General features: G+C 60.4%; 92 protein-coding genes and 14 pseudogenes (2 of these 106 running past the window's edge). 61 read left to right on the top strand and 45 right to left on the bottom strand.

The window, feature by feature from the left end:
* Both USDA257_RS11295 and USDA257_RS11300 read right to left on the bottom strand, forming a co-directional pair.
* Positions 1–1,752, bottom strand: a pseudogene (locus USDA257_RS11295) (efflux RND transporter permease subunit); it reaches 1,336 nt to the left of the window's first position.
* Between the two features lie 2 nt (positions 1,753–1,754).
* On the bottom strand, positions 1,755–2,861 hold the full coding sequence (locus USDA257_RS11300; RefSeq protein ID WP_014763083.1) for an efflux RND transporter periplasmic adaptor subunit: 1,107 nt from the start codon (positions 2,859–2,861) through the stop codon (positions 1,755–1,757).
* 99 nt (positions 2,862–2,960) lie between these two features.
* On the opposite strand from USDA257_RS11300, the gene USDA257_RS11305 reads away from it, so the two are divergent.
* The 4 genes and pseudogenes from USDA257_RS11305 (at position 2,961) to USDA257_RS11315 (ending at position 4,890) form a co-directional block, all read left to right on the top strand.
* Positions 2,961–3,548 carry a TetR/AcrR family transcriptional regulator gene (locus USDA257_RS11305; protein ID WP_014763084.1) on the top strand — a complete coding sequence of 196 codons (588 nt, stop codon included), beginning with the start codon at positions 2,961–2,963 and terminating at the stop codon, positions 3,546–3,548.
* Between the two features lie 197 nt (positions 3,549–3,745).
* Positions 3,746–3,889, top strand: a pseudogene (locus USDA257_RS33855) (beta-ketoacyl synthase N-terminal-like domain-containing protein); the annotation flags it as partial.
* Between the two features lie 112 nt (positions 3,890–4,001).
* Positions 4,002–4,583 carry a TetR/AcrR family transcriptional regulator gene (locus USDA257_RS11310; RefSeq protein ID WP_014763085.1) on the top strand — a complete coding sequence of 194 codons (582 nt, stop codon included), beginning with the start codon at positions 4,002–4,004 and terminating at the stop codon, positions 4,581–4,583.
* A gap of 13 nt (positions 4,584–4,596) precedes the next feature.
* A complete protein-coding gene (locus tag USDA257_RS11315) occupies positions 4,597–4,890 on the top strand; it encodes a YciI family protein (RefSeq protein ID WP_014763086.1) in 294 nt (97 codons plus the stop codon).
* A gap of 360 nt (positions 4,891–5,250) precedes the next feature.
* On the opposite strand, the gene USDA257_RS11320 is transcribed toward USDA257_RS11315, so the two are convergent.
* The 4 genes from USDA257_RS11320 to USDA257_RS11335 form a co-directional block, all read right to left on the bottom strand.
* Entirely contained in the window at positions 5,251–5,733 is a 483-nt protein-coding gene (locus USDA257_RS11320; RefSeq protein WP_014763087.1) for a DUF302 domain-containing protein, read from the bottom strand.
* Positions 5,734–5,768: 35 nt separating this feature from the next.
* Entirely contained in the window at positions 5,769–7,028 is a 1,260-nt protein-coding gene (locus USDA257_RS11325) for an MFS transporter (protein WP_014763088.1), read from the bottom strand.
* Between the two features lie 82 nt (positions 7,029–7,110).
* Entirely contained in the window at positions 7,111–7,605 is a 495-nt protein-coding gene (locus USDA257_RS11330; RefSeq protein WP_014763089.1) for a cupin domain-containing protein, read from the bottom strand.
* 113 nt (positions 7,606–7,718) lie between these two features.
* The gene (locus USDA257_RS11335) at positions 7,719–8,663 is read right to left on the bottom strand and encodes a LysR family transcriptional regulator (RefSeq protein WP_014763090.1); all 945 of its coding nucleotides are present in this window, start codon (positions 8,661–8,663) and stop codon (positions 7,719–7,721) included.
* 271 nt (positions 8,664–8,934) lie between these two features.
* Here USDA257_RS11335 and USDA257_RS11340 point away from each other — a divergent pair, with 271 nt between their 5' ends.
* The 9 genes from USDA257_RS11340 (at position 8,935) to USDA257_RS11380 (ending at position 17,278) form a co-directional block, all read left to right on the top strand.
* Positions 8,935–9,765: a 3-hydroxybutyrate dehydrogenase gene (locus USDA257_RS11340; protein ID WP_014763091.1), complete on the top strand. Its 831-nt coding sequence runs from the start codon at positions 8,935–8,937 to the stop codon at positions 9,763–9,765.
* Positions 9,766–9,792: 27 nt separating this feature from the next.
* Positions 9,793–10,878 (top strand): patatin-like phospholipase family protein, encoded by a 1,086-nt coding sequence (locus tag USDA257_RS11345; RefSeq protein WP_014763092.1) that lies wholly within the window; start codon positions 9,793–9,795, stop codon positions 10,876–10,878.
* 248 nt (positions 10,879–11,126) lie between these two features.
* On the top strand, positions 11,127–11,396 hold the full coding sequence (locus USDA257_RS11350; RefSeq protein WP_014763093.1) for a BufA1 family periplasmic bufferin-type metallophore: 270 nt from the start codon (positions 11,127–11,129) through the stop codon (positions 11,394–11,396).
* Between the two features lie 35 nt (positions 11,397–11,431).
* A complete protein-coding gene (gene bufB, locus USDA257_RS11355; protein WP_014763094.1) occupies positions 11,432–12,463 on the top strand; it encodes an MNIO family bufferin maturase in 1,032 nt (343 codons plus the stop codon).
* On the top strand, positions 12,450–13,250 hold the full coding sequence (locus USDA257_RS11360) for an HvfC/BufC family peptide modification chaperone (protein WP_014763095.1): 801 nt from the start codon (positions 12,450–12,452) through the stop codon (positions 13,248–13,250). Before bufB ends, USDA257_RS11360 begins: the two co-directional genes overlap by 14 nt.
* Positions 13,247–13,720: a DoxX family protein gene (locus USDA257_RS11365; protein WP_014763096.1), complete on the top strand. Its 474-nt coding sequence runs from the start codon at positions 13,247–13,249 to the stop codon at positions 13,718–13,720. Before USDA257_RS11360 ends, USDA257_RS11365 begins: the two co-directional genes overlap by 4 nt.
* A gap of 3 nt (positions 13,721–13,723) precedes the next feature.
* The gene (locus USDA257_RS11370) at positions 13,724–15,040 is read left to right on the top strand and encodes an NAD(P)/FAD-dependent oxidoreductase (protein WP_014763097.1); all 1,317 of its coding nucleotides are present in this window, start codon (positions 13,724–13,726) and stop codon (positions 15,038–15,040) included.
* 2 nt (positions 15,041–15,042) lie between these two features.
* Positions 15,043–16,965, top strand: a complete 1,923-nt coding sequence (locus tag USDA257_RS11375) for an adenylate/guanylate cyclase domain-containing protein (RefSeq protein ID WP_014763098.1) — start codon at positions 15,043–15,045, stop codon at positions 16,963–16,965.
* Positions 16,901–17,278 (top strand): DUF3307 domain-containing protein, encoded by a 378-nt coding sequence (locus tag USDA257_RS11380; protein ID WP_014763099.1) that lies wholly within the window; start codon positions 16,901–16,903, stop codon positions 17,276–17,278. Before USDA257_RS11375 ends, USDA257_RS11380 begins: the two co-directional genes overlap by 65 nt.
* Positions 17,279–17,649: 371 nt before the next feature.
* Here the strand turns inward: USDA257_RS11380 and USDA257_RS37730 are convergent.
* Positions 17,650–18,221: pseudogene (locus USDA257_RS37730) on the bottom strand (IS66 family transposase); the annotation flags it as partial.
* Positions 18,222–18,274: 53 nt separating this feature from the next.
* Between USDA257_RS37730 and USDA257_RS11390 the strand changes: the two are divergent.
* Positions 18,275–19,255, top strand: coding sequence for an AraC family transcriptional regulator (locus tag USDA257_RS11390; RefSeq protein WP_014763100.1), 981 nt, complete (start codon positions 18,275–18,277; stop codon positions 19,253–19,255).
* Between the two features lie 59 nt (positions 19,256–19,314).
* On the top strand, positions 19,315–20,523 hold the full coding sequence (locus USDA257_RS11395) for an MFS transporter (protein WP_014763101.1): 1,209 nt from the start codon (positions 19,315–19,317) through the stop codon (positions 20,521–20,523).
* A gap of 311 nt (positions 20,524–20,834) precedes the next feature.
* Here USDA257_RS11395 and USDA257_RS11400 read toward each other — a convergent pair whose 3' ends face one another.
* Complete coding sequence (locus tag USDA257_RS11400; protein WP_269845044.1) at positions 20,835–22,010, bottom strand: sulfite oxidase; 1,176 nt, start codon at positions 22,008–22,010, stop codon at positions 20,835–20,837.
* 143 nt (positions 22,011–22,153) lie between these two features.
* Positions 22,154–22,825, bottom strand: coding sequence for a DUF938 domain-containing protein (locus USDA257_RS11405; RefSeq protein ID WP_014763103.1), 672 nt, complete (start codon positions 22,823–22,825; stop codon positions 22,154–22,156).
* 606 nt (positions 22,826–23,431) lie between these two features.
* Between USDA257_RS11405 and USDA257_RS37735 the strand changes: the two genes are divergently transcribed.
* The 3 genes from USDA257_RS37735 (at position 23,432) to USDA257_RS11420 (ending at position 25,830) form a co-directional block, all read left to right on the top strand.
* On the top strand, positions 23,432–24,652 hold the full coding sequence (locus USDA257_RS37735; RefSeq protein ID WP_014763104.1) for an adenylate/guanylate cyclase domain-containing protein: 1,221 nt from the start codon (positions 23,432–23,434) through the stop codon (positions 24,650–24,652).
* A gap of 125 nt (positions 24,653–24,777) precedes the next feature.
* Positions 24,778–24,921, top strand: coding sequence for a hypothetical protein (locus USDA257_RS36765; protein WP_014763105.1), 144 nt, complete (start codon positions 24,778–24,780; stop codon positions 24,919–24,921).
* A gap of 525 nt (positions 24,922–25,446) precedes the next feature.
* Positions 25,447–25,830: a DUF4112 domain-containing protein gene (locus USDA257_RS11420; RefSeq protein WP_014763107.1), complete on the top strand. Its 384-nt coding sequence runs from the start codon at positions 25,447–25,449 to the stop codon at positions 25,828–25,830.
* A gap of 228 nt (positions 25,831–26,058) precedes the next feature.
* Here the strand turns inward: USDA257_RS11420 and USDA257_RS33865 are convergent, their stop codons facing one another.
* On the bottom strand, positions 26,059–26,346 hold the full coding sequence (locus USDA257_RS33865; protein WP_080605565.1) for a hypothetical protein: 288 nt from the start codon (positions 26,344–26,346) through the stop codon (positions 26,059–26,061).
* A gap of 721 nt (positions 26,347–27,067) precedes the next feature.
* Positions 27,068–28,447 (bottom strand): IS1182 family transposase, encoded by a 1,380-nt coding sequence (locus USDA257_RS11430; RefSeq protein ID WP_014763109.1) that lies wholly within the window; start codon positions 28,445–28,447, stop codon positions 27,068–27,070.
* Positions 28,448–28,776: 329 nt separating this feature from the next.
* Here USDA257_RS11430 and USDA257_RS11435 point away from each other — a divergent pair, with 329 nt between their 5' ends.
* Positions 28,777–29,049, top strand: coding sequence for a transposase (locus USDA257_RS11435; RefSeq protein ID WP_223843420.1), 273 nt, complete (start codon positions 28,777–28,779; stop codon positions 29,047–29,049).
* Between the two features lie 111 nt (positions 29,050–29,160).
* Positions 29,161–29,511, top strand: coding sequence for an IS66 family insertion sequence element accessory protein TnpB (tnpB, locus tag USDA257_RS11440; protein WP_014763112.1), 351 nt, complete (start codon positions 29,161–29,163; stop codon positions 29,509–29,511).
* On the opposite strand, the gene tnpC (USDA257_RS11445) is transcribed toward tnpB (USDA257_RS11440), so the two are convergent.
* The 3 genes from tnpC (USDA257_RS11445) to USDA257_RS11455 all read right to left on the bottom strand — a co-directional run bounded on the left by tnpC (USDA257_RS11445) (position 29,494) and on the right by USDA257_RS11455 (position 31,916).
* Complete coding sequence (gene tnpC / locus USDA257_RS11445; RefSeq protein WP_014763113.1) at positions 29,494–31,113, bottom strand: IS66 family transposase; 1,620 nt, start codon at positions 31,111–31,113, stop codon at positions 29,494–29,496. The genes tnpB (USDA257_RS11440) and tnpC (USDA257_RS11445) overlap by 18 nt on opposite strands.
* Positions 31,114–31,188: 75 nt before the next feature.
* On the bottom strand, positions 31,189–31,533 hold the full coding sequence (tnpB, locus tag USDA257_RS11450; RefSeq protein WP_003537853.1) for an IS66 family insertion sequence element accessory protein TnpB: 345 nt from the start codon (positions 31,531–31,533) through the stop codon (positions 31,189–31,191).
* Positions 31,530–31,916, bottom strand: a complete 387-nt coding sequence (locus tag USDA257_RS11455) for a transposase (protein ID WP_014763114.1) — start codon at positions 31,914–31,916, stop codon at positions 31,530–31,532. The genes tnpB (USDA257_RS11450) and USDA257_RS11455 overlap by 4 nt, the downstream gene beginning before the upstream one ends.
* A gap of 392 nt (positions 31,917–32,308) precedes the next feature.
* Here USDA257_RS11455 and USDA257_RS38765 point away from each other — a divergent pair.
* From USDA257_RS38765 to USDA257_RS11480, 6 genes and pseudogenes are all read left to right on the top strand, one after another.
* A pseudogene (locus USDA257_RS38765) lies at positions 32,309–32,977 on the top strand (adenylate/guanylate cyclase domain-containing protein); the annotation flags it as partial.
* Positions 32,978–33,116: 139 nt separating this feature from the next.
* The gene (locus USDA257_RS37740; RefSeq protein WP_223843454.1) at positions 33,117–35,471 is read left to right on the top strand and encodes an ATP-binding protein; all 2,355 of its coding nucleotides are present in this window, start codon (positions 33,117–33,119) and stop codon (positions 35,469–35,471) included.
* A gap of 457 nt (positions 35,472–35,928) precedes the next feature.
* Entirely contained in the window at positions 35,929–36,435 is a 507-nt protein-coding gene (locus tag USDA257_RS11465) for a cupin domain-containing protein (RefSeq protein WP_014763118.1), read from the top strand.
* A gap of 391 nt (positions 36,436–36,826) precedes the next feature.
* On the top strand, positions 36,827–37,480 hold the full coding sequence (locus tag USDA257_RS11470; RefSeq protein ID WP_014763120.1) for an ABC transporter ATP-binding protein: 654 nt from the start codon (positions 36,827–36,829) through the stop codon (positions 37,478–37,480).
* Positions 37,477–39,888, top strand: a complete 2,412-nt coding sequence (locus USDA257_RS11475) for an ABC transporter permease (RefSeq protein ID WP_014763121.1) — start codon at positions 37,477–37,479, stop codon at positions 39,886–39,888. The genes USDA257_RS11470 and USDA257_RS11475 overlap by 4 nt, the downstream gene beginning before the upstream one ends.
* Complete coding sequence (locus tag USDA257_RS11480) at positions 39,878–40,951, top strand: lipocalin-like domain-containing protein (RefSeq protein ID WP_014763122.1); 1,074 nt, start codon at positions 39,878–39,880, stop codon at positions 40,949–40,951. Before USDA257_RS11475 ends, USDA257_RS11480 begins: the two co-directional genes overlap by 11 nt.
* Positions 40,952–41,175: 224 nt before the next feature.
* On the opposite strand, the gene USDA257_RS11485 is transcribed toward USDA257_RS11480, so the two are convergent.
* The 3 genes from USDA257_RS11485 to USDA257_RS11495 form a co-directional block, all read right to left on the bottom strand.
* A complete protein-coding gene (locus USDA257_RS11485; RefSeq protein ID WP_014763123.1) occupies positions 41,176–42,969 on the bottom strand; it encodes an adenylate/guanylate cyclase domain-containing protein in 1,794 nt (597 codons plus the stop codon).
* A 567-nt stretch (positions 42,970–43,536) separates the two neighbouring features.
* Complete coding sequence (locus USDA257_RS11490) at positions 43,537–44,217, bottom strand: redoxin family protein (protein ID WP_014763124.1); 681 nt, start codon at positions 44,215–44,217, stop codon at positions 43,537–43,539.
* A gap of 391 nt (positions 44,218–44,608) precedes the next feature.
* Positions 44,609–45,982, bottom strand: a complete 1,374-nt coding sequence (locus tag USDA257_RS11495) for an IS1182 family transposase (protein ID WP_014763126.1) — start codon at positions 45,980–45,982, stop codon at positions 44,609–44,611.
* A 507-nt stretch (positions 45,983–46,489) separates the two neighbouring features.
* Between USDA257_RS11495 and USDA257_RS11500 the strand changes: the two genes are divergently transcribed.
* Positions 46,490–46,867 carry a hypothetical protein gene (locus tag USDA257_RS11500; RefSeq protein WP_014763128.1) on the top strand — a complete coding sequence of 126 codons (378 nt, stop codon included), beginning with the start codon at positions 46,490–46,492 and terminating at the stop codon, positions 46,865–46,867.
* Positions 46,868–46,980: 113 nt separating this feature from the next.
* Here USDA257_RS11500 and tnpC (USDA257_RS11505) read toward each other — a convergent pair.
* The 5 genes and pseudogenes from tnpC (USDA257_RS11505) to USDA257_RS11525 all read right to left on the bottom strand — a co-directional run bounded on the left by tnpC (USDA257_RS11505) (position 46,981) and on the right by USDA257_RS11525 (position 51,122).
* Positions 46,981–48,569, bottom strand: a pseudogene (tnpC, locus tag USDA257_RS11505) (IS66 family transposase).
* 76 nt (positions 48,570–48,645) lie between these two features.
* Positions 48,646–48,990, bottom strand: coding sequence for an IS66 family insertion sequence element accessory protein TnpB (gene tnpB / locus USDA257_RS11510; RefSeq protein WP_014763129.1), 345 nt, complete (start codon positions 48,988–48,990; stop codon positions 48,646–48,648).
* Complete coding sequence (locus USDA257_RS11515; RefSeq protein WP_041414105.1) at positions 48,987–49,334, bottom strand: transposase; 348 nt, start codon at positions 49,332–49,334, stop codon at positions 48,987–48,989. Before USDA257_RS11515 ends, tnpB (USDA257_RS11510) begins: the two co-directional genes overlap by 4 nt.
* Positions 49,335–49,502: 168 nt before the next feature.
* Positions 49,503–50,717, bottom strand: a complete 1,215-nt coding sequence (locus USDA257_RS11520; RefSeq protein ID WP_080605500.1) for an IS701-like element ISRm31 family transposase — start codon at positions 50,715–50,717, stop codon at positions 49,503–49,505.
* A 168-nt stretch (positions 50,718–50,885) separates the two neighbouring features.
* A complete protein-coding gene (locus USDA257_RS11525; protein ID WP_014763131.1) occupies positions 50,886–51,122 on the bottom strand; it encodes a hypothetical protein in 237 nt (78 codons plus the stop codon).
* Between the two features lie 124 nt (positions 51,123–51,246).
* Here USDA257_RS11525 and USDA257_RS11530 point away from each other — a divergent pair, with 124 nt between their 5' ends.
* Entirely contained in the window at positions 51,247–51,876 is a 630-nt protein-coding gene (locus USDA257_RS11530) for a hypothetical protein (protein WP_014763132.1), read from the top strand.
* A gap of 101 nt (positions 51,877–51,977) precedes the next feature.
* Positions 51,978–52,489: pseudogene (locus USDA257_RS11535) on the top strand (HIT family protein).
* Positions 52,490–53,045: 556 nt separating this feature from the next.
* Here USDA257_RS11535 and USDA257_RS11545 read toward each other — a convergent pair.
* From USDA257_RS11545 to aztA, 4 genes are all read right to left on the bottom strand, one after another.
* Positions 53,046–53,330 carry a hypothetical protein gene (locus USDA257_RS11545; RefSeq protein ID WP_041414107.1) on the bottom strand — a complete coding sequence of 95 codons (285 nt, stop codon included), beginning with the start codon at positions 53,328–53,330 and terminating at the stop codon, positions 53,046–53,048.
* Positions 53,327–54,397 carry a CobW family GTP-binding protein gene (locus tag USDA257_RS11550; protein ID WP_014763135.1) on the bottom strand — a complete coding sequence of 357 codons (1,071 nt, stop codon included), beginning with the start codon at positions 54,395–54,397 and terminating at the stop codon, positions 53,327–53,329. Before USDA257_RS11550 ends, USDA257_RS11545 begins: the two co-directional genes overlap by 4 nt.
* A 134-nt stretch (positions 54,398–54,531) precedes the next feature.
* Positions 54,532–55,683, bottom strand: a complete 1,152-nt coding sequence (locus USDA257_RS37370; RefSeq protein ID WP_014763136.1) for a metal ABC transporter solute-binding protein, Zn/Mn family — start codon at positions 55,681–55,683, stop codon at positions 54,532–54,534.
* Positions 55,676–56,473: a zinc ABC transporter ATP-binding protein AztA gene (aztA, locus tag USDA257_RS11560; RefSeq protein WP_048657376.1), complete on the bottom strand. Its 798-nt coding sequence runs from the start codon at positions 56,471–56,473 to the stop codon at positions 55,676–55,678. The genes USDA257_RS37370 and aztA overlap by 8 nt, the downstream gene beginning before the upstream one ends.
* Positions 56,474–56,626: 153 nt before the next feature.
* Here aztA and USDA257_RS11565 point away from each other — a divergent pair, with 153 nt between their 5' ends.
* The 5 genes and pseudogenes from USDA257_RS11565 (at position 56,627) to USDA257_RS11585 (ending at position 63,144) form a co-directional block, all read left to right on the top strand.
* Entirely contained in the window at positions 56,627–57,616 is a 990-nt protein-coding gene (locus tag USDA257_RS11565; RefSeq protein WP_014763138.1) for a CobW family GTP-binding protein, read from the top strand.
* 51 nt (positions 57,617–57,667) lie between these two features.
* Positions 57,668–58,903, top strand: a complete 1,236-nt coding sequence (gene aztD, locus USDA257_RS11570) for a zinc metallochaperone AztD (RefSeq protein WP_014763139.1) — start codon at positions 57,668–57,670, stop codon at positions 58,901–58,903.
* Positions 58,904–58,976: 73 nt separating this feature from the next.
* A pseudogene (locus USDA257_RS11575) lies at positions 58,977–59,389 on the top strand (Fur family transcriptional regulator).
* Between the two features lie 66 nt (positions 59,390–59,455).
* Positions 59,456–60,658: a zinc metallochaperone GTPase ZigA gene (zigA, locus tag USDA257_RS11580; RefSeq protein ID WP_014763142.1), complete on the top strand. Its 1,203-nt coding sequence runs from the start codon at positions 59,456–59,458 to the stop codon at positions 60,656–60,658.
* A 344-nt stretch (positions 60,659–61,002) separates the two neighbouring features.
* Complete coding sequence (locus tag USDA257_RS11585) at positions 61,003–63,144, top strand: TonB-dependent receptor (protein WP_014763143.1); 2,142 nt, start codon at positions 61,003–61,005, stop codon at positions 63,142–63,144.
* Positions 63,145–63,352: 208 nt separating this feature from the next.
* On the opposite strand, the gene USDA257_RS11595 is transcribed toward USDA257_RS11585, so the two are convergent.
* The 7 genes and pseudogenes from USDA257_RS11595 to USDA257_RS11625 form a co-directional block, all read right to left on the bottom strand.
* Positions 63,353–64,492 (bottom strand): ABC transporter substrate-binding protein, encoded by a 1,140-nt coding sequence (locus USDA257_RS11595; RefSeq protein WP_041415144.1) that lies wholly within the window; start codon positions 64,490–64,492, stop codon positions 63,353–63,355.
* A gap of 23 nt (positions 64,493–64,515) precedes the next feature.
* Positions 64,516–65,750, bottom strand: a pseudogene (locus tag USDA257_RS38770) (MFS transporter).
* Positions 65,747–67,633, bottom strand: coding sequence for an IucA/IucC family protein (locus USDA257_RS11605; protein ID WP_014763146.1), 1,887 nt, complete (start codon positions 67,631–67,633; stop codon positions 65,747–65,749). The pseudogene USDA257_RS38770 and the gene USDA257_RS11605 overlap by 4 nt, the downstream one beginning before the upstream one ends.
* Positions 67,633–68,772: an NAD/NADP octopine/nopaline dehydrogenase family protein gene (locus tag USDA257_RS11610; protein WP_014763147.1), complete on the bottom strand. Its 1,140-nt coding sequence runs from the start codon at positions 68,770–68,772 to the stop codon at positions 67,633–67,635. The genes USDA257_RS11605 and USDA257_RS11610 overlap by 1 nt, the downstream gene beginning before the upstream one ends.
* Positions 68,769–69,779, bottom strand: a complete 1,011-nt coding sequence (locus tag USDA257_RS11615) for a PLP-dependent cysteine synthase family protein (protein ID WP_014763148.1) — start codon at positions 69,777–69,779, stop codon at positions 68,769–68,771. Before USDA257_RS11615 ends, USDA257_RS11610 begins: the two co-directional genes overlap by 4 nt.
* Positions 69,780–71,153: a Y4yA family PLP-dependent enzyme gene (locus USDA257_RS11620; RefSeq protein ID WP_014763149.1), complete on the bottom strand. Its 1,374-nt coding sequence runs from the start codon at positions 71,151–71,153 to the stop codon at positions 69,780–69,782.
* A complete protein-coding gene (locus USDA257_RS11625; protein ID WP_014763150.1) occupies positions 71,153–71,581 on the bottom strand; it encodes a ParB N-terminal domain-containing protein in 429 nt (142 codons plus the stop codon). Before USDA257_RS11625 ends, USDA257_RS11620 begins: the two co-directional genes overlap by 1 nt.
* A 1,157-nt stretch (positions 71,582–72,738) precedes the next feature.
* Between USDA257_RS11625 and USDA257_RS11630 the strand changes: the two genes are divergently transcribed.
* The 13 genes and pseudogenes from USDA257_RS11630 to USDA257_RS11680 all read left to right on the top strand — a co-directional run bounded on the left by USDA257_RS11630 (position 72,739) and on the right by USDA257_RS11680 (position 82,610).
* Positions 72,739–73,269 (top strand): DUF4956 domain-containing protein, encoded by a 531-nt coding sequence (locus tag USDA257_RS11630; protein ID WP_014763152.1) that lies wholly within the window; start codon positions 72,739–72,741, stop codon positions 73,267–73,269.
* Positions 73,247–74,077, top strand: coding sequence for a polyphosphate polymerase domain-containing protein (locus USDA257_RS11635; protein WP_014763153.1), 831 nt, complete (start codon positions 73,247–73,249; stop codon positions 74,075–74,077). Before USDA257_RS11630 ends, USDA257_RS11635 begins: the two co-directional genes overlap by 23 nt.
* On the top strand, positions 74,074–75,045 hold the full coding sequence (locus USDA257_RS11640) for an esterase-like activity of phytase family protein (protein WP_014763154.1): 972 nt from the start codon (positions 74,074–74,076) through the stop codon (positions 75,043–75,045). Before USDA257_RS11635 ends, USDA257_RS11640 begins: the two co-directional genes overlap by 4 nt.
* A gap of 375 nt (positions 75,046–75,420) precedes the next feature.
* Positions 75,421–75,732 (top strand): inorganic phosphate transporter, encoded by a 312-nt coding sequence (locus USDA257_RS37515; protein ID WP_219731940.1) that lies wholly within the window; start codon positions 75,421–75,423, stop codon positions 75,730–75,732.
* Positions 75,641–75,886, top strand: coding sequence for an inorganic phosphate transporter (locus USDA257_RS38775; RefSeq protein ID WP_370055822.1), 246 nt, complete (start codon positions 75,641–75,643; stop codon positions 75,884–75,886). The genes USDA257_RS37515 and USDA257_RS38775 overlap by 92 nt, the downstream gene beginning before the upstream one ends.
* Positions 75,887–76,723: 837 nt before the next feature.
* Positions 76,724–76,795, top strand: a pseudogene (locus tag USDA257_RS38290) (HAMP domain-containing protein); the annotation flags it as partial.
* A 48-nt stretch (positions 76,796–76,843) separates the two neighbouring features.
* On the top strand, positions 76,844–77,731 hold the full coding sequence (locus USDA257_RS37755; protein ID WP_231698940.1) for a sensor histidine kinase: 888 nt from the start codon (positions 76,844–76,846) through the stop codon (positions 77,729–77,731).
* Positions 77,732–77,854: 123 nt separating this feature from the next.
* Positions 77,855–78,529 carry a response regulator transcription factor gene (locus tag USDA257_RS11655; protein ID WP_014763157.1) on the top strand — a complete coding sequence of 225 codons (675 nt, stop codon included), beginning with the start codon at positions 77,855–77,857 and terminating at the stop codon, positions 78,527–78,529.
* 233 nt (positions 78,530–78,762) lie between these two features.
* The gene (locus USDA257_RS11660; RefSeq protein ID WP_014763158.1) at positions 78,763–79,458 is read left to right on the top strand and encodes an RNA polymerase sigma factor; all 696 of its coding nucleotides are present in this window, start codon (positions 78,763–78,765) and stop codon (positions 79,456–79,458) included.
* A complete protein-coding gene (locus tag USDA257_RS11665; RefSeq protein WP_048657377.1) occupies positions 79,433–80,188 on the top strand; it encodes a hypothetical protein in 756 nt (251 codons plus the stop codon). The genes USDA257_RS11660 and USDA257_RS11665 overlap by 26 nt, the downstream gene beginning before the upstream one ends.
* A 577-nt stretch (positions 80,189–80,765) precedes the next feature.
* On the top strand, positions 80,766–81,458 hold the full coding sequence (locus tag USDA257_RS11670) for a hypothetical protein (protein ID WP_041414111.1): 693 nt from the start codon (positions 80,766–80,768) through the stop codon (positions 81,456–81,458).
* A 91-nt stretch (positions 81,459–81,549) separates the two neighbouring features.
* Positions 81,550–81,842 (top strand): annotated as a pseudogene (locus USDA257_RS11675) (hypothetical protein); the annotation flags it as partial.
* Positions 81,843–81,983: 141 nt separating this feature from the next.
* Complete coding sequence (locus USDA257_RS11680; protein ID WP_014763161.1) at positions 81,984–82,610, top strand: LysE family translocator; 627 nt, start codon at positions 81,984–81,986, stop codon at positions 82,608–82,610.
* Positions 82,611–83,353: 743 nt separating this feature from the next.
* Here the strand turns inward: USDA257_RS11680 and USDA257_RS11685 are convergent.
* From USDA257_RS11685 to USDA257_RS11705, 5 genes are read right to left on the bottom strand one after another with little or no spacing between them, the layout of a single operon-like run.
* Positions 83,354–84,343 (bottom strand): ABC transporter ATP-binding protein, encoded by a 990-nt coding sequence (locus USDA257_RS11685; protein ID WP_014763162.1) that lies wholly within the window; start codon positions 84,341–84,343, stop codon positions 83,354–83,356.
* Positions 84,340–85,311, bottom strand: a complete 972-nt coding sequence (locus USDA257_RS11690; protein ID WP_014763163.1) for an ABC transporter ATP-binding protein — start codon at positions 85,309–85,311, stop codon at positions 84,340–84,342. Before USDA257_RS11690 ends, USDA257_RS11685 begins: the two co-directional genes overlap by 4 nt.
* Positions 85,311–86,228, bottom strand: a complete 918-nt coding sequence (locus USDA257_RS11695; protein WP_014763164.1) for an ABC transporter permease — start codon at positions 86,226–86,228, stop codon at positions 85,311–85,313. The genes USDA257_RS11690 and USDA257_RS11695 overlap by 1 nt, the downstream gene beginning before the upstream one ends.
* A complete protein-coding gene (locus USDA257_RS11700) occupies positions 86,225–87,145 on the bottom strand; it encodes an ABC transporter permease (protein WP_014763165.1) in 921 nt (306 codons plus the stop codon). The genes USDA257_RS11695 and USDA257_RS11700 overlap by 4 nt, the downstream gene beginning before the upstream one ends.
* Before the next feature lie 40 nt (positions 87,146–87,185).
* The gene (locus tag USDA257_RS11705) at positions 87,186–88,709 is read right to left on the bottom strand and encodes an ABC transporter substrate-binding protein (RefSeq protein WP_014763166.1); all 1,524 of its coding nucleotides are present in this window, start codon (positions 88,707–88,709) and stop codon (positions 87,186–87,188) included.
* Positions 88,710–88,923: 214 nt separating this feature from the next.
* On the opposite strand from USDA257_RS11705, the gene USDA257_RS11710 reads away from it, so the two are divergent.
* The 4 genes from USDA257_RS11710 to USDA257_RS11725 all read left to right on the top strand — a co-directional run bounded on the left by USDA257_RS11710 (position 88,924) and on the right by USDA257_RS11725 (position 95,280).
* A complete protein-coding gene (locus tag USDA257_RS11710) occupies positions 88,924–89,709 on the top strand; it encodes an IclR family transcriptional regulator (RefSeq protein ID WP_014763167.1) in 786 nt (261 codons plus the stop codon).
* A 74-nt stretch (positions 89,710–89,783) separates the two neighbouring features.
* Positions 89,784–90,506, top strand: a complete 723-nt coding sequence (locus USDA257_RS11715) for an RraA family protein (protein WP_014763168.1) — start codon at positions 89,784–89,786, stop codon at positions 90,504–90,506.
* Between the two features lie 369 nt (positions 90,507–90,875).
* Entirely contained in the window at positions 90,876–91,067 is a 192-nt protein-coding gene (locus USDA257_RS11720) for a hypothetical protein (RefSeq protein ID WP_014763169.1), read from the top strand.
* A gap of 607 nt (positions 91,068–91,674) precedes the next feature.
* Positions 91,675–95,280, top strand: a complete 3,606-nt coding sequence (locus USDA257_RS11725; protein ID WP_014763171.1) for a LysM peptidoglycan-binding domain-containing protein — start codon at positions 91,675–91,677, stop codon at positions 95,278–95,280.
* A 280-nt stretch (positions 95,281–95,560) separates the two neighbouring features.
* On the opposite strand, the gene USDA257_RS11730 is transcribed toward USDA257_RS11725, so the two are convergent.
* On the bottom strand, positions 95,561–96,466 hold the full coding sequence (locus USDA257_RS11730) for a LysR substrate-binding domain-containing protein (RefSeq protein WP_052316338.1): 906 nt from the start codon (positions 96,464–96,466) through the stop codon (positions 95,561–95,563).
* Between the two features lie 150 nt (positions 96,467–96,616).
* Between USDA257_RS11730 and USDA257_RS11735 the strand changes: the two genes are divergently transcribed.
* From USDA257_RS11735 to USDA257_RS36010, 3 genes are all read left to right on the top strand, one after another.
* Positions 96,617–97,252 carry an FMN-dependent NADH-azoreductase gene (locus tag USDA257_RS11735; RefSeq protein ID WP_014763173.1) on the top strand — a complete coding sequence of 212 codons (636 nt, stop codon included), beginning with the start codon at positions 96,617–96,619 and terminating at the stop codon, positions 97,250–97,252.
* A gap of 701 nt (positions 97,253–97,953) precedes the next feature.
* Positions 97,954–105,642, top strand: coding sequence for an NUDIX domain-containing protein (locus USDA257_RS11745; protein WP_014763174.1), 7,689 nt, complete (start codon positions 97,954–97,956; stop codon positions 105,640–105,642).
* Positions 105,617–106,321: a hypothetical protein gene (locus tag USDA257_RS36010; protein WP_014763175.1), complete on the top strand. Its 705-nt coding sequence runs from the start codon at positions 105,617–105,619 to the stop codon at positions 106,319–106,321. The genes USDA257_RS11745 and USDA257_RS36010 overlap by 26 nt, the downstream gene beginning before the upstream one ends.
* Positions 106,322–106,342: 21 nt before the next feature.
* Here USDA257_RS36010 and USDA257_RS11755 read toward each other — a convergent pair.
* A pseudogene (locus USDA257_RS11755) lies at positions 106,343–106,522 on the bottom strand (NAD(P)(+) transhydrogenase (Re/Si-specific) subunit beta); the annotation flags it as partial.
* A gap of 246 nt (positions 106,523–106,768) precedes the next feature.
* Between USDA257_RS11755 and USDA257_RS11760 the strand changes: the two are divergent.
* Entirely contained in the window at positions 106,769–106,990 is a 222-nt protein-coding gene (locus USDA257_RS11760; protein WP_041414117.1) for a hypothetical protein, read from the top strand.
* A 711-nt stretch (positions 106,991–107,701) separates the two neighbouring features.
* Here the strand turns inward: USDA257_RS11760 and USDA257_RS11765 are convergent.
* From USDA257_RS11765 to USDA257_RS38410, 3 genes are all read right to left on the bottom strand, one after another.
* Complete coding sequence (locus USDA257_RS11765; protein ID WP_014763177.1) at positions 107,702–108,058, bottom strand: hypothetical protein; 357 nt, start codon at positions 108,056–108,058, stop codon at positions 107,702–107,704.
* Positions 108,059–108,662: 604 nt separating this feature from the next.
* A complete protein-coding gene (locus tag USDA257_RS11770) occupies positions 108,663–108,968 on the bottom strand; it encodes a hypothetical protein (protein ID WP_041414118.1) in 306 nt (101 codons plus the stop codon).
* 83 nt (positions 108,969–109,051) lie between these two features.
* Entirely contained in the window at positions 109,052–109,174 is a 123-nt protein-coding gene (locus USDA257_RS38410) for a hypothetical protein (protein WP_269845045.1), read from the bottom strand.
* A gap of 136 nt (positions 109,175–109,310) precedes the next feature.
* Between USDA257_RS38410 and USDA257_RS11775 the strand changes: the two genes are divergently transcribed.
* The 3 genes from USDA257_RS11775 to USDA257_RS11785 all read left to right on the top strand — a co-directional run bounded on the left by USDA257_RS11775 (position 109,311) and on the right by USDA257_RS11785 (position 111,773).
* Complete coding sequence (locus USDA257_RS11775; RefSeq protein WP_014763179.1) at positions 109,311–110,282, top strand: 3'-5' exonuclease; 972 nt, start codon at positions 109,311–109,313, stop codon at positions 110,280–110,282.
* Between the two features lie 230 nt (positions 110,283–110,512).
* The gene (locus USDA257_RS11780; protein WP_014763180.1) at positions 110,513–110,791 is read left to right on the top strand and encodes a hypothetical protein; all 279 of its coding nucleotides are present in this window, start codon (positions 110,513–110,515) and stop codon (positions 110,789–110,791) included.
* A 538-nt stretch (positions 110,792–111,329) separates the two neighbouring features.
* The gene (locus tag USDA257_RS11785) at positions 111,330–111,773 is read left to right on the top strand and encodes a VOC family protein (protein WP_041414119.1); all 444 of its coding nucleotides are present in this window, start codon (positions 111,330–111,332) and stop codon (positions 111,771–111,773) included.
* 68 nt (positions 111,774–111,841) lie between these two features.
* On the opposite strand, the pseudogene dinB reads toward USDA257_RS11785, so the two are convergent.
* Together dinB and USDA257_RS11795 are read right to left on the bottom strand one after the other, a co-directional pair.
* Positions 111,842–112,920, bottom strand: a pseudogene (gene dinB / locus USDA257_RS11790) (DNA polymerase IV).
* A 2-nt stretch (positions 112,921–112,922) separates the two neighbouring features.
* Positions 112,923–113,189 carry a hypothetical protein gene (locus tag USDA257_RS11795; RefSeq protein ID WP_041415159.1) on the bottom strand — a complete coding sequence of 89 codons (267 nt, stop codon included), beginning with the start codon at positions 113,187–113,189 and terminating at the stop codon, positions 112,923–112,925.
* 159 nt (positions 113,190–113,348) lie between these two features.
* On the opposite strand from USDA257_RS11795, the pseudogene USDA257_RS37760 reads away from it, so the two are divergent.
* The 3 genes and pseudogenes from USDA257_RS37760 to USDA257_RS11810 all read left to right on the top strand — a co-directional run.
* Positions 113,349–113,549 (top strand): annotated as a pseudogene (locus USDA257_RS37760) (hypothetical protein); the annotation flags it as partial.
* Positions 113,548–114,561: pseudogene (locus tag USDA257_RS11805) on the top strand (aminomethyltransferase family protein); the annotation flags it as partial. The pseudogenes USDA257_RS37760 and USDA257_RS11805, both read left to right, overlap by 2 nt.
* 59 nt (positions 114,562–114,620) lie before the next feature.
* Positions 114,621–115,343: the 5' portion of an SDR family NAD(P)-dependent oxidoreductase gene (locus USDA257_RS11810; RefSeq protein WP_014763185.1), read on the top strand. 117 nt of this gene lie beyond the right edge of the window; only the first 723 of its 840 coding nucleotides appear in the window; it begins with the start codon at positions 114,621–114,623; the stop codon falls past the right edge of the window.

Below are 115,343 nucleotides of genomic sequence, written 5' to 3' on the forward strand. Positions count from 1 at the left end.
CCAGCCAGTTTTCGAGCTTCTCGACGGTCGCCGTCGTCGTCTCGATGCTGGTGCCTTGCGGCAGGCGAACCTCCACCAGCACCTCCGGGCGGTCGGACGTCGGGAAGAACTGCTGTTTGACGGCGCCCATGCCGACTACAGAAAGCGCGAAGGCAATGCCGACAATGGCGCAGGTCAGAAACTTGTGGCGCACCGCAAAGGTGATGAGCCGTCGCAGACGCCGATAGTTCGGTGTGTTGTAAATCGCCTCGTGCCCGCCTTCGATCGGTTTGATCGCGGGCAGCATCTTGACGCCGAGGTAGGGCGTGAAGACCACCGCGACGATCCAGGAGACGATGAGCGCGAAGCCCACCACCCAGAAGATGTTGCCGGCGTACTCGCCGGCGGTCGAGCGCGCGAAGCCCACCGGCAGGAAGCCGGCGATCGTCACGAGTGTCCCCGACAGCATTGGCGCGGCAGTGTGGCTCCACGCATAGGCAGCCGCCTTGATGCGGTCCATGCCCTCTTCCATCTTCACCACCATCACCTCTATGGCGATGATGGCGTCGTCCACGAGAAGGCCGAGCGCCAGGATGAGGGCGCCGAGCGTAATGCGGTCGAAGAACCGGCCGGTTTCCAGCATGATGAGGAAGGCGACCGCAAGCGTCAGCGGGACGGCAGCCGCCACGACGATGCCGACGCGCCAGCCCAGGCTGAGCAGGCTCACCACCAGCACCACGCCGAGCGCCATGGCGAACTTCATCATGAATTCGTCGACCGCCGAGGTTATGTTGACGGCCTGGTCGGTCACCTTGTCGAGCGTCATGCCGAGCGGCAGTGCCTGTGCGATCGCCGCAGTCCTATCCTCCAGCGCCTTGCCGAGCGCGAGACCGTCCCAGCCCTCCTGCATGACAGCCGCCAGCATGATGGTCGGCTCGCCCTGGCGCCGCATCAGGTAGGTGGCAGGATCCTCGTAGCCGCGGCGGACCTCGGCAATGTCGGAGAGCTTCAGCGTCCGCCCCGCAGCGGCGATCGGTGTGTCGGCAATCGCCTGGACACTGTCATAAGCGCCGTTGACCCTGATGAAGACCTGCGGTCCCTTTGTGTCGATCGAGCCTGCCGGTGTGACAGTGTTCTGCCGCTGCAAGGCGGCAACAATATCCTGTGCTGATACGCCGAGGGTCGCCAGTTTGGCATAGGAAAACTCGACGAAGATCTGTTCGGGACGTTCACCGAGGATGTTGATCTTCTTGACGCCGGGCACGTGAAGGAGATCCTGTCGGATCACCTCGGCCTGCCTGGCCAGCTCACGCATCGGCATGCCCTTGGCCTTTAGCGCATAAAGGGCGAAGCTCACGTCCGAATATTCGTCGTTGACGAAGGGGCCGAAGACGCCGGACGGCAGCTTGCGGGCTTCATCCCCGAGCTTCTTGCGGGCCTGGTAGAACTCCTCCTGCACGACGGACGGCGGTGTGCTGTCCTTCAGCGTGACCGTCATATACGCATAGCCTGGCCGTGTGGTCGTCTCCACCGGTCGTACCAGGTCAGCTCCTGAAGCCGCTTCTCCAGCGGTTCGGCGACGAGGTCCTGCATCTCGCGTGCCGTCGCGCCCGGCCATGCCGTCGTGACCGTCATGGTCTTGATGGTGAAGTTGGGGTCCTCTGCCCGTCCAAGCATGAGAAAGGCGTAGGCGCCGGCGGCCACCAGCAGGAGGATGAAGAACAAGGTAACGGCCCGTTCGCGAACGGCGATCGCGGAAAGATTGAGGCTCATCATCAGTTACTCCACTCAGGGGCAATCCTGACGCGAGCGCCTTCCTGCAGGAGATGCGCGCCAAGCGAAACAATCGGATCGCCAGAGTTCAATCCAGAGAGCATGGCGGCCTCGCTGGTCACGCGAACAAGTTTGACGGGCCGAAAGTGTACGGTCGAGGTGGCGCTATCCACCACCCAAACGCCAGTCCTCTCGCCATCGTCGAGCACGGCTCCCAGCGGCACCTGGACCTCCGGCTGGCTCGCCTGGTTTGCAATCCGAATGGTAACCGTGGCGCCGAGCGGTGCTGCCGCGGACCCGCCGTCGAGCACATAGCGGGCCTCGTAGGTACGCGTCCTGGGATCGGCGGAGTCCGATAACTGCCGCAGATGTGCCGTGTAGCGACGCTCGTCGCCCCCATACAGGCTGGCCCCGGCCACCGAGCCGATCGCCGGCCGGAGCGTCTCGGGAAGTGCGATAACGGCCTCGCGGGGACCGGCGTGGGCAAGTCTAACCACCGTCTGACCGGCGGAGACAACCTGCCCCGGCTCCCCGAGCGTCTCGACCACCGTTCCATCCGCATCCGCGGCCAGGACAGAATAGGTCGCTTCGTTCTCCGCGACCTTCGCTTCCGCTTCCGCGGCGGCGAGCTGTGCCGTCGCGGTGTCGAGCGCCGCCTTCGCCTGCTCGTAACGCTGTGGCGTTGCCGCCAGTCCGTTCTTCACGAGAACAGCGTAGCGCCTCTCGTCCGCACGCGCCTGAACCAGGACAGCGCGTGCTGCAGCGACAGCGTTGCGCTTGGCGGTGAGCGCAAGTTGTAGATCGGTCTCATCGATCCGCAGGAGCGCCTGGCCCGCCTTCACCTGTTCACCGATATCCACGAGGCGCTGAACGATCTTGCCCGGCACCCGGAAACCAAGATTGGTCTCAACCCGCGCGGCGATCGTACCTGTAAAGGCTCGCTCGGGGCTTTCCGGCTTCGTCGCCTCCACCACCGTTACAAGTGGCGAAGCGAGGCGCGGATCCGCGGCCTCCGCGTCGCCTGCTGGCGGTTCGAAAACGAACGCATACGCCGCGCCACCGGCTGCAGCCACAAGGCCGATCGATGTGAGAAGAAATTTGCGCTTCATGTCAGATGACCCTTGTTGACGGGCGTCGCCTCTATTAGATTGCGATCTAAATCTAACCATTAGTATAGATGTCAAGTGAAATCTAATCAGAGGTCGATCATGAGAGTTAGTCGAGCACAGGCGGAGGCAAATCGCGAAGCGGTCATCAATGCGGCGAGCCGGCTTTTTCGAGAGCACGGCTTTGATGGCATTGGGCTCAAGAATCTGATGAAGGGGGCCGGCCTGACACAAGGCGGATTCTACAAGCAGTTCGAATCCAAGGACGATCTTGCGGCACAGGCATCGAGGCGAGCGATGGAGCACGCTACCCGAAGATGGTCGGCTGTTGCTGCTGCAAGCCCTGAGCCCCTCGAGGCCGTTATTGAGCTCTACCTATCGATGGGGCATCGCGAAGAGAAGAGCGACGGTTGCCCGTTGGTGGCGCTTGGTGCTGATGCGGCGCGTCAAGCCGAGGAAGTGAGAGCCCCGTTCCAGGACGGCATCCAAGCGCATCTTCAAATTATCGAAGAACTGATGCCGGAGGCGGAAAGCCCAAAGACCTATGGCAAGGCCATGGCGATGCTGTCGCTGATGGTGGGTGCCGTGACGATCTCTCGTATCCTGAATGATGAGGCGATGTCGCAGCGCTTTCTCGAGGCAGCCGCCGACGAAGTTCGGCGAATCGCCGCCTCCGCAAGAAACGCGTGAGATGTCCACTTCCCGCCAATGGCGTCATTGCTCACGCGTTCGCACGCTGCCTTCCCGGATCCTTGCCCGCCCGGCCGTGGGACTGGGTCTCGAGATCACTCGGCCGAGACTATTGCCAAATAAATAAGCGGCAATCGCCGATCGAGCGTCTGCACGGCGTGCAGATGGATGGCACAAAATGACAGTTTGGAGATCACATGCGTCGTATCGTTATCACAGGCATGGGAGCAGTCAGCCCCCTCGGATCCACCGTGACGACTTCCTGGTCTAGGCTCTTATCTGGGCGTTCGGGCATCCGACGGCTTCCTGACGATGTCGTGGGGGACCTGCCGGGGCGAATTTTGGACGCCGATTGACACCTTCGGCGAAGAAGCCGCTCTCGCTTTACGTTCTCTTGACAGAACTAGGACAGTCGTCCTAGTTCTCATGTGTCAAACAGGGCGCCGAAGGTAAATGCCAGCACAGTCAACTCGCGACGTGGTTGTCGAAGAGGCGGACGCCCTCTTTTACGAGAGCGGATTCGAGGCCACCTCCTTTGCTGACATCGCCGCAGCCGTGGGTATCTCACGCGGGAATTTCTATCACCACTTTAAGACCAAGGACGACATACTGGACGCCGTGATTGCCCGCCGAATGGAGCGGACACGGGCAATGCTCGACGGCTGGCAGGCCGAGGGCGAAGGTCCGCGCGTGCGCATACTGTCCTTCATTCATATGCTGATCGCCAACCGAAAACGGATCATGGATTTCGGCTGCCCAGCCGGAACACTTTGTACTGAACTCGCCAAGCTCGACCATGCCGCGCAGGGCCGCGCGACCGAAATCTTCGGCCTATTCCGCGACTGGCTCGCCGGACAGATCCGTGAACTTGGCGCCGTTGATCGGGCAGAGACGCTGGCGCTGCATCTTCTGGCCTGGTCGCAAGGGGTGGCGGTGATGGCGACCGCCTTCAAGGACGAGGCATTCATCCGCAACGAGGTGGCAGGGATCGAACGCTGGCTAGCGTCCCTGCCGGACCTTTCGCAATCCACTTGACCAAGGAGCACCGATGTTCGTCACTTTCCTGAGATTCGCAAAGAACCGTACCGCGGCGCCGGAATTCATGGCGGCACACAACGACTGGATCGCGCAGGGCTTTGCCGATGGCGTGTTTCTCTGCGCGGGCTCCCTTCAGCCCACCGCGGGCGGCGCAATCCTCGCTCATGGCGAAAGCCGTGATCTTTACGATGCGCGTATCGCCGCCGACCCCTTCGTCGTGCAAGGGGTCGTAACCGCCGAGACTTACGAAATCGATCCGAAGCGCGCCGTTCCCGCCCTCGACTTCTTGAAGGCGGCAGCCTAATGCGACAAGTGTTCCCCGGCCCCCACCGTCGCCCTCAGTCGCGAAAATTTTCCGCGCTCGCTTTCGAATTGAGTACCAATTTGGCGACTGCGAGGCGATACCGCTATTTCCGCAACAATCGACCTCACCGGACGAATATGGGTGGCCCTCTGGCTTATCGCCGCGTGCACATAGATCGATGAGTGAAATACGGAACAACGCTGCCGATTAAATGCGTCAGTCCAAGCACGACGCAGACAGCGATCGGCCTCACGTTAGCTTGTTTGTAGTCGGACGGGATCCGATTAGGCATTTCGCGCGGTGTGGCAGGACGCCCACCCTGTTGGGTGGAGAGGGGTGGGCGCCTCGCCTTTTCCGGCTCTACTCCTTCACACTGCCAGTGACTGCCTGGATCACCTCGGATGCCATGGCGAACTCGCGATTCCTGCTTCGTATTTGATGGCGTTTTGCGATCCAGTCGAAGTCTGTGTACGCCGCGTAGACGGATCCGTCCTTCGCCTGATAGACGAGGACCCGGACTGGCCAGTCGAGGCCGGCGAGGGGATTCGCGGTGATGAAGGTCGTGCCGAGCGCCGGATTGCCAAACATCACCAAGCGCGAAGGCCGCACCTTGTTCCCGGCGGCGTTGCCGAGCTCAGCTTGATCGATGACGCCGAAGAGGGTGATGCCCTTTTCCGCGACGCTGCGCTTGATGCGGTTGACCGTCTCGCTGATCGAATAGCGGCTCTTTACGGTGACGATGCCTTCGCTGTCCCCGGCCTTGGCCGTGGACATTTGGGCTGATACCGTGATCGTGGCTGCAATTAGGGCGGCTGACCGTACTGACTTGCTAACCTTCATCATTTCCTAGCTCCTCTTACTGCCCCAAACGGGCTGTCTCAAGGATGCGGTCGGCCGCTGCGGTTTGATAATGCCGTCTGTTGTCCATTTCGATAACCGGTCCTCATGGTGCGTAGCGGCACGGCGGAAAGCATGGCGAAAACGAGCATCGCGACGAGCACCAGGACTGAGGTGTTCCAGCCGAAAAGATCGTAGATCTTGCCGACCACCAGGCTGCCGAAGAGCCCGCCGGTGTAATAGGAGGCCAGATAGGCGCCGCTTGCTGCCGCCTTCTCCGCGTCAGCGATGCGACTGACTTGGCTGGTCGCCAGCGCTTGCGCGAGAAAGGTGCCGACTGCGACCAGAGCGAGGCCCCCAAGCACCACGATGAGATTGCTGCTGATAAGGGCGACCAACCCGAGGACGGCGAGAAGCAGCGTGAGCACGATGCCGGCTGCGGCGCCGAGACGGCGCGAGATTAGCCCGCCCAGCGGAGTGGTGAAGAGCGAGGGCAGGAAAACGAAGTAGACGAGGCCGAGCTGCATCGGCGATAGCCCGAGCTCGACGAGACGGAAGTTGACATAGGTGTAAGTCCCTATGAAGACGAACAGGATCAGGAATCCGATGGCGAGCACGCTGTGCAGGCGTCGATTACCGAGCACCGAGAGCAAGTTTCCGCTCCTGCTTCGCCTGCGTCGGTCCGGCATCATGCGCTTCGTCCGGCTCAATGTCGTCCAGACGAGGGCCGCGCCCGTCAGGTTGAGAAGCGCGAAGATCTGGAAGTTGATCGACAATCCGCCGAGATCGGCAACTGCCGCCGAGAGAATGCGGCCGAAGAGGTTGCTGGCGACATTGCCGGTGACATATGCCGCGAGAGCTCCGGTTGCCCGCTCGGCCGGGAAGTGTTCGGCGAGATAGGCCATGGTAAGGGTAAATGCGGTGGCCATGCACAGGCCCTGCGCGACCCGCAAGGCAGCGAAGATCGCGATGTCCCGGGTGGTCGAGAGCAAGACGGTCGGAACCGCAAGCAGTGCGAGGCTGATCCAGATTCCGTTTCGCCGGTCCAGGTTGCGCCCGAAGATGCCGACCGCAAGACCTGCAGCCGCCATGCCGAACGTGCTGGCGTTCACCGCGAAGCCCATGGTGGCGCGGCTCACCCCGAACTCTCTCTGCAGGGACGGAAGTATGGCCTGAGCAGCGAAGAGATCGACGAGGGTCAGGAACGCGATGAGTGCAATGACGCCGAAGTGCCAACGGTCGGCTGCCGGGGTCGAGAGAACGGATAGGGGCGTCGGCAGTGAGGCCTGATCTAGGTTCATCACCTTTCTCCGGAAACGGGGACGTTTCCCGCCAGCGGCCGGAAACGTCCGGATTGAAATGATGTGCGATTGTTGGCTTGGCTCACATGGTGTCGGCGTGCTCGGCCATTGGCGGCAGGATATCGGCCGAATAGAGCACGGCGGGCTTTGAGCCGTTGTTCTTCCACCAGTGGGCAAGGCCGCCGAATTCGGCGGTGACTTCGCCAGCCTTGTGCTCGATCGGGACCTTGCAGGTGCTGCGATATTCGGTGATCGAGCCTTCGACGATCAATATGTTGGCGGGCCGTGCCTCATGCGAATGCCACGGCACCACGCCGCCCGGCTGGACGACGAGCTTGCGAAACCTAAGCGCATTTCCCTTCCAGTCACCACCCTTCGACGAGAGATCAATCGAGGCGAGGACGTCGTCGGTTACGCCTTGCGGGGCAGTCGCGCCTGGTTCCATGGCGCCTGCCGTCACCTGATCGGTAGGGCATTCCCCGGCAAAAGCGGGCATCGCCGCGCTGGTGGAGGCGAAGAGGCCGAGCGTTGCAGCGACCGTCAGGGGCAGGTTTCCTGAAATGAGCTTTCGGGGCATGTGGGGTTCTCCTTTGTCGATCACGCCGGAGACATTCCGGCGGACACAAGGAGATTGCGGGATATTTGGCCGGCAAAGAAATGCCGCCTGCTTTTGATTTCCATAGCCCAGAGCTATTGCGGCAGAGGGGGCGCATCGGCATGGGCGTCGGGGGTGCGCCGCATGTCGATGCCGGAATGCGGTGCCGCCCAGCCGTAAGACTTCACCGCGCCGACGAAGGTGGCGACGGCCGGGGAGAACCGCCGACCGGCGACGGTGACAAGACATACCTCCCGCGTGACCTCCGGTTCGGCAACGGGGCGCACCTGTAGTCCAGGAATGACTGCGCTGTATTCGGGAATGAAGCAGATTCCGAGGCCACCGGCCACCATGTTCTGAATCCAGTCCTCACGCTCGCTCGAATAGGAAACCCGGGTCTTCACTCCGAACGAGTCGCAAAGGTCAGACAGATAGTCCCAGTATTCGCAGTTCACCCGCCTGAGGTAGATCTCGCCGTCGATCGCCGTGATCGGTATGGCATCATACTGACAGAGGCGATGACCGGCGGGAAACGCGAGCATGAACCGTTCGCGAAACAGCGGCGTCACGTCGAAACGCTCGGGGAACTGGTCACTGCTCGCCATGATGGCGACGTCGATTTCTCCGGCCTCAAGCAGTTCGGAAAGTTTGGTCGGCACGCCTTCGACAAGTTGGAGCTGAATGCCGCGGTGCCGTATGTTGAAGTCGCTGAGCAGGCCGGTGAAGCGGCGCGGCCCGATCGTGCACATGATGCCGACCTTCACATGAGCATCCTCGAGACAGAGGAAACGCGAGGCCTCCTGCCGGACCCCCGATAACTCGTCCACGATCGACTGAAAGCGAGGCCGCAGCAAGTTTCCAAGGTCGGTCAGATGGGTGAGGTTGCGCTCGCGTCGGAACAAAAGCCCACCGACTTCGTCCTCGAGCTGCTGAACAGCGCGGCTCAACGCTGGCTGAGTCACATGGCAATTCTCGGCCGCCCGCGTGAAGTTGCGCGTTTCGCAGACTGCCAGGAAATAGCGAACATGGTGAATGTCCATACCTGTCCCCCCGGAAGACTTTCTACGGCAATTCCTTCGGATCGGACCCCGAAGCTAAAAGGAACACTTCAAAGCGTTGCTAGCGACACGGCATCAATCCCTGACGCCGCGGAGTGCCGAAGTCGAGGCAACGAACTTCCTACGTACGCGTCGTCATCGCTAATGCAATTCACCTATCGAATTCATAGCACAGTGGCATTTCAGTTGAAATGAATACAGCGCCATTCTCTCCCGGAAAAGGCCCTTTGGCCGAACTTGAGGAGACGTGGACATGCTGAAGAGTACCGACGTTGAAACCGATGCAATGCTCGGGCGCAGAACGCTCGAAGGCCGCAGCGCCATTGTGACCGGCTCCACCAGCGGCATTGGTCTCGGCATCGCCCAGGCGCTGGCCAAGGCGGGCGCGGCAGTGATGCTCAATGGGTTCGGTGACCCGGCCGAGATTGAGCGGCAGCGGGCCGAGATGGCGGAGGAGAACGACGTCGACGTCGCCTATGACAGCGCCGACATGTCGAGGCCGGAGGCGATCCGGATGATGGTCGAGCGCGCCGGCGCCCGCTTCGGACAAGTGGATATCGTCGTCAATAATGCCGGCATACAGCATGTCGCCCCGATCGCCGAATTCCCCGAGGCTAAGTGGGACGCGATCCTCTCTATCAACCTTTCCGCCGCCTTTCATCTCGTCCAGGCGACCTATGGGCAGATGCGGGCCCGCGGGTACGGCCGGATTATCAACGTCGCATCCGCTCATGGACTCGTCGCATCTCCGTTTAAATCAGCTTATGTGGCGGCGAAGCATGGTCTCGTCGGACTCACCAAGGTCGTGGCCCTGGAAGGTGCCGAGTTCGGCGTTACGGCGAATGCGATCTGTCCCGGCTATGTGTGGACGCCGCTCGTCGAGCAGCAAATCGACGACCAGGCAAAGTCCCACGGTGTCGCTCGCGATTCCGTAATCCGAGACGTGTTCCTGAAGAACCAGCCGACGAAGCGTTTCGCAACAGTCGAAGAGATGGGGGCGCTGAGCGTCTTCCTGTGCAGCACCGCGGCGGCCTCGATAACCGGCACGGCGATCCCTGTCGATGGGGGATGGACGGCCCACTGATTTCAACATGCGAAGAGGAGGAGAGCCATGAACAAGCACGCCAAAGTGGACAGGCCAGCTCGAGAGGACCAGGAAAGGTCCTCCATGGCCGAGGGGCGGCCGCCGCGGACGATTAACCTCGCACTTCAGGGTGGCGGTGCGCATGGCGCATTCACCTGGGGCGTGCTCGACCGGCTGCTCGACGAGCCTAACCTGTCTTTCGAAGGCATCGTTGCGACCAGCGCCGGGGCAATGAACGCCGCTGTCCTGGCCTATGGGCTCGCGGAAGGCGGACGGAGTGGCGCGCAAAGGGCTCTCGCCAATTTCTGGCGCCGCATCAGCCATGCGGCCGCTTTCAGTCCGCTGCAGCCGAGCCTGCTCGACCGCATGACCGGGTCGAAATCATTGGAGTTTTCGCCGGCCTTTGTCATTTTCGACATGGTAACGCGGCTCTTGTCGCCCTATCAGTTCAACCCGTTGAACTATAATCCGCTTCGCCAGGTGTTGGAGCAGTCGATCGACCTCGAGGCGATCCGAATGTCCCGCTGTCCGGTCAAGCTGAACATCTGCGCGACCAATGTGCGCTCCGGCAAGGTGAAGGTCTTTTCCAACGACGAGATCTCGATCGATTCGGTGATGGCATCCGCCTGCCTGCCGTTCCTCTTCCAGGCCGTCGAAATCGACGGCGAAGCCTATTGGGATGGCGGCTATATGGGGAACCCGGCTATTTTCCCACTGATCTACGGCTGCGATACGCCGGATGTGCTGGTGGTGCACATCAATCCGCTTGAGCGAACGGAACTGCCGCGGACAGCGGCCGAAATCCTGAACAGGATCAACGAAATAAGCTTCAATTCGTCGCTGCTCAGAGAGATGCGGGCAATCGCCTTCGTGACGCAACTGACTGAGTCGGAGGCGGGTAATTCCCTCGGTCTCAAGCGCATCTTCGTGCATGGGATATCCGACGACGAGACGATGAGAAACCTCAGCGTCTCCAGCAAGCTCAATGCCGAGTGGGGAGCCCTCGTAGACCTCCGTGACCGCGGCCGGCAGTGCGCGGAGGACTGGCTGATGGCGAACTACGAAGCGATAGGGAAGCATTCGAGCGTCGACATCAGTAGGCGGTATCTTTAGGGCGGTTTCGACGCTTCCCGATCAATCGCTGCGCTTGGCCACGGGCTTAGCGCAAGCCTCCTTGCCATGTCCCTCCCAAGGGAAGTCTTGCCCCCCGATCCGGGGGGCTTTTTCGTTGTGGCCGGCGGATAGTTCGTCGCTATCGAAACCATGCCTGAACAGCATTTCAAAGAGCGAGAGCGGTCTGCGAAGCTTGTCAGTATCAGGCCGATACCGGTCTGAACAACGTCAGATCCTGGAGATGTTCAATGATCAACACTCGTACGCTCATCAGTTCCGCGCTTGCCGCGATCGCCTCCGTCTCGGCGTCGCCTGCATCGGCAGGACCGGCCGCCCAGCCCGAGTTCTCGTTCGAGAAGTGCTACGGCATCGTCAAGGCCGGGCAGAACGACTGCCAGACAGCTACCCATTCCTGCGCGGGCACCTCGACGATGGACGACCAGGCGGACGCCTGGATCTACGTGCCTGCCGGCACCTGCGGAAAGATCGCCGGCGGCAGCAACGCCCCCAAGGCCTGACGGCCTCCGACAACAAGCAAAAAGGGAGTAGACCGATGCCCAAGACGTTTCCAACCCACCCGGTGCCGTGCGCTGCGGGCATCGGCCTCCGTTCCATACACATTGCAGAGATGCTTTCCCGCAGGCCTGCTGCGGGTTGGCTGGAAGTCCATGCCGAAAACTACATGGGCCAATCAGCGGCCGTGGATGCGCTCGAGAAGCTGCGCGACGTTTATCCGCTTTCGGTGCACGGCGTCGGACTGTCGCTCGGCAGCGCCTCGGGTCTCGACCGAGCGCATCTGGAGCGGCTGCGTCTCGTCTGTGAGCGCTTCCAACCGGCGATCGTCTCGGAGCACCTTGCCTGGAGCGTCGCCGACGGCGCCTACCTCAACGACCTCCTGCCGCTCCGTTACGACGACGAGGCGCTCGCCATCGTTTCCGGGAACATCGGCCGGCTGCAGGACACGCTCAAGCGCCAGGTCTTCATCGAAAACCTCTCCGCCTATCTGGCCTTCGCGGAATCGAGCATGACCGAGGCCGAGTTCCTGAGCGAGCTCGTCAACCGGACCGGTTGCGGCTTGCTGCTGGACGTCAACAACGTCCATGTCTCCGCAAGCAACCTCGACTTCGATGCATTGGCCTTCATCGACGCCCTGCCTGCCGAAGCGATCGGTGAAATCCACCTTGCCGGCCACGCCGTCAACGAAGTCGACGGCGACGTCATTCTCATCGACGACCATGGGTCGCGCGTGCCGCCGGCCGTCTGGTCGCTCTATGCCCACGCTCTCCGCAGGATCGGCCCCCGCCCGACACTGATCGAATGGGACACGGATGTGCCGCCGCTCGAGGTCTTGTTGGGCGAAGCCATGTGGGCAGACATGCTCGCACGCCGTATCGCCTTCGACGAATGCCCGGAGGAGCCGCCGGTCGCCGTGCCGGACAGCCGTTTCGAGACAATGAGGCTACCCCGCCGCGACGACGCGAGTGGCATCCGCTTCCCGGCGCTCGCTGCCATCGCAGCAGTTAGAGCCGCTTGCGGCAAGTGCGCAGGGGACCATTGCAGGAGGGACGGCCATGTCCTCCATTGAAACCCTGCAGAGCGTCGTCGCGCGTGCGGTTCTGACGACCGGACCCGCAGATATCCTGCCACTCCTCGAGCAGGGTCGTTTCGATCCTGCAAGGCGGCTCAATATCTACCGCAACAATACGTTGGTCTCGCTCACGGCGACGTTGAAGGCCGTGTTCCCCGTGACGGTGCGGCTGCTCGACGAGCGCTACTTCAGTTATGTGGCCGGCTGCTTCATCCGCAACAGCCCGCCACAAGAGCCGCGCCTTTCGCGCTACGGCGCAGGATTTGCGCCATTCCTCGCGCGCTTCGAGGGAACCGCCGGTATGCCGTTCGTTTCCGAGGTGGCGCGCCTGGAGTGGAAGATCGCCGAAGCGCTCGACGCGCCGCTGGAGCGGCCAAGCACACTCATCGAGCTCTACGAGGGGCTTTCGAGCGGGTCCTTCGCGCTCTTTCTACAGCCTTCGCTGCGACTTGTTCTGTGCCGCTGGCCCGCCCTCAGCATATGGGCGGCGCACCAGCAGGGAGGCGATCCCGACAGGCTCTCGAATCTCGAACGCGAACCGGAGCGCATTGCGATGTGGAGACATGCCGACACCGTTCGCTTCCTGCGGCTCGACGCCGCGGAATTTGCGTTCTGGTACGTGTTGATGCGGGGCAGGGGACTCGAGGCCGCGGTCGGCCGCGCCTGCCGCCGTTCGCCTGAGTTCGATGTCGCTCGAGCGCTGACGGGCCTTTTCGTCAGCGAGCTCGTCATCGGCATCCATCGCATGAAGGGGTCTTCCAACCAGCAGGAGAGAGTGTCATGACCACAATGCGCGCAACACCGATCAGTCTTTCCAGAGCGATATACAGGCTTCACGACACTGTCGTGGAGTGGGCGACCGCCCTGCCGCTATCGATCGTGCAATTGGCGTCCCGCGTGGCGATCGCGGAGGTTTTCTGGCAATCCGCCCAGACGAAGCTCGCCTCCTGGCCGGTTACGCTCCAGCTATTCGCCTTCGAATATCGCGTGCCGCTGCTCGATCCCGGACTGGCCGCCCTTGTGGCGACAGCGGCGGAACTCAGTGGCGCGGCGATGCTCGCCTTGGGACTGCTCGCACGGCTCGCCTCGCTGATGGTGCTCGGCGTCGTCGCCACCATCCAGATCTTCGTCTACCCGGATCATTGGGTCGAGCATCTGATGTGGACGAGCCTGCTTTTGCTCATCCTCTCGCGCGGCGCCGGCGTGTTTTCCGTCGATCATCTGGTCGCCCGACGCGTCCGTGCCGGAGGCTGAGCGATGTCGGTGACGCCTGTTCAGAGCGCCTCCGTGCCGGGCGAGGTTGCGGCCGGCACGAACAAGGCAAAGCATCGGCCGCGCGTGGTCATTCTCGGGGCGGGCTTCGGCGGCTTGAACGCGGCGATGGCGCTTCGCCGCGCGCCGGCGGAAGTCACCGTCATCGACCGGCGAAACTATCACCTGTTCCAGCCTCTGCTTTACCAGGTCGCGACCGCGGGACTCTCACCGGCGCAGATTGCCATGCCCATCCGCCGCATTCTTTCGCGGCAGTCGAATGCCACGGTCCTGATGGACAAGGTCGAGGCGGTCGATACCGCCGCGCGATGCGTCGTGACCGGCAGCCGACGCATCCCCTATGACTACCTGATCGTCGCGACCGGCGCCCGCCACACTTATTTCGGCAACGATGCCTGGGCGGACCACGCCCCGGGCCTGAAGACAATCACGGATGCGACGGCGATCCGCGCGCGCATCCTCTCCGCCTTCGAACGGGCGGAGGTGACCGATGACGCCCGTTTGCGCCAGACGCTCTTGACCTTCGTTGTCGTCGGCGGCGGGCCGACCGGTGTCGAACTCGCCGGCGCGATCGCCGAGCTCTCGCGAAGAACGATCGTTCGTGATTTCCGGCGCATCGATTCATCCTCCGCCCGGGTCGTGCTCGTCGAAGCGGGTGAGCGGATACTGCCGGCGATGCCGCCCTGCCTTTCGAGAAAGGCCCAGAGACAACTCGAGAGGCTTGGCGTCGAGGTCCTGCTCGGCAATGCCGTCGCCGGCTGTGATGACAGCGGCGTACGGCTGGCCGACGGAACTGAAATCGGCTCCGCCTGCATTCTCTGGGCCGCAGGCGTCATGGCTTCGCGCGCCGCCAAGTGGATCGGTGCGGCGGCGGACCGCGCCGGACGGGTCCTGGTCGACCGGCGTCTAAATCCGCCGGGGCACGACAAAATATTCGTCATCGGTGACACGGCCTCGGTGACCGATGCGGCCGGACGTCCTGTACCGGGCGTGGCGCCAGCAGCCAAGCAGATGGGGCGTTACGCGGCCCACGCCATTCTCGGCGACATGGCGGGACGGCAATCGGCGCCCTTCCGTTATCGTGACTACGGCAATCTCGCGACCATCGGCCGCAAGGCAGCGGTTGCGGATTTCGGCAAGGCCAGGCTCTCCGGCTATTCCGCATGGCTCGTCTGGAACTTCGCCCATCTCTGGTTCCTCGTCGGCTTCCGTAATCGCCTCGTCGTCTTTCTCGACTGGGCGGTCGCCTATGTCCGCAACGATCGCGCCGCGCGGCTGATCACCGGCCAACACGAGACCTAGCGATGTACCGCCCGAAGCTGGCCCAGGTCATTATCGTGATCCTCATGCTGGCGGTGCTCTCCACCGCCGCGCTGATCCATCTCATCTGGCAGCGCGCAGCCGGCGAGAATATCGAGGAGATCGTCGCCAGTCTCGATGCCCAGACGGCGGGATCCGTCAGGAACGACCTGTCCCGGACGCTGTCGCTCGTGACGAGCACCGCCGAAGTTGTCCGCTCCATCTTCTTCCAGGGGGCGATCAGCGCCAATGACGAGGTCAAGCGCGAGTTCCTGTTCCTGTCGCTGTTGCGCGAGCAGCCGGCGATCGCCTGGATCGGCTTCGGCTTTCCGGATGGGCGCTTTTTCGGGTCGCATGCGACCGCCGACGGTCGCGTCGAGATGGTCGAAATCGGCGCCGCGGAAGCCGGCGAGCTCCGTCCGCTGCGGCGCGATCTCTACCGACCGATCCCGGGCGACATCTTTTTCGAGGAGCGCATCAAGGCGGAGAGCGCCTATGTGGCACTCGGCGCCCCCTGGTATCGATTGGGCAAGGAAACCGGAGAGCCCGTTTGGACGGTCACCAATGTGCTGCCGAACGGTTTCGAGCCCGCGATGGTGCTGTCGAAGCGCGTCGTGAGCTTCGGAAAGTTTACCGGCGTGGTGATGGTGGCTGTTAGCCTCCGGCGCCTTTCCGAGGCGCTGCAGGCGCAAGAACTACCAGTGCTCGGGAAAGCCTTCGTTCTTGACGAGCGCGGGCGGGTACTTGCGACATCGCAACCTTCCGACGGTGTAATGGCGGCGCATTTTTCCGACTTTCCGGCCTCCGATGCTGTGGCGGCGGCGGCCGCCGAGGCTGTCGCGGCCAACAAGGTCGACGCCTTCCGAGCTGTAGTGCCAAACGCTTTGCTCGGGCCCGTCTTCGTGTCGTCGTCGCGCCTGCCGTTCGAGAACTGGCGCCTAGTTACCGCCACCCCGCGCTCGACCTTCGCAGGCGGTATCGACAAGAATATCCGCCGCATAGCCATAGTCGTGCTCGCCATGGCCGCGCTTGCCGCAGCAACTGCCGTCGGCTTTGCAAATTTTCTCTTCGCCCGTCCGCTCGCCCGGCTGGCGGAGCAATTGCGTGCGGTCGAGCGCTTCTCGCTGGAAAGCGTCCGCCATCACCCGACCTTCCTCGCCGAGCTCAACGATTTCTCCCAGGCATTGAAGCGCATGACCGTCGGTCTTTCGGCCTTTGCCCGCTACATGCCGCTCGATGTCGTGCGACCGCTGGTCGAAGGCAGCATTGAGCCGAAACCCGGCGGCGAGCTCTGCGAGGCGACCGTCATGTTCGCGGACCTACCCGGTTTCACCGAGCTGACGGAGAGGCTCGGACCCGGCGTCGAGCCGCATCTGACGCGCTTCCTGACTATTGCGGTCGCCGCTGTTCATGCGGAGGGTGGCACGGTCGACAAGTTTATCGGGGATGCGGTTATGGCGATCTGGAATGCGCCGGGCAAACAGGCGGATCATGCCGCCCGCGCCTGCCGCGCGGCTGTCGCGATCCGGAGGGCAATGCATGACGACCCGCCAATCGCGACCGGCGAGAACGCGATCCGCGTACGCATCGGCATCAACAGCGGCACGGCGCTGATCGGCAATATCGGTTCCGCCGAGCGGCTGAGCTACACCGCCATCGGCGACACGGTCAATCTCGCGAGCCGACTGGTGAGTGTGGCCAAGGAGCGCGGCGTCGAAATCGTGATCAGCGACGCGACCATGCGCGAGCTCGGGGCAGAGCCAATAACGAGGCCGCTCGGGCTTGCGGCGGTCCGCGGCAAGGCCAAGCCCGTTGGCGTACATACGATTGACCAGCCAAACGTTCGGTCAGCGGGAGGAAGCGATGGAAATGGCGATTACGACGGTGGCGATGCTCGCGTGCCTGCAACTCAAGCACTACGTCGTTGATTATGTGCTGCAGCCAGCCTGGATCCTGCGCGGCAAGGGCAATTTCCGCATGATCGGCGGCTACGTGCATGCGGGCGGGCACGCGCTCGGAACCGTGCCGGCGCTGATGCTGGCCGGAATCGGGTTGATGCGTGTCACCATTCTCGTAGTCGCGGAATTCCTTGCTCACTACCTCATAGATTATTGCAAGGCATTGCTGTCACAGCATAGCCGCGCGGATGCTACGACCCGGGCCTACTGGGCCATGCACGGAGCCGATCAACTGCTGCACCAGCTCACCTACGCGGCGCTGATCCTTGCCGCGCTGCTGTAGGTGCTTTCGTCCCTGCGCTAAACATGCGACTGGCAGGGAACGGGCGTATCCGACGAAGAATCCTAGCTTGTTCTCGTTCTGTGCTGAAAAGATCGCATAGTGTATCGTCGGGAACTTGGCACAGGGCGCGCGACTCCTATTCGGGCGTCGTGATGCGAGCGTATCGTGCAGCGGAGACGAGCCGATGACACCGGTGTCAGAGACGGTGGATGACAACACGAACGCGGTAGGATTGACGGGATGAATGAAGCCAGCGCAAACGTAGTTTGTCGCTACGCTGATTGCCGGTCAGTGACGGGTGTCCTGGGTACGAAGGAGACGACATCGGGCCGGCTGTTTCCGTCAGCTTGCAAGGGGGAGGGGAGAGGCGCTTAGGCTTTTGCCGCGACAAGGGCGGCCAGCGGCGGAATGGCCTGGCCATCGAGGCCGAGCCAGAACGACAGGCCGAGCTTCCGGCACGTCTTCATCAGCCCGAGCATGGTGTCGCGCGCCACCCGGCCATCCCGGCTCACCGTGGCGCCGGAGATCTTTCGTTTGGTGACGAAGCTGCGCAGGTCGCTCTCGGACGCATTGGTGTGGAGCGGGACATCGGGCCTTCCAGCATCTTGAGCAGCTCGTCCTTCCGGCGAGAAAGACGTGCCAGAAGCTTGTCGAGGTCTTCATAGCCGGTGCGCAGCGAGAAGATGCGATCAAAGCGTTTGTGAAACGCCGCGGCAAGGCCAGCGGCGGCTTTCGCTTGACGCTCTTCAGCGCCCGGTAGAACCGCCACACCAGATCCCGCACCGTCTCGACCAGACGCGCCTGCCGCGGCGTTGCCGATCAGTTTCTGCAGCAGCCGCTCCGCATGGACCCAACACAGGGCATGATTGCCGACCCGGAACTGGCCGGCATCGTCAGAGACGATCACCAAGCTGGACCGGCAATGACGACGCCGAAGGCGGCCATGGCACAGATGCCTTCCTTGCATGCCGGACGCCTGGCATATAAATTGGCCCAATGCTTGATCGTTCATCCCAATCTCCGACACATATTCCTACGGACGCACTAAGCGAAGTTCTACAGGACTTTCGCCTGAGTGGGGTCAACTACGGCCGTTGTGAGCTACGCGATCCATGGAGCATCGCCTTTCCGCAGCAACAGCTGCTTCGCTTTCATTTCGTCAGTGAGGGGCCATGCTGGGTCCATACCGAAGCCCAGGGATGGCAGGAGTTACAAGACGGCGATCTGGTGTTGTTGCCACAAGGTGTCGAACACCGACTGGCCAGCAAGCCTGATGTCGTCGGGGACTCGCTTAAGAGCTGTCACGTCACCAAGTTGGGGGGCAATGTCTGCGAAGTGGTGCATGAAGGAACAGGAGCGATGAGCACCCTGTTCTGCGGTTCCATGGCTTTGGGTGCGAATGCCCTCAACCCTTTGATCGCTCTGATGCCATCGATTATCAAGGGCTGTGATGTTGCTGGCAATGATCCGATCGTCGGCCCCCTCCTCGGGGCCATGACGGCAGAGGCGTCGCAGCCCCAGATAGGCAGCGCCACGGTCTTGTCACGCATGGCGGACGTACTCGTCGCGCGGCTTATTCGCTGCTGGGTCAATTGCAGCGGAGCCTCGACCAGCGGCTGGCTCGCCGCGATCCGTGATCCTCATATCGGTCGTGCGCTCGCAGCCATGCACCGAGATCCCGGCCATGACTGGACGCTTGAGACCCTTGCTGGCGTGGCAGGTCAATCGCGCTCGATCTTCGCGGAACGCTTCAGCGCCATTTTGGGGGAAGGCGCGGCACGCTATCTCGCCCGTCTGCGCATGCAGCTTGCACGAGAGTTACTCGGTCAAAACATGTCGGTTGCCGAGGTCGCTTCTCAACTGGGCTATGAATCTGAAGCTTCTTTCGCTCGCGCCTTCAAGCGCATCACCAGCGTTTCACCTGGCGTTGTGCGCCGCACCATTTCCGGACGAACGGACATAGAATTCGGACTTTAGGATACATATCATCCTGGAAGACTCCGCTATGAAGACCTCCAAACCTTGGAGGTACTTCAATGACGGACACAACATCACAGCTTGACGGCCCCGCGATTGGCCTCGATTCTGCCGTTCCGAGTGCATGGAGTCCCACTACCTGGCTTGCCGTTATTTCAATGGCAGCCGCAAGCTTTGCGCTGGTGTCAGCTGAATTCCTGCCGGCAGGCCTGTTGACGCCAATGGCGCGTGACCTTGGCATCAGCGAGGGAACCGCCGGTCAGGTTGTCACCGCCACCGCGTCTGTTGGCGCGGTGACGGCCTTGTTGAGCAATGTTCTCATCGGCAAACTGAACCGGAAGACTGTCCTGGTTGGCCTAAGTGCCTTGGCTATCGGCTCCAATCTTCTGGCCGCGCTCGCGACCGATTTTTGGCTATTGTTGTTGGGCCGAGCCGGGCTGGGCGTGGCGCTAAGTGGTTTCTGGGCGCTTTCAGTTGCCGTCGTGGCGAGATTGGTTGGCACCAATGCGACAGGTCGGGGCATGGCTATAGTCACCCTCGGCGTCTCTCTTGCCACCATCGCTGCACCATCGATGGGTGCTTTGATCAGCGATTGGCTCGGCTGGCGTGCCGCCACAGGCATGACGGCAGGGCTCGCAGCGGTTGCGATGCTGCTGCAGATACTCAGCTTGCCGACACTACCCGCAAGCACAAGCAACAGTCTTTCTGACGTCTTCCGGCTGTCGAAACGGCGCACTGTTCAACTCGGAATGCTTGCCATCCTCTTGCTGATGACCGGACATTTTGCCGGCTCGGTCTACGTGCGACCCTTCCTCGAACAAGTGACGCTCCTTGGCACGGGGCCGATTGCCTTGGCGCTCCTCGGGTTTGGCATCGCCGCTGTGATCGGCAATGTCGCCGGCGGCCGACTGGCAGACGCCAATATCCGCATGGCACTCGCGGTCACCGGCGTATTGATGGCGTTTGCGGCGCTTGCTCTCGTACTCTGGGGTGCACATAGCGGCATCGCGTTTGCCCTGGTTACACTTTGGGGTTTAGCTTTTGGGATGGCTCCGGTGGTATTGCCTACTAACTTGTCCCGGGGCGCAGGGGATGCCTTGGAGGCTGCTGGCAGCTTGATGGTCGTTTCGTTCCAGGTCGCCATTAGCATGGGTGCGGTGTTCGGCGGCTACATCGTCGATCACCATGGCGCTTCCGGGCCGTTGGTCATTACCGCCGTCTTGGCGGCATCGACCATCGTCCTGGCGTTGCTGCAGCCCCGCAGCTGACTCTTAGGGCCCCGCGAAGGTGAGCAGAAGAGGCGAGATCTCAGTTGGGCCAGAAGGCCGGGTGAGGCTAAATCCGGGACGTGGCGATGCTTTCTCGTTGCGGCGAGGAGCATCGACCGATCGCCCATGGCCGCAATCACAACAATCTGGATTGAGCGGCGCTGCAGATCGGCACTCACGAATAGCGCGGCAAGTTTGCGCCCCCATAATGGTCATCGAGCCACCGGTCGCTGTCGCCGCAAAGCGGACATGACGCAGTGACAACGCGGGTCGCAGTTGCGCCAAGTCGCCATTCCGCCCCATGCGGGTGATTAGATCACGAATTCCTCCTCGTACGTCTGTGGCTCGGGAACGACCGTAACCTCCACCGGAACGATCCAATTGGCCGCGTAGCTCTCGCAGTCGGAACGCGGAAGCTCGGGCTGCACGCACCCCGCCCGATCGATCGCGCGACATCGCAGTATATATCGCCCGACTTCTTCAGGGGTCCACATGTATTCCCACAAGCGCCATGCAAAGGGACGTTCTGTTTCGAGGAGCCTTCCCTCGCGCCAGCCCCTGCCATCTCCGGTGCAGACCTGCACCTGCCGGATAACAGCCTCTCCGCTCCAGGCGGCTCCGAAAATCCGATACGGTTGGCCGGCGATGAGATGCGCCCCCTGCACGGGACGCGCGATCTGCGCTTTGACCTCCATCTCCGCAAGCGGGACCAGCCTGGGTTCCCCGAGGCTGCGCTCCCAACGGAAATAGTCGCGCGCCTGCCAGTAGCCAAGGAACGGTTGCTCCACAACCGTGATATGCGTGATCCACTTGACCCAAGCCATGCCGAACCAGCCACCCACGACCGCGCGTAGCGGGTAGCCGTGATCGCGCGTCAACGCCTCCTCGTTCATCGAATAGGCAAGGATCGTGCTGTGAGCCATTGCCTTCTCAAGCGGTAAACTGCGCGCAAAAGCGATGGGGCCGGGAGAAGCCGTTTTCTTGTTCGTGTCGACGACGCCGCTGTCTGCGCCTACGAGCAGAACCTCACGTGCGGTTCGCTTAACGCCCGCCATTTCCAAAATCTCGCGCAGAAGAACACCTGTCCACGCGGCATTGCCGACGGCTCCGTTCTGCCACTGCAACCCCTCCTTCGGCGGCACATAGTAGACGCGCCCGTTCCCTGCGCACTCGACGACGGCGGTGAAAGTCGTGCTTCGCATCGCCTTGATGCTGTCGAGGTCAAGTTCGATCGGCCGCTCCACCGCCCCGCCAACGCGCAATCTCCAGTCTCGCGCATCGAGGTCCGGCGACGGGAAATGGTTTCGCACGAAGAACAGCTCGGTTGGGATCAGCCAATCGGAGAGCGACGCAAACGGAAACTCGGTGTTTTGTGGGGATTTCTGTCGAACTATTAGACTGGGTTGCTCTGGTGTCGGCATAGTCCTCCTCTCCCCTTCCAAGAGCACAACGTTGGCACTCGGTCGCGCGAATTCCGGTTCGATCACACCGCCCCTCGCAGTGCGTCTGTCGCGTTCCGCCTTCGGCCGCATTCTAGCACATACCGCACGTTCCTCGGATCGACCTCGAACGGCAGCAAAGGGCCCGAATGCTGCTATAGGCCCACGTCTCTTTCGCGCCCGCTTGTCGTTCAGGCACTACCGCTGGAGAAGACCAGCAACATATTGTTGGTAGGCATCTCGATCGTCTCGCGGAGATTAAGTCCAGCGGCCTCACCCACTTGTTCAAGATCAGCGATATCACGCACACCCCAGGATGGGTTGCGCTCCTTTAGAGCCGCGTCGAAAGCAGCGTTCGAGGGGGCGTTGTGTGCCCCGTCGCGCATGAATGGGCCGTAGAGAAGAAGAAGCCCACCAGCGTGAAGCAAACGGCCAGCTCCTGCGAACAATCCTAAGCTTGCCGCCCATGGCGCGATATGGATCATATTGATCGACACGATGGCGTCAAAATGCCCCGTTTGTTCGACGCCCCATTGTCCTGAGCACACATCAATATCCCGCGGTGCCAGCACATTCTTCAGCCCTGCGAATTTGATCCAGCTAGACATGCTGGTGCGGGCGTCGGCATCCGGATCGCTCGGCTGCCAGGTGAGGTTGGGCATTGCTCCCGCAAAACACACGGCGTGCTCGCCGGTCCCGCATCCAATCTCCAGCACGGCGCCACGTGTTGGAAGGACACGTTTTAGGACCGCGAGGATCGGCGCCGAATTTCGCGCAACGGAAGGTGAGAACATGCGCTGGTCGGCGCTTATGTCGCGCTGTTCCAGCGCAACAGGCGAACGGTCCTTCTTCTCTGGGGGCATTGGCCTTGAATCCCCTTTGGGCGATGTCTCCCACCTTATAGCTGAAATGATGGGACTGAAACCAAGGATTTCGGACTTACGAAGGGGGTCGTCGGCGCGTGCGTTCGGCCGAGGGCGACCGAACGTCCACTTCGCGTCAGATCACGCGCCCGCCAGGCTCGAGGTCTGCTTTCGAAAATCGGAGCCCGGAAGCCGACCGACGGCTCTCGGCCCCAAATCGGTCGTTCCATCCACGCCGAGCTGATGTGCGCTACTGGGAAGTTGAGACGGAGGGATTTCGTAACAACAGGGTCGCTGGTTCTGATCCCTTCAAGGCGAGCAAATAATCTCCAAGAGCCAAAAACGGGTGGTGCGCCGGCTATCACCGCTGATTGCTCATCTGGTGCCATCTGCTCAGGCCGAACACCGTTTACGCGCTATCGGTCGCTTGGGAACTTGCTCGTCTCGCGAGGCAAATTCTCGAGTCTTTGGGGCGAGCAAATCGATCCGTTCGAATGGAAGGGTTGAAGGGTGCGCCTGAAGGTTTACGCACCACCATTCGAAGCGTACCATCCGCACACTGCCAGCTGCTCGATCTCATGATCCTCAACGGACGAGGTGGCGCCCTTGGAGCAATCGACGGAAGACGGTTCGCTGGATGTAAAAATTGCGGTGAGGATGGCAGATACGGGATACGTCCTAGCATTCCTGACCGGATTGGCGTTTGCACCGGTAGGCTATTTTCTGTTTAGTTCGGCCGAGTTCGCTCTTCTGAGCGTCGGCTTCTCCGTCGCCTATTTGCTTCTCCCTTTCGCGTCGAAGGTGGCACCATCATGGGCTGTCAGACTGTTCTTCATTCTTCTGCTCACCCTGCATTATGCGCTTGTATTGCTTTGCGTCGGACCGTATGCGGGCGTTGAAGCTTTCACGGTCTGCCTCGCCGCGCTGCCTCTGCTCCTGTTCGCCAAAACTGAGCGGCAGCTGCTTTGGGTTGCGTATGGCACGATTGCGGCTGGTGTCGTCGCTGTCGAGTTGATTGCCATTAGGCAACCGCCCTTTCTCGTTCTGGAGCAATCCGACCGAACATCCGCATACATCGCTAACATCGTCACCGTGGCTATCGTGATGAGCTTCTTGCTTTTCAGCTATTCGCGCTCTTCGATCGCCAACTACATCAAACTTCAAAAAGAACGTTCGAAATCGGAGCAGATGCTCCGTGAGCTCGTTCCCGCCGATGTTGCTCAGCACCTGCTCAGGGGTGAGAGTGTTCCGGCCCAGAGCCACGGCGAATGCACCGTTTTGTTCGCCGACCTTGTCCATTTCACGGATCTCGCCGAAAACCTCTCGCCCGTTCACTTGGTGGAGCTGCTCAATGGGATCTTCAGCGATATCGACAGTCTGTGCGAGCGCCACGGTATCGAAAAAATCAAAACTATCGGCGATTGCTACATGTGCGCAACGGGCATCTTTCCGCAACAAAATCGGATTGTTGGAATTGCCATGGTGAGCATCGGAATAGTCAATGTTGTCAATCATTGGGGTGAAAAGACGGGCTATCCGCTATCGGTCAGGATCGGCATCTGCACAGGCCAAGTGATATCCGGAGTGATCGGAAGGAAGCGTCCCCTTTTCGATATTTGGGGCCAGACGGTAAATGTCGCGCAATTGATGGAAACTAAATCGACGGGCAACTGCATTCTCGTTTCAGAAAGTACGCGTTGGCGGCTGCGAGAACACTTCAGCTTCGAACCCGTTCCTGATGTGTGGTCGAAATCTGGTCATTCACTACATGCCTATCGGTTGGTGCCGTCTGGATCTTCCCTCGAGAGTTCCATGGCTGAAGGCTAGAGTAGGAATTAGCAAAAAACCGACGTGGCACCCAGCAGCACGACAAAAGAGCCGCCCACGTCACTTCCAGTCGTCTGTTCCTGTTCGGTGCTTCTAAAGTCGCATAATGTATCCACAGGAACTGTGTGCCGGACTTCTCCATCGCCATGCGCATTCAGAATGGCGGTGGCAGCGCGATCCTGCTGGAAGCGGCGAAGGTGATCAAGCAAATCGAAGCGGCGGTGAAGGCGAAGCTCGCTGAGGGGGAGCGAGGCGATGCCCGCAAATAGGCGATGAGGCCCGCGGGCGGCGTCACAGAGCATCCGGACCCTTACCCTACGCCGTCTGCCATCGCTTCGCTTGCTTGCGTAACGCGTAGGTCATCATCCGCAATATGCAGAAGATTAGCGGCCGCGCCTCCGTCCCGATCGTATTTTTCGCTCGCGATGCGCTCGAGCAAGGGCCTGTGCCGTTTCAGCAGCCCGACCGGGCCGCCCGCTTTGAGACGGAAGGACGGTGTTGAAGTGGAGCACGACGGCAGGAAGTCAATCATCTGTGCAGTTGGGGAGCTTCCCGAAATGACGAAGGGCGCTCGACCCTTCTGGGGAGCGCCCTTCCGACCCGGACGACTACGAACGTGCGATAGAGCACCATCGCTACAGGCAGTCATCGAATATGGATGGTGAGCGTTAGATGGGAGGTCGAGGATTAATGCGATGGGCAGCGTCCGCTTGAGCAGGCGATCAAGCGGCTCGGCAAGCAGAAGTCGGCCGCATGACATTTGAACGGCGGCGTGTTGGGACCACATAAGAAGTATGAAAAAGCAGACGATACCGATTGAGCAACTCGCACGGCTCCGGCGTATACGGGGCCTGGCCCGGCTTATGGACACGGCGCTCCGAATTCCCGGCACCCGCGTCTCGCTCGGCGCGGACTCCGTGCTCGGCTTGATCCCCGGCATCGGCGATTTCGGCGCTGCGGCGGTCAGCCTCTTCATCGTCAACGAGGCGCGCCGTCTCGGCGTTCCGAACGACAAGCTTCTCAAGATGCTGGTCAATGTAGGATTCGACACCGTCGCGGGGAGCGTCCCGGTGGTCGGCGACGTCTTCGACGTCTATTTCAAGTCCAACCACCGCAATCTCCAACTGGTGCTCGACCACTTCGGACTTGATCACGCTGACCTTGATCGATCGCGATGATCAACGGCCGCCGGCCGGAACGGTCATATCGCACACCGCGGCATTGTCCTGAACTTCGCGCAGACTTTTGTAGGAGGCGTGGCGCTTCTACACGCAGCAAAAGCTTTTTTATTTGTTCTATGCAGATTGATGAGGACCAAAGCTGGAGCTGCTCAGCGCATGGACGCGAGCGAAACCATTAGCAAGTCGGCAGATGAGGTTGGCCATAGCCTACTGGGCTTCGGACCGTTACTGTTGTTCTGGCAACTCGTCTGGACGGATCACGAGCGTTCTTCCGACGTCAGGAGCGGGCTCGACCATTTCGGTGTCGCCGACCGTTGGCGGCTTCAGAACTCCGTCGCAATCATCAAGCTTTTCTGTGAGCGTCCCCCGATTGGCGCCCGCACCCGGAGCGACGCGGCAACGCTCATTCTGCGCGCCAGTTCCGGGGTCGTTGGAGAGTGCTGAAGTTGTGAACAGGGCGGCGATTGCAAGTAATGGGGCGGCGACGAAATCTCGGGTCAGTTTGTGCCTCATAGGACTCGTCCTTCAGTTTAGGCGCCGCGGAGTTGCAGCCCTTCCGTGGCGATACAGGCTCGAAGTTGGGATCTCTAGAAAACCCGAGCTAGCCAGCAATAGTTCCGGTGAGTAGCTGCCAAGCGAACGCCAGTCACAGACAGCCCGTAATGGGTGGAGCGGCCTATCGGAGGAACCATTGGCGATCGCCATTCGCGACGCGTTGCTGACGCCGAAGTTGTCGCCCAAGGTGAGCCTTCGCCTTACGCCTCTGAGGCAGAGCTGCCATCGCAAGCCCTGTCGAGATTGGTCTCTCTTCCCGCCTCGTCCTCACTTCGCTGCCTGGGATCAGACGAGGGATAAGCAATCGACTTCTGGCAACGCGGCGGTTTATCGTCCGACCTACCGATCTGAGCTAGTCTTGACAGGGGTGACATACGCAACGCCGTCGCCATCCATGATGGGGGATGCGCATTTCGCAAAAGCCACACAAGGATTCCGCTAAGCCCCGGACAGTTTTGCGGCGGTGGTCCTCGGGTGCCTGGTTGTCTTCATGCGTGATTGATTTCGCGTTTTCGTCGCCGGTCAAGAGCGGCGGCGCTCTTTGCTGAGTTCGCACTTGGCGGATATCGTTGAAAAAGGCGGTGTTTGAGCGCCGTTGGCGCTCTGCACGCGGTTTTTCGAAGAGTTGGCACGGTGTCTCTCGTTCTGATGCGGTGGGATGGTTCCAAGCCGCAGGCCATTAAATGGCCATGGCAGCGGTTGGCAGGCGTAAGGGCCTGAGCTTCGCCAGCCTTCTGAGGTTTTGCGCCGTTGCGAGGAGGAATTCATCCCGTGCACCGCATGGACCTCGCAGTCTCAGCCTGGCCATTCGAAGAATGCGCTTGAGATGCGCAAAGAGCATTTCCACTTTCTTTCGGCGATGCCGTGAACGCTCATAATCCGGCGTCTCTGCAATGGCTCGTGCAACATCGCGGGCATCCTCATTGAGATCACGGGGCACCTTGCGAGCAACTGAATTCGGGCAGCAGCGCTGTTTCAATTCGCAAGCGTCGCAGTCCTTCTTGCTGGCCCGATAGAGCCGCGTACCTTCACGGGTGATGCCCGATCGGGGCGTCGCGTAGGTGCGGCGGAACTGAACCAATTCCTTGCCCGCCGGGCAGATGTAGCGATCTCCCTCGCCATCCCAATTGAAGTCGGCACGCGAGAAAGTCCCGTCTGTCCGATTCGACTTGTCGAACACAGGAATGTGCGGAGCGATCTCCTTTTCCTTCACAAGCCAGGCCAGATTGTCAGCGGAGCCGTAAGCACTGTCGGCGACCAGATAGCCCGGCTTCAGGCCAAAGCGGTTCTCTGTTCTGTCGATCATGGTGCGTGAAGCGCCAACTTCCGCCTGTCGAATGGCACGGGTCGCTTCCACGTCAAGAATGACGCCATGATCGGTGTCGATCAGATAGTTGGTGGCGTAGGTGAAGAAGGCATGACCTTTATGGGCACCCGTCCACTGGGCTGCCGGGTCTGACGGGGAAACAAACTTCGGCGTTACCGGCGAAGCCGCACCAAAAGCAGCGTCATCAAGCACCGCCAGATATTCCTGAACGGAGCGGCCTGCATTCTCCTTCGCCGCTTGCGCGCTCCATTCTGCGCCAGATACCGAGCGCTGCTTGTTGGCATCCGCGGCAATCAAGCTGGCGTCGACGGCAAAGCCTTCAGCACCGACAAGATCCTGTGCCAGGCAGCGCTCAACCACCGTCTCGAACAGATGCCGCAGGATATCGCTCTGGCGGAAACGTCCATGGCGGTTCTTCGAGAAGCTGGAATGGTCCGGCATATCCAGTCCAAGCCGGCAAAACAAACGATAGGCGAGATTGAGATGAACCTCCTCGCACAGCCGGCGCTCCGACCGGATGCCCATGCTGTAGCCAATGATCAGCATGCGCATCATCAGCTCCGGATCGATCGAGGGTCGACCCGTACTGCTGTAATAGGGCTTCAACTGTGCACGGACGCCTTCGAGGTCCAGATGTTGATCGATCCGGCGCAGAAGATGGTCGGCTGGCACGTGCTCATCGAGACTGAAATCGTAAAAGAGTTGCGCCGGAGCCGCCTGCGTTCCCATCATCCGCCTGATCCCCTCAAATCACTCAGAGGATTGAATCACGCGTCCCAAGTGCCTGCAATGACGAGTTTTTCAACAGTATCGGCGCGAAGCGGATTTTTATCTACGTTCTTACTTTGTGTTTCGAAAGTCGTATAATGTATCGTCGGGAATTGACATACTCGACAGTAGTCATTCCTTCGAGGCGATGGATCGGCGGTGCCTCCTAAACGTTCGATCCGCCTCAATCTGAGAGGTCGAAATAGCGGATCAAAGGTAAGCGCGTAGGGACCCCCACGTATCAATTGACGCGCTGATCGAGGATTTTCTGCATGAGTCATGCGGAGAATCCTATGAGCGACAGTGTGAATCAGCCACGAACATTCGAGGTTTTGACGGCGGCGCCGGTGCGGGCGCGGCGCAAGCCGCGAGACTGGCCGAACGAGGAGAAGGAGCGCCTGATAGCCGAGACGTTGGTGCCTGGAGCCAATGTCTCTGCAATCGCGCGCGCTGAGGGATTGGATCCCTCGCAGCTTTACGGGTGGCGTCGCAAGGCACTGTCGATCGGGGTTGGTTGCGCCCCTGACCGAAACCGCGAAGACGGCGGTCAAGTTCGCGCGCGTTGAGCCGGCGGCAAGCTCTACGGTCGAAATCGTCATCGGTGATGTCGTTGTGCGCGTCGCGAGCGATATCGAGTCGGATCACCTGGCGAAGATACTCCGGGCGGTCCGCAAGGCATGATCGCGTCCGGCGTCGTCGTTTACGTGTCGTGCCAGCCGGTCGACTTCCGCAAGGGTGCGGCATCCTTGATGGCTCTGGTCAGAGATGGCGGTCTCGACCCGTTCAACGGAGCGCTTTATGTGTTCCGGTCGAAACGGGCGGACCGTGTTCGCATCGTCTGGTGGGATGGCAGCGGAGTCTGCCTCTATTCGAAAACGCTCGAGGAGCAGAGCTTTTGCTGGCCGGGCATATCGGCCGCCAGGATACGTCTGGACCATTCGCAATTGATGGCGCTTCTGGCCGGTCTGGATTGGAAGAAGATCCGGCCAACCAAGGTCAGACGTAAGCGGTTAGCTGACGGCGTCTGACCTGAAGTTCCAGGGCATGAGGGCTTCGATTTCGGATGCGGGCCAGCCTTGAGCGATGCGGGTCAAGGTCAGCGAGAGCCAGTCGAGCGGATCGACGCCATTCATTTTGCAGGTCTGCAACAAGGTGGCCACCGTCGCCCAAGTTCGTCCACCGCCCTCGCTGCCGGCGAATAGACTATTCTTTCTCGTAATCGTTTGGGGCCTGATCGCCCTTTCGACGATGTTGGAGTCGATCTCGATGCGACCGTCCCTCAGAAAGCGTTCCAGCGTCTCGCGCCGGGTGAGCGCGTAGCGGATCGCCTCGGCGGTTTTGGATTTTCCCGAGACCTTGCCCAGTTCCTTTTCCCAGAGCTCGAAGAGGCTGGCGACGGTGGCCGAGGATTTCTCCTGGCGCCGGGCGGCGCGGCTGTCGGCATCCTTGCCACGAACCTCATCCTCGATGCGCCAGAGCTCGGTCATTGCCAGGACAGTGTCTGTGGCGGCCTGCGAGACTCCGCTGATGTGCAGGTCATAAAACTTGCGCCGTAGATGTGCCCAACATCCTGCAAGCTGGACCGTTTCGTTGCTGCCGGTTTTCGCCCGCGTCTTGGCGAGATTGGTATAGGCCGAGTAGCCATCCACTTGCAGGATGCCGCTGAATCCGGAGAGATGACGCGTCACGCAATCCGCACCTCTGCTGTCTTCAAAACGATAGGCCACCATCGGCGGACTGGTTCCGCCATAGGGGCGGTCGTCGCGTGCGTAAGCCCAAAGCCAGGCCTTGGTGGTTTTGCCCGAACCGGGCGCAAGAGTGGGCAGGGTCGTCTCGTCGGCAAAGATCCTTTCGCCCTCCTTGACCCTCTCCAGGATATAATCGGCCAGCATCTGCAGTTCGAAGCCCAGATGCCCCATCCATTGGGCCATCAGCGATCGGCTGATCTCGACGCCATCACGCAAATAGATCGCTTCCTGCCGATAAAGAGGAAGACCATCGGCGTATTTGGAAACGGCGATATAGGCGAGCAGCCGTTCCGTCGGCAGGCCGCCTTCGATGATGTGTGCCGGCGCCAGGGCCTGGACCACGCCGTCGCTGCCCCGGAAAGCGTATTTGGGGCGACGCGTCACGATAACCCTGAACTTCGGCGGCACGACGTCCAGCCGCTCGGAGCGGTCCTCTCCGATCAGAACCTTTGCCAGCCCCTCGCACCCGGCCGGGATTTCCGGCTCAATGACCTCCTCGATGCGCTCGAGATGGGCGGCAAAACCCTTGCGCGGACGCGGCGCTCGCTTCGGCTTGTCCTTGGCTGCGCGATCGAGTTCGCTGCGGATTGCCGATAGACCGGTTTCGACCTCTTCGAAGGCAAAGGAGACCTGCTCGTCATTGACCCCGAGGCGGAGCCGCTCAGAGCGCTTGCCATTTTGCGTGCGCTGCAAAACCTTCATGATCAAGGTCAGGTTGGCAATCCGCTCGTTGGCGCTCTTCTCAACCGCCTCCAACCGCGCGATCTCAGCCTCGGCCACCTTCAGCCGGACCTCCTTCGCGGCTTGTTCGCGCGCCAACGCGAGAACCATCGCTTTCAGCGCATCAACGTCGTCCGGCAGGTCGCTAAGGGGCAAATCCATGCGGGCGAATAGAGCACAAAAACAGCCGCTTTCCCAATCATTACAGCAGCATGATTCATCTTGCCGCAGTCCTGTTCAGCCCGTCAGCAACGGCCGTCTGACCTTGGTTGGCCGGATCTTCTTCCAATCCAGACCGGCCAGAAGCGCCATCAATTGCGAATGGTCCAGACGTATCCTGGCGGCCGATATGCCCGGCCAGCAAAAGCTCTGCTCCTCGAGCGTTTTCGAATAGAGGCAGACTCCGCTGCCATCCCACCAGACGATGCGAACACGGTCCGCCCGTTTCGACCGGAACACATAAAGCGCTCCGTTGAACGGGTCGAGACCGCCATCTCTGACCAGAGCCATCAAGGATGCCGCACCCTTGCGGAAGTCGACCGGCTGGCACGACACGTAAACGACGACGCCGGACGCGATCATGCCTTGCGGACCGCCCGGAGTATCTTCGCCAGGTGATCCGACTCGATATCGCTCGCGACGCGCACAACGACATCACCGATGACGATTTCGACCGTAGAGCTTGCCGCCGGCTCAACGCGCGCGAACTTGACCGCCGTCTTCGCGGTTTCGGTCAGGGGCGCAACCAACCCCGATGACAGTGCCTTGCGACGCCACCCGTAAAGCTGCGAGGGATCCAATCCCTCAGCGCGCGCGATTGCAGAGACATTGGCTCCAGGCACCAACGTCTCGGCTATCAGGCGCTCCTTCTCCTCGTTCGGCCAGTCTCGCGGCTTGCGCCGCGCCCGCACCGGCGCCGCCGTCAAAACCTCGAATGTTCGTGGCTGATTCACACTGTCGCTCATAGGATTCTCCGCATGACTCATGCAGAAAATCCTCGATCAGCGCGTCAATTGATACGTGGGGGTCCCTACGCGCTTACGATCAAAGTCAAACATGGCCGATGTTCCGGGGGTGCCCCAAACTTGGACTTCTACAACGACCGCAATGTCGGCTAATTGCGCTTTTTCGCCTTCCTCGAGCATAAGTCATTGCTCACCCTCTGTGATCGCTAGGATTGTGACCCTCACGGAGAAAGAAGGCCTAACGACACAGATTCATAAATTGTGACTCATCTGAGACCCACGTCAGCCCTGCAATTATGCTACACTGCTGATGATCAAAAAGGGTTGCGCTGGTCGCCCCGCCACAAGATGTGAAAATTCAGCTGTCGCCTAAAACCTGAAAGGACAGGCAGGTGCTGCGCACGCTCGGACTCGAGCAGTACATCGGTGCGTTTCAGGACAACGCCATAGATGGCGATGTCCTGCGGGACTTGACCGAACAGGACTTGCGGCACCTGGGTGTTTCGGCACTAGGACACCGCAAGAAGCTTCTCGATGCTCTCAGAAGGCTAAGTGCGGCCCGCGGCAGGGATGTCGAGCCGACACCCCGGCTAGATAGCGAGCGGCGGCAGGTCACTGTCCTCTTCGCAGACATAGTCGGGTTTACCGTTCTCAGTCGGCAGCTTGATGCCGAAGAGCTGCACAATCTGGTGGACGTTTTCTTCCAGCGTGTAGACCCGATCGTAGTTGCACACGGCGGATACCTGAACAAGCACATCGGTGACTGCGTAATGGGGGTCTTCGGCGCGCCCGTGGCTTATGGCAACGATGCCCTTCGCGCAGTTCATGCAGCTTTGGAAATACGGGACGCTGTTGCAGAAGTCGCCGAGATTCACGGCTGCAGGCTCCAGGTCCATTCCGGAGTCGCAGCGGGTCAGGTCGTCGCAAGCACAACCGGCAGCGTCAGCCACCAGGAATACACTGTGACAGGCGAGTCCGTGAACCTCGCTTCTCGACTTGCGGCCGCTGCGCTGCCTGGTGCCATTCTTATCTCGGATTCGGTGATGAGGTCGACCCGCGCCAAGATAGACTGCGCGGATGCGGGCTTGCTGACGGTAAAAGGGTTTTCAGAACCTGTCCGTGCGTGGCAAGTACTTCGACGCAGGGTAGACGGTTCCGCCTCAAGCAGGTCCGCTCGTTGGCCGCCAGGCAGAGCTTCAGATTTTCACGGCGGCCGCCTCGGCATGCCGCGCCTCTGGACGAGGCGAGGTGTTCTACGTTCGCGGCGAAGCCGGAATTGGAAAGACGCGCCTCGTCGAGGAGTTCCAACGGGTCGGACGCGAGGGCGGGTTTGCCTGCCACACCGGGCTCGTTCTCGACTTCGGAGGCGGCTGGGGTCTTGACGCGATCGGCTCCTTGGTGCGGAGTCTGCTGAACGTTGCCCTGACCGATCCGGCTGAGGCAAGACGTTCAGCCCTCGAGTTAGCGTTGGCCACAGGACTGGCGAAACAAGAGGAACTCGTTTTCCTGGACGATCTCCTTGACCTGCCGCACCCGCCCGATCTTCAAATTATCGTAGACGCTATGGATAATGACACTCGGCGAGCTGGCAGGATCGGGGTCCCCGCCAGGCTGGTGCAGCGTGCGAGCGGCGCACGGCCGATCCTTGTAGTCATCGAGGACGTTCATTGGGCGAGTGAGACAACGCTCGCGCAGTTGTCAGAGATCGCAGCCGCAACCACCCGCTGCAGGGCCATACTTGCCATGACGTCGCGGTTCGAAGGCGATCCTCTTGCATCCGAGTGGCGCGCGCAACTTGCCGAGGCCACGTTCACCACCCTTGATCTTGAACCTCTGCAAGACGAGGACGCGCGTGCGCTTGCGAGCGGGCTGCTCGCGGCCAGCAGCGGTTTCGTGGAACGGTGTCTCGAGCGTGCCGCAGGCAATCCGCTGTTCCTTGAGCAGCTCCTGGCCGAGACCCAGCAAAGTCTCGCCACCCCAGAGGTCCCCGGCTCGGTGCAGAGCCTGATTCAGGCCCGCGTCGACCAGGTCGACATAGTCGACAAGTCGGCGATACAGGCTGCTTCCGTCTTGGGCCAGAGATTCGACCTTTTGGCGCTGCGGTGCCTCATAGGGAACCCGCATTACCAGCCGAGCCAACTGTTCGAGCATCGGCTCCTTAGGCCCTATGGCGACGCCATACTGTTTGGTCATGCACTGATCCGCGATGCTGTCTACGAGACTTTGCTCCGCAACAAACGTCGCGATCTGCATCTTGCGGCCGCTGAATGGTTCGCAGCGAATGACGACCCTGTTTTGCGGGCCGAACATCTGGATCGCGCCGAAGACCCAAGGGCAGCCGCGGCTTATCTGGTGGCAGTGCGGCGACTGGTCGAGAGCTATCGGTATGAAAGCGCGCTTCGTCTTGCAGATCGCGGCCTTGAGATTGCCGTTGCCCCTGGCGAACGTTACGAGTTGGCTTTCGCGCGTGCCGAACTTCTCGAGCAACTGGGCCGGGTCCGGGAGGCGGTGGCGGCCTACGACCTCGCACTGACGACGGCGATGAACGATCGGGACCGCTGCCGCGTCCGGATCGGCAGCGCCGGAGCGAAGCGCACCATCGACAACATGGAAGGGGCTTTCGCGGACCTGGAGCAAGCTGAGCACGACGCTTCCGAGCTTAGCTGTACGGAGGAGCTGGCCCGCATTCACTTTCTCAAAGGAAATCTTTTCTTCCCGAGCGGCAAAACTAAAGACTGCAGCCGCGAACACGAGCACGCCTTGGAGTTGGCCAAGCAGGCCGGCTCGGTTGAGCTCGAAGCCATGGCGCTAGGCGGCTTGGCCGACGCTCAATTCGTACAGGTCAAGATGGTGTCTGCTTACAAGCTTTTTGACCGCTGCGTGAACCTAGCCCAGAAGAACGGTCTCGTTAGGATTGCCGCAGCGAACCGCCCGATGGCGGCTATCGCCCTTTACTACTCGGGAGACACGGCGACGGCTCTGGACGTCGCCTTGCTCGCCGTAACCGAGGCAGCGAAGATTGGCAATAAGCGGGCGGAGAGCATTGCTCAAAATGCCGCGGCCTTCTGTTATCGCGAATTGGAACGATATGACGAAGCGTTCGATCACTCGGAGGCAGGCGTGAACTTGGCAAGATCTCTCGGTGCACGGCGCTTTGAGGCCATCGGTTTATATTTGCGCGGCAGCCTTTTGCGACTCACGGGTGACACGGATGCTGCGCTTTATGTTGTGAACGAGGCGCTTGCAATCGCACGGGAGACAGGAATGGCTTTCGCGGGGCCACGCATCCTGGGTGAGCTGGCATTGATCACCGACAATCCGGAAGTCCGGGCGTCGGCGCTCGCCGAGGCGGAGGGACTGCTTGCGAAGGGAGCGGCGGTGCTCAACCAGTTGGAGTTTAGAAAAGCTGCGATCGAGGCCTCTCTCAAGGACTGCAATTGGGATGCGGCGGAGCGCCATGCAGAACTGCTCGAGGACTATACCTGTGCAGAACCGCTTGCCTGGGCAGAGCGGGTAATCGCGCAAGCGCGGGAGCGGCTGGCGGCGCGGAAATAGAGGCACATATTTCCTTTCCCAAGCGGCAAGGTGCAGATCGACGCCACGGGAGCAATTCTTTGCAGATTGCCGATACGGAGATAATCGGCCAGACTCCATGGGGTTTGCGACACCGAACTCCTGTTCGAGCATCCGGTGCGCATTCATTATCGCAGTGGAGGCGGCCACGAATTCATGGAGAGGGACGGCCACGGAATCCTCGACTGTTACCCTCCGGTGTGCCTGCGCGCGTGTTCCGACTGATGGGCAGATCGTCTCATGGTGAAGAGTTGGAATTCTCGACCATCGCTGTCGGCGCCGCGAACATCATCGCAGCGACTGTATGTTCCGCACTGTGCTCAGAAGATCGCATAATGTATCGTCTGGAAACGATTCTGCACGGCACCAGTAGCTGCTAAATTCTAGCGAGCCCATCTAGGACCTCGTGCGGTCCCGATGCCGAAAAACGGAGACCAGCATGTCGGATCACCCTCATCATCACGATCATGGCCCGGATCATGGAGAGGAACGGTGGAAGCATAACGGCGTTCGCGTCATCAAGGGGGACCAACTCGATGACAACACGGTCCAGACTCCGGGCATGTATCGGCAGGCGGCAATCAATCATGCGCGTGTCGGCGCCCAGAAGATCTGGGCCGGAACGGTGTCGATCGAGCCCAATGCCAAGACCGGCGTGCATCACCATGGGCCGCTCGAAAGCGTAATCTTTGTCATTCGCGGCAAGGCGCGCATGCGTTGGGGCGACAGGCTCGAGTATGTCGCGGAAGCCGGCCCAGGCGACTTCATCTACGTACCACCCTTTGTGCCGCACCAGGAAATCAATGCCGATCCCGACAACGTGCTCGAATGCGTGCTGGTGCGATCCGACAACGAGGCGGTGGTGGTCAACATCACCGACGTCGATCCGGTGGAAAAGCCAGAAGAAGTCTATTGGGTTGATCCAATCCACAAGCATCCAGGCTGACCGTCAGGGGTAAGCGCTGTCTCGCCCCACCAGCTTCGTCCCGAGTGGGCGGGTGTGACCGTGGGGTTCGAGCGGTCGCGGTTTAGAACGGCCAGACAGCAGGAGTTCGCCGGTCCAGAATCAATGGCTCTGCCTCGGCCACGCGACCAACGTGCAAGCAAGCCGGCTCGCAGAAATGTTGGGGAGCGGTTAAGGATCGGTATTTTCCGCCGACCGAAATCTCACGTCACCCCAGATCAGAAATGTTCGGCGCCACTCCCCTCATGTTCTTCCGGATTTGCGAAGAACCCGACGTTCGACAAGGTCTGCATTCGCATCACCTCACCGTGGGCCTTTCCAAGCGGCCGTGGAGAGTTACATATCTGACATTGTCGTGATCTTGGCCGCCATCATGATCGCTCTCCGCAATCTTAGTAAATCCTATGAGACTGCCGAAGGGCGGCTTGACGTGCTGAGAGGGATCGATCTCGATCTCGGCGCAGGAGATAGCGTTGCCCTCACAGGGGAGTCTGGTAGCGGTAAGAGCACCCTCCTGCATCTCGTAGCCGGCCTAGACCGCCCGGACGCAGGCGAGATCATGATCGGGGGTCGAGACATCTCCAAGCTGGATGACAGCGGTCGCGCCGCCTACAGGCGAACCGAAGTTGGCCTGGTGTTTCAGCAGTTCAACCTTATACCCTCACTGGACGTGGCGGCGAACATAGCCTTCCACGCTAAGCTCGCCGGACGCCATGATCCCACGTGGGAAAATGAACTCGCGGAGCGCCTCGGGGTCGGGACATTGCTGACCAGATATCCAGAGCAGCTTTCCACTGGCCAACAGCAGCGGGTGGCGATCGGACGGACCCTTGCCGCACGTCCCGGCTTGGTTCTGGCAGACGAACCCACAGGAAATCTGGACGAGGCTAACGGAGACGCTGTCCTGGATCTGATGCTCTCGCTTGCGAAGGGAACGGGATCGACGCTGCTCATGGTGACGCATTCGCAAAAGCTCGCGGACAGGCTCGACCGACAGGTGCATTTGCGGTCGGGGAAGATCGCATGACGATTTGGACTGTAGCCGCGGCCCTCCTATCCCACTGGCAACGACGGCCGCTGCAGCTCGGCGCTGTCGTGTTGGGCCTGGCGCTGGCGACTGCCCTGTGGTCCGGCGTGCAGGCCGTCAACGCAGAAGCCCGCGCGAGCTATGCCCGCGCAGCGGCCGCATTGGATCAGAACGGGTTGGCGCACTTGGCTTCTCCACACGGCCGCTCGATCCCGCAGGCCGTCTTCGTGCGGCTCAGACGAGCGGGTTGGAACGTGTCGCCGGTGCTCGAGGGGGAATATCGGTTCGGCACCACCCGGCTGAGGGTAATCGGTGTCGAGCCGCTGACTATGCCCGCGGAGACGCAGGCCATCGATCTGGGGAATGCCGGGGACTTGTTTTCCTTCATCTCTCCTCCGGGCACGCTGATTGTCTCTCCTGAAACCGCGGAGAAAATACGAAGGCAGACTGATCTCGCACTGCGTGTTTCGGACCGGATGCCGGACGGGGCCGCCTTCGTGGATATCGGCTTAGCCGAGCGGCTATTGAGAAGAGAGGGCGAACTGACTCGGATTGTGATCGCCGAGAACCAACGTCCCGATCTGGAGCCGCTCGGAACGCTTGCCCCGGCGCTCTTGGTTCGCGAGCCGAGTGCGCAAAGCGACGTCGAGCATCTTACCGAGAGCTTCCATCTCAATCTTACGGCCTTCGGTTTTCTCGCCTTCGCGGTGGGGCTGTTCATCGTGTACTCGACGATCGGCCTCGCCTTCGAGCAACGGCGGTCGACCTTCAGAACGCTTCGGTGCCTTGGAGTCTCGTTGAGCGCGCTTGCGGTTTCGCTGCTCGCCGAGCTTTTCCTTTTCGCCCTTGCCGCCGGGGCGGCCGGAGTCATTATCGGATATCTGGTCGCGTCGCTGCTACTGCCCGGAGTCGCCGCAACCCTCGAAGGACTCTACGGAGCCAGCGTCCCCGGCACGCTTTCTCTACGTCCGGAGTGGTGGCTCTCGGGCTTTGCCATCGCGGTGGCCGGAACATTGGTTTCGTCGACACAGAGCCTGTTGCGCTTGATGCGGATGCCTGTGCTCGCGGCGGCCCAGCCTCAGACCTGGGGGAGATCATCGCAGACGGGACGGCGATTTCAGGTGCTGGCCGCAGCGGCTTTGCTCGGCCTCTCGGGAGCACTTATTCTACGGGCTGATGGACTTCGGGCGGGCTTTGGCGTCCTTGGCTGTCTGCTGCTCGGGGCGTCGCTACTTCTCCCGGCCATGCTCTCCGGATTCCTCACCTTGATGCAGCGGGCGTCTTCGGGTGCGCTCGTCACTTGGTTCTGGGCCGACACGCGGCAGCAGCTCCCCGAACTTTCCCTTGCCCTCATGGCATTGCTTCTTGCGCTGGCGGCAAACGTAGGCGTCGGGACCATGGTGTCGAGCTTCCGTCTCACCTTCGTCGGCTGGCTCGACCAACGCCTCGCCGCGGAGCTTTACGTCGCCGCCCGGAACGAACCCGAGGCAGACCGGCTCCGGGCGTGGCTCGCAACGAAGGTGGAATCGGTGCTGCCGATCGTGAGCGTGGACGCCAAGATCCGGGGGCAACCGATGCAGATCTTCGGTGTCGTTGACGATCCGACCTACCGGGAACACTGGCCCCTGATCGTTGTTATGCCGGACGCCTGGGATCGCGTGGCGTCCGGTCAAGGGGTGTTGGTCAATGAACAGTTCTGGAGGCGGGAGCGGCTCCGCATCGGCGATCAGCTGGATTTGGCCAGCGACTGGAAGGCGACAGTTGTCGGCGTCTATTCGGATTACGGAAACCCAAAGGGCCAGCTCATCGCCGGAATAAACGCTCTGACCTCTCGCTACCCGCAAGTCTCGCGCCTGCGCTATGGTTTGCGGGTCCAGCCCGATCAGATTGCGGATCTGCGGTCGAGCATCTCGGACGAATTCGGGCTACCACCGGATAACATCGTCGATCAGGCGGCACTGAAGGAACAGTCACGGCGGATCTTCGATCGTACGTTTTTGGTTACTGGCGCGCTGAACATCTTCACGCTTGGGGTTGCGGCATTGGCTATGTTCTCAAGCCTTCTCATGCTTTCGGAAATGCGCCTACCGCAGCTTGCGCCAGTTTGGGCGATGGGAGTCACGAGGCGCGATCTCGCTCTTCTTGAGATTCTAAGGACCCTGGTGCTCTGGCTGGCGACATTTGCTGCCGCTTTGCCCCTCGGCCTGGTGCTGGCGTGGGTGCTTCTTGCGGTGGTGAACGTCGAAGCCTTCGGCTGGCGTCTGCCGATGCATATCTTCCCTTACGAGTGGGTCAGGCTCGGTCTCGTCGCGCTTGCCGCTGCGGTCGTTTCCGTATTCATCCCGCTTCGTCGGCTGGCGGGACTCGCGCCGTCGGAACTTCTCAAGGTATTCGCCAATGAGCGTTAGATCGATCGCGATCGCTTTTGCGGTGATGACCATAACCAGTTTGTCCGGAAACCAAGCGCCCTCCCAGGGTTTTGGTGGCCTCGGCTCGGCGGCTGAAGGGTTTTCGGTGCCGCAGCCCGGCCTGCCGTTGCATTTCCCCGTCGACCACGGCTCGCATCCGGATTTCCGAATAGAGTGGTGGTATCTCACTGCAAATCTCGAAGCTCCGGACGGAACTCAGTACGGAGCGCAGTGGACCCTTTTCCGGTCAGCGCTTGCTCCGAGGGAGAGCAAAGGGTGGTCGAGCCCACAGCTCTGGATGGGTCACGCCGCCGTCACGACTTCCGAAGACCACTTCGTGGCAGAACGTATTTCACGCGGGGGAGTAGGGCAGGCCGGAGTCGTGGCGGAGCCCTTCTCGGCTTGGATCGACGACTGGCAGATGCAGGGAAATGCCGTTCCGGGAGCGGACCAACTGGCCAACCTCAACCTGACTGCGACAGCAGAGGAATTCGGCTACGAACTCCGCCTATTGGCCACGGGCCCGCTGGTCCCGCAGGGCGATAACGGCTATTCGCTGAAATCAGCGAAGGGGCAGGCCAGCTACTACTATTCGCAACCATTCTATGCTGTGACTGGCTCGCTTTCGCTGCCGACGAGGAACGTAGAGGTGACCGGGAAGGCTTGGCTTGACCGCGAGTGGTCGTCACAGCTGCTCGCGGAAGACCAGACCGGTTGGGAGTGGTTCTCGCTGCACCTCGATACAGGGGAGAAGCTGATGGGCTTCCGTCTCCGAGATGAGGGGGAGGGATTTACCTCTGCCACCTGGATCACCGCCGACGGGCGACCGAACCCCTTGCCGGCGGGAGCTCTCAGGATCGTTCCCGTGCGAACCGCCAAAGTCGCAGGGCGTCAAATTCCGGTTTCCTGGAACGTCCAGATTCCCAGTCGCGGCTTTAACGTCACAACCCAGCCTCTGAACGACCAAGCATGGATGTCAACGTCCATACCGTATTGGGAAGGCCCGATCGCCTTCGGGGGCAGTGTCAGCGGGAGGGGCTACCTGGAGATGACCGGCTACTAGCCCGAAGCTCTGAGTCCCAGGAAACCGTAACGATTTATGATGGACGCCGCCAGCGCATCGTGCGCTTGTGACGCATCTGGATTCAGCATTTGTCCGCTTTATGGCACCCAATTGAGACGTTCATCACCTTCACCGCAGATGACCGCTTCGGGTGGAACCCCGCCCAATGGGGTGGCTGGTGGAATGACCTGTGTGCTGCAAAGAGCGGCCCGAGAGAGTAATCCTCAGGCCGGCAACCCGGCGCGACGCAAGCCTTCACGCAATCGTTCCACGTCCTCCTCCCGTCGCAAATACGAGACATCCACGAGCCAGTTCACGTATTCGCTTGGACCTGCCGACGGGTTGCCACGCCAGTAGCTCTGGACGGACCGCACGAATGTTTCGGCGCACCGGTGCGCCTCCTCTATGCGGCCCAGATGACCATAGGCCGCTGCCCGCCAAGCCATGTCCCGTGGGTGGAAAGCAGGGGCGTCGAGGGTTCGCTGCTCCAGGAGAGTAGCCACCTCTCCATAGCGGCCGAGAAGGAAGAGAATGCGCGAGAGATAATAGGTGTACCAGCTTGGGTGACGCGGATTGAGCCTGAAGGCGATCTCGGCTGCAGGCAGGGCGCGCTCTGGCTTTCCTATGCATCCCTGAACCCAGGCCCAGGTGATTTGGATCGTCGCATCGTTCGGGTTCATCGCCCTGGCCAGATTCAGATGGCGTTCGGCGCGCTCAAACTGGCGCCAGGTCAGACACATATACCCGAGCGTGGAGTGCACCCTTGGGTCATTTGGGTCGAGGGCGAGTGCCTGTTCGGCCATGCGCAGCGCCGTCACCCGGTTCTCGTCCTTCTCACGGGGCACCCCAACGCCGCCGTCGATCGCGCGGTTGAGGTAAGCGTAGGCAAGGCCGGTATAGGCACGGGCAAACCCGGGATCGATCTGAATGGCCTGCTCGAACAGCGCCTGGGCTCGCGCCTGAGCTTCTGGCGTGAATGTGTCGGAGAGACGGAGGCCTTGAAGGAACACATCATAAGCCCGGGTGTCCTCCGGCGGACGCCGCCGGGCAGCGACCTCGCTCTCCTCGAAGATGCGTTGGGCAACGGTTGCGACGATCTGGTGAGCAATCTCCTCCTGTATATCGAACACGTCCTCAAGGGCCCGGTCATATCGCTCCGCCCAGAGATGAGCTCCGGTAACCGCATCCACGAGCTGGGCTGTTACGCGAACCCGGGCCGCCGCCCGGCGTACACTGCCCTCAACCACATATGCCGCTCCGAGCGTGCGGCCGATCTCGCGCACGTCAACGCTTTGCCCACGGAATGAGAAAGAAGAGTTGCGAGCGATCACCAAGAGTTCGCGGAAGCGCGAGAGCTCAGTGATGATGTCTTCGGTAATGCCGTCGCTGAAATAGACCTGTTCGGCATCGCCGCTCATGTTCTCGAACGGTAGAACGGCGACCGCAGGTTTGGCGGACACCGGCGCAGCAGCAACAAAGCTGGGCAGAGGATGGCCGATAGCCAGCCTGTACGTCCTGACGGGCCGCCGGATGTTCTTGAGGCACTGTTCGCCTGCGAACTCAAAATGGTAGTCCAGCTTGCCTTGGAGATAATCATACACTGTCCCGGATATCAGCACGCCCCCAGGCGGGCAGATATGCTCCAGCCGAGCTGCCACGTTAACGCCGTCCCCCAGCAGATCGTCGCCATCGACCACAACGTCGCCCAGGTTGATGCCGATACGTAAGATAATCCGGCGCTCAGCCGGTATCTCCGCCTGCCGGCCAGGCAGCTGCTTCTGAACTTCAGCGGCGCAGGCAACAGCATCGACGACGGAACCGAACTCGGCGATCAGGCCGTCGCCGGTCAGCTTGATGAGGCGGCCATGGTGCTCCGCCAGCAAGGGCTCGAACAAGGCCCGACGCAGATCTTTGATCGCCGCGAGCGTTGCTGTCTCGTCCAGCTCTACAAGGCGCGAGTAGCCAACCACATCGGCAACGAAGATTGCCGCCAGTCTGCGTTCTTCGTGGGGTAACATCACCTCTGCCCCTGGCGCTGCCCGGTATTCATGGCCACACACTCCGAACCAGGGAAGAATAGCTTAGTGCCGCCTCCGCGGCCATCTCCCAATTCGGAGATGGACCAGTTCTGGCTATCCGGGAGTGTCTGCTATTCGAGCATTACTCCCCGATCACATTTCGTCGAGGAATGTCATAGAAGGGTCGGTTCCGGCCAACCGGGCGTCGCGAAGCTCGGAAGATGTAATTGGTTGTGGAGGGCCGACTCAAGCGATCCCCCCAATTCACCTTCGGGCGTTTTGCTGCATGAAGGGCGGGCCGCTGTTGGCGCGAAACTGCGCTACATCCCGTCGGACTGAAATGGGTGGAAAGCAGCCGTTTGACCCGCTGACGTGATCCTGGCAAGGAGCGGACGTCGCCCCGCATATGCGCTGAGGCTCGATGCCTCTAACGTTCGATCCTTCCCCGCGCCATTCAATGGGCTTGTTACGGAGATGCCTACGGGCAGACCTCAGCCTCCGGCCCGAGCCACCTCGACCATGGTTCAACGCACAGGATCACACACGGCAGTGGGTCGTCGAGCGCTGTCAATGTGCGACTTGTGAAGCTGCCGACATCAATTCTTCGGGATCGAGCGCCTGGCACACATTCCAGGCTTCCTCTTCAACTTCTGTGAAGCGCCAGCGCACCACACCCTCTCGATCGAGCAGGAAATGGCCGACAAGCTGCATATGGCCGGGTATCCTCACCTGCTGATCGGCTTCGGTTAATTCGTAGCCGTCCTTCTCGTTGAGAAGGTCGGCCGCTGTGGCCGGATCCATTGGTTCAGGCAGCTCCCCCGGCCGGTCGACCCGCATTGTCTTGACAACGTCCATTCCGACCTTGTTCGGCCAGTCGGTCTCATTTTCCGTGAACTCGATGAGGGGTAAGCCGAAGGCGCGGTGCGAAGCTCGCCCCGGGTCGGATGCGGCAAGGAGACCGGCTATTGGATGATAACGAAAATAGAGTCGCGCGCGTTCGACCGGGGTGTTTACCACCGCGAGAGATTCGATGCCTTTCTCACGCAGGACCGGGTCGAGCTGTGCCATCGTCGCGACATGGCGTCGGCAGAACGGACACATCAGGCCTCGGAACAGTCCGATCAACAACGGGCTTCGGCCGCGAAAATCATCAAGTGTGATCTTTCCCTCGCTTGAGATCGCATCCAGCACAATGTTCGGGGCCCGCTCGCCCGGTTGTAACGGATGGTCGGCATAACGCGCAGACATGGACAACCTCCTGGCCCCGTGGGATCAGTCGAGAAAGGGCAGCACGGCAAGTGTGCCAAGATCGCCTCCGTGCTGGGCGAACATGCCCTCAAGGCAAAATAGCGTTCGGCCTCCGCCATGTTGCCGAGGTGGAAAATTGAGCAATGCAATTGCCTGACCCTCGTCTTGGCGAACAGCCAGGATCCACCCTGAGAATGGCCCTACATTGCCTCACGAGCAAGTGTAAACAGCGAAACGTCGGCGCACCGGCGCGGTCGCAGACCGGGGTTATGCGCCGGCGGAGGGCAGTCTGTGTCCGCAGTGGGTCGATAGTGTTGAAGAAGTCAGGCTTGAAGCCGTTAGAGTAGCTCGCTCAGGGCGTCGCGATTGAGGTCGACGCGACCTCCTCGGCCTAAGTGGCCGGGATTACCGTCCGCGGGGTGCAGATCTTGGCCAATTTCCTGAGGTTCTGGGCGATGGCGGCGAGGTGGAACTCATCGCGGGCACCGCAGGGGCCGCGTAGTCGCAATCTATCGAGCTTCAGAATGCGTTTGAGGTGCGCGAAGAGCATCTCCACCTTCTTTCGCTGATAGCGTGACGTCTGGTAAGCGTCGGTTTTGGCAATGTCGCGAGCCATGTCGCGCGCGCCCTCATAGATTGAGCGCGTTACCTTGCGCGCCGGCGCCTTCGGACAACAGCGAGGCTTAAGTGCGCAGGCGTCGCAGTCATGCTTGCTCGCCCGATAACGTAGCGTGTTGTCCTTTCCCACACCGGTCCGCGGTGTCGAGAATGGCCGCCGGTAATGCTGAAGAATCTTATCACCTGGGCAGCGGTAGGTATCGCTTGCATGGTCGTAGGCGAAGTCCTCACGCGAGAAGGTGCCGTCCTTGCGCTTGGAGTTATCGAACACCGGGATATGCGGCTCGATCCCGCGCTCATGCACCAGCCAGTTCAGCATCTCGGCCGAGCCGTAGCCGGTGTCGGCAATCAGCCGTTCCGGCCACAGGCCGAGTTCCTCGTGAGTGCGCTCGATCATGGTCTTTGCAGCCGTCACCTCGGCCTGACGCACGGCAGTCGAGGGCTCCACGTCCACGATGATGGCGTGCTCTACATCGATGAGGTAGTTGGTGCAGTAGGCGTACACAGCCGGGCCGCCCCAAGAGGCGGTCCAGCGTGCCGCTGGGTCGACCGGCGAGATGAACTTGGGCTCCACCGGCGTGGCGGCTCCAAAGGCGGCATCATCCAGGGTGGCGAGATACTCTCCCACAGCCCGCTTGGCTTTGGGGTCAAGGTCCTCGGCTGTCTCGATCCCGCGTTGACGATGCGCGTCCGCCACGATCATGCTGGCATCGACGGCAAAACCTTCGCCGCCGACGAGACCTTCTCTCATGCAGCGCCGCACGACGGTCTCAAACAGCTCACGCAGCAGATCGGCATCACGGAAGCGCCCATGGCGCGTCTTGGAGAAAGTCGAATGGTCCGGCACATCACCCTCAAGGCCAAGCCGGCAGAACCACCGATAGGCCAGGTTCAGGTGGACTTCCTCGCACAGCCGCCGCTCCGAGCGGATGCCGAAGCAGTAGCCGACAATCAGCATGCGGATCAGCAGTTCGGGATCGATAGAGGGACGGCCGATCGGGCTGTAGTAAGGCGCAAGGTGCTGGCGGACACCGGAAAGGTCAACGAAGCGGTCGATGGCCCTCAGAAGGTGGTCCGCCGGCACGTGCCGTTCCAGACTGAAGCCATAGAACAGCTCCTCCTGCATCACACTTTGCTCACCCATCATCGACTCAATCTCCTTCCGATAAGAAGACTGAATCAGTGCTTTAGGACTGTTTCAAGCCTGACTTTTTCAACACTATCGGTCGGTTCCGGCCAACCGGGGCGTCGCGAAGCTCGGAAAATGTAATTGGTTGTGGAGGGCCGACTCAATCGATCCCCCAATTCACCTTCGGGCGTTTTGCTGCATGAAGGCGGGCCGCTCTTGGCACGAAACTGCCCTACATCCTGTGATCTGGAAGGACGCGATGGGCGGCCTGCTCCCGTTCGTATGGGCTACCGGAGCGGTTTGGCCGCGCCATACATTCTGAGGCCGGGGACACGATCGACGATTATTCAGGACCTGCTGAGGTTCCCTTCAACTTGTGCTACAGTTGGTGGGATGGTGAGGTGCGAACAGAACGGGGGAAAGTCGATGCCGTTCTCGCGGCCTTCAACGAGGTAAAGAGACAGCTCGCTTCATCCTTTAGTTCATCGGCAACTCGGTACCAAGCGGGTCTTCCTGGAGGAGCACATGGCGAAACTCACCGCTGATCAATACATAGCGGCGACGGCTGCGCGACTTACCCATCTGACCCAAACATACGCGATCACTATTTTCGCCAGTATCGCGACCATGTTCGCGATCCTTGCCTACGCCTCATCAGCGGGACTGGCCGCCAGGTTCGCGCTCGCGACGATTGTAGTCGCAATCACGGTCTACGGGGTCTTGGCAGCCAAATCCGCCTTGGATGACTTAAAGGCAATGCTGGAAGATGCAGTCGACGACTTCTCTGGCAGCAGCTTCGGCGCTCAACTGAAGCAGATACCTACGGCGCTGTTCATAGGAGCAAGCACCATCCTCGTCCTTGCAATGGGGCTGACGCAGCTGTGGGCGATCATTTCGGCCTGACGCCGGCTGATCTCTAACGGCGTGGTCTGCCGCCGCTGACGGGGCGGGCTGACGTGACCGGCAAATGGCAGCAATAGCGCTCGGAATGAGGGTAAGCGACAAGCCGCGGCCGTTCAGGCGGCGTAGTTCCACGGCATGAGTGCGTCGATTTCGCTGCTCGGCCAGCCGTTGGCGATGCGCTCGAGGGTCTGGGTGAGCCAGGCGACCGGATCGACGTTGTTCATTTTTGCCGTCTGCAGCAGTGTCGCGATGGTTGCCCAGCTTCTTCCGCCGCCGTCGCTGCCGGCGAAGAGTGAGTTCTTTCTCGTGATCGCCTGTGGCCTGATGGCGCGCTCGACGATGTTGGAGTCGAGCTCGATGCGGCCGTCGGTCAGGAAGTGCTCGAACATGCTGCGGCGCGAGATGGCGTAACGGATCGCCTCGGCCAGCTTCGATTTGCCGGAGATCCGCGGCAGGGTCTGCTGCCAGAGAGCGAAGAGCTCGGCGACCACCGCCGCAGAGGCCTGCTGGCGCGCCGCGACACGGGCCTCAGGGCTTTGCCCGCGCACGGTTTCTTCGATCTGCCATAGCGTGGCCATCCGTTCGACCGTCGCCGTGGCGACCTTCGAGCTTTCCGCAGCATGCAGCTCGTAGAACTTCCGCCGACTATGTGACCAGCAGCCAATGTGACGCCGTCATTGCCGCCATCGGAGCGGACCAGCTTGTTGTAGGCGGCATAACCATCCACCTGCAGAATGCCGCGATAGCTGTTCAGATGCCGGCCGACGCATTCGCCGGCTCGGCTATCTTCGAAGCGATAGGCTACCATCGGCGGCCCACTGCCTCCGAATGGTCGATCATCCCTGGCATACGCCCAAAGCCAGGCAGTTTTTGTCGATCCGGAGCCGGGAGCGAGCGTCGGCAAGGTGGTTTCGTCGGCGAATATCCGCTCCCCCTTCTTGATCTCATCAAAGAGGTAGTCGGCGAGGATCTCCAGCTCGAACCCGAGCTTGCCCATCCATTGCGCCATCAGCTTGCGGTCGAGCTCGACCTTGTCGCGGGCGTAGATCGCCTCCTGCCGGTAGAGCGGCAGGCCATCGGCATATTTGGAGACGGCGACCTGCGCCAGAAGTGCTTCCGTCGGAATGCCGGCCTCGATGATGTGTGCCGGCGCCGCCGCCTGGATGACGCCGTCCTCGTTTTTGAAGGCATACTTCGGGCGGCGGGTGACGATGACGCGGAACTTCGCCGGCACCACATCCAGCCGCTCCGAGACGTCCTCGCCGATCAGCACCTTTTGCTTGCCGGCATGCTCCGGCAGCTCCTCCGGCTCTATCACCACTTCGACCCGCTCCAAGTGGGGTGCGAAGCCCTTGCGTGGCCGCGGCGGACGTTTGCCTTCTGGGCGCTCGCGGCCCTTGTTGACCTGTGCCCTGATCGCGGCGATGCCGGTCTCGATTTCCTCGAAGACAAAGGCCTGCTGCTCGTCGTCGGTGGTTGGGGAGCCGAGCTTTTCCGATCGCCGGCCGAAGCGGGCGCGATCGAAGGCTTTCAGGATCTGCGTCAGTCGTTCGATGCGCTCATCGGCATCGGCATTGCGCGCCTTGAGATCAGCGACCTCGTTCTGCAGCGCATCGGCCCGCGCCGCCTTTTCGGCCATGGCAAGCACCATGGCTTTCAGCGCTTCAACGTCGTCTGGGAGGTTGAGATCGGGCGGCGTCATCGGTTCGACCAGAGAGCACATTTTGCTCCGGTTTTCCTGTCCTTTCAGGCCGCTGATTCACTTCGCCGCAGGGCTTTTACCCAACAATCTCCGGCGGCTTGACCGGCACGGCGCGAACCCGCTTCCAATCCATGCCATCGATCAGCGCCAGAAGCTGGGCATGGTTGAGCTGAACCCGGTTATGACCGATCCGCCGCCAGCAGAACTGCGCTTTTTCCAGCCGCTTGGCATAAAGGCAGACGCCGGAGCCGTCCCACCAGACGATCTTCACTCGATCCGCTCGTTTGGCCCGGAAGACGTATAGCGCACCGTTGAACGGATCACTGCCGGCGTCCCGCACCAGCGACAGCAAGCTGTCGGGACCCTTGCGGAAGTCGACCGGATGACTGGCCAGGAACACCTTCACGCCGGAGGGTATCATGCCGACCGCACCGCTCGGATCACCCGCCGCAAGTGCGCCTCACTGACGTCAGCGCGAGCACGCACGATCACATCGCCAATGACGATCTCGATCACCGCTTCGCCAGCAGACGCCACGACTACCTCGCAACGCGCCGGTTCCGTGGGAACCTTCCGAGCGTCTAAGGCTGCACGACGCCAGCCAAAGAGCTGCGACGGGTGAATGCCCAACCGATGCGCGATCGCCGAGACGCTCGCGCCTGGCTCCAATGCCTCCGCCACCGCCCGTGCCTTGAACTCATCCGACCAGCGCCGGCGAAGCTGCCGCGGCGCACCCTCAAGGCGGTCGGCAACAGCTTCGATCATATGGAAGGTTCTAGCATTACAGTTGCATTTTAGTTTTGAGGTGAGCTCGTCGAGCGGCCGCCTGATGGGCGCGCCTCCAGCATGACCATGCGATGACGTAGGCGGGGTTAATGCGACGCTGAGCAAGCCTGATGGCGATGCGCCGGACTTCCTGGATAGACCAGCGGATCAAATCCTGATGGTCGGCATCCGCGGTCTTTTTGGGGGCGTCGCGTCATTGGCGCGGTACCGGATCACCGCCATCATGGCGAAGGCAAGCATGACAAGGGAGACGTGGCGATGCCAGCCATGCCATGACCGGGTTTCGTTGTGATCGAGTCCGAGCTCGTTCTTGGCGGTCTCGAAGCTGTCTTCGATCGCCCAGCGATGGCCTTCAACGGAAACGAGCGTCTGGATGTCCGTCCCGGCCGGGCACCATGTGGTGAAGAATGCGAGATCACCGTCGCTGATATTGCGCCGGATCAGCAGGCCACGGGTCCAAAGCCCCGATTTCGTCTCGTTATATTCGTCGGCATCGAGATCGGCGAGTTCGCAGTAGGCCCAGTCATGAAGCCGCGCGCCTTTGGTGCCCTCACCGGCGGAAAGACGCTGCCATGCACTTGGATCGAGATCACGGGCGATCTCCTGCGCTGTGCCGGCGACCGGAGGCTTACCCGACCAGGAGCCGAAATGGTGGTCCGATTTAACCCCAAGAACGTAGCCTTTGCAGGCTCGACGCAGGGTCCCTTCAACGTCCCCGACGCCATAGACCGCATCTGCGGCCACCCATGAAAACGGCACATCGGCTGCCAGCGCACGCCGTATCATCTCGACAGCCAGGCCCGGCTTGGTAGCGAAGGCTGTAGCCTGAGGAACATGAGCTGCTGCAAGCCTTGCCGGATCGCCAGTCCAGCTCTTGGGCAAGTACAGGGCTCGATCGATAAAGGCATGGCCGCGAACGGACACATAGGCGGCGAACACACCGATCTGGCAGTTCGTTATCTTGCCAGCCGAACCTGTATATTGACGTGCAACACCGCACGATGTCTTGCCCTGCTTGAGGAAGCCCGTCTCGTCGATGACCAGGACCGCATCATCCGTGGCGAGGTTTTCTACGACATACTCTCGCACGATGTCGCGAAGTGCGTCCGCGTCCCAGCGCCCGCGCCCCAGAATGGCTTGTTGCCGCCACGGGCCGGGATCACCGGCCGCCTCAGCACGCATCCAACCTGTCTTACGCCGCTCGTCACCCAGCAAGCCGTCCAGGAAAAGGTTCGCAGAGGCTGCAACTCGCTCCTGCGTAAACAGTCCGCGCATGCGAGCCTTCACGTCGCGCAACGATGATGCCCAAAGCTCAAGCGTCGTCTCGATTGATGCACCTGCCATCCATGACCTCCGAATCATGGAGACCCATAGATTCAGATCATAAATAAATATGCAACTGTAATGCTAGTTCCAGAACTAGGCGCAGACATAGAAGCTCACAGCAGCTCATCGTGTCCGCTACCGATATCCGACCGCTCACCCCTTCCGCCAGACGGGGTCTGCTTGCCGCTTACCCATGGGACGGCTTCACGAAGCCGAGTATTTGACCGTTACGCCGCGCTGCCGAAAGTAGGCCTGCATTAGCTTCCTGCCAGAACGGTTGTTCTGCACGAGCCTAGCCGGGTCAAAGACGGCCTCTTTCAACCCCTCCCGCGTCAACGCTGCCTTGAGAGTCGCGATATGCGCGTCAATGTCGGCATTGTCCGCTTGGAGCGATTCATAAATGCGGTTTGTTGCATCTGCGACGGTCGGTTCGCTCACCATTACACTCCTGTTGTTGTTGTTTGGCTGGCGCTTACCACGTTTCTCGGCTTGACCCTAGAGGACGCTCTGTCTTCAACAGCATGACGTCATTGACGATCTAAAGGAAGCGACCCATCCTGGCGTCATGCCGAAACACGACAAGAACCACATCGAGCTGCTCAAGACATGGGTGCTACCGCCAGCGGCGACATTGGGTTCATCCGTCCGCATGAAGGGCATCCTTCTGGAAATTCGCGCGCGGCTTCCGCCTGCCACGAAGAAATCGCTCAATCTCGATGGTCGCGAGCTCACGCTTATGATGTCCACAAGCGAGAAGGCTGAATTCCACGCCGCATCGGCTGTCGTCGCCAAGGCGTTGGTAAACATCGAGACCCTTCCAGTGATTCCGCGCGAGATCGAGGACATCCTTACGATCAAGACGAGCGAAAGACATCGTTGGCTGGCCGACGGTCGCTTACCAAGTGCTGGAACGCGAACGGTCAAGCTGCGCGGGCGCGCCAGGAAGATAACGTTTCACGTCTTCGATCCGAGGATTGTCGGAGACATTCTCGATGGGGGCGTCGTCGAAGATTGGCGCGAGGAAGACGCGGCGGCTGCCGCCGAAAACCGCAGACGGGCTGCGTACAAGGCGAAGTTGACGCGGTCATTGAGAAACACCACCAAGGGCGGGTCAAATTCCGAAGCCGAACACGGAGACGTCGCCTCCAACCTGGTCGGATGGGAGGAGTTCGGACGCGATGGACTTCTTCGATAATCGGCAATCGACCGGACTGCGGCCGATAGCTGACGAGCATCTCGGCCGGATTGCGGACAAAGCGGCCATTGTGAATGACGAGAAGATTGCTAAATTGAGCCATGGGCGCAACTCGAGACATCCCGCAGCACTTTCACATCGCCGAGACCGAGGGATGGCTGGTGAATTACCGGGTAAACTCGGCGCTCCCTGGGCTACCTTACGATCAGCTCCAAGACGCTCACCACCGATCTGACCGAGTTGTCCAGTGACACTCTGGCCGAGCTTGGTCCGCTGCTCGCAAAGGCTCAAGATGCCTTGAAACGCCTGCTACATGCCGAACGTGTGTACATCGGCCGATATGGTCACGTTCCAGGATTCGATCCATTTTCATGTGATCCCCATCTACAACTGGGTTGAGGAGTTGTTCTGGAGTGTTGCCCGGTACCGGCTTCTCGGAACCTTCGCAGAAGGGCCAGGAGAGACGGCGACAGATGGTGCGGAGATGACGCTGTTTGTCTGGCGCGAATTTTGTGAACGCGCAGAGCCGCCTCCGATAAAAGGACCGTCCGTCTCTCAAGCTATCGACCTTCTGCGCGAAGAAATCCAGTTCTCCCAAAACCTCGATGCATGACCGCTACGGCTCAATCGATTCCCACCGTCGCAGTGGTGTGCTCAGGTAGGGGGCGTCGTGGGCAGACAGATGTCTCTGGCCTGGAGAATTTCACTATCAAAATTATTCATTAGAGCGATACACGGTCCGCGATCGATTTCACGGCTCAGAGGCAATAGTCTGATCGCAATAAAGGCAGCCGCAAGATTTCAACAGGTCGCTGCTTCGACCTGGCTGGCAGTATGTTTGAAAAAGGCTCTCCGGCATCTATTATCCGAATGCGTGATTCCAGCGAAGTCATCAGCGAACTTCTTCGTCTCGCTTGGTGGGACTGGCCGATAGACAAGATCGAAGCCAACCTAACGGCACTTAGCAGCGGCGACATGGCCACACTCAGGCTGGCTTGAACGATGAACGCCCAGCATTTCCCCCATCCGCTTCGGGCCGAACCGTGCCGTTCCTGGTGCGAATGCCGCCGACCGCAACGGGTCGTGAGCGAACTTGCGCCAGTTTACATTTTACTGGGCAACGACCGGACGCATCGCGGCTGACCCAACGCCGATTGCGCTGGAAATTGTCAATCTGGTCTCCCCATGGTCGCGAACGCAAGCGCGATGTCTGCCTCTGTGAGATCCTGCAATGCTTTGTGGATCGAGACCTGCATCCTTCGTGCGCCCTGCATTACAAGCACCACCGTCTCCTTCGGCGGGCAGCCAGGCACGTGACAAGCGAGCTCATTGACGGAGACGATGGCATCGTCGGACAGCGTGAGCACCTCGCGCGTCCACTGTTTAATGGCGCGTGTCCTACTCACAACTGCGGGCGTACCCCGCGCCAGGGGGTTGATGAAGGCGCTGTTCATGCAAGTCTCCGCTGCCTTCTTGCGGAACGCGGCGCCAACACGTCGAAAAGGTCGCGGATCGGCTTTGCGGGCATGTCCTGCCCGATGAGAACGACGCGGGTACGACGATCGTCGTTCGGCCACCCTTCTAGGCGCTGGAAGGGATAGAGCCGGTGTTGCACCGCGTTCGCAATCATCGGGCGATCCGGATCGTCGGAAAGTGCGAATATGCCCTTCAGTCGCAGCAGGCCCGAGTCGATATTGCTCGTCACGATATGAAGGAAGGTTTCAACCGCATGCCGCTCGAGCGGAAGATCATGGGTGAGACTGAACGCCTGGATCTCGTCACCATGGCGGTTCGGGTCATGGTTATGGTCTGGGTGGGATGCGAGGGCCTCCATCGCAAGCCAGCCGCCCACGTCTTCGCCCTTGCCGTTAAGAGAATAAGCACGTTTGCCAAACAAAGCCGCTAGATCAAATCCCGGGCCATGGCGGTCATGATATTGGGCGGCCGGGTTCAACGCGCCGAGCTCCCCGGCCCAATCGCGACCATCGCCAATGACATCGGTTTTCGTGAGAATGACCTGGTCTGCGAAGGCAAGCTGCTTCCAGCCCTCGAGGAAACTGTCGAGGGTCGCGCGGCCGTTCATGACGTCGAAAGCCGTGATGACCTCGGCGAGGTAGAAGTGAGCCGCGACGACATTGTCCCTCAGCCCCATGGCAGGTGCGCCTCCGGGAATGAGGCTGTTGACGATCGGAGCGGGATCGGCGAGTCCGGTGGTCTCGACGATCACGTGCGAAACCGGAGGAATTTCGCCTCGGAGCCGTGCCTCGTGCAGTTCGTACAATGATATACGGATGTCGCTCGTCGCCGTGCAGCAGATACAGCCGCTCGTGGTCCGGAAATAGGTTTCAGAACCGCTGCGGACCAGGTGGTGATCGATCGGGACCGTGCCGAACTCATTGATGATAACCGCGGCACCTGCCATCCGGGGATCGGCAAGAATCTCGTTCAGCAATGTCGTCTTGCCAGAGCCAAGAAAGCCGGTCAGAAGTGTCACGGGCACCGGGTCGTAGATCCGCCTCATTCTCTTCTCCGATCTCTCGGGCACCGTATTGCGCCGCTTGAACAGTCCGGCAATCATGTCGCGATCGCGTCCAACATTTGTTCACACGGGTGGTTCGAAGGGCTTGCCCGGCCGGCGCCGGGCAAGCCCCCGGGTCAGGTTCCGAGAACGGCAGCCTTGATGGTGTTCACGTTGTAGCGGAACATGTCGATGTAGGTGGATGCCGGACCGTCTTCGCTGGAGAGCGCGTCGGAATAGAGCGTGCCGCCGACCTTCAGACCGGTTTCGCTCGCGATCTGTTCGACGAGGCGCGGATTGGTGATGTTCTCGACAAAGATTGCCGAGGCCTTGTCTTCCTTTACCTGGTCGACGAGCTTGGCAATGTCGGCTGCGGATGCCTCCGCTTCCGTCGAGACGCCCTCGGCCGCGATGAACTTCAGACCGTATTCGTGCGCGAAATAACCGAACGCATCATGCGACGTGATGATGGTGCGCTTGTCCTGTGGAATGGCGTCGATTGCGGCCTTCACTTCCGTCTCCAGTTCGCCAAGCTTGGCGAGATAAGCTTCCGAGTTGGCCGTGTAGGTCGCGCAACCAGCCTTGTCGGCCTGGCAGAACGCGTCGGCAATATTCTTCGCGTAGATTTCGGCGTTGTGGATCGACTGCCAAGCATGCGGATCGAACTCGCCATGATGGTGATGACCTTCATGGCCATGGTGGTCGCTGGCTTTGGCATGTTCTTCGGCCTTCGCATGCTCCTCGCCTTCGTCATGAGCATGCTCTTCCTCCGCAGCCTTCAGGGGTTCGATGCCGTTGCTCACCTCGACGACGGGAGCCTTGGTACCGCTTGTCTCGAAGGTGACGGCGGCGATGCTTGCGATCAAGCCGATCGCCTCGTCATTCAGCGCGAGCACGGACCCAAACAGGACATGCATCAGATCGATGCTGGACCCACGCCATGAGACGAGAAGGACACCCGCGGCCAGTGAGATCAGGTAGAAGGCTGCCATCGAGGCGTCCTCCTTCTGGACCGTGAAGCGCGACACAACGCCGGAGCCGAGTGCAACAATAAGTCCAACCGCCAGTCCGCCTATCGTCATCGGCAGGACGTCGAGCCCGAAGAGGAGAAAGCCGAGTGCGGCCCCTGGCAGGATGGCATGCGACATTGCATCACCCGTCAGGCTCATGCGTCGAAGCATCAGAAACACGCCGACGGGCGCGCAACTCACCGATAAAACCACAGAGCCAAGCAACGCGCGCTGCATGAAACCGTATTGGAGAAAGGGGCCGACCAAAGCGTCATACATGGGCGGCAACCCTTCGCTTCGGTTTGTTGTCCTGCACAGGAACAGAACCGGAATTCGACCGCGCGTCGTCGCACCATCCGGCCTTCTCGTCCCAGGCCTCCTGGAAATTTCGTGCGCGTCTCAGGTTTTCGGGGGTCAAAACCTCCGACGTCGGCCCCCAAGCCACCAGCTTGCGGGCGATCAACAGCGTCTGTCGAAAATGCTCGCGCACGAGAGCATGATCGTGGAGCACGCAAAGCACCGCCCGCCCTTCCTCAACCCAGTCCTTGATCAAACGCAGGAGGTCGCCGACCGTCCGCTCGTCCACTGCGTTGAAAGGCTCGTCGAGCAGGATCAGATCGGCGTCCTGGAGCATGGTGCGTGCAAACAGGGCGCGCTGCATTTGTCCCCCGGACAGACTGTCAAGAGGGCGCGTCTCAAAGCCGGTCAGTCCGACGGCATCTAGGCACGCGGCCAGCTTCGTCCTGTCCTTCCGCGTAATGCGGCCTAGCAATCCCCTGTCCTGCCAAAACCCAAGTGATACCAGGTCAACAACGCGCGCCGGAAAAGTGCGGTCCAGTTCCGATTGCTGCGGAAGGTAGGCCAGCCGCCCGAAGTGCTGCTCGCAAGTGCCGCTGATCGGCTTCAGAATGCCTGCAATCCCCTTCATCAGGGTCGACTTGCCCGATCCGTTGGCGCCGACGACCGCGGTCAGAACACCGCGCTCGGCAGTGCCACTCAGGTGGTGAACAGCAGCATGGCCCTGATAGCCGAGCGTGAGGTCTTTGAATTCCAGGCAAATCTCTTTCATCGCGTCCTCGGGGATTGACAGCGACTGCATATGTAATGTTATTACGTTCGTCAAATGAAAAGTAACGTAATAACGTATCCTTCCCGCATCCAAGAACGGCTCCCGACGCGAGTGCGATGAACTGCGTCGATCCATCAACCAGTGAGGTCAACCATGTCAAAGCAGACCGAACCAACCCCCGTCACCGTGCTTACGGGCTACCTTGGCGCGGGCAAGACCACGCTTCTGAACCGCATCCTCACCGAACCGCACGGCAAGAGATTCGCGGTCATCGTCAATGAATTCGGCGAGGTGGGTATCGATAATGATCTGATCGTCGATGCGGACGAAGAAGTCTTCGAAATGAACAACGGCTGCATCTGCTGCACGGTGCGCGGCGACCTTATCCGCATCATCGAAGCGCTGATGCGGCGGCGAGAGCGGTTCGACGGCATACTCATTGAAACGACCGGCCTTGCCGACCCCGCGCCCGTGGCGCAGACCTTCTTCGTCGATGAAGACGTTCGGTCAAAGACACGCCTCGTTTCGATCATCACCGTTGTCGATGCCAGGCATCTCCTCGGCGAGATCGACCGGGCGCATGAGGCGCAGGAACAACTGGCATTTGCAGATACCATCATCCTTAACAAGATCGATCTCGTAACGGAGGAGGCGATAACCTCCGTCGAAGAGCGGATTAGGTGCATTAATCCGACAGCCGGCATTCTGCGCTCCGAGCGCTGCAATCTCGATATTGCGAGCCTTTTGGATCGAAAGGCCTTCGATCTCGATCGCATCCTGGAGGTCGAGCCCGACTTCCTCGATGTGGAACATGACCATGAACACGACGACCATGTGACGAGTTTCTCGCTTGTCGAGCGGGAGCCGATGGATCCGAACAAGTTCTTCAATTGGCTCCAGAAAACGGTTCAGGCCTTCGGCATGGACATGCTGCGCATGAAGGGGATCATCTCGTTTGCCGGCGACGACCATAGGTACGTCGTTCAGGGCGTGCACATGCTGATGGAAGGCGATCACCAACGTCCCTGGAAGTTCGGCGAAGAGCGCGTGACGCGCCTCGTCTTCATCGGGCGCAACCTTCCGAAGAGCGTCATCAGCGACGGCTTCTCCAGTTGCCGAGCGGCCCAAGAAGCCGCCGAGTAACCGCACGCAACCTCCAAATCAGAACAGCTTCAAGACAAAGGAAGGCACCCGATGAGATTGTCTCTCACCCGAAACCGCCTGCTGACGGCAATGGCGGCGACCCTCGTGTTTGCGGCCCAGGGCGCGCTCGCCGAAGACCACGAAACGCAGGAGGCTTGGCGGATCTTCGTCGCCGATCATACGCAGCCGGTCGTTCGGGCCATCGACTTTTCTGATGGCACGGAACTGGGCCGGTACGATTTGAAAGGCTATGCGGCGCTGACGGCGAGCGCGTCCGGACAGACGGTGTTTGCGGCGCAGTCGGATCATGATGTGGTGCATGTCATCAAGACCGGCATCGAGTTCTCCGATCATGGTGAGCATCGCGACCTCGGTGTGTCGGATGTTGCGCTTCTCCCGGCAACCTTCGAGGGAAAGCGCCCGGTCCATGTCGTGCCGCACGACGACCACGCGATCCTGTTTTACGATCGTGACGGCAAAGCCGACATTGTCGACGAGGAGGCGCTGCTGGAGGGCAAGGCCGAGGTCCGCACGGTCGATGCAACCAAACCCCACCACGGTGTTGCAGTCACCTCGGGACGCTACGTGCTGGTATCGGTACCGGACACTGAGATCGAGACGAAGCCGGATGAATTGCCGCCGCGCGTCGGTCTGCGTGTGGTCGATGAAAAGGGCCAGCAGATCGGCGATATTGCCAAATGCACCGACCTTCATGGTGAGGCGACCTCAGCGCGCCTCGTCGCCTTTGGCTGCAAGGAGGGTGTCCTCGTTGCTCGCCCTGGCGGTATCGACGGGCCGAAACTGGAAATGCTTCCCTATCCCGCTGATTTCCCGAAGGCTTACACGGGAACCCTGTTGGGCGGCAAGGCGATGCAATTCTTCCTCGGCAACTATGGCGAGGACAAGATCGTGCTCATTGACCCCGACAATGCGCAACCCTTTCGCTTGATCGAGCTTCCGACGCGGAGAGTCGATTTCCTGCTTGATCCTGCTACGCCGCGCAATGCCTACATCCTCACGGAAGACGGCGATCTCCATGTGCTGGACGTGGTCGAGGGCGAACTCGTTCGCAGGGGCAAGGTCACCGAGCCCTATAGCAAGGATGGCCATTGGCGCGACCCCCGTCCACGTCTGGCCGTGGCCGACGGTCAGATAGCAATCACCGACCCGCGGCACTCGCTTGTCCGAGTCGTCGACGCCGAAACCCTGAAGGAGACACGCACGATCGCCGTCGAAGGCCAGCCCTTCTCGATCGTTGCTGTGGGTGGTTCGGGCGCATCGCACTGAAGCGGCGATGCGTGGTCCGGAACTGGGGCAGCAGTTCCGGACCATTCTGGATAAACCTGTTCCGGAGAGAAAGATGCTGCAGGCGACCCATGCTGACGAGTCGAAACTGACGAAGAACCAGAGCCTCGTGCTCGCGGTGCTAAAATCGTCGGAGCAACCGCTCAGCGCCTACAGCATCCTCGATCGCCTGCGCGAACACGGACTGAAGGCGCGCTCCAGCTCTATCGTGCGCTCGACAAGTTATTGGAAGCAGGTCGAGTTCATCGTCTGGAGAGCATGAACGCCTTTGTTGTCTGCTGTCACTCCCGCCGCGGACAAATCCATCCGCGGATCACCGCTTTCGAGATCTGCGAGGCCTGCGGCAAGGTCAACGAATTCGACGACACGAGGATCGAGGATGCGCTGACGAAGCACGCTAGGAGCAGCGGCTTCAAGATCAGGACCACGACCATTGAAGTCCACGGCCTCTGCGCCGATTGCCGTTAACCGCGACAGGGGTCAGCGCCTCTGGGCCCGCTTTGTTGTGTTCTTCCTTAAGGGGATTTGCAGCCGATGAAGAAACTTCCTGTCACTGTCCTGTCCGGCTTTCTTGGCGCCGGCAAGACAACACTCCTCAACCATATCCTTGCCAATCGAGACGGCATGCGCGTTGCGGTCATCGTCAACGATATGAGTGAGGTGAATATCGACGCCGCGCTCGTGCGCGATGGCGGCGCCAACCTCTCGCGCACGCAGGAGCAACTGGTTGAAATGACCAATGGCTGCATCTGTTGCACGCTCCGCGATGACCTTCTGAGGGAAGTGCGCGCGCTGGCCGAAGAGGGTCGGTTTGACTGTCTGCTGATCGAGTCGACCGGCATCGCCGAGCCGCTCCCGGTGGCGGCTACTTTCGACTTCCGCGACGAGAATGACCTGAGCCTCTCTGAGGTAGCAAGGCTCGACACGATGGTCACGGTTGTCGACGCCGCAAATCTGCTGAAAGACTATGGATCAGCGGATTTCCTGTCCGACCGCGGTGAGACCGCCGGGGAGGGGGACAATCGCACCATCGTCGATCTCCTGGTTGAGCAGATCGAGTTCGCCGACGTCGTGATCCTCAACAAGATCAGCACAGCCACGCCCGAACAGCGCGATGCAGCGCGCAAGATCATCGTCGGCCTGAACCCCGACGCCAAGCTCATCGAAGCCGACTTCGGCAAGATCGAGCTGAAGGAGGTTCTGGGCACTGGCCGCTTCAATTTCGCCAAAGCGGAGACACATCCGCTCTGGTTCAAGGAACTGCACGGCTTCAAGGACCACATCCCTGAAACGGAAGAATACGGCATTCGCTCCTTCGTCTATCGGGCCAAGAAGCCTTTCGATCCCACCCGATTCCAGGCCTTCATCGATAGGTCATGGCCCGGCGTCGTGCGCGCCAAGGGGTTCTTCTGGCTGGCGACGCGGCCACATTACGTCGGTGAAATCAGTCAGGCCGGCGCCCTCGTGAGGACGGGCAAGATGGGCCTGTGGTGGTCATCAGTGCCAAGGGAGCAATGGCCCCAGGACCCCGGCTTCCTGCAGATGCTGAAGCCGTATCTCGATCCGAACTGGGGCGACCGGCGGCAGGAGATCGTCTTTATCGGTGCTGATCCGATGGACGAAGCGCAAATCCGCGCGGAGCTCGATGCCTGCTTGGTCGCAAGCCCGGCCTTCCTTCCCAACCTCTGGCGCAAGCTGCCCGATCCATTTCCGAGCTGGGATCGCGGCGCCGCGTAGGTCTAGTGGTCCGGCGACTCCGCGCTTCACGCAGTTCCTCGGCGATCGTCGGAATCGAAGAAGGCTGACGTTCAGCCGTCCTCATCCAGCGGCTATGCATCGCGGTGCTTTGTCTTCGGCAGCGCAGTTTAAATGGGACGCATCGCAACCCATTTGTCCGCATTCGGCTCAATTGAGACGTTTATCGACTGGTGCGCGTTGAGTGTGCCAGTGAGTAAGTGTCAAAATCATGCTCTCTATTTCTTGACAGAAAAAATCAAGTTATCTAACACCCCTTTGTGCCAACGCACCAGCTCCCTGAATGGAGCCGGCTGCTTTGGTCACTATTTAAGAGGGGACTGGGTATGGAACTGCGTGTTGGACTGCTAGCCGTTTTGCTGGCAACGGTAAGCCGCGCCGCTCTGGCGCAAGATGCGACGGCGCTGGAGCGGCTCGAGGTGAAGGCGGGGGCCTCGACTGGAACGATCGGCACTGAGCCGGAAGGCTATGCCGGGGGGCAGGTGGCGCGCGGCGGTCGCGTGGGCTTGCTCGGCAACCGCGACTTCATGGACACGCCATTCAATATCACCAGCTACACGGCGGAGACCATCGAAAACCAGAATGCGAAGACCGTAGCCGACGTCCTGGCCAACGACCCGTCGGTCAGAAGCACGCACGCATCCGGCGGCATGCTGGACTCGTTTTACATCAGGGGCTTCCCTTTGAATGAGGGGAACTTCGGCGAGGTCGCTTTCGATGGCGTCTACGGCGTTGCCCCGACCTACCGCCTGTTTACGGACTATATCGAACGCGTGGAGGTCCTCAAAGGGCCGACAGCACTCCTCTACGGCATCTCACCGAACAGCAGCGTCGGCGGCACCATCAACATCGTGCCGAAGCGCGCTTCCGACGTCGACCTGACCCGAGTGACGACCGACTATGCTTCCGATCTTTACGGCGGCGGCCATGTGGACGTCAGCCGTCGTTTCGGGGACGAACGCCAGTTCGGTGTCCGCTTCAACGGCAGCTATCACGGGGGCGACACGGCGATCGACAACCAGTCGCTCGACGTCGCGGTCGGGGCACTGGCGCTCGACTACGAGGGCGAAGACTTCAGGGCGACGCTAGACGTCATCGGGCAGCGGCAGGACATCGACGCCCCATTGCGCCCATTCTTCCCGTTTGGCAGCTTTGAAATTCCCGACGCACCGGACGGCCGTTCCAATGTTCAGGAGCCGTGGGAATGGGCAAGGACTGACGACCTGTCCTGGTTGGGGCGGGTCGAGTATGACGTGAGCGACGCCGTCACCGTGTTCGCAGCCGTCGGCGGTGGGAATTCGCGGGTCGAGCGGCTCTTCGGCACGCCATTGCTGCTTAACTCGGCAGGCGATGTCAGCGTCACGCCGCAAAACTTCATTTTCGATGTCGACCGGCTGACAGCCGAGACGGGCGTTCGCGCCGAGTTCGAGACGGCCGCTATCGATCACTCGGTCACCTTCCAGGTCAGTGGACTGCAGCAGCGTCTCGCTCGCGGTTCGAATTCAGGTACCGCGCAACTGACCAATATCTTCGATCCGCTTCCTCGCCCCGAGCAGGATGTGCCGCAGCCGACGCATGTGCCAAGGGTCTCGGAAAACATCCTCAACGGTGTCGCGCTTTCCGACACGATGTCGATGTTCGACGAGCGCCTGCAACTGACTTTGGGTGGGCGTTGGCAGCACATTGACACGGAAAACTACAGCCCGGTCACGGGCGATGTCACAAGCTCTTCCGATGAGAGTGCACTGACGCCGCTCGCCGGCATTGTCGTCAAGCCGTGGGACAACATCGCCTTCTATGCCAACTACGTCGAGGGATTGAGCGTCGGCGACACCGCTCCGACGACGGCCATCAATTCGGGCGAAACGCTCGCGCCCTACCGATCCAGGCAGTACGAAATCGGCACCAAGGTTGACTTGGGTCGGGTCGCCGTGACCGTCAGTGCGTTCCAGATCGAAAAGCCATTCGGCGTGCTCGAGACACGCGGCAGCGATCTGGTCTTCGTCGAAGGCGGCGAGCAGCGCAACCGCGGGGTGGAGTTGAACGTCTTCGGCGAGGTGACCTCCGAGATCCGAGTGCTCGGTGGCGTCACCTTCATTCATGGTGAAATCACGAAAACGCCCGATGACGCGACGCGCGGCAATACGCCGATCGGCGTTCCTTCGCTGCAGGTCAATCTGGGGGCGGAGTGGGATACGCCCTTCTTGCCTGGTCTGACGCTCACCGGCAACGTCATCCACACGGACGAGCAGTTTGTGAACACCGCCAACACCCAGGAAATCCCCTCCTGGACGCGGCTTGACCTCGGCGCCCGCTACCTGACCGAGATCAATGAGAGGCCGGTCACCCTCCAGGCCAACGTCGAGAACGTCTTCGACCTCGACTACTGGTCCGGCGTCGCAAGCTTCGGGACGATATCGCAAGGTGCGCCGCTGACCGTGAAGGTGTCGATGACGACCGATTTCTGATTGCCGGGTCGCCGCAGGACGCGACCTGCCACCTTTGGTGATCTCCATGGAAGCGCCGGTCTATGGCCGGCGCTTTCTGCTGTTTGATGGTCGGGTCGAACGGACGATCGATGAACTTCGGGGCGGCCGTCCTGAAGTGCCGCCGCCTCGCCGCCGCACAAGGCAAAGGCGAGGCTCTCGGAACTGAGAACCTCGCCTTCGGATACCGTCAATCCGCACTGCCGGAAAGGCTCACGGCATAGCCAGGCCGATAGGGGATCGGCAGGAAACGGCGGTGATACTCGGCGAACGTCGCGTCCGGGTCGAGATCGGTAAACAGGTCTGGATGGAACCATTTCGCCAGTTGCTGGACGGCAAAGAACTCGTAAGGGCTGTTGTAGAATTGGTGCCAGATGCCGTGAAAGTTCCGCGTCTTCTGCGCTGCGATGTCGGTGTAGGCGCTGCGGGTGGTGAACCATTCGAGCCTTTGCCGGGTCACCCTCGCATCGGCGCCGGGGCCGAGCGGAATCCAATGTCCACCGGGCACATAGGCCTCCCAGTCGGCGCTGGTGACGACAACATGCTCGGGATTGGATGCGATCACCTGTTCGGGATTGAGCTGTCCGAAGGTCGAGGGAAGAATGTCGCTGCCGATATTGTGTCCGCCGGCGAGCTCGACATATTTGCCGAAGTTCTCCGCGCCGAAGGAAAGGCAGCAATCATCGGCATAGCCGCCGATCCGCTCGATGAACACCCTGGGGAGCTCCGGCTTCGCCTGGGCTATGACGTCGGTGACGCGGGCCATCGCCTCGCGACGAAACGCGATGATCTCTTCCGCGCGCGCCTCGCGCCCCATGATCTTGCCGAGGAGGCGAATGGTCGGCTCGGTGTTCTTCAGCGGATAGTGGCGGAAGTCGATGTAGAGGACCGGAATGTTCAGCTCGGCCAGTTTCTCGATATATTTGGCATCTTCGTTGGCACGCATCGCCTCGAGATTGAGAAGAACGACGTCGGGCTTCCGGACGATCGTCGATTCGATATCGATCAAGCCGTTCTCCTTGCCCGCGAAGGCCGGCAGCTCGGCCAATTTGGGATAGGCATCGAGATACTGCTGATAGGTGGCGGGGTCGGCCTCGATCAGGTCGTTGCGCCAGGCGACGACGCGAGCCAGTGGATCGTCCGCTTCGAGCGACGCAATGAGGTAGAGCTGCCGCCCCTCTCCGAGAAGAATGCGCTTGACGGGCCCCTTCACGGTCACTTGCCGGCCTGCAATGTCGGTGACTGTGATCGGTGCTTGCGTCGCTGCAGGCTGTTCGCCGGCGAAGGCCGTTACCAGACCCAAGATGATAGAGACAAGAGCTGTCAACATGGCACGCGCCAAGAGACAATGTTTCAACACGATATTTCTCCTTTACCGAAATGATTGGCGCGCCTTGAGCCACAGGCCGAGCGCCACGAGAAAAGACAGGCCGTAGATGCCCGTGACGAGCGGGAAAGCTGCCTTGAGCCCAAAACGTTGCGTGGCGGCGACTCCTGCAATGATCCCGACGACCGAAGCGCCCTGCTGGCAGGTCTGCGCAAGCCCCAGGACCGATCCCTGCCTTTCGCTTCGCGTCGCGGCCGAGACGAGCGACAGGAGAACCGGTGTCGTTCCTCCAAGCAGCGCGCCCCAGGCAAAATAGAGCGCTGCGAACAGCCCTATCGCACGGGTCGAGCCAGCGAGCCCGGTGACGACGAAGCATCCGCCAGCGATCAGGACGTTCCATCCGAGCACAAAAGACGGCGCTCGCCCTTCGAAGGTCCGGGCCCACACCGGCGCTGCGACCACAAAGCCGAGCGCAAGAAGGCCGTAGCTCAAACCCGTGATCCAATGCTGAGCGCCGTAGACCTCCGACATATAGAGGGAAAAAAGGCACCTGCAGCACCATCCTGCTTGCAAGCAGCAATCCCATCAGCGCAAGTAGCCCGAGCACGGACACACCCGTGGAAGGCGCGCAAGAGGCTGTTGTCGCCTTCGCGATTACCGCGAGTCCCGCTCCTCCTGGTGGAACCGGCAGGCTTGTCCAGGCGACAGCGGCACAGAATGCGCAGATCACGCCGGCGGTGAGGTTGACGGCCTCAAAAGGCAAGGCGTCGAGGATAAGCCCGCCGAGGAAAGCGCCGCCTAGCGAGCCGACATTCGTCGCCACCTGCAGCCAGGCGAAGAGGCGGGCGCGATCGCGCCCGCCGGTGACCTCGACGCCATAGGCCTGGGCCGGAGCGATATAGCCGGCGCAGGCACCCTGCAGGAATCGCAGCGCCAGAATGGTCCAGACGTCGTCGGCAAAGGCGACGAGGAGTTGCGTTACCGCCAGGCCAGTCAGGGCTCGGACCATCATCAGGCGATTGCCATAGCGGTCCCCCATCCGCCCCCAGAAGGCGCTTGTCAGGGACACGCCAAGCATGGGGCAGATATAGACGCCGATTCCCGCCAAGCCGAAGACGCCGTCGGAAGGGCTCAACGCCATGATCTGGATCGGCCAGAAGGGGCCGCTCATCTCCATGGCGCCCATGGAGATGAATTGAAGTCCGAACAGCAGGGCGAAGACGGGTCCGAAACCGCGCAGGCTGGCGGCGGTACTGGTCATTGCGCGCCCGCCAGCGGATTGGGCAATCGGTGTTCGACCCGGTAGTCGCGATAGCGTTCGAGATGCATGCGCAGGACCGAACGCGTCGGCCAGGGCTGCTCAAGAAAAGCTTCGCGCTCCGCGAGCCAGAACGCATCCGACAGCATGCGCGGTCGCAGCACCTCGAAGGCAGCTTCCGTTTCCTCCCGCAGGATGCGCCACAGGCTGTCGCCGGTCAGCGAATACTGCTCGGTGAGGCAAAGCGCGATCTCATGAAGGTGGCAGACAAAGCAGGCATCGATGACGAAGGAGCGCACGAGAGCGATATCGTCATCGAAGGTGGTCGGCAGAATGCCTTTGCGGCTGAATGGCTCCAGCTCGTAACCGCGCTCCTTGAAGAGCGGCGCGAAACTGCGACCGTCGCCGAAGTCGCGGATCAGCAGTTTCCGCGGCAGGCCGCCTTTGTCGAAGAGGATCGTGCTGTTTTGCTGATGCGCCTCGAAGGCAATTCCGTAGAGAAGATACATGGCCAGTGCCGGCCGGACGACGATGCGCGTATAGGCGCGGAAGAACGCTGCGACGGCCGCTTCGCACTCGTCACCATTTCTGGCGATGAGCTCGCAAATGAGCGGGCGGCCGTCCAGTGGGCTTGCAGTCAGCAACGCCGCGACCGTTACCGGCAGCAGGCCATCTTTGCGTGCGAGAGCATCGGTGTTGCGATAGACGACGGACAGGAAGCGGCCGGGGTGCTCGTCGCCCGTATCCGGATGATGCAGGATCGCACCCAGTTCTTCGATGAAGATCTCCAGCTCGCTTCTGAGATCGTCCTCCTTCGACAGAATTTCGGAAATCAGCGTGCTGAGGCGCGGCCCCATGTGGATCGATTTCCCCTGCAGCGTGCGCTGTTCGCTCGTCATCCAGATCGCCACCGGCAGCTTGATGAAGGGCCTCGGCGCCTCCGTTTCCGGCAGCATCGTGCGGAACGACATGGACGGCAGCGTCGCGATCTCCGGGCCGTCCGGATCGAAAACGCCGGCTTCGATCTCCGGCGCGAATTCGCGGCGCACGAAATGTTCCAGATGCCAGGCGTGGACGGGCAGCGGCAGCCAGTCCCCGGGCGACTTGCCCCGCGCTTTCAGCCCTTTAGTCCAGTCACGCCAGAGGTCGGGGAAGTTCTCGGCGAACCATTCCGAATAGCTGCCGACATGCGGCATCTTCTCGACGTAAGCCCAGTTGCTGCGCAGCGCCGCGATGCGCAGGGACACGCGCGCGCCGAACTCGGGCGACAATGCAGCGACGTCCTCCGGCGGCAGGCCGGGCTTGGCTTTCCAGGTCGGATAGAAGGGATGGCCTTCGAGCGCGCCCCATTGGTCGAGGGTCATCGCGGCAAGGTGTGGCGGTAGACTTCCCTCGAGATAGGCAAGGAAGCCGGACGCGCCGGCTTCGGCGATTTTCTGGCGCAGCGCGGCGCTCCAGCGCTCGCGCTCGCGGCGCGCCAGCATGTCGTTGCGCATGCTGTTGTCCACGTCGCGGAGCAAATGCTCCAGTCCGTCGGGAGCAGTCGTGATCGAGAGAGAGGGGGCAATCTCCCGCATCAGGGCGGCGGGATCATCGATCCGCTGTCGTGCTCCGCTCCCGTCCAGCACTTCGATCTGTCCGCGGTTCCGCAAGGTTCCGGCAGGCGCGAGATGCAAGTCGGTGAAATGGAGTACACGCCGCGAGGCCCAGAGGGGAAACCAGGCCTGGCGGCCGTCGCGTGCCCACAGCAAGGCGTTCGGCTCGAGGAGGCGCTCGGCGAACAGGCAGCGCACCAGCCGGTTGATCGCGTTGCGCGATGCCTGCGTCAAAAGCGCAAGATCCTCGTTCTCGACGGGATTTGTCACAGAAGGCGTCTTCTCGTCCATCAGGCGGCCTCCGGCCAGTCGGCTGGCACATAGTCCGGTGTGCCCGCGGCCAATTGGCCGTGGTAATCGCGCGCCCAGCTATAGGTCTTGGCGATGGCCGGTACCGCCACGTCGAGCCGTTCTGCCATCGTGACGAGCAGCGCCTGTCCGAAAGCGATATCCTCATGGAAGGCGCGGCTTCCGCGATCGATGACGAGTCCCGGGCCATGTGGGTTGGGAACAAGGGGGGCACGAATGCCCGCATAGGCGCGATTGGTGCGTAGAAGTGTGTACATGGTTCGGTCATCCTGGATCTGGTCGCCATAGGCTTCGATCAGTTCCTGCTGAAGCGGCTTCACGGAGCTGAGATCAATGCCGAGACGCGCCTCGCTTGCCCGGCGGATCGCCTGGTTTTCCGCATCGCAAGCTTCCAGGAGCTCGGCGCCTGCTTGCGGGCAGTCGCTCCACCAGCATAGCGGTTCGTCAAACGGTCTTTTTTCCCAGGGTGCGCCGGGGCCGATGAGCGCGTAGAGCACGGCCGGGTGCATCAGCGCATTGCCCGGCGTCAGCGTGATTTCGAGATAATCCCGCAACAGGGTGACGGGTGCCTCATAGAGGCGGTTCAACATTGCCACGAGTGCCGCGCCGCTCGCCGCGCTTTCGCGGCGATGGAGCGCAACGAAGAGTTCTGCCTTGGCGCCGCCCATACGCACGTGCTGGCCTGCAATCAGATCGAAGGCGATATGGGGCACGTCCTTCATGCCCCAGATCACGACATTGTCACGCCCCGAGAGCGCCTTTGCCGCGAGCCAGTCGAAGCCGCAAAAACCGGGAATTGCTCCGACATAGACGCTCTTATCCGGAGGCAGATGTGCAGCTATGCGGTGCAAAAGCACCGATCTTGCCTGGGCGGGTTGCGTTATGACGACCATGTCGGCATTGTCGAGCATCTGGCTTGGATCGGTTCCGACATGGTCGGGCCTGGCGCTCAAGATGCGACCGTCTCGCGTCTCTGCTTGCCAGAGATCGTCCCCACTTGCCCATCGCTCGGCGACCGCGGTGGAGGTGGTCAGGACCGAAACCTCGATGGCCGCGTTCTGCTTGAAAAGGACCGCATTCAAATGTCCGGTGCGGCCAGCACCGCAAATGGTTACCTTCATGCTGCCCGCGCCCTTCCGAAGAGCCAGCCATCCAACTGGGCAGCGATTGCTGAATCGAGCAGGCGGCGCTGCGCCATCCATTCTTCGTCGAAAATCGTGCCCAGATACTTCTCGCCGCCATCGGCGACCGTGGTGACAACCGTGCCGGTGAGCGTGCCCGCAGCAATGAATTCCAGCGCCTTGTAGATGGCGCCGCCGGTCGAGCCGCCAACAAGCAGTCCCTTGCGCCGGGCGATATAGCGTGCCGTCTCGAAGGCTTGCGTGTCGGTCACCTGCACACCTTCGTCGATGCAGCCATAGTCGAGCACCTTGCCGACCTCGTCGCCGGCGGGCGTGCCCGTTCCGGACTGGTAGTAGGGGTGCCCCGGCTTGCCGAAGACGATCGAGCCGGCCGGTTCCACGGCAATGGTGCGCACCGCCGGATTGTGGCGCTTCAGACGCTGGGAGATTCCGGTCATCGAGCCGCCGGTCCCGACGCAGCCGACAAAGGCGTCGATGCCGCCGGGAAGCTGGGCAACCAGTTCGTCCACGAGGCCGGCATAGCCTTCCGGATTTGCCGGATTGTCGGACTGGTTCATGAACAGCGCGCCCGGAAGCTGCGCGCCGAGCTGCGCGGCGAGGCGTTGGCGCTCGACAACCGCGACCTCGTCATCGCGAAAGTCGCCTTCGACATAGCGGATCTCGGCCCCGAGCGCCCGCATCATGCGGATCTTTTCGGGCGCTGCATGGTGGTCCACCACGGCGATGAAGCGCAGACCGAATTCCAGCGCTGCGAGCGCCAGCCCCGTGCCGGTATTTCCGGACGATGATTCAACGATCGTGCCGCCGGGAGCGAGGCGCCCATCCTCAAGCGCCGCAACCACCATGCTGCGCGCCATACGATCCTTCATCGAGCCGCCGGGATTGTTCTTCTCGATCTTCAGAACCAGGGTGGCGTTGCGGCCGGGTACGTCGATCGACATGACCGGCGTCTGGCCGATCAATTGCGTTACGGTCGTGTGCAGCATCTAAACCTCTCCAATTGTGTCGGGAACGAGAATGGGATGCCCTTCCGCGTCCTTCACGACGCAGAGGCGGGCGGGCATGGCGTGGCGATGGAATTCGTTTTCGAGGAGATCCATCTGATAGCCGCCGGTGTTGGCGTAGACCAGAAGGTCACCGGCATGCGGCGCGATCGGGAAGCTCAGCCATCTGTTGCTGAGAACGTCCTCATCCAGGCAGCTGTGACCGGCCAGATAGGCGCGGATCGGCGGCGATTGAGCGGCCGGCCTCGTGGCCGGCACGAGAATCGGATCGACCAGGAATTCGGAAGCGAACCAGGTTTCGCAGGCGCTGAAACTGCTGCCCTCGACAAAGATGACGTGCGAATCCGGACCGAGTGCCTTCACCCGCGAGATCAGGAAGACGGTGATCGCCGCCTGGTCGGCCAGAGCGCGGCCCGGCTCCATCGCCAGCGTGAGACCCTCACGCGCCAGGTAGCCGGCTACGCTTCGGCCCTGGCTCATCTCCGCCTCCAAGAGCCGGTGCAGCCAGTCGGCTGCCGAAAGAGTGCTGCCATAGGGATAGAAAGAGTCCGGTATTTTCCCGTTGCGGTAGTCCTCGGGCGCCTGCGCCGCGAGATGCGCTTCGTACCTGGCTCGGTCGACATATTGGATAGGCAGGCCACCGCCAATATCGATCATGCGCGGAGAAAATCCCATCCGCCGGGCTTCGGCAATGAGGTCGGCGGCCTCGCTGAGCGCTGCGACACGGGTCTCCCAGAGATAGCCGCTGAGGTGGAAATGCAGCCCGTCGAAACGCAACCTGCTTTCACCGGCGAGCCGAGCGAGGCAATGAACGACCGCGTCGGCCGGCATCCCGAAGCGGCTCTTGCTCTGGTTCCTCGGCCGCAAACGCAAGAGGATCGGCTGTGGACCAACATCTGCCGGCAGACCGTGGATGAGATCCTCCAGCTCTTCCGGCGAGTCCACCGATATCAGCGCGTTGCAATCGATCAGCTCTTGATGAAATGCGCCCGTCTTCGCCGGCCCTGTCGCCACGAGCCTGACACCCTCGGCCCCTAGCAGCCTTGCGTCGCGAAGTTCGTAAAGACTGGAGACGTCGAGCCCGGCGCCTGCGCTGAGCGCTGCCTGCATCAGCCCGGGCGATTTGTTGACCTTCGCCCCGTAATAAATCGCATGCTCGACGCGGCACTCAGTTAGCACACCTTTCAAGGCGGCGAGATTCTCCTGCAGCGCGTCCGGCCAAACCAGATTGAGGGGCGAGCCGTGGCGGGCGGCCCAATCGAAAAGAAGAGGACCGTGTATGGTGAGAAGGTCCGCAGTCGCCGATCGCAAAATCGGTGGCAGCCCATGGCCGATCTTCTGGCAATGCAGCGTCATCACAGCGCCCCCGCGGAAAAGGCCGGCGCCATGTCCATCGGAGCGGGACTGCTTAAAAGCTCAAGCGGCACATCGCATATCGGCAAGCCGTGGGCAAAAATGTGCCGGGTCGTCTTGTAGGGAAACTTGCGGCCGCTGCGCGCCATCGCGAAGATTTCCGCCGGAGTTATGTTCTCACCTGGGCGCCAACTCTCCACCCGCACCGAATCATAGTCGAGAAGAACCACGGGCACCGTGGTGAGCCGGAGGCGATGCGCAACCGTCAACCGGTGATGGCCGTCCATCACGAACAAGGCATCCTTCTCGGCTGTTATTGGCGCGGTCCATGAGCCTGCTTGCAGGATTTGGGCCTGCAGTGCATCGACGCTGTCGAGGTTCACCTCTTCTGTTGGGATCAATTGTGCTGGGGAGAGAAGGCAATATTCCATGCGGTCCGGCCTCACGCTCGATCTTTCGCATCGCACATATCTTGAGTCACAAACTCAAGATATGTGCCCGCTATAGCCAGCCGTGATTGTGGCGTCAATAGTGCCCTCAATGATCGATTGCCGGGAGTGTCCAGGGAACGCGCGACAAAGTTACCGTTTTTTTCAAGGTAGCGAACCCACTTCGGCCAAAAGGAAACAAAAACGAGCCCAGGCCCGATCTCTTCGCACCCGATCTGCGGCCTACCGCATTCGGATGCATGTCTGTCCGATCAACGCGAAACGCAAGGGGGTTGGTCCGTCTGTTTCGGCCCGGATCGGAGCTAGGTCGACGTCCGCCGCGGCGTCTCCCATGCCCAGTTGCTCAGGGCGAAGCGTCACCGCACCGCCATCACGGATAGTCACTGTGCTAAGCCGGCGCCCTTTGGCACGTCGACCTCCTGTCTGATCGTCAGAGGCGCGCCGCTTGCTTCCGGACCTGCAATGAGGTGCCATCCGCCCGGCACAAGTCCGGTCGAAGAACTGCACCACTCCGGGATGATCCGCTTCGCGGGGGCGGATGAGGCTCTGCAGCATTTCGACGCCACGAAAGGTGTCGACTCCTCGTGCAAAGAGCAGGAGCGCCGCGCAGAACGAGCTGACGCCGCGAAGCGGTGATCCGGCGTCCTGCCTGACCTGTCTTCTGATGCCCGCCTACCGCCCCAAACTCGGTGCGACAACTTCAAGGTCGCGAAACCGGCCGCGATCTTGAGAGCTTCGACCGGTTCTTACCGGGCTCTAATCTTACGTTCTCCAAAATCTAATCTGCGGCTCTCCAAAATCTCGCCGGGATCACACGTGGTCTTAGCCGGCGTAGTTCATAAAGGTGTCATCGGACTGTCACATTCGCGAAATGCCTCCGGGCAAGCTGTTGATCATAAACAAACTTGGCGCTGCCACCGATTTGATGTTCTGACTTTCCAGCGGAATAGAAACGAAAATCGCCCGTTCTCCACTTCAGCGCCACGGATGGCGCCACGGAACAAACCAGGAGCTGAAATGCATATTATCCGGCTGACTTTGGCGGGGGTGCCCGGCGTCCTTGTGGCGAGTGCGTCATGAATCGCGAGCTCCTGCAAGCCCTACAAGATCCACTCGCAGCCCAGTCGATAAGGTTCGCCATGAACCTTGTCGGAATGATGCTGCTTGTCTTCGGCATGTATTATCGACGGTACCGCGACAAGGAATTGGTCACGGCCGCAGCCCTGTTCAATATTTTCGTCTTCGCGGTGCTGACCATCCTGTCGTCGGTGAATTTCAGCGTGGCAGCCGGCTTTGGTCTGTTCGCCATTCTGGCGCTGTTCACGCTGCGCTCCGAACCTCTGACAAAGACCGAGATGACCTATTTCTTCGGCAGTGTCGCCATCGCCGTCATCTCTTCTGTGCAGGGAACCACGCTGCCCTTCGCGGCTATGGTCGTGCTCTTCGTGCTGGTCGGCGCCTATATCGTCGATCATCCGAAGATGCTGCAATCGGTTAGCGGGGCGAAGGTCACGCTGGATAAAATCCACCTTACGCTGCTGTCGGACCCCAAGACCATGCGCGCCGAACTTTCGGACCGGTTGGGCGTCGACGTCCTGTCCTATCAGGTTCTCCAACTCGACTACATCACGGAAATGGCGAGGCTCAATGTCTTCTATCGCAAACACTGACGCTTGGCTGGAGCAGGCTTTCGTGCCGATCAGCCTGGATACCCTCAACGCAAGGGCTGAAATGCTGGAGCGGCTCGACAACAAATATGTCATCGGGGCGGCAGTACTGCGCCGCGCCGCGGCGGAACTGGCAAAGCACTTCGATATTCTTGAGATCGACGGGTGCCGGACATTCACCTACGAAACCTGCTATTTCGACGACGCGGACCGGAACAGTTATTTCAATCACCATCAGGGTCGGCGCAAGCGGGCCAAGGTCCGAATCCGGAAATACCTTGAAGCAGGGCTGTGCTTCGTCGAGGTGAAGCTCAAGGACAAGCGCGGCGCCACCGTCAAGAAGCGACTGCCCTACGATCCGGTCAAATTCGGTGTCCTTGACGAGACAGCGCTGGACTATGTCCACGACGCCTATTTCGACCAGTATCGTCAGGAATTTCCATACGAACTCTCGCGCGTCGTCGACATGCGCTATGTCCGCATGACGCTTGTCGCCAAGCGGGGCGGCGAGCGTATGACGATCGATAGCCAGCTGCGTTTTTTTGCACTTGGCTCATCGCACGCCGTTCGTGACGACCGCTTCATCCTGGAAACGAAATCCGCGAACGGCAACGGGATAGCCGACCGCATTTTGCGGACGCTGCACCAGCACCCGACGAAGCATTGTTCAAAATACTGCACGGCGATCGCGATCCTCAACCAAGGTACGAAGCACAACAAGTTTCTTCCGGCCCTCCGCAAGCTTGGGAGCGTTCCCGGGCAACAACGGGAATTGACCGTCTCACCGATCGAAAAGGAATTCGCCGCATGACAAACCCAAACGGTGTTCGCCGCATGTCCAACCGTCTTGCATGGTCTTCGCTGCTGCTTGCTTCAGCCGCGCTGACAACGCCGAGTGCGGTCGGAGCCGGCGCGGCAGACCTAGAGGTCCTGGACAGCATGGAAATTCCGGCGGAGGGCGCGAACGAAACGACAATCGAGGAATTTTCCGGCCTGGCTTGGGACGAGGATGAGCAGCTTCTATACGCGGTCTCCGATGGCGGCGTTCTCCATCATTTTCGTATTCGCATAGATGGGACCCAGATCGCGGAGATCCAACCCGTCTTCTCCGTGCCGATCGCAGCGACGACAAGTGAGGTTTCCGGCGGGTCCGTCACCAATGCGGAAGGCCTCACCGCGCTCAACGAAGACAATGGCAAGCAATCCGACACTGAGTTGCTGATTGCGTTCGAGGATGGGCCCGCGATTGTTCGGCTTACACCGCAGGGCAAACGGATCGCCGAGATCCCATTGCCTGGCCCCTTGGCGGACGAGAAGCAATACAGCAAGAAGAACAGCCGCCTTGAAGCGGTAGCGGTCGACAAGCGTCATGGTATCCTGACGGCGCCGGAACGGCCCCTGGTGAGCCAACCGGAGGACCGTCACATGCTTTATGCGGTAGACGGAACGACCTGGTCGTTCGGGGCCTTCCAACCTGATAGCAGGCTCAAGGCGATCGAGAAGTTGCCGGACGGCAATCTCCTTATCCTGGAGCGAACCCGCGAGGAAAAGGGCGGCGCACCAACAGCGCGCCTGCGCTATCTCGACTTCGCTGCCTGCTCCGCGAAACGGGAGTGCCACCTTGCGGAGCTTTTAGCCGTGCCTGATGCAATGCTGGTGAACAACTTCGAGGGACTGGCACGCCTCTCTGACGATCTGTTTCTCATGGTCACCGACATGACAAAGAAGGACGCGGAACCGACGACTTTCGTCCTGTTCAAGGTCACGGTGGCTCCGTGAACAAGCAGCGCATCGCAGAGCAATCAGGCCGTTCTGACCAAGTCTCAATCCGTAAGCGTTCAGCCAAAGCGAGGGTCGACAATGTTCTCCCTTCTTTGGCTCAGGCAAACTGTTTTACTCGCTGCTTGACGATGCCGCCCTTGCGGCCCACGACAGCACTAAGGCGCTGGCTTGGGCAATCATCTCGGCATTTGCAAAGGCCGGAGGGCCATTGGCAAGATTGGCCCGGCCGCATTGGGTCAATGCCTTCTTCGGCAGCGCACCACGGGCGTCCGCGGTCCACATGGGACTGGCGCATGGGCGCAGCGACGCGCAGAAGACCATGGGCATCATCGCGCTTGCATTGGCGCATAGACTTCGGGGGCGTTCGACCGTTTGCCGGCCTCGGTGCTATTTCTGTGCCCTGATGCCAACGGGGATGGCATCGACAGCTGGATCATCGTCAGCTGCGCTTTGGTGATGGCGGCCGGTACACCCGGCGGCGGTTGGCGCATCGTCAAGACGCTCGGCCACAAAATGGTCAAGCTGCACCCATCCACGGTTTCGCTGCCCAATGAGTTCGGCGACAATTCTTTCGCTCGTCGCGCAGTTCGCCATGCCCGTATCGCCCACGCACAGCATCTCGACCGCCATCATGGGTGCGGGCTTTGCCAAGTGCCCGCACGCGTTGAGGTGGACGGTGATTGAGCACATCCTTTGGGCGTGGATACTGACGATCCCGGCCGCAGGCGGTGCGGCCTACGGTTTGCTCAGGTTGTTTGAGGCGTTCAGCTGGACTAGCCTCTCACGAGGTGAAGTCGCTAAATTCGGGCGGCACGACTGCATTCTCACCAATTTCTAACCTGAATCTCCCGTATCCTTAATCGCGGGTCCTCTATGTTTGCTCCATGCTGAAACGGCGTCGCGGAAATGTTGCGCCGATCCGCGTGAGCCGATCCTGAACGGTGGCCTTCTCTGCCGTGAAGGGGACGTGAGTATTCATGAATCCGATCGGTTTTCGGGTTCTTAACGCCGATGGACACCGATGGGCATCAGGTCTCGCATTCTTGTATTTCAGCTCATTGTCGTGGGGGCAGTCGTGATGATGGCGGCTATAGTCTACGTCACCATTCGCTCGACAACTTACTACACAGTGCGTGTACAATGGGCCAACAACCAACTGGAAGCTGTCATGGCGCTAACGGTTAATGCCAATCGATATTCCGAGCAGATCGCCGAGTTCCTGTTGATTGGCGAACCGGAGCGTCTCGACTACGAGAGTGCCCGCGCCGAACTTGAGGCAGGATTCGATAAGCTCGAGGAGCTGACCAGGGGAGAGGCCGAGTTTCTGGTGGGCGGCAGCGAACAAGAGGACGGCGGCGACGAGATCTTCCGCATCTCGCGGATGCGCACGCTCTACGGAGAAATCGCCAAAGCCACGTCTGACGCAATCAATCTTCGCAACCAGGGGCGCCAGGAGGACGCGGTCAGGATTTTTCGCCGCGACATCGAAAATCGTTTTGACGCCGAGTTCGAAAACATCCTTGAAGCGGCGCGGCGCGACGAAGAGGAAGAGGTTGCGCGAACCGAGCTGCAGGCAGAAGCGTTGTGGCGACGCCTGACCTGGATGACGGCCGTACTTGCGTTGGCTGCCGTGGTCCTCTGCTTTGTCGCTGCTTTCCTTCTCGCCCGATCGCTGATGCGCCCGATCAGCCTTCTGACCGAAGGCACAGAGGCGATCAGTCGTGGCGATCTCGACCACCGGATCGTCTTTGATGGCCGCGACGAACTCGGTGCGCTCGCCAAGCGGTTCAACGAAATGGCCGCACACCAGCAAGACCAGCGCGACCGGTTGCTCAATGCCAAAGCAGAACTCGAGCAGCAAGTTGCCGCACGGACCGCAGAGCTTGCCGCGGCGAATCAGCGGTTGACTGAGCTCGACCGGTTGCGCGTCCAGTTCCTCGCCGACATCAGCCATGAACTCCGCACTCCACTGACGGCCCTTCGCGGCGAAGCGGAAATTCCGCTGCGCCATGGTTCAAAGCCAGAGGCAGTCTACCGCGATGCGCTCGAACGGATTGTCACTCAGAGCCTGGAGATGGGACGCCTCGTCGACGATCTCGTTTTTCTTTCTCGTTCGGAAACCGATACAATACGGTTCGAACCCCGCCGAACAGACCTCGTGGCCATCATCGCCGATGCGGTCCACGAGGGCGAAATCCTGGGGCGCGCCAAGGGCATCTCGATCAAGGCGGCCTACAGCACCGATCCGGTCTGGGTCACTGCCGACGCGCAGCGGCTCAAGCAGGCTCTCGTCATAATTCTGGACAATGCCATAAAATATTCTCCGCGCGATCGCTCGGTGAAATTGAGCATGACTGTTATGGACGGGCATGCGGAGATTGCGATTCGCGATAAGGGTTTGGGTATTCCAGCCGAGGAAATACCCAAGGTGTTCGAGCGATTTTACCGCGGCCGAAGCCCAAAGGCGTCGCGCCAACTTGGCAGCGGCCTCGGTCTGGCGATCGCGAAATGGCTCATCGAAAAGCATCGGGGCGAGATTGCGCTTAAGAGCGAGGTCGGTTCTTTTACTGAGGTCGTGGTCCGCCTTCCACGCGCTGACGTAACCGCGTCTGCGGATGAGAACGCAGGCGCCTCCGTAGTCGTCCTGAAAAAAAGGTCGCGTGTGAAATCCAACCTGGAATAAAGCACGACCTCCCCTCGTTTCCTGAATTACGATAACTTGAGGCGGGAGCTAATGATCGGGCCCACCGTGAGGGGGGAAGTTCTCTGGCTCCCCGCGATAGGCCCGCGGACGGAGGTGGTGTAAATGTCAAGGATTCTTCTGGTGGAAGATGACGATCGCATCGTGGGCTTCATCAAGCGAGGACTCGAAGCCGAGGGTTACGTTGTCGACGTGACCGATAGTGGCGGGGATGCCCTTGCGATGGTGCGGGAGACGCCATATGCGCTGATCATTCTCGACCGTATGCTTCCCGGGATCGACGGCCTCGAAGTATGTCGCATGCTGCGGCGCGAGCAGCACGAGCATCTTATCCTGATGCTCACGGCCAGAGACAGCCTGCAGGATAAGGTCGAAGGACTAAAGGGTGGCGCCGACGACTACCTGACCAAACCTTTCGCCTTCGATGAATTGATTGCTCGCATGGAAGCGCTGCTTCGTCGCAGGTCCAGCACAGGCACGGACCCGGTCCTCAGGGTTGGCGATCTGGCTCTTGATCCGGTCGGCAAGAAGGTCTGGCGCGGCAAGCGCGAGATCAGCCTGACGGCCAAGGAATTCAAGCTTCTCGCTTATTTAATGTCGCACTCCGGCGCTGTGATCAGCAGAACCCGATTACTCAACAATGTTTGGGATCTGAGCTTCGACCCGGAAACGAAGGTGGTCGACGTCTACATCCGCTATCTTCGCAGCAAGATCGAAAGCGCGGACGAAAAGCCGCTCATAAAAACCGTGCGGGGCTTCGGCTACGTGGTATCGGCCTGAAGCCCCCGGTTCGCTCGGCAAAAACAGTTCTCACCAAGCTCTAACCTGGACCTTGCCATAGTCTAACCTAGGCCTTTCCGAAATCTAGCCGGACTCCCACGCTGGCTTAGCCAGCATGGTCATATGTTGCCACATGAAGATACCAAACCACCCCGCTTGCTGGCGAGCAACAAACCCTTGTTTGTTTATCGCCTCAGCGGAAGGCCAAATTCCATGAGGCTCTCGGGGTCAACATGCGCGATGCCGGCTTTCCTGTGACGTCTGTTGTTGATTTCGAATGCTTGCGGCGGCGACTGACTTCGCTTGATACTCGGGAAACGGGAAACTTCGACGTGATTGAAGTGGATCAATTCGGAAAACGTCTTGTCGTCTTTCTGCCGAATCTGCGCCGTTTCGCGAATTCTCTCTGCCGTTCCCGCGATCTCGCCGACGATCTCGTCCAGGCAACTTGCGAGCGGGCGCTCGCCAATGCTGGGCGTTTTGAACCTGGAACCCGCTTCGACGCCTGGATGTTCCGCATCCTGCGCAACTTGTGGATAGACCACATCAGAAAGCAGCGGACGGCCGGCCCGCATGAGGGCATCGAACAACGTCAGGAACTCGTCGGCGCCTCTGGCGAACGAGACGTGGAAGCCCGCCTTACTCTGAACAGCGTCGCCCAGGCGATCACCGATCTACCCGACGATCAGCGCGAAGTCATCCTCCTGGTCTGCGTTGAGGATCTCTCCTACAGGGAGGCGGCCGATGTTCTCGGGATACCGATCGGAACGGTGATGAGCCGGCTGGCGCGCGCCAGAAAAAATCTCGCCGAGGCAGCGGGAATAACTCCCGGCTTGTCACGTTCACCGATCACGAAGGGCGAGAACAAAAATGATCAGATGCGAGTTTGCAGACGAAACGCTCATGGCCTTTGCAGACGGCGAACTTGACGACGCGACTGCCGCCACCATCGAGAAAGCCATGGAACCGGATATCGCCAGCCAGGTCGCCCTGTTCCTGGAAGCCCGCATTCAGGCCAAAGAGGCACTGAGGCCGGTTCTCGATGAACCCGTTCCCGACCGGCTCAGCCAGTCCGTGTGGCGGATGATCGACGACGCCAAGCGGCGCAGCGCTCCGTCGCACGCCAGCGAGGCTGCGCGTGTCGTTGCCTTCGAGGCCAAAGAAAACCGAGTGCGCCTACAGCGATCCTGGATCATGCCGCTGGCCGCCTCATTGGTCGCCATAGCGTTCGGCATCGGCGGCTATTCTCTTGGGATTGGTATGCAAGACCAGTCGCAGGGGCTTAACGTTACGGGGCTGAACGGACCGGCTCTTTCAGATGCGCTCGGGCAGATCGCGTCCGGAGCGGAAGCCGTCCTGGCGGGCTCCAGCGACAGGATTCGTGTCGTCGCTTCGTTTCGGGATGAAAGCGGCTCGTTGTGCCGCGAATTCGAAATCGAAGCCGCGAACCGCTCCACTGTCATAGCCGTTGCGTGCCGTTCAAATGACGTTTGGGCGGTAAACTTTGCCGTTGCCGCCTCGGCGGCCGATGGTGGATATGCCCCGGCATCGTCCATGGGATCGCTCGACGCCTATCTCGCGGCCGCTGGCGCACATGAGCCTCTGTCCCGGGAAGACGAGGCAACGGCATTGAGATTGTTGGGCGAGGCAGAAGAGTAGTGGCGGTAAGTTCGTTTTTGCGAAGCCCACTCCAAGTCGTCAAATGCATTTTCGAGTATAAATTGGTAACGAGGAACGTCGACTGAGTGGTGTAACTAGAGGGCATAACGTTGGTTCCCGCTAAACAACGCTAATGCCCTGATCTACTTCGTCACGTCGGTCCGGAATCGGGGCCAACGCCGCTGCTTCGCCGGCAAGCGTTGCCTTGAAGGCCGTCGGCCCAAGCGATGGGGAAAAACGTGTCGCTCCCGGCGGTTCTTCAAGGGCGCGTTCACGTTGTGACGGCTTAACTTCACGAGCGGCGCGAGCAGTCGCGAAGAGGCGGTTGAGGTTGAGGTAGAGGAGGTCGAAAACGCGGGACTTCGCGCCTGAAAGGCCGCCCGGGGGCATGATGTGCCACCAGCGATAATGGCGACACTGCTCGCCATCTAATGCCGCTTGAGAAGACTACGTGGTGCAAAACGGCCACATATTGAGCGTTTGCTCGATGCCAAATGCGATGCGTGCCTATTCGCCCTACGTTTGCCACCCTTCTGGCTGACCTGTTTGTGACGGTTTCATGACAGGAGATGAAGCGATGAGGCGGGAGAATGTTGCATTCATTTTGAAGGTGGCCGGGACCGTAATCGCACTCTTCATCATGGGGCTTTGCAGGCCAGATTTACTGGTCGAAGACCATCTCGTGGAAAGTCTGGGCGCACTGGCATTCGCGGCTGCATCTCTGCTCGCTCTAGGCACGGCCATTCGAAATTGTGCCGTTTTCTCCGCATACGAGAGAAACGTCCTCGTTGGCACGAGCGGACTGTGTATAATCCTTTTTCTCAGCGAGATCAGTTTTGGCGCTCGCATACTTGGACTGAAGATGCCGCAAATGCGCGGCGGCGGTGAGTTCGACGGCGGCCATGATATCGCCATCGTGGCTTTCCGGCTCATGCGAGACACTGGTCTCGCCGGCTACCTTATCGCGGCGACTGCGTCGTTGCTTCTCCTGGTCTCGGCAGCAGTGCTTCTTTACTCATATCGTCAACAAGCCGGCACGATCCTTGTTCAAATTCTCACGAGCGTGTTTGAATGCCGCATAGTTTTTGCTATGGCTATGCTCGCAAGTGCCGTGACGCTCGATCTACTAACGTCATACAAGGCGGCAGTTCTGGAAGAGGTCCTCGAGTTTGCCGCAAGCGGCGTATTCGTCCTTGCTATTATCGCATTCCGACGCGAAACAAGTAGCAAACGCAAATCGCCGTGCCGCGCCGTCTATGGGAAGGCTTAGGGCAAGGAGTGTGTCCGCGCCGCGCCCAATAAAATGCGCCCGCCATTCCGCGGGCGCAGAATCTATGGCTATACTCTTGTTGTAGAGCGCGAAGAGTTGGGAAGAGGCCGGTGTGGTCGGCAAGGCGAAGAAGCGCCCTTTGGGATACTACACGTACCTGAAGACGCTTGATAACGGAGGGAAGATACCCACGGTCGTTGAAGTTCACGCCCTGAAGGCAGACAAGGTCCACAGCACATTCCCGGAGCTCGACCAGCGCCAGGTCGAATGGTTTCGCCCGCTGAAACTGCCGTGCGTGCTCAAGAGCCCCAACTGAAAGGGCCGCTCTCGAGCATGCTGAAGATGTCCACTGTCTCACGTAGAGCATCGTCGGAGTCCGGGTGACTACTGGCAATCTTAAAGTTGGGTGGGGAGCCGAAGTCCAATGCTGAGGTGCCGGACGGCACCTTCGCGCCGCCAGAAGCAGACACTGTGTTCACGGAACGCGAACTTGCTATTCGCCTACCCTTGTGTGAATGGGAAGTCATGATCCCGTTCGACATACTTCTGACCTTCGTAGGTGCTGCTACTTTACTCGCTTGGGTGCCGGGACCGGATAACCTCTTCGTGCTGACCCAGTCGGCTCTCTCAGGCCGGATGGTAGGCGTGTACGTGACGCTTGGGCTTTGCGTCGGTCTAGTTGTTCACACCATCGCTGTTTCGCTTGGCGTGGCAGCGATCTTCCAGACGTCGCAGACGGCTTTCGATGCGCTCAAGTTCGTTGGCGCGGCCTACTTGCTCTATCTCGCCTACAGCGCCTTCACAGCGAAGCCAGACGAACTGGAAGCCACCAAGGAGCGAGCTCAGTCTCTGCGGCAGATGTTCGCTCGCGGCGTTGTAATGAACGTGACCAATCCGAAGGTCGCGATATTTTTCCTCGCCTTCCTACCGCAGTTCACCGCGCCTGAGCGTGGTAGTGTTGTCCTCCAGATGCTGATGCTCGGGGGTGTATTTATCCTGTGCGCATTCGCCTCCTTCGCGCTCATCTCCGTCCTAGCTGGTTCTCTCAGCCGTTGGCTGCGGCAATCGTCAAAAGGTCAACTGTGGCTCAATCGCGTGGCCGGTATCGTTTTTGTGGGATTGGCGGTCAAACTTGCCACTTCCCACCGGTAGTGATCCCCCAAGAAGTCCGCTTCGAGCCCAAATCCGGCCGTTACCTTTTTGCCTGTCACGGCGGCCGCTTCGGTTCGTACTCTGCCGACTGAGAGGAGCCTGTCCAACAACGGTTGTGTGCGAACCGGCCAAAATCCCCATCGTGTGAAAGCTTTGGTCGCTCGGGCCAGAGTGTCATTTCGCCCCTTACCGGAACCGACCTCTGATTTGGTGCGGCCTCCTCGGAACCCGGCAGGACGAACTCCACCGTGTGCTCGGCTTCTCCCGTGCCTCCAAGGGGTGCTCGACGATCCCCGTGACCTCGGAGCCCTTTGATGGGAACGCAGGCGGGCCGCCGAACAAGCCTTCAAGGATAAGGCGTTAAACTGCTGCAGAGCTGCAGAGCCTTGGCGGAGAATACTGTCGTGGCGACTGGACGGCGGCCACAAGCATATTCAGGTCCAGGAGTTTCCCGCTTCGGCGGGAAGGGGCGCTGAGGGGTAGAAGTGATTTCCGGTGTCGATCTGCAGCGGCACACAGTTTAGTCTAGAGTACGCAGGGAGCTACTCGCAAGATCCTCTTAGCTGGTGCAATTCCGAAACTGTTTTCATTACGCTCTCAATAGATTGCATAATGAGTCATCGGGAACCGTAATGGTATGGGTTGCGCCAGCGGGCATGCTCGAGCGCCGCCAGAGTCCGCTCGAGGCAAGGAGCTGGAGGCTGGCGATCGTCATGGCAGGTGGCCAGTCCAGGCCGCGCATTCTAAGCCGCCGCCGTTGACAATCGATCCGGCTCAGCGTGGTGGCATGCGGTGAGCAGCCCTCCGGCCGATGTTCTGGCCATCAGTGCGGGCTCCTGTTCGGCGCAGAGGGACGTTGCCTTCCAGCAGCGCGTTCGGAAGCGGCATCCGCTCGGAGGATTGGCCGGGCTTGGCAGCTCGCCCTGAAGAACAATGCGCTTCCGAGTGCCGCGAAGGAGCGGATCCGGTGACGGAACCGCGGAGAGCAACGCCTGCGTGTAGGGATGGGCCGGTGCACCGAAGATCGCTTGCTTGGGCCCGGTCTCGATGATCTTTCCGAGATACATAACCATCACGCGATCGGAAACATGCCGGACGATCGCGAGGTCATGGGCGACGAACAGCATGGCAAGATCGCGCTCGCGTCGAAGCCTGCCGAGCAGGTTTATGACCTGTGCTTGCACCGATACATCAAGAGCCGAGACGGGTTCGTCACAGACGAGCAGCTCAGGGTTGAGTGCAAGTGCCCTGGCGATGCCGAGGCGCTGCCGCTGGCCTCCAGAGAATTCCGACGGGTAGCGATGGGCATGCTCCGCTCCCAGCCCGACGGCTTCGAGCAGATTCACCGTTTCCTGCGCCCACCGCGCGCGCGGCAAAGTACCGGGCTGCAGCGCCCATGGTTCCGAGATCAGCCGGTCGACCCGCATGCGTGGATTGAGCGACTGGTAGGGATCCTGTAACACGACCTGCATCTTGCGGCGAAGCTCGTGGAGTTGCCTGCCGCGTGCCCGGCTCAGGTCCGCGCCGTCGAGCAGCACATTGCCGCTGGTTGCATCCGTCAGCCGCAGCAAGGTCCTGACGAGGGAGGTCTTGCCACATCCGCTCTCGCCGACGAGCCCGAGCGTCTCTCCGCGCGCAATCTCGAAACTCACGTCTTCGACGGCGCGGATTGGAGCTCGCGGGCTACCGAAATGCTTGGAGAGGTTTTCAACTTTGAGGAGAGGACGATTCATGCTTTCGATACCGGGAAATGGCAGGCGGCCTGACGGCCAGCGCCGAGGGCTTGAAGGGCAGGGACGATCTGCGCACAGAGGTCCTGCGCACGGGGACAGCGCGTTCGGAATGCGCACCCGGACGGCAGGTTGATCGGATTCGGAGCCGAGCCTGGGATCGGGACGAGTTCGACCGACACTCCGTCCATGCGCGGCCGGGAGGCGAGAAGGCCGACACTATAGGGGTGCCTCGGTTCGGCGAAGAGGTCCGAAACGCTCGCGGTTTCGACAATTCGGCCGGCATACATTACGGCGACCCGGTCGGCCAGTTCGGCAACGACGCCGAGATCGTGTGTGATGAAGATCATGCCGGCCCCACTGCGTTTGCGTACCGCGTTCAGCAGATCGACAATTTGCGCCTGGATGGTGACGTCGAGCGCCGTGGTTGGCTCGTCGGCAATGATGATGTCCGGTTCGAGCGCGACTGCCATGGCGATCATGATCCGCTGACGCATGCCGCCGGAAAATTCATGCGGGTACTGTCTGGAACGCAGCGCCGGGTCCGGGATGCCGACCGCCGCAAGAAGCGCGAGCACGGCCCGCTCGATGCCGCCGGCCGGCCTGCGGCCATGGATCCGGAACATCTCGGCGATCTGCCAGCCGACTGGATAGACCGGGTTCAGTGCGGCAAGGGCATCCTGGAAGATGAGGGCAATGCGGGCACCGCAGAGCGATCTCCGCTCGGTCGCCGACATTTCGAGCAGATTATGGCCATCGAAACGGATCGATCCATGCCTGATCGCCCCCGGCGGATCGGGGATCAGATCCATGATCGCAGCGGCGGTCACCGACTTGCCTGAACCGCTTTCGCCGAGAAGGGCGAGCACCTCGCCGCGGTCAAGCGAAAACGAAACACCGTTGAGGGCAAGGACTCGCCCGCCCGCCGTATCGAAGCTGACTTCAAGGTCTGTGATTTCCAGGAGAGCCATCAGCGCCTCCGGCTCGCAAGGCGCCAGCGCTGGGATGGGTCGTTGACGATCCGGAACCAGTTGGCGAGGAGATTGAAAGACATGGTGGTCAGCATGACCGCAAGCCCGGGGAAGAAGCCCAGCCACCAGGCCGAGGAGAGGTATCCTTGACCCTGCGCCACCATCAGGCCCCAGCTCACCGCCGGAGGCTGGATGCCGAGCCCGATGTAGCTGAGCCCAGATTCAAACAACATGACCATGGCAAGGTTAACGGATGCGAGCGTCAGCATCGTCGGTGCAACGCTCGGCAGAATGTGGATTCTGAGAATCCACAGCGGACCGCCGCCGAAGACTCGTGCCGCATCGACGAACAGACGTTCGCGAACCTCGAGCGTCTCGGCGCGGGCCACCCGGAGGTAGGCGGGCATACGGGTGATCGCGAGAACCAGCACGAGATTGATGACGCTCGGGCCGAACAAGTAGAGACCGAATAGCGCCACGAGCAGCGTGGGGAAGCCGAGGATGATGTCCGAGACTCGCATGATCAGATTGCCGATGAAGCCGCCGAAATAACCAGCGACGACGCCGAGCAATGTTCCACCTAAAAGGCTGGTCAAGACGGTAGCGAGAGCGATCCCGACGGTCGTGGAGGCCGCCTGAACCAGGCGCACGAGGAGTGGACGGCCAAGCGCATCGGCCCCAAGCCACAGTGTCCACGACTGGTCGAAGTCGAATGGCGGCAGATTGCGCGCCTTCAGCGAGATACGGTTGTCTCCCAACAACGAGAGCGTATCGGCGACGATCGCGATCGCCACGATCAACATCCAGATCGTCGCGGCGACTGCCATCGGATCGCCCGCGAGCGCACGCATGAGCCAGAGGATGCGTCGGCTCAAGCGCTCGCGGGCAGGGAGGAGTTCCGACGAGACTTCCGTCATTCGACCCTCACGCGCGGATCGATGGCGGCATAGAGCATGTCGACCAGAATATTGATGACGAAGATGACCACCGCCACGGCAAAGATCGACGCCTGCACGATGGCGAAGTCCCGCTTGAGGATGCCGTCGATCAGGAGCTTGCCGATCCCCGGAAAACCAAAGACCACTTCGACCACCCCACCGCCACCCGCAAACTGCGCGGCGAGGTCTCCTGTGACGGTGACGGCCGGAAGAAGCGCGTTGCGCAGGGCGTGGATGAAGACGACGCGACCGGACTGGGCGCCCTTGGCCCGTGCGGTACGCACGAACGACGCGTTCAGCGCCTCGATCATCGAACCCCGGACGATCTGCACCAGGGTGCCAAACGGCCTCGCAAAGAGGCAGGCGACCGGCAGAACCCAATAGCTCGGCCCGCCGAAGCCGGAGGTTGGCAGGATCCGGAACGTTACGGCAAAAAGCAATACGCCCATTAGGCCGAGCCAGAAGTCGGGAACGCTCGCCGCGGCCTGCGAGAGAACGTTCACGCCACGATCGATCCACCCGCCGGCTTGGACGGCGGCAATGGAGCCGAACACGATCGCCATCAGGAAGGCCAGCGTGAGCGCGATCGCGCCGAGCGCCAGCGTGTTCGGCAGCGCCTCCAGCACCACATCCCTCGCAGGGCGGTTGTGCCAAAGCGACATCCCGAAGTCGAGGCGGAGCAGGTCGCCCGCCCAATCGACGAACTGGGCGAGAAGCGGCCGATCAAGGCCGAGCCGCACCCGCATGGCTTCTCGCGCCGCATCCGACGCATCGACCGGCAGGTAAAGATCGACCGGGTCGCCGGTGAGGCGGACCAGGAAGAACGCAGATGTCATCAGCGCGACCAGCGCAAGTGCCGCGAACGCCGCGCGTCTGAGGAAATACATGAGGGTCATCGCCTCTCCTCGAGCCGGAGTGCCACCCGTTCCGAAAGGGTCAGCGGTAAAAGATCGACTTGAGCTTGATCTCGTTGCCCGCCTGTACGTCGGGCGTATAGTTCACGTCAGATGCTACGCGTGCAATCGTGACCATGTGGAACAGAGGCACGATGTTGACCGCATCGACCGCGATATACTTGAACGCCTCCTGGAACAGGCGCTTGCGTTCCTCCCCGGTGGCCTTTGAGGCGTCGGCAATCAGCCTGTCGAGATTGGGGTCGGCAATCGATGAGGTATTGCCGTCGCTCGTGAACCGGTTGGGCAGCGTGAAGACCGCGTCACCCTCGGTGTTATCGATCTGGGTCTGCAGGATCGAAGGCTGGCGGTCTTTGTCCCAGGGCTTGAGCAGTTTCTTCAGCCACGGGCTGGTCTCGAGCATCTCGAGACGCACATTGAAGCCTGCATCCGTCAGCATGGCCTGAATGGCTTCCAGGCTTTCGGATGAATTGGGATAGATGCCGATGCGGCCGTAGAGAACAATCTCCTTGTCGACGGGCACACCGTCGGCACGTGCCGTATCAAGAAGCGCCCGTGCTTTTTCCGGACTGTAGGGCCAGACGGGAATATCCGGATTGTAGCCAAGGACAGAGGGCAGCACGACCTGCATCGCCTTCTGTGCTTGCGGATGAAAGATCGTCCCGATGAGGCCGTCCCGGTCGATCGCAAGGTTGAGCGCTTCGCGCACGCGCTTGTCGTTCAGGGGAGCGACTTCCTGGTCAATCCTCAGCAGCGCCGTCTCGGCGTTCGGAAAAGCGTGGTCGTTCTTGCTCGTTCCGTCCTGAGGCGCAATCTCGTAGGCGATCTGGGCTTCGCCGGTCTCGACCATCGCCGCCCGGACCGCCGACTCGGTCCGCCAGATGATCGTCGCGTCCTTGATCGGCGGCCTGTCGCCCCAGTATTCGTCGAAAGCGGTGAGCTTGATCGACTGTCCAGGCGCCCAGGCGTCAAGTCTGTACGGTCCCGTTCCGATGGGAGTGCGTGTCTTGCCGTTGGCCGGGGTGTCCGGGGAGCCGATGTCCAATGCCGCCATCTTGTTCGGCAGGATCGGCTCGACGATGTCCGTGCGGATGAGAACGGTCTTCCTATCGACGACTTCGGGCGTGAACTTGACCCCTTTGAGCGTCGCGAGCCCGACCTCACAGGCAAGTGCGGGGTCCTGCGCGCGCTTGAGCGCTGCCGCCACTGCATTGGCATCGAAAGGCTTGCCGTCGTGAAATCTCACCCCGCCACGCAGCTTGAATTCCCAAGTCAGATCATCGATCTGCCGCCAGCTCGTCGCCAGACCCGCTGTAACCGACCCGTCGGCAGGGCTTAGATTGACCAGGCTCTCGGTCACGTTGTTGCGCAGAATGCGGGAATTTCCCGACAGATCCGTGTCGCAAGGGTCGAGCGACTTCGGCTCGTCCGTGACAACTACGGTCAATTTGTCCGCGTCCGCATAGGCTGGCAAGGCGACGCTCGCTGCCAATGTAAACGCTGCCAGCGATGTCCTTGCGGCCTTGCCGAGCGATATTCTCTTCATGAGTGCCATCCTCCCCGTTAAGCCGCATCGCGTCTTTGCGCGACCTCGGCGCACGTAAAGCCATTCGCATCTCGCCCGCCTCCGCGCGGCCTGCAAATGCCTTTACTTCCTCGTGCATCTGCGCAAATCTCAAATGTGACACTTGCCGGATGAGGATGCGCAGATACGCCGGCGATGTCAACCGGATGAAATTCAAATAAGGAATACTAGGTTCATGAATGAACTAAAGCACGGTTCGCCGGTCGTCGAGAAGACGGCGCATCTCCTCGAGGCAATCGCCGATGCCAGTACGGGCGCATCGTTGGCGTCGCTGGTCGGGCAGTTGGGCATGCCGCGATCGACAGTCTACCGCATCTTGAATTCGCTGTCCGCTCACGGGCTTGTGGCGCGGGTCAATGGCGGGGCATCCTATGTGCTCGGCCCGAAGTTCGTCGAGCTTGCGCGTCGCCTTTCGCCAGGAGCCGACAAGGCTGTGCTCGTCGAAGCAGCCAAGCCCATCTTGACTGCAGCGGCGGACCGGATACACGAATCCTTCAAGCTCGCGGCGCCGGAAGGCGATGAAATGATCACCATCTTTGCCGCCCCGAGCCCGGGTGATTACGCTATTTTTATCAAAGTCGGCGGGAGGTCCCCTAAGCATGTCGGTGCGGCAGGCAAGCTTGCGCTGGCCTATTCGGACTACAGCGACGTCGAAACCTATTGCGCAGGCGGGTTGGAAGCCAGGACGCCTTACACGATCACCGACCCCGACGCGTTGAAAGAGGCGCTCGCCGAAATTCGCCGCAACGGCTATGCCGAGGACAACCAAGAATCAAATCTGGGCCTTCGCGCGTTTGCGGCGCCCGTGTTCGATCCCAACAGTCAGCTCGTCGGCACAGTCAGCGTGCCTTTCATTGGCGAGCCGACTCCTGAACGTGCGCGTGCGATACGGCGGGAAGCGCTCGAAAGTGCTTCCTTGTTGACGAAGGCGATGAATGGCCTGCGTCCTTCGGTCAAATAGGAAACTGTAACTCCTATATTGAACTTCGCCTCGTCTGCTGGTAGATGATCTGCTGGCAGACAATGGAGAAGTTGATGACAGTCCTGGACCCGACGATCTACTCAAAGCTGTTGCGCACCAGCTCGGCGAGCCTCAGCACGCTGCTCCTGAAACGCGGTCTCCGAAACACGGCCGTTCGCGGCGTCCGGCCGCTCGCCACCCTGGGCAGACCGATGATCGGCCCTGCTGTGACGGTGCGCTACATTCCAGCGCGCGAGGATATCGACGGGTCCACGTACAGCTCAGATCCGTCGAACCACCAGCGCAAGGCAATCGATACCATTCCCGAGGGCCACGTCCTCGTGTTCGACTGCCGTTGCGTTGCGGAGGTCGCGGGCATTGGCGCAATGCTTGCGAGGCGGCTCGTCTATCGAAACGCGGCCGGGATGGTTCTCGATGGTGGGGTTCGCGATACAGCTGATATTGGCAAGCTTGGGTTTCCGACCTTTTGCACAGGCCCCGCGGCACCCGCGAACCTCGTCGCACATCATGCGGCGGACATGAATCAGCCGATCGCCTGCGGCGGCGTCGCCGTCTACCCCGGAGACATCATCTTCGGCGACAGCGAGGCAGTCATTGTCATTCCGCGAGAATATGTCAACGAAATCGCCGACGAAGCCATCGCCATAGAAGAGCAGGAGGAATTCCTCAAAGCTGAAATCGAGTCAGGCAAGCCGACGCTTGGGGTCTACCCGCCAAACGCCGAGACACTAGAGCGATACGACTTTTGGCGAAAGTCGCGTTCAGCGGCTGTGTGACGGATGCACCAGCATTTTTGGCTCGAAGACGGATCGTCACTCATGGTCATCGGCAGGTGTTTGCCAATTTCGGCGCACTTCAAATTGGTTTGGCACAGCGTGGTTATCCATAGGAGCCAGCACTTGGTAATGATCGAAAGAAGGCCGAGTATCGCTTTTTGCGGCCGACATGCTGGGTGGAGTGGCTGCCCTTTTAGGTCTGAGGACATCGGGTCGATGCGATTGCCGTGCTAAACCTTCCCGTGGTTACCGTATTGAGCGGTTCCACCGAACTCGAACTTGTCGGCATTTGCTGGTAGACAGCACGATAGATCAGAGGGCACGAGCCTTGAAGCTGTGCTCGGTGCGGATGCCGCGGGGACGGCTCTGATGACTACTGGCGCCAAGGATGACGGCATATGCGACGACGATCTCGACTGGCTATGGCATGACAACCGCATCTACGGGATACGGTTCGATATCGGTGATCCCGAAAAGCAGGATTGGCGCAGCGACCTGGTGTTCGACATCGCCTTCATCGCCGAGTGCCTTTGCGAAGCTTCTGGAAAAGCTTCCGCGTAGCGCCAGCGACGCTGACGTTTCACGATGTCGCTGATCTGCAGCTTTCCATAGATCACGGCGACAGTGACGGTAGAACCGCGATGAGTGAACTGTCGATCGACAGGGCAACGCGCGAGCGATTGGCGCGACCATTCGGGTTTTGGCGTTGGACGATCAGCTTGAACTCGCCTCCAGGCGGCAAGATCGCGTTCTGTGCCAGCGGGTACTCTCAAGAGCTTCGAGCCGATCCGCGCGTTGTGAGGGAGCAACGCCTACCGCGCGGCGATCGCTGTTAAGCCCCGCGAGGGTCCGGCAATCGTGATGAGGCCGTCGCGATTTCTTGATCGATCAATGCGGAAAGATCATTCCAGAGGGGCAGAACCAGCCCGACATGGCGCCCGATGTCGATGATCTCCTGATAAGCGATCGGCGTGATCGCGGCTCGAGCGTTGCAGAGAAGTGGAACGCAGGCGTTGAAGCCATCGATGCTACCCTGACTTGAGGATGCTACTTGACATGCACGTTCTGATTTGGTAGCCGGCGAAAGAGGGCGGTTACACCGGGGCGATGACTATGATGGAATGAATCCGATCAACTGGGTCGGAGTCGCCAAGGCCGGAGTATTCGGTTGACACGGATAGGAACAGACTTCCCCCTCTCTTTGATCCTGCGCACGTCGGCGCTCAATCGCGAAGCAGAAACGAAGTTTCGTTCGTTGCTGCGCAATGGCGCTTCGGTGAAAGCGTCGCCCGTGCCACAGGCGCCACAGCGCACCAACGCCCCAGCAGAGATCGAAGCGGCGATCACGAAAGCACAGGCGTCGCAGCGCCATGCGGAAATGTTGCACAAACCGTTTGGAAGGAAGCAGCCGGGAAGCGACCCGACGGCCTGGAACCTCTACGCTGCGCAGAAGGCTATCGCCAATCAGGACATGGCAAAGGCCGAACAGGCGATCGCGGCCGGTTTGCGGCGGCTTTACCGCGGCGACGCCAGAAATGCAGGCGTCACCGAAGCTGCCGTCCACGAGATCGCCTATCGATACCGTGACGATCCGCAGATTCAGCGGATCGTCGCCAAGGCGTTCGAGACGGCCAAAACGGAAACGCCCACCCAGCGCGCGACAAATGAGAAGCTTCATGAGGTCAATCGGGCCGGTGACAAGCTCGATGCACTGCTTGCCGACAAGGCTGACAAGAAGCCGGTTTCCGACAGGGATCTGCAGGCCGCCTCCGATGATCTCGACGCGCGGCGCAAAGAGCTGCTGGCGGCAGCGACAAAAGAGCTCGAGGACACCTATAAGGGGCTGCCAACCACAGTTCTGCTCAAGGACCTCGACCCGCTGGGCTATGCGCAGCGCCTGGTCTACGACCGCTACCTCAGTGATCCGGAACTGAAGAACGCGACCGATGCGGCTCGCATCATCCGCGAAGTCGGCGAGGCTCCGGAAGAGAACCGAATGCAGAAACTCGGCGAGCTGACGCCCAAGTCGCTCGATCCGACTGTTCGCCGCGTCGTGATGAGCGATCCGCGAGTACAGAAGGTGATCGACAATTATGTCGCCAACGCCAAGACGCAGGTCGACCAGACCTACCAGAAGGAAGGGACCCTGCCGGCGGCGGCCAAGCTGCGCGAGGTGGTCGATCCGAAAAAGAATCCGGCGGTGACGCCGGAGATTTCGGCGCGCATCATCAACGAGGCGTTGCCTGGAACGATCACCGATATCGTCAAGGATATCAGCCCGGGGGGAAGCACCCGGTGGTCAAATGATGTGAGAATGGGCACGGTTCAGGTCGATATCAACCGTGTGGCTGTCGATTTTTCGGCAGCGGTTGATTTCGCAGCTGCAGGCTCAGACCCGATCAATAGCCGATGGGATTCCGATTCGATCCGGAATGCCGTCCAGGGAATCGGCCACCTCGTCGCCACCATTCCGAACGCACCGCTTCAGATGATGGGCTTCCAGGAGGCGGTGGCTAATGGCCATGTGACGCTGGCGCTGGAAACCATAACGCAGATCAAGAACCTCGACCGCGGCGACCTACCCCCTGGCAAAGACTTCGATATTTTCGAACATAACAGGGGCGCGATCCTCGACCGTATGCTGCTTGCAGTAGAGCAGGGCCTCGGGCAGTTCCAGAAGAATACCAAGACCGAACTCGAGGGTGTTCAAAAGAACCTCTCGCCTTTCCTGGTGCCGACAGATCGCTACGGCACCGCGATGACCGAGGAACAGTTGCGGGCCGGCATCGAGGCGCTGGGCAAGAACAATCCAAAGATCGTCGAGACGATCGGCCAAGACCGTAAGAAGCTGGACGATCTCGGCTATCGACTGATCCGTTCTAGTGAGGCCGTCCAGTTCTACCGCAACGAACTCGGCGGGTTAGATGGCTACAAGGAAGTCGACGGCGCGCGCGTGAACCTGATGAACCAACAAGAAACGGCGAGCGCCCTCTTCCTCAGTGACTCGGCCACCCGGCGGGTCGCGACTCAGGCCGCCCGCAAGATGCTCGGCGACTCCTGGGAAGCGGCCGGTGCTCCGCTGCCGCAAAAATACGGCCTCGGGGCACAGTTTTTAGGGGATTTCACCGAGTTCCTGGCGGAAACCTACGTCGTAAAGGGCGTCGCGGGGGGTGTGAACGTCCCCGGCGTTCAGGCATCGCGCGTCGCGCATTTGCCCGCGCTGGCCGGTCCCGCCATATTTGCCGTCGGTGGTGGCCTGCAGGCTGCGCTGACCGCCTATCTTTACGACAACGTCAAGTTCGACCAGGACCAGCAGTGGCGCAAGCCGATCTTGCTCGGACTGGTCGGCGGCTTCGCCGCCTTCCACCTGGCCGAAGCGGGCATGGCGATGGCGCGCTTGCGCCCGCATATGTTCGATCAGTTGCCCCGGCTGCGCGACGCTTTGGCCGAAAATGCGCCTTGGATCTACGTGGAGCCCGGCAGCAAGCGCGACATGATGACTCGTGCAGTAGTTGAGGCGACCACGCCGCTGGTCGGCACTTTGGCTGGGATGATGGCCGTCGCTTTCGTCTGGGACGCGTCGGGCGTCTGGTACAACGCAGGCAAAGACAACGTCAAAGCATGGACACATGGCGCTAATCTCGCAAGCGATACAATCCTGCTGCGTTTGCAGACACGCGAACTGGCGAAGAAAATCCTCGAATCGCCAATGCTGCGCAACGAAGTCTACAAGAAAGTCCTCGGCAAGCTGGCCACGAGCAAGGGGCTAGACCTCATCGAACGGGCGTTGTTCAGGATCCCGATCCTCGCTTCCAACCCGATCGGCTGGCTTGTCAATATCGGCTATTTGACGACAACGATCGTCAATTGGGCGGTCGACCAGAACCGCTCGCAGAACAAGCTGGAAGGCCTCGAGAAGACCTTCCTGATGGGCGCGGGTATCACGGAACCGCAGGCCGAGGTGCTGAAGAGGCACGGCTGGTGGACAGGCAGTTCCCAAGCGAACGGCTTCGCGTTCGCCTATCATTTGATGGGCGGTGATCCGGAGAAATTCATCGACTACGTCAACGGCATCCCGCCGGACAAGTTTGAAGATACCATGAAGGCGGCCGCTGGTCTCTCTCCGGAGAATGGCGGAGAGGTGCCGTATTCGCAGCCCGGCGTGGCGTTGCTCCGATTGCCGCCCGATCCGTCCCGGGTCAACGTCCAGCTCTATTCCAACATCAAATATGACGCGGAGAAGAAACGCTGGGAAGACCCTGCCACCGGAATGGTTCTTCGAGATGGCGACGAGCGCTGGCGCTACGATCACGATCTCGGCGTGCCACCGGTCACTGTCGAACATGGTTCGGGCAGGCGAGCCGTCTACGAGTACGATCCGAGGACCCACGTCACCGAACCGAGAGTGACCTCGATGCCGATCAGGCCGCTCAGCATTGAAGGCCTAAAAAATTGGCTGAACGCGCACGGTGTGCCGGGTCCACATCACATGGACGTCGTGCCGCTGAAACCGGCGAAACCGCTTGAACCGGCGCCCCCTCCAGTCGATAGGCTGAACGTTTATGAGGTCAAGCGGGGCGACAGCATCTACAGGATCGCTGGGAACGATCATCTCATCGTCGACGAGATCTACCGCCTTAACCCCTGGCTGGATGACAGGCTCGAGCAATGGTCGCAGCTCGGAGGCGGGACGCGCGGTCGGAATCCAAATGAGCTCGTAGTGGGAGACAAGCTAACGCTGCCGGAGGGCTACAAAGTCGAACACACAGGATAGCGGACTGCTTGACCCCAAAAAATCCTCCCTTGGATACGTCGCAAGCTGCGGACTTGCGACGTAACTACAGGTGCATTGGGCGCAATCGCTCCACCGGACTTCGCCGGATGCTTACCCGGCGTCGCGCTGTTCCAGTCGCCGACCTGCGGCTTTGCCTGCCTGCATGCGAGGTCGTTTCCATGCTGAAGACGACCGCACCAATCGCGATCCGCCTTTGTGGTGCTCGGCGTGGTCGAAGTCTTCCTGCACTGGAAGGAGCGCGGCCGGCCTGATCCTAGATCTAGGAACGGGTGAACGAAGTTATCCGAACCCTTTCTAACACTAAGCGGTATCTTCTCGAGAAGAGGGGGCAGTGCCCCGGATCATGTCCGCCAATGTCCGCACTGCGCCGAAAGACCTTGGCCTCATTCACGGCAATCAAAAACTCAGCATCGGGAAGAACAGGTAGGCCGACTTCTGGTCCTAGTTCGACCAATCCGCCACAGAGCGAGCTGCGTGGCAGGGGTGTCACGGCCAAGCCTGCAAGCGCGGCAGCTCGAACACCAGCGATGCTCGGGCTAGTGTAAGCGATCCGCCATGGCCGCTGACTCTCCGCCAGCGACTCGATCGCAGCTTCGCGGTATGGGCATGGCTCTGGGAAAAATGCGAGCGGAATTGGCTCCGGGGACACAATTCTATCGTGTTCGGCGAATGCCCAGACGAGCGGCTCCCGCCAGAGCCGCCATCCGCGGCCCTCGCCACGACAGCGGCTGCCAATCACCACATCAAGGCGCTCATCGTCGAGTGCTGTGAACAGGTTCGTCGGTATTCCGACATCAACTTCGAGGAGTACTTCAGGATGCAATGCCTTGAACCGCCGTAGGGTGCGTGGGAGCCAGGTGCTCGCAAGATCCTCCGACGCCCCAATCCTGACCTTGCCGACGAACCGCGAAGCAGCGACACCGGCATGAGCATCTTCGTTAAGACGCAGAATGGCGCGCGCGTAGCCCAACAGCCTTTCGCCTTCGGGGGTGAGGGCGACTGAGCGTGTGCTCCGGGTCAGCAACTGACATCCGGCCTGATCCTCCAGACGCCTTATTTGTGCACTCACGGCTGACTGAGTAAGGTGAAGCCGCGCCGCGGCGCGGCTGAATCCGCCGTCCTCGGCCACTGCCACGAAGCAGCGCAGTTGTTCTAACTTGAACATTCAGGTCACCTATCGCGAATCGTTCTAAGTGACCGCACTTTAATTCGTTGGTGTCTGCAAAACACCGCTCCTATGGTCCCCCAAACAGTTCACTGCGCCAACCGCAATCGAACTGGTGCGTCGACCAAGCAAGGACCAGGGAGGCAGATCATGACAAGCTTGCTTTACGTGGAATGCTCGCCCCGCAAACAGCGCTCGGCGTCAATCGAAGTCTCGCAGTCATTTCTTGACGCCTATCAGGAAAAGCATCCGGGGAGCACGGTCCAACAGATGAACCTGTGGAATACGGACCTGCCTGAGTTCGACGAAGAGGCCATGGCCGCAAAATATACTGGACTGAGCGGTGGAGTACGAACGTCTTCTCAAGAGGCCGCCTGGGATAGAATAAAGCAACTCGCGCAACCTTTTTCAGCTGCCGACAAGATCCTGTTTGCCGTGCCGCTATGGAACTTCAGCATTCCCTACAAGTTGAAACACCTTATTGATTTGATCTCGCAAAAGGACGTCCTTTTCAACTTCGATGAGAATGGCTTTACAGGCCGCCTCACCGGAAAGAAAGCAGCAGTTATTTATGCGCGCGGGCTCGATTATTTTTCGAGCTCGACGGCGACTCCCCAAGCAGGCTATGACTTTCAACGGCCCTACATGGAGATGTGGCTGAATTTCATCGGCATCAGCGATATCAGCACGATCATCGTTGAGAAGACCCTTTATGGAGCGGAAATCGATACGCAGGCGAGAGAGAATGCCAAGAGAGAGGCAGCAATGCTTGCAAGGGAATTCTAGGTTCTAGCAGGGTAGGGTGCAGGGGCCGGTGCAGAGCCAAGCCACGGGCACTCGCCTTTTTTTAGCTTAGGCTACTTATTGCGATGCCTGTGCGTGAGGGAACGGCATCATGCATTGTTATGCCGTGCTGCCTTGGCACCCGCATTTCACAGGCGACATGAACAAAGCGAGATAACTACCGCTAGGTTGCCGACATCCTGGAAACGACAGGTTCAAGTCAAGCAACGCTAATAAGTCCCCTGTTCAAGTTCTTTCGAAAATGTGCAGTAACTAATAGTTGTGGCAAACTCTTTTCATCTTGCAAAACGTGTCGTATGGGGTGCACCGCAGAGAGCTGAATACAGCAGACGCCTCTAGGTAGGCGCAACTCCACCACGATTGACGCACGCAGGGGAGGTAAGCATGGCGTTCACTTTGGAGGCCGTCGGCCAAAGGTTTCGGTCGAATGACGCGAGCACCAAGCGTGAGATGACGGCTTTACAGGCGCTCGGTGGCAACGAGGCTTACGGGAGACCTCCCGTCCCTGACGGCGTGGACACCAGTTCTCGTATGTTGCCTGGACGTTTCGATCCGAAGCTCGCCCAACGTCCATCCCTGCTTCGGGCCAAATGCCTGTGACCGGCTCGTGCTGGTCACCATCAAACTAAAGATGATGCATAAGTCAGAGGAACCCAGGCGGTGGTCGGGGCGGAGGTGATTTCTTGACGTTCAACATTGGTCGCATCGCGAGATTTTTCCGCAGTATCGAAAATCTGCAGAAGGCGCCGTCGGCGCAGGTATCGACATCCAAAAGCACCTATACCGTGCGCAACGAGCAGACGCCGCAGACAATCGCCAAGGTGCTTGGCCACCGCGATGGTGGGCGCGCTATCGCTGCGGCTAACGACTTGCGCCTGGATCAGAAGCTCGAGGCAGGTGTTGTTCTCGTCATTCCCAAACTTGAAGCCGCTGCGGAACCACCCGAGGCAAAGTTCGACAGATTAATTGCGGCTCAGAAAAAAAAGTTTGAAGCGAATGGATACGAGTATCAAATCAAAATAGTCGAGCCAACCAGCGACAATGGTGACGTCAGAACAGTAAAAATCGTCGATCAGTCCAACGGTAAGGTCATTGCCGCCCACTATGAAGATTTCCAACATGGCGCAACCACGTCGAAGTTCAATGAGGATGGAACGGGGATAACGGAAATCAAGTATAGCGACGGCGCAAGCAGCCGCACCGTCAGCGATGCAAAGACCGGTGAGACAACAACGCGCGTCGAGGATCCAAAGCTTGGGAAGGCCACGGAGAGGGTCTCGTTCAACGGCTATACGCTGACGACCGCTGCGGACGGCACTTCAACGCTGCTCAAGGAAACCGACGACACGCGACTGACCCTCAAGCCGGGGACGCCTGAATTGTCGCTGGCGCAAACGCTGCTGAAAATGAATCCAAACAGCAACGATCCCGCCAAGGCGAAAGAAGGTATCGTCGCCAAGACGGCCATAGATGCGATGCTGCTTGGTCAGAACTATAATGAGTTGGATGCAGCAGCGAAAGCAGCATCGAAAGAGACGAAGGCGGCGATTGAGAAATACGGCGTCGGCCAAACGACGCAACCGACGGAGCCCAAGGCGCCATCCGGCAAGGAATGGGTCCAGGTTGGCGGCCTCTGGATGGATCCCGAGGTCGCCAGGGCCATGGCTGCGGAGAACACAGCGGCAGCGAGCCTGATCGAGACGCAGGCAAAGATCGATCAGGCGACTGAGCAACTGAACGTCTACGCTCTCGATCCCGCCTACAGTACGGCTATTAGGGCTTCAACGAAGATTCTTGACGAGGCCTTGGCCCCACATGACCTGCGTTGGGAGAAACCCGCACCCTTGGGTACACTCAAGCAGGCCCGGCAAAGGCTTTCTGTGGCCGACAAACAGGTCGTGGCAGCCAGTGGGACGTCAAAAGAGTATGCCGAAGCCGAGCGCCTGACCCGCGAGGCCGTGGCCAAGACTGGGACATTGCCCCCTCCCATAGCAAAGGGCGGAACGTACGTTTCCGCGCCCGGTTACAACAGGGGCGAGGCGATCGTTGATCGAAACGCGAAAAAGGCTGAAGTCGATGATCTCTTTGCCCGGGCGAATACCTATACTGCCAGGGGCGACCAGTCTTTCGCCGACTACCTGGTCGGCATGAAGCAGCAGCGGCTTGATGCCACCAAGCCTGCTACGACTGAGAACAAAAAAGCCAGACAGGAACTCGATAACGCCCTGAAGCAGCAGAAGCAGGCGAGCGAGAATGTGCGCGCCGGCGAGACATACGGGATCTACTACAGCGCCAACAAGCAGCTGACGGCCCTGCAGCAAAAGGCGGAGGGCACAAAGCAGAAAATCATCGCCGAACATCGGAAGGATTACCCTGATCTACACGATTGGGAAAAGGAGTACACAACCTATGGCGGGGATTATCTTGGCAAGATCCAGAAGCAGGACGTCGTCGAGGATCCAAAAGACCACCAACTATATCTTGAGACGACCTATGAGCACGGCGACCCGAAGCGAGTTCAGCTGACATTCGCACGCAATGACAAGAGGGTGAGCGGCGAGCTTAAGGATCGCGAACTCAATAAGGAATGGCAAAATATTGTCGAAGGTCCGGAGAGTCTTTGCGGGGCAGGCAGCCTCGAAGCAGCGCAGAAAGCCGCCATTTCTGCGATGGAAGACATCAAAAAGATCGAGATCAACAATCTTGATCTACAGCTAGAAGCGCTTCGCACTGATATTCCGCAGCTGAAAAAAGCTCGTGACGATGCTCTTGCCAAGTATGGCGGAAGGAGGCCGGAACCGTCTTCCGGCACCACCAGCAATGGAACAGAGCCGCCCGCCCTTAATGGCGCTCAAGCCCCAGCCCAGCAATCGGAACACCCGGAGGTCTCCAATGCGCAACGTGCTTTGGATATGGCGATCGCTCAGGAAGATTCGACCGAACGCGCGCTCGAAGAAGCCCGTCAGGCACGCAACCGGCTCGATTTCGCCCTGAGTCAGCCCATCAAGCTGCTTGTTGACGCAGCGTCGGATTCATACGGAAAGGACTCCGAATACGCCTATCTCGACAAGCGACGTCAGCAAGCTCTTGGCGAGTATCAGCTGAAGATTGAGGATCTTTACCATGGCGGTTACACAGAACACTTCAAAGTCGCCAAAACGGGTGAAGGTCTTGATACTACGGTGGCCGGCGTGTTCGGGCTCGAGGTCGGCAGTGATGCCGACACGGTAGGCAAAATTACAGCGGAAATTCGCGAAATCGGCGGCGACTCCGCTCAATACAAAATCATTCCGATGTTCCACGTGAGCGAGCAAGAGGGCAGCCAACAGACAGCGTTAATCGCGGTAAAAGAGAGTGACGCCAGAGTCTATTATGTTGATGTGACCGGCAAGAAGTTCGAAAGCCTCGGCGATTTCCAGGACAACAACAGTCAGTTCGCAGAAGGCGACCGGCTTGTCGTGCCCCGCGGTCTCGACATGAGACGTGGTCGCGACTCGACAATTCCGCTCGAGGTCGTCGACGCGCGCAACTTCACTGTTACAGAAAAAGTGATTGATCCGGTCGTCGGGAGCGTCACATCAGTGGCAGCAGTTGCTTCCTTTGTGCCGCCGTTAACGCCGGTCGCGGCCCCTGTGGCGATGACTGGGGGTGCATATCTCGGCGGACGAGCCATAGTTAAACAGGTCAACCATCTCCAACACGGCGGCGAGTGGGGTGACACGGAATCGCTGATGAATATGGGAGCGGCGGCGAGCTCGTTCATACCGATGGGCGCAGGCGGGCTGCGTACATTCGGCACGTTTCGCGCGGTACCGGAAATGTCGTTGCTCCAGGCCGGCAGAGGCAGCATCGGAGCCCTTCGGCCGAATACGCCGCTGGCACTCAAGTCCGCGGAGTATATGAGCAACGGCGGTTTGCTGAACCGCGCTTCTCGAATGCTCGACTGGACCTCCCTCGGAATCGGCGTACCGATGACTGCCGTATCGGTGCACGATATTGCGGCGCACGGCTCGGAAATGAAGGGCATTGATATTTTCAATGCGGTCGCCGGCGTTGCCACCGGGACCGTCGGCACTGCGTTCGGCACGCGCGGGCTCTTGATGACCCGGCCAAGAAAGGGTGGGGCTGAAGACGGCGGAACGACCCCTGTCGCAGCACCACAACCGCCAACGAACCTTCGACCTTCGACGCCCGACGAAGAAGGTGTGCTTCGGGAATTGAACGGGTTTGTCGAGTTTGCAAATTCACAGCCTCGACCTCGCAGCCTGTCTGCCGCTGGACGGGAAAAGGAACCGATCGATTTGTGGAACGACTACCGACGGCATATGGGGAATGATCCCGATGCCGCGTCCGAGCGTGTGCTCCGTAACTTGTACAATCTTTCGAATCCGGCCAATTCCGATCTGCTCCAGACCGGGGGCACTGCAGAGCCAATTATTGGGAAGGTTACCTACAGTAAACCCGAAATCACGGCCGATACGGCGGCAGAAGATATCGGCGCGTTGATGCCGGGGCAATTGGCCCGCCTAGAGCCGCGGGAATTGGAGAGCCTTTCTCCTGATCAGGTCGCCGGCATCACGAGAGCAAACAAGGCAAAGCTGAACGATGCGCAACTCGCCGCGCTTGAACGGGCATCGCCTGCAAGCGGAGTAGATGCTCGCCAATTGATTTATTCGACTCCGGATGACGTCTCGCTTGCAGCGTTTGTGGACCGGGCTGCGAGACTGGGCGTTTCGCGTGAGGCGGCAGAGTCTCTCTATCAACCGATGGCTCGCGACGACGTGACGGGTTTCTGCGATGCGCGGGTTTCTGGACTCAAGTCGGCCGAGCTTAGACGGGCGCAGGATCATGTTTCGGAGACGGGCGAGCCGGCGTTCTTTGTCTCGGCGGACATTGCCAACCTCGGAGGCCTCAATCAGGCCATGCAGAACAGGGCGGAGCGGGCTAACGCGCACTATCGGGCCCTGGCAAAGATCTTTGGCGACTCCCTTGCCGAGCGGGGCGGCACCGTGGTGCCGATGAGAGTCGGCGGGGATGAGATTGCGGCGGTGGTCATCGGTGTCGAAGAGGGGCATCTGAATTCAGCAATCGAGGCGGCTAACGAACGCATTCAAACCTATGTTCGCGAGAGCGGACTGTCGGACATCGTCAACCCAAAGCGTCCGACGGAACGCGGGGTCGGGCTGCACATCGGCTATGCCGAGATCCTTCCCGATCTTCCCCCCGCGTCAATATTCGACCAAGCAGACCTTGGCATCGACAGGAGCAAAAACAGGAGCAAGCAAGAGCATGTCACAGGAGAACAGAGACGAGCGGTTGGGACTGACCGGGCTGACCCCGGAGCAGCGCAAGCAGCGTATAGAGGAACTGGAACGGAAATTCGCCGAAGAACGAGCGGTGGCGAAATCAAAACTGGACATACGGAAAGCTCGAAAGGAGCGGGAAAAGCCCCAATCCTAGATCAGACACGGGAGGTTTCGGCCCTTTCCCGGCCAAATCCGGCAGGGTCGACGGGCCGGGCCGGCGCCAGGTCAGTCGAGGGGACGTATGTTTCTCCGGATGACGTCTCGCTTGCCGCGTTCGTGGACCGGGCTGCGAGACTGGGCGTTTCGCGTGAGGCGGCAGGGTCTCTCTATCAACCGATGGCTCGCGACGACGTGACGGGTTTCTACGATGCGCGGGTTTCTGGACTCAAGTTGGCCGAGCTTAGACGGGCGCAGGATCATGTTTCGGAGACGGGCGAGCCGGCGTTCTTTGTCTCGGCGGACATTGCCAACCTCGGAGGCCTCAATCAGGCCATGCAGAACAGGGCGGAGCGGGCTAACGCGCACTATCGGGCCCTGGCCAGGATCTTTCGAGCCTCTCTCGCCGAGCAGGGCGGCACCGTAGTGCCGATGAGAGTCGGCGGGGATGAGATTGCGGCGGTGGTCATCGGTGTCGAAGAGGGGCATCTGAATTCAGCAATCGAGGCGGCCAACGAACGCATTCAAACCTATGTTCGCGAGAGCGGACTGTCGGACATCGTCAACCCCAAGCGTCCGACGGAACGCGGGGTCGGGCTGCACATCGGCTATGCCGAGATCCTTCCCGATCTTCCCCCCGCGTCAATATTCGACCAAGCAGACCTTGGCGTCGACAGGAGCAAAAACAGGAGCAAGCAAGAGCATGTCACCCCGTTGTCAATCCGTGGCGCGTCAGATGACAATGCTCCTGCTGAATCCCTCAGTTCCGAAACTTCGACTGAGCCGTCGTTCCGATTTGCCCCATTGCAGCGTTTGACTCGCGACAAGGCAGCTCCCGGGACGCGAGACCATTTGCTAAAGTCCGGCCTTCCCGTCGTTGAGGACCCCGCAGGCGTATTGTATCTGCCGCGGGCAGGGACGACGCGCACCATTTCCGGAGTCTCGCATCAAGCACCCCAAGAGAGACTTTCGAACGCAGCGCAGAACGTGCGCTTTGTTACGCCGCTGCCAGCATCGCCTGAACGAGCCGGACCATTTCAGACCGCTTATCCGGTGAGAAAGAGCGAGTACCCGCTCCAGGAATGGATGGCTGAATATATACCGGAAACAGGTCTTTTCTACACCGAGGCAAGAAAGGTCGACGCACAGTGGATCTACAAGCCGAACCACGATCGTCGAGACCAGTCGAATTCCATACTGATAAGTCCAGATATTTATGTCGTCAGCGCATTCGGTACACGCGATGCCCTGTTTGATTTGCAGGGCGCCCCGGTGACCGCGATTATGGATAGACGCCGGAGGCTTATTACACCGCACCGACTGGTCAATCGGCTTAGCGAACATTTTGGTCTCGATGAAAAATCCTACACACCCGGGCAACCTATCGCGCTTCTTGCGGAATATACGGCCGCAGGAGGGAGGAACTCATACGCCCAACAGCTGGCGACAGAGGCTCATGCTCCCGTGTATGGCCTTATAGGAGACTTTAACGATAGGCAGTGGGCTCTGTTTTTTCCAGATCCTGTAACGCAACCCGTCATCCAGCCGAATTTTGAAGTAAGTCCGCGCAGCACAAAGGAGGGGCAAGCTGTGCGAGCAAGGTGGACCTTGCTCGAGAAAAGGGAATCGGCCGATCTCGAAGTCCTGTCTCAAGATGATTCAGTGAAGATTGATAGATTTCTCGCCCCGCAAGGAGCGTTCGTCATCAATGCGCACTCGAAAGAGTTGCTGTCGAGAGGGCCGCAACACGTTGCTGCGTCAGCTCGCGAGGCAGGATACTCTGGCGATAAAGCGGCAATGCTTTTGACCCTGGATTCTGACGAGGGGACACACAAGTTTGCCCGCGATCTTGCGGAAGCGCTCGGGGGCCCGGTCCTGATTATGACGGACGATGGCTGGAGGGCGGGTGGAAATGCTATCGCCAAGAACACGATTACAGTCTCCCGTGTTGAAGGTGCCGAAAACAGGCGAATCTCTATCGATGAGAGCGGTCACGTCAGTTTTCTTGATACCCAGGAAAATCGTGAAGCGATGATCTGGCTCAATTTCGGACCGCTTGAACGTTCCCGAAGTTACTTCGAGCGCAAACGCGGGCAAATGGATGATGTCCGGCTACATTTGTTCGATGTGCCGAAATCCGCGCTGGAGAATATCAGGCAGAACGCTGTTCGTCAGGCGGATGCTCAACGAGACGGCAATACCAAGAAACCTGTTATGGGCGACTGGCTGGAATCACCCGACCAGTTCGGGTTGAGATGGGACCAGGCCAAGGAATTGGAGGAGCTTGTTGTTCCGGGTTCGACGCGCACACTTGGTTCTCTGAGCGAGGCGCCGCCAGAGGGACCTCCGGTTGCAATCAATCACCCCCTGCCCGATGAACTCGGTCGATTAGTTACGATAACCTCCCCAACACAACCGAGCGGGCCAGCGACCTGGACCGATGCAAGCCAGACAGCCATCTTCACACCCCGCGGAGATTTCCCCAATATATTGAACAATGTGCCGATGATGCCGTGGCAGCCTCCAACGACGGCGAAAGGCTGGCAGGGAGTGCCTGGCCACAATCCGCGCCTCGCGGAACCTCCTGCCCATGACGGTATCCGGAAGGCCGGTACCGTCATCGTCGAGCCGGATGGCCGCACGTGGGTTATCGAATCGACCAATCATTTTGCGGGCGCTCGCACCTTTCCAAAGGGTTCGGTCGAGGAGGGCCTGTCGCTACAGACCACCGCGATTAAGGAGGCATACGAAGAGACAGGTCTGCACGTCGAACTGATCGCCCATCTGATCGACCAGACGCCGAAGGGTAGCAAAACGACAACACGCTACTACCTCGCGCGGCGCATCGGAGGCACGCCGGTCGAGATGGGATGGGAAACGCAGGGTGTATACCTGGTCCCGAAAAAATAGTGTCGCGGAAACTCTGCGAACCAAACGTGACCGCGCGATCTTTTCACAGGCATCGCAGATCCTGGATCAGCAAAATGCCGGGAAGCCGGATCGTGTTGATCGGCAGCCGGCGGCAGATCAACCGGATCAGCAACGCCCCGTCCGGAGACTTGGTTCAACCGACGAGGCCGTGGCAAGCGCGACGAAACGCCCACCGGCCACTGACGATGTGCCGCCATCTAGTGAATACAAGCGAATCCAACTACCCGACGTGGCTTACTACAGGGACGCAGACGCTCACTGGATAGGGGCCCGGGTGCCGGACCATCCGACCGCTCATGTCAACATGATCGTCAATGACCCCGGGAAGGAGCTCCATCTGGGAGATCAGAGCAGTGTCGAAATTACCGATATCTACCGCGGGACCCTGCCGCGCCATGGAGCAACCGAGCTCGCTGCGCGCGTACTGGAACACTATGGAGTACGCCCAAGTGAAAAGCTCATCTTCAGGGCTGTCGAAAACGAGAGCGCGCTCGTAGCTCACGCAATTGGGCTTCCAGCGTCGCAAACCAAACTTGCGCAGACAGGGGATCGGATCCTCGGCGCAATCGGCCTCAGGGCACGTGATTGGGAGTTTGTCGTAAATAAGCGCGGCGGACTGGATATCGTAGGCCATATCGCACGTTCCGATTCTAGCTGAGGAGGATCAAGACGCGACTCTGGAAAAGCCGACCAACGCGCCGGTGACGATCAGGAGGTCGTGGCCGAGCGTGGAGCCGATCGCCGTGGCCGCCCAATCCGAATAGGAGTACAGCATCGAAACGACCACCGGCGTGTCGGCGCCGGTGCCCATGATCAAAGGGTAGCCGATGAAGAAGGCGAGAGCGGTCATCAGGATCAGCCTTCAGACGCCCGCGCCATTAAGCAACGAGCTTCCTGGACCTGCACAACCGCTTCGACCGGATGATCGGCCCCATGGTGCTTCGAGATTTCGACCTCTGCGCCGTTGGTCGCCGGCGCGGAGAGACATGAGACCGACGAGTCGGTTGCGGTTCCTGGCCATCGTCGGTGGTGCAGCGTCGGGTAAATCCCTGTCATCCGGAACCATCGCGCTCGCCATCTATTGTTGCGCGAAAGGAGAGCGCCGATGACCACTGGTATCCGAAATGCCACGTTTTACGTATTGGAACAGGACGATCCTTTCACCGGTGCAATTCCAGTCAGTTTCGAAGAAGCCTTTAAGGAGGCTGAAAAGCTCACGGCCAACGGTCGCGCTGTTCACGTTCTTTATACCGAGGAGGCGACCCAGACCCAGTTGACCCGCTTTGCCGAGGCCGGCATCCGAACAAGCCTTGCTCCGCAAGGTTAGGGGAAATTGCCGAGGACCAGCGCTATCTTGCTAGCCCACCTCCTGGGACTTCATCGGCGCGAGCTCTCTGCCAGACCATGAAGCCGCACCGCGGGCGCGGCTTCGAGCCCAGCTATTGGTAGCGGAGCGAGTTTGCGTCGAGGCCACCACAAGGCTGAGATGCTCGCATTCGATTGGAACCCTGCTTCCGCCGAGCGGTTCTTCTTATGGCAAACGCGAGTTACGAACTATGACTGAGAAAGCTGCTATTCCGCCCAGGAAGGGCGATCCCAAAGCGCGGCCCGTCCGCGGCCCAGATCCTCAGGTCTCGGCGCCAAAGTCCGATGAACGCAAAAATACGCCTCGGGACACAAGAGAGGCGCCGGCGCCAAACCCGAATGGCGAACACGCCCGTTATCCTCGAGGGCACGGCACGCTGCCGTGCACCTAGGATAGCTGACCTTCGTAAACTCATTGGTCAGCGGATCTTCCCGGACTTTTATGCCGGCTGCATTGTAGATGGCGTTCGCGACAGCCGCAGCGACACCGCACAGGCCGCTCGACGATCCCTTTGGCCCTCATCGGCGAAGAACGGAAGACCGCACTCGATCACACGTCAAAAGGGTCAGAAACTGCTTGGGCAACGGGCGGCAACCACAGAAGCTAAATGTCACCCCATGCAGTTCGGCCATCGTATTTCGCCCCTCTTGTCCGGCTTCTTCACGGTTCCGATCATCTATTCCTCCTGTTGAAATCGCGTTTGCCCCTGTTACGCACGAGGATTTCGGACATCGCTGTCCGGTCATCCTCCGACATGGCGGCAATCCACTGGTTAGTGAAGTACCGCAATTCGTGGGTGGAGAAGAGGGCCGGGTTTCTCGCGTAGGGAACGAGGGTGTCGATCAGCGTCTGCCCCAGCAGAAAGCGGTCCCAGTCCTCCTTGATATGCGGATCGGCCTCATTCGGTTCGACCGCGATCACCTGCGGAGACATCTTGATCGTGGTCCCGGCGAGAACCGGCCTGCCCTGCAGGACCCTCACGTTCTTGAAAGTCTCCGGCTTACCAAATAACCATTCCATCAGGCTCATCGCTTGCCCTCCGACATTGCGGCAACCTCCTCGTCATCGACCACGGCGCGCGCGTGGGACGAAGCGCACGAGAAGATTTTCAGTTGGTCGATCCTTCAGTAGTTGGGTTGCGCCGACAACAAGTGCGGCATCACAGGTCGGGCCGGATCTCTCTCGTTGTTCGCCTGCGCTGTGCCGCTGATATAGACTTCATTGAACCCTTTGATCCATTCGGCCTGTTGGCTGATACATCGTCCCGAGAGGATCAGCCGGTTGGCCTAGTCCGTCGGACGAATCTTTGCCGCCCTTGAAACGGCGCAGCCGGGGGAGGGCCACTAGGCACACACGCATCGTCATAGACGCCGCCAGCAACGAGGTCGCCGATATCATCCTCAATGTCGCCGCCGAGGCAGTCTTTTGGTCACAGTGCGCGGTGGTCGGCCACTGACCCATAGCGGCGACGAAAAGTCCGGAAACCATAACACGGGCCGACGAAACCAAATGGACGAACGAACGTCCATTTCGCTCGTGATTGGCGGGAGACGTTCAGACGTTCCCTGTTGGTGCTAAAAAGATCGCAAAATGTATCATAGGGAACGACGGAGATTGCCGCCGGCGCGAGTTCTTAAATCCCTGACCCGTCGAGCTCTCGGTCGTCATCGCCTTCCCAGGGTGAGGGCATGGAGGTGCGATTGAGATTGGCCGAGGGCATCGGCATCCAGCACTTCAATTCTGGCTCGGCGTATTCGATGATGCGGCCGGGCGAGGAATCAGCGGCGCGCCAGCCTTCTGCGCCGAACTGATCGCCATTCGACCAATACGCGAGATCAACTTCTGCCGCCCCCTGTTCGGACGGGCGGATCGTGACGAGGATCCGACTGCCGTCTTTCGGCGCGCTTGCCATGTGGCGCCAGGGGTCTGGCTCGGCCATCATTTTTCCTCCTGCCTTGCTGCAGGTTGCAAGTGTCGCCTTGCCATCGAAAACGGTCAACTCAAACCTTGCAAACCCATCGTCTAATTGACTGGGCCGCGTCCCCACAGGTGATGTAGTTGGGTGGTAGCGAAGCCGCTTGCCAGCGCGCCCTCGAGCGCGCCGTAGCCAGCGAGCGGTGCCGGAGGCACGGTGTGTCTTTTCAACAGATTTTCCGGGCATTTTGGCTTGTGTGTCCGGTTCTGCCGACCTCATTCGCGTTGCCAGGGTCTCTCTCGGTTTCTATCCTGACGCATGATCCGCACCCTACTGGTGCGCAGAGCCCGGGGACACTGGAGGCCGATGTCTCAACTGGATATGTTTTCCTCGTCGCGCCAGTCAGGCGATGACGTCGTTGTGAGGCTGCGAGGACCCTTGAAGCAGCGGCGGAGGCCATTCGATAACGAGAGCATGGTCCGGCTTTTGGAGGAGAGCGGCAGCTATCGCGTCTTGCGCAAGCTTGTCGGCCGCCAGATCGTCGATATACCGCGGCCGGGATTTCCTCGCATCGGAGTGATCGTCGACACCGAGACGACCGGCCTCGACCACAGCACGGACGAGATCATCGAAATTGGCGCAGTTGCGTTCACCTTCGACGACGGGGGCCATATCGGCGACGTCACGGGCGTTTACGGCGGCCTGCAGCAGCCATCTGTTCCAATCCCTCTTGAAATCACCCGCCTCACCGGAATCACCGACGAGATGGTTGCCGAGCAGATGATCGATGTCGGGTCGCTTCGAGCGTTGCTCGACCCGGCCGACCTGGTGATCGCCCACAATGCCGGCTTCGATCGTCCGTTCTGCGAGGCGTTTTCAAGCATGTTTTCCGGCAAGGCATGGGCCTGTTCCGTCAAAGAAGTCGATTGGGCGACGCGCGGGTTCGAGGGCACGAAGCTCGGCTACCTGATTGGTCAAAGTGGCTACTTCCACGATGGCCATCGCGCCGTCGACGACTGTTTTGCTCTGCTCGAGGTGCTCGCCGGCGCCGATGGGGCGACGGAGCCGAGCGCTTTTGCGGAGCTTCTCAAGACAAGTCAGCGCTCACGCGTGCGCATCTTCGCCGAGCACAGCCCCTTCGACATGAAAGATCATCTGAAGGCTCGGGGATACCGCTGGTCCGATGGCAGCGACGGCCGTCCGAAATCCTGGTGGATCGAAATTGATGAGGAGCAGCTCGCAGCGGAACTCGCTTTCCTGCGGTCAGAGATCTACCGGTGGGAAGAGGCCGACCCGCCGGTCATAAGGCCGACGGCGTTTGATCGGTACAAGGCTTGATGAGGTGGCGATCCCGGATATTTCATTGTGCAGTCTTTCCAAGGATTTCGGATCGAACTTCACATCGCGCATGTCGTCTTGGCGGTCGGCTCATCGTCGTTCCCGAGACTCCGTCGTTCCAACGGATGCAACTGTTTCGCACTTAAGCGAGTTTAGTCGGTGGGCCTTGCGTAGCGCCCGACGAAACGACAGCGCTGGCGGGGCGGGTCGCCCCCAACGGAGTGGTCTATATGGCGCAGAGTACCAAGCAAAAGCTGATGAAGGCGAGCGATATCCCTGCCTTCGTCGAGGAGGTGATCAAAACCGGCTGCAACATCTGCGCCGTCGGCCACGACAAATATATCGTTGGAGACGCAGACCTGTCGCCGGGTGACTATGAGAAAACAAAGCGCAGGCTGAAGAAAATCGAGGATACTTACGGCGATCGTGATTTCCTCAAGTTGGAAATCGTCGCTTACCTTCGCTCAATTGGTCGGCATGTCGACCTCGGCGAGGATGGGTCTGAGTAGGAAGGCCAGCAAAAAGCCCCGCCACGATGGCGGGGCAAATCCCGCATCCTATTGCCTTCGTTGGAGGCGGGGACGTAGCCAAGAGATGCAGCTACCCAGAGACGCTATCTGCGGTTTGATCAGAGAGGAAGGTCTGATCCCGCGAGCCTCTTCAAAAAACATCGGCAAGGTAAACGCTTCTCGCTTCGTCCGATCAAGCATAATCTTCGATATCCGGATCACATCAGCGGCATCGACAAGCGCATCGCGGATTTCTTTCGGGGAGAGGTCGCGGGCGCCTCACTCCGCTTCCATTTCGAAAGTGCGATACTCGCCACTTTCGCTCCGGGTGGGATGCGCGGGCGCATCACTCTACCGCAACCCGCGCCGGCGAAGAGTGGACACGTTGTTGGAGGCGGCGGAGTCGAGGCCCAAGAAAAAACACCTCTTAGTGATAGTACGTCCGCTCACGGTCTGCGCTTCTGCGACAATGCGGCTTCGACGCAAAGACAGCGGGAAACTGGATGTGCCAAGCCACGATTTAACGGGAGGATTGCTCATGAAGCCCCGGATTTCTGTACTGACGCTTGGCGTCGCAGATCTTGAGCGGTCTCTCGCTTTCTATCGTGACGGACTGGGTTTGCGTACCCAAGGGATCGTGGGCCGCGAATTCGAGCATGGCGCCGTGGCGTTCTTTGATCTTTCGAACGGTATCAAACTTGCGATCTGGGATCAGGACGATTTGGCTCACGATAGCGGTCTGACGAAAGCGCCCGCGAGCAGCACTTCGTTCTCGATCGGCCACAACGTCTCGCAACGAAGCGAGGTGGATGAAGTCATGGAACAGGCACGCGAAGCGGGCGCGGCCATCGTGAAGCCCGCCCAAGAGACATTCTACGGGGGATATGCGGGCTACTTTACCGATCCCGATGGCCATCTGTGGGAGGTCGTGTGGAATCCGGCCAATTTGCCGGAGGGGACTGACTTGAGTCGACTCCCGTGAGGCTGAGGCTTCCGCAAAGAGCGACGCTGCCGATCGTTTGCCAGTTAACCCACGTGATCGATGGCGGTCTAAAGCGCCAGCCGCAGCTGCGGCGCCACTACAGAGGTCTGCCGTTCCAATGATGACAGCGTGACGCCGAGCAGGCGGATTCCCCTGCGCGGCGGAAAGATCGGCGTCAGAAGCAGCCCGACCACTTCCTCGAGTTCGCCGATCGCTTGCAGAGGTGCCGTAACCGTCTTGCTGCGCGTGATCTGGGAAAAGTCGGCATATTTGACCTTGAGCGTCACGGTCTTGGCGCCAATCTCATTGGCCTCACAGTAGCGCCAGACTTTCTCGATCAGCGGCTGAAGACCTTCGCGCGCCGGGTCAAAGGAGTGGATATCCTCGGAGAACGTGTCTTCCGCGCCGACGGATTTCCGCACCCGGTCCGGCTTGACCTGGCGATTGTCGATGCCGCGGGCGATCCCGTAGAAATATGGCCCCGATTTCCCGAAATGTTCGACCAGAAACTCGAGCGTTTTCTCTTTGAGTTCGATCCCAAGCCGGTGCATCTTTTCGGCCGTCGCGGGGCCTACGCCGTGGAATTTCTTGACCGGGAGCGCCTCGACGAAGACCGGCCCGTTTTTCGGCGTGATGACAGCCTGACCATTGGGCTTGTTCAGGTCGCTCGCTATCTTGGCGAGGAACTTGTTGTAGGAAATCCCGGCCGAGGCATTGAGGCCGGTGACCTGCTTGATCTTCGCCCGGATCTCCGCGGCAATCTCGGTGGCGATCTCCATGCCCTTCAGGTTTTCGGTGACGTCGAGATAGGCCTCGTCGAGCGAGAGCGGCTCGATCAGCGGTGTGTACTCGGCGAAGATCGCGCGGATCTGCAACGAGACGGCCTTGTAGACGTCAAAGCGCGGTCTGACGAAGATGAGGTCGGGGCATTTCCGCTGCGCGGTCACCGAAGGCATTGCCGAGTGAACGCCGAACTTCCGCGCCTCGTAGCTGGCCGCCGCCACCACGCCGCGGGCGGCAGGATAGCCGACGGCAATCGGCAGGCCCCGCAGCTCGGGATTGTCGCGCTGCTCGACCGATGCGTAAAGGCATCCATGTCCACATGCACGATTTTGCGCGGCCGCTCGCTGCCTTCGTCGTTTGTCATCGCTAGCTTCCATCAGGACCATCTGTATCGTCCAGACATGGGAAGTGCGCGCTGCATTTGTCACCCTCCGGCGTCTGCATGCGGTCGCAGCCCATCGCCGTGCGCCGGCGGATCACCGCGAAGCTCACACCGTCGCCGAATGCTTTCACCAACAGCTTGCGCTCAAGCGCGCAGTGGCGATGACATGGGCGACAGATGAATTCAATGAGCGGCTCACGATGATCCTTCAGTCTCGGCCCCAGATCGTTCACAGGCTCCTGTCGCGCCATGCGAAAAATTCCCATTCCTGCCATCAGATTGAATCCGTTCACGGATTTCTCCGACGGACACTCCCACTCAACTTCCGCGCGCCACGTGCGCATTGACTCAGTTTCGTTTTGAGAACAAATACAGAACATAATTCACCTTCTCAAGCCGAAAACGGGTTGCTGTCTGCCGACCTGTTGGGGCTTGCCGAGCGCGATGAAGCATTCCGGCCGTCGACTGGCCGCGGCGATGAGTTCGCTCACGGTACCCCTGGAAGTCCGGATTCCCGCGAAAAAGCGCCTCCAGGGGTTCGGCCGAGAGATATGTTCGTGCCAGATCTTCATATCGACGACCTGAAGATCAAGAGCCAGAATTTTCAGTAGTGCTCAAGGCGGCGTCGGCCTGTTCGACATGACCTCTTTCGGGAAGATCAGGATCGAAGGTCCGGACGCTTGCGCTTTCCTCAATCGGCTCTGCGCGAACCAGATGAATGTCGCGCCTGGCAGGGTCGTCTACACCCAGATGCTCAACAAGAAGGGCGGGATCGAAAGCGATCTCACCGTCACCCGCTTCTGGGAGACGGCATTCTTCGCGGTCGTTCCGGGCGCGACCCTGCAGCGTGATCTTGCCTGGATGCGCAAGCAGGTGCGGGATGGTGAATTCGTTGTCATCACAGATATCACCGCTTCGGAATCCGTTCTCGTCCTGATGGGCCCCAAGGCACGCGAGGTCATCACCAAGGTCAGTCCCAACGACTTCTCCAATGAGGCATTTCCGTTCGGGACCGCGCAGGAAATCGAAATCGGCATGGGTATCGCCCGCGCCCACAGGGTCACCTATGTCGGTGAACTGGGCTGGGAGCTCTATGTCTCTTCCGACCAGACTGCGCACGTGTTCGAAGCGCTCGAAGCGGCGGGAGCGGCGTCCGACCTCAAGCTCTGCGGTCTTCATACGCTCGACTCCTGCCGGATCGAAAAGGCCTTCAGGCACTTCGGCCATGACATCACGGACGAGGACCATGTCCTCGAGGCCGGGCTCGGGTTCGCGGTCAAGACCGACAAGGTGGACTTCATCGGCCGCGACGCCGTCCTGCGGAAGCGGGAAGAGGGTCTGGAGCGACGGATGCTCCAGTTCAGGCTCCACGATCCGGAACCGCTGCTCTTCCACAACGAAGCGCTCGTGCGGGACGGCAAGATTGTCTCGATCATCACTTCAGGGAACTACGGCCACTACCTGGGGGGCGCGGTCGGGATGGGGTACGTTCCCTGCCGCGGCGAAAGTGACGAAGACATCCTCGCGTCGAACTACGAGATCGAGATCGCTGGTGAACGCTTCCCGGCTCATGCCTCGTTGAAGCCGATGTACGACCCAAAGGGCGAACGCACGAGGATGTGAAATCTCTTAGCGCTTCGACAAGGTCGGCCCCGCACGGACATCACGAGAGGACAGGTGGCATGACGAACTGGTTTATCACAGGCATATCGCGCGGCCTCGGCCGGGCGCTGGCCACGGCGGCGTTGGCGCGGGGCGATACCGTCGTTGGAACTGCGCGCTCTGGGTCGTTTTCGCTCGACCACGAGTTCGGCACACTCCACGTCCTCGCGGTCGACCTGAGCGTGCAAGGGTCCGCCGAGGCGAGTGTCACGAAAGCGTTCGAGCTCGTTGGCGCGGTCGACGTCATCGTCAACAACGCTGGTTTTGGACTTCTCGGTGCGGTGGAGAACGCCACCGATCAGGAGGTCCAGACGCTTTTCGCCGTCGACTTCTTCGCGCCCCTCCGGATCATCCAAACGGCGTTGCCGCATCTGCGCAAGCAAGGCTCCGGACACATCATCAACATAACTTCGATCGCAGGGCGCGCGCCCACGACCGGGACGGCAATCTACGCAGCCGCCAAATCCGCACTCGAAGGTCTTTCGATGGGGTTGGCCCTGGAGGTCGCGCCGTTCGGCATCAAGGTTACGGCCGTCGCTCCGGGAGCGTTTCGGACCGAATTCCTCTCCCCGAATTCGGTCCTGCGAAGCGCGGCTGCGGATGCCGTCTATTCGGAGACCATCGGCCGAAGTGCCGCAGCATTCGAAACGGCGGACGGGCATCAAGTCGGCGATCCCGAACTCGCCGCGAAGGCGATCATCGACCTGACCGACAGTGACAACCCTCCACTGCATCTGCTCTTG

It is taken from the genome of Sinorhizobium fredii USDA 257 (genome assembly GCF_000265205.3).
Classification (GTDB): Bacteria; Pseudomonadota; Alphaproteobacteria; order Rhizobiales; family Rhizobiaceae; genus Sinorhizobium; species Sinorhizobium fredii_B.

Excerpts from the sequence above, each read along its gene's own strand:
- USDA257_RS11300 (WP_014763083.1), bottom strand. The coding sequence starts at position 2,861 with ATGAAGCGCAAATTTCTTCTCACATCGATCGGCCTTGTGGCTGCAGCC.
- USDA257_RS11305 (WP_014763084.1), top strand. The coding sequence starts at position 2,961 with ATGAGAGTTAGTCGAGCACAGGCGGAGGCAAATCGCGAAGCGGTCATC.
- USDA257_RS11310 (WP_014763085.1), top strand. The coding sequence starts at position 4,002 with ATGCCAGCACAGTCAACTCGCGACGTGGTTGTCGAAGAGGCGGACGCC.
- USDA257_RS11315 (WP_014763086.1), top strand. The coding sequence starts at position 4,597 with ATGTTCGTCACTTTCCTGAGATTCGCAAAGAACCGTACCGCGGCGCCG.
- USDA257_RS11320 (WP_014763087.1), bottom strand. The coding sequence starts at position 5,733 with ATGATGAAGGTTAGCAAGTCAGTACGGTCAGCCGCCCTAATTGCAGCC.
- USDA257_RS11325 (WP_014763088.1), bottom strand. The coding sequence starts at position 7,028 with ATGAACCTAGATCAGGCCTCACTGCCGACGCCCCTATCCGTTCTCTCG.
- USDA257_RS11330 (WP_014763089.1), bottom strand. The coding sequence starts at position 7,605 with ATGCCCCGAAAGCTCATTTCAGGAAACCTGCCCCTGACGGTCGCTGCA.
- USDA257_RS11335 (WP_014763090.1), bottom strand. The coding sequence starts at position 8,663 with ATGGACATTCACCATGTTCGCTATTTCCTGGCAGTCTGCGAAACGCGC.
- USDA257_RS11340 (WP_014763091.1), top strand. The coding sequence starts at position 8,935 with ATGCTGAAGAGTACCGACGTTGAAACCGATGCAATGCTCGGGCGCAGA.
- USDA257_RS11345 (WP_014763092.1), top strand. The coding sequence starts at position 9,793 with ATGAACAAGCACGCCAAAGTGGACAGGCCAGCTCGAGAGGACCAGGAA.
- USDA257_RS11350 (WP_014763093.1), top strand. The coding sequence starts at position 11,127 with ATGATCAACACTCGTACGCTCATCAGTTCCGCGCTTGCCGCGATCGCC.
- bufB (WP_014763094.1), top strand. The coding sequence starts at position 11,432 with ATGCCCAAGACGTTTCCAACCCACCCGGTGCCGTGCGCTGCGGGCATC.
- USDA257_RS11360 (WP_014763095.1), top strand. The coding sequence starts at position 12,450 with ATGTCCTCCATTGAAACCCTGCAGAGCGTCGTCGCGCGTGCGGTTCTG.
- USDA257_RS11365 (WP_014763096.1), top strand. The coding sequence starts at position 13,247 with ATGACCACAATGCGCGCAACACCGATCAGTCTTTCCAGAGCGATATAC.
- USDA257_RS11370 (WP_014763097.1), top strand. The coding sequence starts at position 13,724 with ATGTCGGTGACGCCTGTTCAGAGCGCCTCCGTGCCGGGCGAGGTTGCG.
- USDA257_RS11375 (WP_014763098.1), top strand. The coding sequence starts at position 15,043 with ATGTACCGCCCGAAGCTGGCCCAGGTCATTATCGTGATCCTCATGCTG.
- USDA257_RS11380 (WP_014763099.1), top strand. The coding sequence starts at position 16,901 with ATGGAAATGGCGATTACGACGGTGGCGATGCTCGCGTGCCTGCAACTC.
- USDA257_RS11390 (WP_014763100.1), top strand. The coding sequence starts at position 18,275 with ATGCTTGATCGTTCATCCCAATCTCCGACACATATTCCTACGGACGCA.
- USDA257_RS11395 (WP_014763101.1), top strand. The coding sequence starts at position 19,315 with ATGACGGACACAACATCACAGCTTGACGGCCCCGCGATTGGCCTCGAT.
- USDA257_RS11405 (WP_014763103.1), bottom strand. The coding sequence starts at position 22,825 with ATGCCCCCAGAGAAGAAGGACCGTTCGCCTGTTGCGCTGGAACAGCGC.
- USDA257_RS11420 (WP_014763107.1), top strand. The coding sequence starts at position 25,447 with ATGAAAAAGCAGACGATACCGATTGAGCAACTCGCACGGCTCCGGCGT.
- USDA257_RS33865 (WP_080605565.1), bottom strand. The coding sequence starts at position 26,346 with ATGAGGCACAAACTGACCCGAGATTTCGTCGCCGCCCCATTACTTGCA.
- USDA257_RS11430 (WP_014763109.1), bottom strand. The coding sequence starts at position 28,447 with ATGATGGGAACGCAGGCGGCTCCGGCGCAACTCTTTTACGATTTCAGT.
- USDA257_RS11435 (WP_223843420.1), top strand. The coding sequence starts at position 28,777 with ATGAGCGACAGTGTGAATCAGCCACGAACATTCGAGGTTTTGACGGCG.
- tnpB (WP_014763112.1), top strand. The coding sequence starts at position 29,161 with ATGATCGCGTCCGGCGTCGTCGTTTACGTGTCGTGCCAGCCGGTCGAC.
- tnpC (WP_014763113.1), bottom strand. The coding sequence starts at position 31,113 with ATGGATTTGCCCCTTAGCGACCTGCCGGACGACGTTGATGCGCTGAAA.
- tnpB (WP_003537853.1), bottom strand. The coding sequence starts at position 31,533 with ATGATCGCGTCCGGCGTCGTCGTTTACGTGTCGTGCCAGCCGGTCGAC.
- USDA257_RS11455 (WP_014763114.1), bottom strand. The coding sequence starts at position 31,916 with ATGAGCGACAGTGTGAATCAGCCACGAACATTCGAGGTTTTGACGGCG.
- USDA257_RS11465 (WP_014763118.1), top strand. The coding sequence starts at position 35,929 with ATGTCGGATCACCCTCATCATCACGATCATGGCCCGGATCATGGAGAG.
- USDA257_RS11470 (WP_014763120.1), top strand. The coding sequence starts at position 36,827 with ATGATCGCTCTCCGCAATCTTAGTAAATCCTATGAGACTGCCGAAGGG.
- USDA257_RS11475 (WP_014763121.1), top strand. The coding sequence starts at position 37,477 with ATGACGATTTGGACTGTAGCCGCGGCCCTCCTATCCCACTGGCAACGA.
- USDA257_RS11480 (WP_014763122.1), top strand. The coding sequence starts at position 39,878 with ATGAGCGTTAGATCGATCGCGATCGCTTTTGCGGTGATGACCATAACC.
- USDA257_RS11485 (WP_014763123.1), bottom strand. The coding sequence starts at position 42,969 with ATGTTACCCCACGAAGAACGCAGACTGGCGGCAATCTTCGTTGCCGAT.
- USDA257_RS11490 (WP_014763124.1), bottom strand. The coding sequence starts at position 44,217 with ATGTCTGCGCGTTATGCCGACCATCCGTTACAACCGGGCGAGCGGGCC.
- USDA257_RS11495 (WP_014763126.1), bottom strand. The coding sequence starts at position 45,982 with ATGATGGGTGAGCAAAGTGTGATGCAGGAGGAGCTGTTCTATGGCTTC.
- USDA257_RS11500 (WP_014763128.1), top strand. The coding sequence starts at position 46,490 with ATGGCGAAACTCACCGCTGATCAATACATAGCGGCGACGGCTGCGCGA.
- tnpB (WP_014763129.1), bottom strand. The coding sequence starts at position 48,990 with ATGATACCCTCCGGCGTGAAGGTGTTCCTGGCCAGTCATCCGGTCGAC.
- USDA257_RS11515 (WP_041414105.1), bottom strand. The coding sequence starts at position 49,334 with ATGATCGAAGCTGTTGCCGACCGCCTTGAGGGTGCGCCGCGGCAGCTT.
- USDA257_RS11520 (WP_080605500.1), bottom strand. The coding sequence starts at position 50,717 with ATGATTCGGAGGTCATGGATGGCAGGTGCATCAATCGAGACGACGCTT.
- USDA257_RS11525 (WP_014763131.1), bottom strand. The coding sequence starts at position 51,122 with ATGGTGAGCGAACCGACCGTCGCAGATGCAACAAACCGCATTTATGAA.
- USDA257_RS11530 (WP_014763132.1), top strand. The coding sequence starts at position 51,247 with ATGCCGAAACACGACAAGAACCACATCGAGCTGCTCAAGACATGGGTG.
- USDA257_RS11545 (WP_041414107.1), bottom strand. The coding sequence starts at position 53,330 with ATGAACAGCGCCTTCATCAACCCCCTGGCGCGGGGTACGCCCGCAGTT.
- USDA257_RS11550 (WP_014763135.1), bottom strand. The coding sequence starts at position 54,397 with ATGAGGCGGATCTACGACCCGGTGCCCGTGACACTTCTGACCGGCTTT.
- USDA257_RS37370 (WP_014763136.1), bottom strand. The coding sequence starts at position 55,683 with ATGTATGACGCTTTGGTCGGCCCCTTTCTCCAATACGGTTTCATGCAG.
- aztA (WP_048657376.1), bottom strand. The coding sequence starts at position 56,473 with ATGAAAGAGATTTGCCTGGAATTCAAAGACCTCACGCTCGGCTATCAG.
- USDA257_RS11565 (WP_014763138.1), top strand. The coding sequence starts at position 56,627 with ATGTCAAAGCAGACCGAACCAACCCCCGTCACCGTGCTTACGGGCTAC.
- aztD (WP_014763139.1), top strand. The coding sequence starts at position 57,668 with ATGAGATTGTCTCTCACCCGAAACCGCCTGCTGACGGCAATGGCGGCG.
- zigA (WP_014763142.1), top strand. The coding sequence starts at position 59,456 with ATGAAGAAACTTCCTGTCACTGTCCTGTCCGGCTTTCTTGGCGCCGGC.
- USDA257_RS11585 (WP_014763143.1), top strand. The coding sequence starts at position 61,003 with ATGGAACTGCGTGTTGGACTGCTAGCCGTTTTGCTGGCAACGGTAAGC.
- USDA257_RS11595 (WP_041415144.1), bottom strand. The coding sequence starts at position 64,492 with ATGTTGACAGCTCTTGTCTCTATCATCTTGGGTCTGGTAACGGCCTTC.
- USDA257_RS11605 (WP_014763146.1), bottom strand. The coding sequence starts at position 67,633 with ATGGACGAGAAGACGCCTTCTGTGACAAATCCCGTCGAGAACGAGGAT.
- USDA257_RS11610 (WP_014763147.1), bottom strand. The coding sequence starts at position 68,772 with ATGAAGGTAACCATTTGCGGTGCTGGCCGCACCGGACATTTGAATGCG.
- USDA257_RS11615 (WP_014763148.1), bottom strand. The coding sequence starts at position 69,779 with ATGCTGCACACGACCGTAACGCAATTGATCGGCCAGACGCCGGTCATG.
- USDA257_RS11620 (WP_014763149.1), bottom strand. The coding sequence starts at position 71,153 with ATGACGCTGCATTGCCAGAAGATCGGCCATGGGCTGCCACCGATTTTG.
- USDA257_RS11625 (WP_014763150.1), bottom strand. The coding sequence starts at position 71,581 with ATGGAATATTGCCTTCTCTCCCCAGCACAATTGATCCCAACAGAAGAG.
- USDA257_RS11630 (WP_014763152.1), top strand. The coding sequence starts at position 72,739 with ATGAACCTTGTCGGAATGATGCTGCTTGTCTTCGGCATGTATTATCGA.
- USDA257_RS11635 (WP_014763153.1), top strand. The coding sequence starts at position 73,247 with ATGTCTTCTATCGCAAACACTGACGCTTGGCTGGAGCAGGCTTTCGTG.
- USDA257_RS11640 (WP_014763154.1), top strand. The coding sequence starts at position 74,074 with ATGACAAACCCAAACGGTGTTCGCCGCATGTCCAACCGTCTTGCATGG.
- USDA257_RS38775 (WP_370055822.1), top strand. The coding sequence starts at position 75,641 with ATGCCCGTATCGCCCACGCACAGCATCTCGACCGCCATCATGGGTGCG.
- USDA257_RS37755 (WP_231698940.1), top strand. The coding sequence starts at position 76,844 with ATGGCCGCACACCAGCAAGACCAGCGCGACCGGTTGCTCAATGCCAAA.
- USDA257_RS11655 (WP_014763157.1), top strand. The coding sequence starts at position 77,855 with ATGTCAAGGATTCTTCTGGTGGAAGATGACGATCGCATCGTGGGCTTC.
- USDA257_RS11660 (WP_014763158.1), top strand. The coding sequence starts at position 78,763 with ATGCGCGATGCCGGCTTTCCTGTGACGTCTGTTGTTGATTTCGAATGC.
- USDA257_RS11665 (WP_048657377.1), top strand. The coding sequence starts at position 79,433 with ATGGCCTTTGCAGACGGCGAACTTGACGACGCGACTGCCGCCACCATC.
- USDA257_RS11670 (WP_041414111.1), top strand. The coding sequence starts at position 80,766 with ATGAGGCGGGAGAATGTTGCATTCATTTTGAAGGTGGCCGGGACCGTA.
- USDA257_RS11680 (WP_014763161.1), top strand. The coding sequence starts at position 81,984 with ATGATCCCGTTCGACATACTTCTGACCTTCGTAGGTGCTGCTACTTTA.
- USDA257_RS11685 (WP_014763162.1), bottom strand. The coding sequence starts at position 84,343 with ATGAATCGTCCTCTCCTCAAAGTTGAAAACCTCTCCAAGCATTTCGGT.
- USDA257_RS11690 (WP_014763163.1), bottom strand. The coding sequence starts at position 85,311 with ATGGCTCTCCTGGAAATCACAGACCTTGAAGTCAGCTTCGATACGGCG.
- USDA257_RS11695 (WP_014763164.1), bottom strand. The coding sequence starts at position 86,228 with ATGACGGAAGTCTCGTCGGAACTCCTCCCTGCCCGCGAGCGCTTGAGC.
- USDA257_RS11700 (WP_014763165.1), bottom strand. The coding sequence starts at position 87,145 with ATGACCCTCATGTATTTCCTCAGACGCGCGGCGTTCGCGGCACTTGCG.
- USDA257_RS11705 (WP_014763166.1), bottom strand. The coding sequence starts at position 88,709 with ATGAAGAGAATATCGCTCGGCAAGGCCGCAAGGACATCGCTGGCAGCG.
- USDA257_RS11710 (WP_014763167.1), top strand. The coding sequence starts at position 88,924 with ATGAATGAACTAAAGCACGGTTCGCCGGTCGTCGAGAAGACGGCGCAT.
- USDA257_RS11715 (WP_014763168.1), top strand. The coding sequence starts at position 89,784 with ATGACAGTCCTGGACCCGACGATCTACTCAAAGCTGTTGCGCACCAGC.
- USDA257_RS11720 (WP_014763169.1), top strand. The coding sequence starts at position 90,876 with ATGACTACTGGCGCCAAGGATGACGGCATATGCGACGACGATCTCGAC.
- USDA257_RS11730 (WP_052316338.1), bottom strand. The coding sequence starts at position 96,466 with ATGTTCAAGTTAGAACAACTGCGCTGCTTCGTGGCAGTGGCCGAGGAC.
- USDA257_RS11735 (WP_014763173.1), top strand. The coding sequence starts at position 96,617 with ATGACAAGCTTGCTTTACGTGGAATGCTCGCCCCGCAAACAGCGCTCG.
- USDA257_RS11760 (WP_041414117.1), top strand. The coding sequence starts at position 106,769 with ATGACCACTGGTATCCGAAATGCCACGTTTTACGTATTGGAACAGGAC.
- USDA257_RS11765 (WP_014763177.1), bottom strand. The coding sequence starts at position 108,058 with ATGAGCCTGATGGAATGGTTATTTGGTAAGCCGGAGACTTTCAAGAAC.
- USDA257_RS11770 (WP_041414118.1), bottom strand. The coding sequence starts at position 108,968 with ATGGCCGAGCCAGACCCCTGGCGCCACATGGCAAGCGCGCCGAAAGAC.
- USDA257_RS11775 (WP_014763179.1), top strand. The coding sequence starts at position 109,311 with ATGTCTCAACTGGATATGTTTTCCTCGTCGCGCCAGTCAGGCGATGAC.
- USDA257_RS11780 (WP_014763180.1), top strand. The coding sequence starts at position 110,513 with ATGGCGCAGAGTACCAAGCAAAAGCTGATGAAGGCGAGCGATATCCCT.
- USDA257_RS11785 (WP_041414119.1), top strand. The coding sequence starts at position 111,330 with ATGAAGCCCCGGATTTCTGTACTGACGCTTGGCGTCGCAGATCTTGAG.
- USDA257_RS11795 (WP_041415159.1), bottom strand. The coding sequence starts at position 113,189 with ATGGCGCGACAGGAGCCTGTGAACGATCTGGGGCCGAGACTGAAGGAT.